At 40.6% G+C, this 115,343-nt stretch carries 93 protein-coding genes and 2 pseudogenes (1 of these 95 running past the window's edge); 52 read left to right on the top strand and 43 right to left on the bottom strand.

The genetic code is table 11. The features are described from left to right. The 3 genes from nrdJ to WKK05_RS35925 all read right to left on the bottom strand — a co-directional run. Positions 1-2,025: the 5' portion of a ribonucleoside-triphosphate reductase, adenosylcobalamin-dependent gene (gene nrdJ / locus WKK05_RS35935; protein ID WP_341527722.1), read on the bottom strand. It extends 276 nt beyond the left edge of the window; the window shows 2,025 of its 2,301 coding nt (coding positions 1-2,025); the start codon lies at positions 2,023-2,025; the stop codon falls past the left edge of the window. Positions 2,026-2,741: 716 nt separating this feature from the next. Next, positions 2,742-6,092 carry a tetratricopeptide repeat protein gene (locus WKK05_RS35930; RefSeq protein ID WP_341527721.1) on the bottom strand — a complete coding sequence of 1,117 codons (3,351 nt, stop codon included), beginning with the start codon at positions 6,090-6,092 and terminating at the stop codon, positions 2,742-2,744. Then, the gene (locus tag WKK05_RS35925) at positions 6,093-6,419 is read right to left on the bottom strand and encodes a hypothetical protein (protein WP_341527720.1); all 327 of its coding nucleotides are present in this window, start codon (positions 6,417-6,419) and stop codon (positions 6,093-6,095) included. A 197-nt stretch (positions 6,420-6,616) separates the two neighbouring features. Here WKK05_RS35925 and WKK05_RS35920 point away from each other — a divergent pair, with 197 nt between their 5' ends. Continuing rightward, positions 6,617-7,201, top strand: coding sequence for an Npun_F5749 family FMN-dependent PPOX-type flavoprotein (locus tag WKK05_RS35920; RefSeq protein WP_341527719.1), 585 nt, complete (start codon positions 6,617-6,619; stop codon positions 7,199-7,201). Positions 7,202-7,361: 160 nt separating this feature from the next. Here the strand turns inward: WKK05_RS35920 and cysE are convergent, their stop codons facing one another. The 3 genes from cysE to WKK05_RS35905 all read right to left on the bottom strand — a co-directional run bounded on the left by cysE (position 7,362) and on the right by WKK05_RS35905 (position 10,694). Then, complete coding sequence (cysE, locus tag WKK05_RS35915) at positions 7,362-8,126, bottom strand: serine O-acetyltransferase (protein WP_341527718.1); 765 nt, start codon at positions 8,124-8,126, stop codon at positions 7,362-7,364. Positions 8,127-8,293: 167 nt separating this feature from the next. Further along, entirely contained in the window at positions 8,294-8,785 is a 492-nt protein-coding gene (locus tag WKK05_RS35910; RefSeq protein WP_341527717.1) for a hypothetical protein, read from the bottom strand. Positions 8,786-9,032: 247 nt separating this feature from the next. Continuing rightward, the gene (locus WKK05_RS35905) at positions 9,033-10,694 is read right to left on the bottom strand and encodes a DUF3352 domain-containing protein (RefSeq protein ID WP_341527716.1); all 1,662 of its coding nucleotides are present in this window, start codon (positions 10,692-10,694) and stop codon (positions 9,033-9,035) included. 245 nt (positions 10,695-10,939) lie between these two features. Between WKK05_RS35905 and WKK05_RS35900 the strand changes: the two genes are divergently transcribed. The 4 genes from WKK05_RS35900 (at position 10,940) to WKK05_RS35885 (ending at position 14,444) form a co-directional block, all read left to right on the top strand. After that, positions 10,940-11,299 carry a rhodanese-like domain-containing protein gene (locus WKK05_RS35900; protein WP_341527715.1) on the top strand — a complete coding sequence of 120 codons (360 nt, stop codon included), beginning with the start codon at positions 10,940-10,942 and terminating at the stop codon, positions 11,297-11,299. Positions 11,300-11,747: 448 nt separating this feature from the next. Continuing rightward, positions 11,748-12,872: a heat-inducible transcriptional repressor HrcA gene (gene hrcA, locus WKK05_RS35895; protein WP_341527714.1), complete on the top strand. Its 1,125-nt coding sequence runs from the start codon at positions 11,748-11,750 to the stop codon at positions 12,870-12,872. A 58-nt stretch (positions 12,873-12,930) separates the two neighbouring features. Further along, on the top strand, positions 12,931-13,608 hold the full coding sequence (locus WKK05_RS35890) for a DUF2834 domain-containing protein (RefSeq protein WP_341527713.1): 678 nt from the start codon (positions 12,931-12,933) through the stop codon (positions 13,606-13,608). Between the two features lie 164 nt (positions 13,609-13,772). Further along, positions 13,773-14,444, top strand: coding sequence for a hypothetical protein (locus WKK05_RS35885; RefSeq protein ID WP_341527712.1), 672 nt, complete (start codon positions 13,773-13,775; stop codon positions 14,442-14,444). 131 nt (positions 14,445-14,575) lie between these two features. Here the strand turns inward: WKK05_RS35885 and crtW are convergent, their stop codons facing one another. Together crtW and WKK05_RS35875 are read right to left on the bottom strand one after the other, a co-directional pair. Continuing rightward, positions 14,576-15,340, bottom strand: coding sequence for a beta-carotene ketolase CrtW (gene crtW / locus WKK05_RS35880; protein ID WP_341527711.1), 765 nt, complete (start codon positions 15,338-15,340; stop codon positions 14,576-14,578). A 405-nt stretch (positions 15,341-15,745) separates the two neighbouring features. Next, the gene (locus WKK05_RS35875) at positions 15,746-15,931 is read right to left on the bottom strand and encodes a high light inducible protein (RefSeq protein WP_341527710.1); all 186 of its coding nucleotides are present in this window, start codon (positions 15,929-15,931) and stop codon (positions 15,746-15,748) included. A gap of 358 nt (positions 15,932-16,289) precedes the next feature. Here WKK05_RS35875 and WKK05_RS35870 point away from each other — a divergent pair, with 358 nt between their 5' ends. After that, positions 16,290-17,108, top strand: coding sequence for an SDR family oxidoreductase (locus WKK05_RS35870; RefSeq protein ID WP_341527709.1), 819 nt, complete (start codon positions 16,290-16,292; stop codon positions 17,106-17,108). Between the two features lie 40 nt (positions 17,109-17,148). Here the strand turns inward: WKK05_RS35870 and WKK05_RS35865 are convergent, their stop codons facing one another. From WKK05_RS35865 to WKK05_RS35850, 4 genes are all read right to left on the bottom strand, one after another. After that, a complete protein-coding gene (locus WKK05_RS35865; RefSeq protein WP_341527708.1) occupies positions 17,149-17,598 on the bottom strand; it encodes an SRPBCC family protein in 450 nt (149 codons plus the stop codon). An 18-nt stretch (positions 17,599-17,616) separates the two neighbouring features. Next, on the bottom strand, positions 17,617-17,805 hold the full coding sequence (locus WKK05_RS35860) for a CPXCG motif-containing cysteine-rich protein (protein WP_341527707.1): 189 nt from the start codon (positions 17,803-17,805) through the stop codon (positions 17,617-17,619). A gap of 202 nt (positions 17,806-18,007) precedes the next feature. Next, positions 18,008-19,663: a radical SAM protein gene (locus WKK05_RS35855; protein WP_341527706.1), complete on the bottom strand. Its 1,656-nt coding sequence runs from the start codon at positions 19,661-19,663 to the stop codon at positions 18,008-18,010. Positions 19,664-19,684: 21 nt separating this feature from the next. After that, positions 19,685-19,939: a SemiSWEET transporter gene (locus tag WKK05_RS35850; RefSeq protein ID WP_341527705.1), complete on the bottom strand. Its 255-nt coding sequence runs from the start codon at positions 19,937-19,939 to the stop codon at positions 19,685-19,687. Between the two features lie 262 nt (positions 19,940-20,201). Here WKK05_RS35850 and WKK05_RS35845 point away from each other — a divergent pair, with 262 nt between their 5' ends. Then, the gene (locus tag WKK05_RS35845; RefSeq protein ID WP_341527704.1) at positions 20,202-21,611 is read left to right on the top strand and encodes a cobyrinate a,c-diamide synthase; all 1,410 of its coding nucleotides are present in this window, start codon (positions 20,202-20,204) and stop codon (positions 21,609-21,611) included. Positions 21,612-21,653: 42 nt separating this feature from the next. On the opposite strand, the gene WKK05_RS35840 is transcribed toward WKK05_RS35845, so the two are convergent. Then, positions 21,654-22,106 carry a cyclic nucleotide-binding domain-containing protein gene (locus WKK05_RS35840; protein ID WP_341527703.1) on the bottom strand — a complete coding sequence of 151 codons (453 nt, stop codon included), beginning with the start codon at positions 22,104-22,106 and terminating at the stop codon, positions 21,654-21,656. 588 nt (positions 22,107-22,694) lie between these two features. On the opposite strand from WKK05_RS35840, the gene WKK05_RS35835 reads away from it, so the two are divergent. Together WKK05_RS35835 and WKK05_RS35830 are read left to right on the top strand one after the other, a co-directional pair. Continuing rightward, positions 22,695-23,366 carry a cadmium resistance transporter gene (locus WKK05_RS35835; protein ID WP_341527702.1) on the top strand — a complete coding sequence of 224 codons (672 nt, stop codon included), beginning with the start codon at positions 22,695-22,697 and terminating at the stop codon, positions 23,364-23,366. A 267-nt stretch (positions 23,367-23,633) separates the two neighbouring features. Continuing rightward, entirely contained in the window at positions 23,634-24,260 is a 627-nt protein-coding gene (locus WKK05_RS35830) for a pentapeptide repeat-containing protein (RefSeq protein ID WP_341527701.1), read from the top strand. A gap of 1,118 nt (positions 24,261-25,378) precedes the next feature. Here the strand turns inward: WKK05_RS35830 and WKK05_RS35825 are convergent. Then, the gene (locus WKK05_RS35825) at positions 25,379-26,320 is read right to left on the bottom strand and encodes an IS982 family transposase (RefSeq protein ID WP_341525064.1); all 942 of its coding nucleotides are present in this window, start codon (positions 26,318-26,320) and stop codon (positions 25,379-25,381) included. 114 nt (positions 26,321-26,434) lie between these two features. On the opposite strand from WKK05_RS35825, the gene WKK05_RS35820 reads away from it, so the two are divergent. Further along, positions 26,435-27,688, top strand: coding sequence for an exonuclease SbcCD subunit D (locus tag WKK05_RS35820; protein ID WP_341527700.1), 1,254 nt, complete (start codon positions 26,435-26,437; stop codon positions 27,686-27,688). Positions 27,689-28,169: 481 nt separating this feature from the next. Here WKK05_RS35820 and WKK05_RS35815 read toward each other — a convergent pair whose 3' ends face one another. Continuing rightward, a complete protein-coding gene (locus WKK05_RS35815; protein ID WP_341527699.1) occupies positions 28,170-29,129 on the bottom strand; it encodes a LysM peptidoglycan-binding domain-containing protein in 960 nt (319 codons plus the stop codon). A gap of 59 nt (positions 29,130-29,188) precedes the next feature. On the opposite strand from WKK05_RS35815, the gene WKK05_RS35810 reads away from it, so the two are divergent. Continuing rightward, entirely contained in the window at positions 29,189-29,719 is a 531-nt protein-coding gene (locus WKK05_RS35810) for a CPBP family glutamic-type intramembrane protease (RefSeq protein WP_341527698.1), read from the top strand. 54 nt (positions 29,720-29,773) lie between these two features. Here WKK05_RS35810 and WKK05_RS35805 read toward each other — a convergent pair whose 3' ends face one another. Further along, entirely contained in the window at positions 29,774-30,892 is a 1,119-nt protein-coding gene (locus tag WKK05_RS35805; RefSeq protein ID WP_341527697.1) for a hypothetical protein, read from the bottom strand. A gap of 146 nt (positions 30,893-31,038) precedes the next feature. On the opposite strand from WKK05_RS35805, the gene WKK05_RS35800 reads away from it, so the two are divergent. Both WKK05_RS35800 and WKK05_RS35795 read left to right on the top strand, forming a co-directional pair. Next, positions 31,039-32,535 (top strand): NB-ARC domain-containing protein, encoded by a 1,497-nt coding sequence (locus WKK05_RS35800; RefSeq protein WP_341527696.1) that lies wholly within the window; start codon positions 31,039-31,041, stop codon positions 32,533-32,535. A 377-nt stretch (positions 32,536-32,912) separates the two neighbouring features. Then, positions 32,913-34,757 (top strand): APC family permease, encoded by a 1,845-nt coding sequence (locus WKK05_RS35795; RefSeq protein WP_341527695.1) that lies wholly within the window; start codon positions 32,913-32,915, stop codon positions 34,755-34,757. Positions 34,758-34,857: 100 nt separating this feature from the next. Here the strand turns inward: WKK05_RS35795 and WKK05_RS35790 are convergent. Next, positions 34,858-35,758, bottom strand: a pseudogene (locus WKK05_RS35790) (IS982 family transposase). 1,009 nt (positions 35,759-36,767) lie between these two features. On the opposite strand from WKK05_RS35790, the gene WKK05_RS35785 reads away from it, so the two are divergent. The 3 genes from WKK05_RS35785 to WKK05_RS35775 all read left to right on the top strand — a co-directional run bounded on the left by WKK05_RS35785 (position 36,768) and on the right by WKK05_RS35775 (position 39,466). Beyond that, entirely contained in the window at positions 36,768-37,109 is a 342-nt protein-coding gene (locus tag WKK05_RS35785; protein WP_341527694.1) for a PAS domain-containing protein, read from the top strand. Next, a complete protein-coding gene (locus WKK05_RS35780) occupies positions 37,051-38,442 on the top strand; it encodes an ATP-binding protein (protein ID WP_341527693.1) in 1,392 nt (463 codons plus the stop codon). Before WKK05_RS35785 ends, WKK05_RS35780 begins: the two co-directional genes overlap by 59 nt. Before the next feature lie 241 nt (positions 38,443-38,683). Beyond that, positions 38,684-39,466 carry an FHA domain-containing protein gene (locus WKK05_RS35775; RefSeq protein ID WP_341527692.1) on the top strand — a complete coding sequence of 261 codons (783 nt, stop codon included), beginning with the start codon at positions 38,684-38,686 and terminating at the stop codon, positions 39,464-39,466. A 20-nt stretch (positions 39,467-39,486) separates the two neighbouring features. Here the strand turns inward: WKK05_RS35775 and dacB are convergent, their stop codons facing one another. Next, complete coding sequence (dacB, locus tag WKK05_RS35770) at positions 39,487-40,959, bottom strand: D-alanyl-D-alanine carboxypeptidase/D-alanyl-D-alanine-endopeptidase (protein WP_341527691.1); 1,473 nt, start codon at positions 40,957-40,959, stop codon at positions 39,487-39,489. Between the two features lie 146 nt (positions 40,960-41,105). Here dacB and WKK05_RS35765 point away from each other — a divergent pair, with 146 nt between their 5' ends. Further along, the gene (locus WKK05_RS35765; protein ID WP_341527690.1) at positions 41,106-41,723 is read left to right on the top strand and encodes a hypothetical protein; all 618 of its coding nucleotides are present in this window, start codon (positions 41,106-41,108) and stop codon (positions 41,721-41,723) included. A gap of 237 nt (positions 41,724-41,960) precedes the next feature. Here the strand turns inward: WKK05_RS35765 and WKK05_RS35760 are convergent, their stop codons facing one another. From WKK05_RS35760 to WKK05_RS35745, 4 genes are all read right to left on the bottom strand, one after another. Further along, complete coding sequence (locus WKK05_RS35760; protein WP_341527689.1) at positions 41,961-42,437, bottom strand: tellurite resistance TerB family protein; 477 nt, start codon at positions 42,435-42,437, stop codon at positions 41,961-41,963. Between the two features lie 205 nt (positions 42,438-42,642). Beyond that, entirely contained in the window at positions 42,643-44,556 is a 1,914-nt protein-coding gene (gene ilvB, locus WKK05_RS35755; protein ID WP_341527688.1) for a biosynthetic-type acetolactate synthase large subunit, read from the bottom strand. Between the two features lie 142 nt (positions 44,557-44,698). Then, positions 44,699-45,961, bottom strand: coding sequence for an MFS transporter (locus WKK05_RS35750; RefSeq protein ID WP_341527687.1), 1,263 nt, complete (start codon positions 45,959-45,961; stop codon positions 44,699-44,701). Positions 45,962-46,152: 191 nt separating this feature from the next. Continuing rightward, on the bottom strand, positions 46,153-46,725 hold the full coding sequence (locus WKK05_RS35745; protein ID WP_341527686.1) for a hypothetical protein: 573 nt from the start codon (positions 46,723-46,725) through the stop codon (positions 46,153-46,155). Between the two features lie 249 nt (positions 46,726-46,974). Between WKK05_RS35745 and WKK05_RS35740 the strand changes: the two genes are divergently transcribed. Beyond that, the gene (locus WKK05_RS35740) at positions 46,975-48,093 is read left to right on the top strand and encodes a ferrochelatase (protein ID WP_341527685.1); all 1,119 of its coding nucleotides are present in this window, start codon (positions 46,975-46,977) and stop codon (positions 48,091-48,093) included. Positions 48,094-48,147: 54 nt separating this feature from the next. Here WKK05_RS35740 and WKK05_RS35735 read toward each other — a convergent pair whose 3' ends face one another. Then, positions 48,148-48,693, bottom strand: a complete 546-nt coding sequence (locus WKK05_RS35735) for an NADPH-dependent FMN reductase (RefSeq protein ID WP_341527684.1) — start codon at positions 48,691-48,693, stop codon at positions 48,148-48,150. Positions 48,694-49,170: 477 nt separating this feature from the next. Between WKK05_RS35735 and ftsH the strand changes: the two genes are divergently transcribed. Further along, positions 49,171-51,075 carry an ATP-dependent zinc metalloprotease FtsH gene (gene ftsH, locus WKK05_RS35730; protein ID WP_341527683.1) on the top strand — a complete coding sequence of 635 codons (1,905 nt, stop codon included), beginning with the start codon at positions 49,171-49,173 and terminating at the stop codon, positions 51,073-51,075. Between the two features lie 276 nt (positions 51,076-51,351). After that, a pseudogene (locus tag WKK05_RS35725) lies at positions 51,352-52,252 on the top strand (IS982 family transposase). A gap of 48 nt (positions 52,253-52,300) precedes the next feature. Here WKK05_RS35725 and WKK05_RS35720 read toward each other — a convergent pair. Both WKK05_RS35720 and WKK05_RS35715 read right to left on the bottom strand, forming a co-directional pair. Next, entirely contained in the window at positions 52,301-53,476 is a 1,176-nt protein-coding gene (locus WKK05_RS35720) for a DNA double-strand break repair nuclease NurA (RefSeq protein ID WP_341527682.1), read from the bottom strand. 181 nt (positions 53,477-53,657) lie between these two features. Continuing rightward, a complete protein-coding gene (locus WKK05_RS35715; protein WP_341527681.1) occupies positions 53,658-54,443 on the bottom strand; it encodes an HAD family hydrolase in 786 nt (261 codons plus the stop codon). On the opposite strand from WKK05_RS35715, the gene WKK05_RS35710 reads away from it, so the two are divergent. Next, positions 54,424-54,579 carry a hypothetical protein gene (locus tag WKK05_RS35710; RefSeq protein ID WP_341527680.1) on the top strand — a complete coding sequence of 52 codons (156 nt, stop codon included), beginning with the start codon at positions 54,424-54,426 and terminating at the stop codon, positions 54,577-54,579. The genes WKK05_RS35715 and WKK05_RS35710 overlap by 20 nt on opposite strands. A 394-nt stretch (positions 54,580-54,973) precedes the next feature. Continuing rightward, positions 54,974-55,657 carry a hypothetical protein gene (locus WKK05_RS35705; RefSeq protein ID WP_341527679.1) on the top strand — a complete coding sequence of 228 codons (684 nt, stop codon included), beginning with the start codon at positions 54,974-54,976 and terminating at the stop codon, positions 55,655-55,657. 82 nt (positions 55,658-55,739) lie between these two features. Here the strand turns inward: WKK05_RS35705 and WKK05_RS35700 are convergent, their stop codons facing one another. Together WKK05_RS35700 and WKK05_RS35695 are read right to left on the bottom strand one after the other, a co-directional pair. Continuing rightward, positions 55,740-56,594 (bottom strand): metal ABC transporter permease, encoded by an 855-nt coding sequence (locus WKK05_RS35700; protein ID WP_341527678.1) that lies wholly within the window; start codon positions 56,592-56,594, stop codon positions 55,740-55,742. A gap of 142 nt (positions 56,595-56,736) precedes the next feature. After that, entirely contained in the window at positions 56,737-57,477 is a 741-nt protein-coding gene (locus tag WKK05_RS35695) for a metal ABC transporter ATP-binding protein (protein WP_341531283.1), read from the bottom strand. Between the two features lie 236 nt (positions 57,478-57,713). Between WKK05_RS35695 and WKK05_RS35690 the strand changes: the two genes are divergently transcribed. The 4 genes from WKK05_RS35690 to WKK05_RS35675 all read left to right on the top strand — a co-directional run bounded on the left by WKK05_RS35690 (position 57,714) and on the right by WKK05_RS35675 (position 60,238). Then, the gene (locus WKK05_RS35690; RefSeq protein WP_341531282.1) at positions 57,714-58,727 is read left to right on the top strand and encodes a metal ABC transporter substrate-binding protein; all 1,014 of its coding nucleotides are present in this window, start codon (positions 57,714-57,716) and stop codon (positions 58,725-58,727) included. A 415-nt stretch (positions 58,728-59,142) separates the two neighbouring features. Beyond that, positions 59,143-59,484: a hypothetical protein gene (locus WKK05_RS35685; RefSeq protein ID WP_341527677.1), complete on the top strand. Its 342-nt coding sequence runs from the start codon at positions 59,143-59,145 to the stop codon at positions 59,482-59,484. 80 nt (positions 59,485-59,564) lie between these two features. Further along, entirely contained in the window at positions 59,565-59,954 is a 390-nt protein-coding gene (locus WKK05_RS35680) for a hypothetical protein (RefSeq protein ID WP_341527676.1), read from the top strand. Continuing rightward, positions 59,954-60,238: a hypothetical protein gene (locus WKK05_RS35675; protein ID WP_341527675.1), complete on the top strand. Its 285-nt coding sequence runs from the start codon at positions 59,954-59,956 to the stop codon at positions 60,236-60,238. Before WKK05_RS35680 ends, WKK05_RS35675 begins: the two co-directional genes overlap by 1 nt. Positions 60,239-60,418: 180 nt before the next feature. Here the strand turns inward: WKK05_RS35675 and WKK05_RS35670 are convergent, their stop codons facing one another. After that, on the bottom strand, positions 60,419-61,090 hold the full coding sequence (locus tag WKK05_RS35670) for a pentapeptide repeat-containing protein (RefSeq protein WP_341527674.1): 672 nt from the start codon (positions 61,088-61,090) through the stop codon (positions 60,419-60,421). A gap of 131 nt (positions 61,091-61,221) precedes the next feature. Between WKK05_RS35670 and WKK05_RS35665 the strand changes: the two genes are divergently transcribed. After that, a complete protein-coding gene (locus tag WKK05_RS35665) occupies positions 61,222-62,568 on the top strand; it encodes a GTP-binding protein (protein ID WP_341531281.1) in 1,347 nt (448 codons plus the stop codon). A 498-nt stretch (positions 62,569-63,066) separates the two neighbouring features. Here WKK05_RS35665 and WKK05_RS35660 read toward each other — a convergent pair whose 3' ends face one another. After that, positions 63,067-64,215 (bottom strand): alanine--glyoxylate aminotransferase family protein, encoded by a 1,149-nt coding sequence (locus WKK05_RS35660; RefSeq protein ID WP_341527673.1) that lies wholly within the window; start codon positions 64,213-64,215, stop codon positions 63,067-63,069. Between the two features lie 227 nt (positions 64,216-64,442). On the opposite strand from WKK05_RS35660, the gene WKK05_RS35655 reads away from it, so the two are divergent. Next, positions 64,443-64,838, top strand: coding sequence for a DUF1499 domain-containing protein (locus WKK05_RS35655; RefSeq protein WP_341527672.1), 396 nt, complete (start codon positions 64,443-64,445; stop codon positions 64,836-64,838). A gap of 5 nt (positions 64,839-64,843) precedes the next feature. Here the strand turns inward: WKK05_RS35655 and WKK05_RS35650 are convergent, their stop codons facing one another. Continuing rightward, the gene (locus WKK05_RS35650; protein WP_341527671.1) at positions 64,844-65,929 is read right to left on the bottom strand and encodes a glycosyltransferase family 4 protein; all 1,086 of its coding nucleotides are present in this window, start codon (positions 65,927-65,929) and stop codon (positions 64,844-64,846) included. Positions 65,930-66,398: 469 nt separating this feature from the next. On the opposite strand from WKK05_RS35650, the gene WKK05_RS35645 reads away from it, so the two are divergent. From WKK05_RS35645 to WKK05_RS35630, 4 genes are all read left to right on the top strand, one after another. Continuing rightward, the gene (locus WKK05_RS35645) at positions 66,399-67,202 is read left to right on the top strand and encodes an ABC transporter permease (protein ID WP_341527670.1); all 804 of its coding nucleotides are present in this window, start codon (positions 66,399-66,401) and stop codon (positions 67,200-67,202) included. A 400-nt stretch (positions 67,203-67,602) separates the two neighbouring features. Further along, a complete protein-coding gene (locus WKK05_RS35640; protein WP_341527669.1) occupies positions 67,603-69,453 on the top strand; it encodes a bifunctional serine/threonine-protein kinase/formylglycine-generating enzyme family protein in 1,851 nt (616 codons plus the stop codon). A gap of 29 nt (positions 69,454-69,482) precedes the next feature. Next, a complete protein-coding gene (locus tag WKK05_RS35635; RefSeq protein WP_341527668.1) occupies positions 69,483-69,950 on the top strand; it encodes a hypothetical protein in 468 nt (155 codons plus the stop codon). 210 nt (positions 69,951-70,160) lie between these two features. Next, positions 70,161-70,661, top strand: a complete 501-nt coding sequence (locus WKK05_RS35630; RefSeq protein ID WP_341527667.1) for a GNAT family N-acetyltransferase — start codon at positions 70,161-70,163, stop codon at positions 70,659-70,661. Positions 70,662-70,748: 87 nt separating this feature from the next. Here WKK05_RS35630 and WKK05_RS35625 read toward each other — a convergent pair whose 3' ends face one another. Then, positions 70,749-71,732, bottom strand: coding sequence for a DUF1517 domain-containing protein (locus WKK05_RS35625; RefSeq protein ID WP_341527666.1), 984 nt, complete (start codon positions 71,730-71,732; stop codon positions 70,749-70,751). Between the two features lie 1,453 nt (positions 71,733-73,185). On the opposite strand from WKK05_RS35625, the gene WKK05_RS35620 reads away from it, so the two are divergent. Further along, positions 73,186-74,388, top strand: a complete 1,203-nt coding sequence (locus tag WKK05_RS35620; RefSeq protein ID WP_341527665.1) for a glycosyltransferase family 4 protein — start codon at positions 73,186-73,188, stop codon at positions 74,386-74,388. Between the two features lie 104 nt (positions 74,389-74,492). Here WKK05_RS35620 and thiS read toward each other — a convergent pair whose 3' ends face one another. The 4 genes from thiS to WKK05_RS35600 all read right to left on the bottom strand — a co-directional run bounded on the left by thiS (position 74,493) and on the right by WKK05_RS35600 (position 80,836). Beyond that, complete coding sequence (thiS, locus tag WKK05_RS35615; RefSeq protein WP_341527664.1) at positions 74,493-74,705, bottom strand: sulfur carrier protein ThiS; 213 nt, start codon at positions 74,703-74,705, stop codon at positions 74,493-74,495. Between the two features lie 53 nt (positions 74,706-74,758). Then, positions 74,759-75,877, bottom strand: coding sequence for a thiamine phosphate synthase (locus WKK05_RS35610; RefSeq protein WP_341527663.1), 1,119 nt, complete (start codon positions 75,875-75,877; stop codon positions 74,759-74,761). A 951-nt stretch (positions 75,878-76,828) separates the two neighbouring features. Then, positions 76,829-79,813: a GAF domain-containing protein gene (locus tag WKK05_RS35605; protein ID WP_341527662.1), complete on the bottom strand. Its 2,985-nt coding sequence runs from the start codon at positions 79,811-79,813 to the stop codon at positions 76,829-76,831. 519 nt (positions 79,814-80,332) lie between these two features. Continuing rightward, positions 80,333-80,836, bottom strand: coding sequence for a hypothetical protein (locus tag WKK05_RS35600; protein ID WP_341527661.1), 504 nt, complete (start codon positions 80,834-80,836; stop codon positions 80,333-80,335). Positions 80,837-81,455: 619 nt separating this feature from the next. Between WKK05_RS35600 and WKK05_RS35595 the strand changes: the two genes are divergently transcribed. Together WKK05_RS35595 and WKK05_RS35590 are read left to right on the top strand one after the other, a co-directional pair. After that, positions 81,456-83,540, top strand: coding sequence for an S-layer homology domain-containing protein (locus tag WKK05_RS35595; protein ID WP_341527660.1), 2,085 nt, complete (start codon positions 81,456-81,458; stop codon positions 83,538-83,540). 260 nt (positions 83,541-83,800) lie between these two features. Beyond that, positions 83,801-84,568: a hypothetical protein gene (locus tag WKK05_RS35590; RefSeq protein ID WP_341527659.1), complete on the top strand. Its 768-nt coding sequence runs from the start codon at positions 83,801-83,803 to the stop codon at positions 84,566-84,568. Between the two features lie 817 nt (positions 84,569-85,385). Here WKK05_RS35590 and WKK05_RS35585 read toward each other — a convergent pair. Beyond that, the gene (locus WKK05_RS35585) at positions 85,386-85,877 is read right to left on the bottom strand and encodes a TerB family tellurite resistance protein (protein ID WP_341527658.1); all 492 of its coding nucleotides are present in this window, start codon (positions 85,875-85,877) and stop codon (positions 85,386-85,388) included. A gap of 706 nt (positions 85,878-86,583) precedes the next feature. Between WKK05_RS35585 and WKK05_RS35580 the strand changes: the two genes are divergently transcribed. Then, positions 86,584-87,060: a Spy/CpxP family protein refolding chaperone gene (locus WKK05_RS35580; RefSeq protein WP_341527657.1), complete on the top strand. Its 477-nt coding sequence runs from the start codon at positions 86,584-86,586 to the stop codon at positions 87,058-87,060. A 54-nt stretch (positions 87,061-87,114) separates the two neighbouring features. On the opposite strand, the gene WKK05_RS35575 is transcribed toward WKK05_RS35580, so the two are convergent. Then, complete coding sequence (locus tag WKK05_RS35575) at positions 87,115-89,079, bottom strand: DUF1565 domain-containing protein (protein ID WP_341527656.1); 1,965 nt, start codon at positions 89,077-89,079, stop codon at positions 87,115-87,117. Positions 89,080-89,641: 562 nt separating this feature from the next. Between WKK05_RS35575 and WKK05_RS35570 the strand changes: the two genes are divergently transcribed. Both WKK05_RS35570 and WKK05_RS35565 read left to right on the top strand, forming a co-directional pair. Further along, positions 89,642-92,674, top strand: a complete 3,033-nt coding sequence (locus WKK05_RS35570; RefSeq protein ID WP_341527655.1) for a UPF0182 family protein — start codon at positions 89,642-89,644, stop codon at positions 92,672-92,674. A gap of 94 nt (positions 92,675-92,768) precedes the next feature. Further along, a complete protein-coding gene (locus WKK05_RS35565; RefSeq protein WP_341527654.1) occupies positions 92,769-93,701 on the top strand; it encodes a phosphorylase in 933 nt (310 codons plus the stop codon). Positions 93,702-93,716: 15 nt separating this feature from the next. On the opposite strand, the gene WKK05_RS35560 is transcribed toward WKK05_RS35565, so the two are convergent. Then, a complete protein-coding gene (locus WKK05_RS35560) occupies positions 93,717-94,121 on the bottom strand; it encodes a DUF3775 domain-containing protein (protein WP_341527653.1) in 405 nt (134 codons plus the stop codon). Positions 94,122-94,527: 406 nt separating this feature from the next. On the opposite strand from WKK05_RS35560, the gene WKK05_RS35555 reads away from it, so the two are divergent. From WKK05_RS35555 to WKK05_RS35545, 3 genes are all read left to right on the top strand, one after another. After that, complete coding sequence (locus tag WKK05_RS35555) at positions 94,528-96,840, top strand: NACHT domain-containing NTPase (protein ID WP_341531280.1); 2,313 nt, start codon at positions 94,528-94,530, stop codon at positions 96,838-96,840. Between the two features lie 493 nt (positions 96,841-97,333). Then, the gene (locus WKK05_RS35550) at positions 97,334-97,669 is read left to right on the top strand and encodes a hypothetical protein (RefSeq protein WP_341527652.1); all 336 of its coding nucleotides are present in this window, start codon (positions 97,334-97,336) and stop codon (positions 97,667-97,669) included. A gap of 790 nt (positions 97,670-98,459) precedes the next feature. Then, positions 98,460-98,909 (top strand): pyridoxamine 5'-phosphate oxidase family protein, encoded by a 450-nt coding sequence (locus WKK05_RS35545; RefSeq protein ID WP_341527651.1) that lies wholly within the window; start codon positions 98,460-98,462, stop codon positions 98,907-98,909. Between the two features lie 22 nt (positions 98,910-98,931). On the opposite strand, the gene WKK05_RS35540 is transcribed toward WKK05_RS35545, so the two are convergent. Further along, positions 98,932-99,072 carry a hypothetical protein gene (locus WKK05_RS35540; RefSeq protein ID WP_341527650.1) on the bottom strand — a complete coding sequence of 47 codons (141 nt, stop codon included), beginning with the start codon at positions 99,070-99,072 and terminating at the stop codon, positions 98,932-98,934. Positions 99,073-99,424: 352 nt separating this feature from the next. On the opposite strand from WKK05_RS35540, the gene WKK05_RS35535 reads away from it, so the two are divergent. The 5 genes from WKK05_RS35535 to WKK05_RS35515 all read left to right on the top strand — a co-directional run bounded on the left by WKK05_RS35535 (position 99,425) and on the right by WKK05_RS35515 (position 102,196). Further along, a complete protein-coding gene (locus WKK05_RS35535) occupies positions 99,425-99,940 on the top strand; it encodes a response regulator (RefSeq protein WP_341527649.1) in 516 nt (171 codons plus the stop codon). A gap of 5 nt (positions 99,941-99,945) precedes the next feature. Continuing rightward, the gene (locus WKK05_RS35530) at positions 99,946-100,416 is read left to right on the top strand and encodes a response regulator (RefSeq protein WP_341527648.1); all 471 of its coding nucleotides are present in this window, start codon (positions 99,946-99,948) and stop codon (positions 100,414-100,416) included. A gap of 16 nt (positions 100,417-100,432) precedes the next feature. Then, complete coding sequence (locus tag WKK05_RS35525; protein WP_341527647.1) at positions 100,433-101,404, top strand: PleD family two-component system response regulator; 972 nt, start codon at positions 100,433-100,435, stop codon at positions 101,402-101,404. Between the two features lie 79 nt (positions 101,405-101,483). Then, entirely contained in the window at positions 101,484-101,786 is a 303-nt protein-coding gene (locus tag WKK05_RS35520; protein WP_341527646.1) for a pentapeptide repeat-containing protein, read from the top strand. Positions 101,787-101,956: 170 nt separating this feature from the next. After that, positions 101,957-102,196 carry a hypothetical protein gene (locus WKK05_RS35515; protein ID WP_341527645.1) on the top strand — a complete coding sequence of 80 codons (240 nt, stop codon included), beginning with the start codon at positions 101,957-101,959 and terminating at the stop codon, positions 102,194-102,196. A gap of 224 nt (positions 102,197-102,420) precedes the next feature. Here WKK05_RS35515 and recN read toward each other — a convergent pair whose 3' ends face one another. Then, a complete protein-coding gene (recN, locus tag WKK05_RS35510) occupies positions 102,421-104,169 on the bottom strand; it encodes a DNA repair protein RecN (RefSeq protein WP_341527644.1) in 1,749 nt (582 codons plus the stop codon). A 391-nt stretch (positions 104,170-104,560) separates the two neighbouring features. On the opposite strand from recN, the gene WKK05_RS35505 reads away from it, so the two are divergent. Continuing rightward, positions 104,561-106,552 (top strand): AarF/ABC1/UbiB kinase family protein, encoded by a 1,992-nt coding sequence (locus WKK05_RS35505; protein ID WP_341527643.1) that lies wholly within the window; start codon positions 104,561-104,563, stop codon positions 106,550-106,552. A gap of 81 nt (positions 106,553-106,633) precedes the next feature. Here WKK05_RS35505 and WKK05_RS35500 read toward each other — a convergent pair whose 3' ends face one another. Together WKK05_RS35500 and WKK05_RS35495 are read right to left on the bottom strand one after the other, a co-directional pair. Continuing rightward, positions 106,634-107,068: a hypothetical protein gene (locus WKK05_RS35500; RefSeq protein ID WP_341527642.1), complete on the bottom strand. Its 435-nt coding sequence runs from the start codon at positions 107,066-107,068 to the stop codon at positions 106,634-106,636. A gap of 201 nt (positions 107,069-107,269) precedes the next feature. Further along, positions 107,270-110,278, bottom strand: coding sequence for a valine--tRNA ligase (locus WKK05_RS35495; RefSeq protein WP_341527641.1), 3,009 nt, complete (start codon positions 110,276-110,278; stop codon positions 107,270-107,272). Between the two features lie 62 nt (positions 110,279-110,340). Between WKK05_RS35495 and WKK05_RS35490 the strand changes: the two genes are divergently transcribed. The 5 genes from WKK05_RS35490 to WKK05_RS35470 all read left to right on the top strand — a co-directional run bounded on the left by WKK05_RS35490 (position 110,341) and on the right by WKK05_RS35470 (position 114,090). Next, positions 110,341-110,763, top strand: coding sequence for a GxxExxY protein (locus WKK05_RS35490; protein WP_341527640.1), 423 nt, complete (start codon positions 110,341-110,343; stop codon positions 110,761-110,763). Positions 110,764-110,810: 47 nt separating this feature from the next. Then, positions 110,811-112,076 carry an MFS transporter gene (locus WKK05_RS35485; RefSeq protein ID WP_341527639.1) on the top strand — a complete coding sequence of 422 codons (1,266 nt, stop codon included), beginning with the start codon at positions 110,811-110,813 and terminating at the stop codon, positions 112,074-112,076. Then, on the top strand, positions 112,073-113,032 hold the full coding sequence (locus WKK05_RS35480; RefSeq protein ID WP_341527638.1) for an N-acetylglucosamine kinase: 960 nt from the start codon (positions 112,073-112,075) through the stop codon (positions 113,030-113,032). Before WKK05_RS35485 ends, WKK05_RS35480 begins: the two co-directional genes overlap by 4 nt. 221 nt (positions 113,033-113,253) lie before the next feature. Beyond that, positions 113,254-113,658, top strand: a complete 405-nt coding sequence (locus WKK05_RS35475) for a hypothetical protein (protein ID WP_341527637.1) — start codon at positions 113,254-113,256, stop codon at positions 113,656-113,658. Between the two features lie 153 nt (positions 113,659-113,811). Then, positions 113,812-114,090, top strand: a complete 279-nt coding sequence (locus tag WKK05_RS35470; protein ID WP_341527636.1) for a hypothetical protein — start codon at positions 113,812-113,814, stop codon at positions 114,088-114,090. Position 114,091: 1 nt separating this feature from the next. Here WKK05_RS35470 and WKK05_RS35465 read toward each other — a convergent pair whose 3' ends face one another. Then, entirely contained in the window at positions 114,092-114,958 is an 867-nt protein-coding gene (locus WKK05_RS35465) for a tail fiber protein (protein WP_341527635.1), read from the bottom strand. Positions 114,959-115,343 lie beyond the last annotated feature (385 nt).

Below are 115,343 nucleotides of genomic sequence, written 5' to 3'. Positions count from 1 at the left end.
GCCAAGAGGTTCTATTTCATGAGAACGTAGTTCTAACGTAGCAGATGTGTTATGAGTCACGTACCAACGCTGAACCTGGAGGACAAAATCGAATTGAGCTAAGACAGAAAATTTAGATACATCGATTTTATCAGCGCCTGGTAAGTCAGCCCAAGTTACGGAAACAGGGATTTCTACTAGCCATTCACTGACTCGTGGATCAAAGGGATCGTGGAGTAGATTCCCCTGTTCATCTTTGTCAGATTGAGAGGGTATGACATTGTAACCGTAGTCAATACAAGCTAAGGCTACTGGGTCATTTTTACCGAAGGTGATCCGCCGAATAAATCTTTGGGCTTTCGGGGGATGCCATCCTGAACTAGCATTAGTTAATAAAGCCTTAGTGCCACTAGGTTGGACTGTGGTGCAGCGATTTGGACGTTTAAGATCATGGCGATCGCAATAATCCCAAACTACCCGTTGTACAGTATCTCTCCAAAAAGTTAAGTATTTTTCTTCTTGGTGTTTAAAAGCCAATCCCTGTTCAGTTTCAGGTCTTCCTTCTGCCCACCAACGCAGCCAATCAACGCCAAAAGCATGAACAAAGAAATCAAATAAACCTGTGAAAGAAACACCTACAATTGGGTCTAGTTCTCGGCTTTGCTGGTAACGGGGTTCCAGGAATTTATGGTTTAAAAGTGCTGCTACAGATAGTGCGCCGGCGGTAAAAGCCTGTTCTTGTTCTTTATAGTTAAGTGGATCAATTTGATTAAGGTGAACTTCAGACAAATTGCAGTGGAAATTGCTACCGATAATCTCTCCGCAAGGATTTAAACCATAGCGAGCCAAACGATGTTCCACCTCACTAGCATCAAGTTGCGGATGATGTTCTTGCAACCACTGTTTTGCTGTTCCTTGCTCGTAAGATTTGAGAAAATCAGCTTTTATTGCTGGTGTTAACAGTAAATCACAGTTAGCTCTGGCTACGGCTTCACCAGCCCATTGAATCGCTCCTTCACCGCTGTAGTATTGTTTACGTACAGCTTCAATAGATTCTTCTAAGGTTGGTTTACGGTGAAAAACTCTGGTGTGGTTTGCCATCCTTAGCGCATCACGCTCTGGATCAATTCGCCAATTGCCATTTTCATCCTGCTGCCATAAATTGTCTTTGGCTGTGGCTCCTGGTTGATCATCAGCAGTAAACTGACGCATTCCCGCACTTCTTCGGATATTGCCTGCAACAATTGTTACAGCAGCTTGGTCTATTAATAAACAGCATTCAACTGAGTTTAATTGTCTTCCTACAGCTTTATTGAGAATAGATGCACAATTTTGGTAGAGTCCAGGCAATTTCACGGGATTAGCAACTCCTCCAAAGCCGTTAAGAGTTTCTCCTGCTTGACGGACATCGCTAATATCTACTAATACTTCAACTTCTCCAGTAAATTGTTCGTCAGTAGAGAGTTCTAACAATGTTTGATAGGATTCAACCCAACCTTCACGGCTATCACCAACGTGAATAGTGACGGTATTGCCTTCTATATGGGTTTGAGTATATTCACGACGTAGCTGTTTAGAAGTACTACCAATTTCACCTTGTACAGATATATTGAGGCGATTGCGGATTGGAGGCAACTGGTTTATGTATTGTGGTTCGATGATGGCTCCAGTACCACAGCCCATCATTGCTAGATCCATCATCAATCCGAAAGCAGCCCAGTCTTCTAGATTAGTAGAAGTGCAGTTATAAGCCCCAGAAAAGTTTTTTGGCTTGGTTATCCAGTCTGTACCACCAACCCATAACCAGCGTCCACTGGGCATAGCTTTTAAGTTTCGCTGCATTTGATTTAGTATGGCAACTTCTTCTGGGCAGAAGTTCCCTAACTTGATTAAACCTTGCAGGGTGCGATCGCATACCTCATCCCATGTTTCTCTTAACCCTGCCGCTGTACGGCGGCTATAGGTTCTAAAAAATACGGGATTAGCAGCAGGGGCAGTCTCAGGAAAATTTGCTCTCTGGCGTTTTCGTTCAAGCTCTCGAACCATAAGTCAAGTGTCTTGCGTTCTTGTTGCGTGCGGACAGATTATGACTATACGCCAAGTAGTTTTAGTATTAAAGATTGTCAAATTGCCCACTTTGCGCTAAGTCACATTTGTACTAATTGCAACATAATTTTATGATGTATAATGTCTTTCACTCAGAGGAAAGCTCATATATTAAGTTGCAATTAAAACATTATCAGCAACAGTATAAGGAGTAAATTCTTTCTATACTCCTATAGTTATAAAGTAAAGTTATGGAAATATCCGCCTAATATTAATTCGTAATTGCGATCGCTTGGTGTAGAGATTCTGAATTCTGTTGCTTTTGAACAGGGAGCCATATTGCCTAATCACAAAGACGCGATTTATCGCGTCTCTTGCCTTAACCGAACAACATTGCGAGGTTCACGAATGAAGCTCCGAGGTTCACAAATGAAGCTCAAAGGTTCACGAACGAAGCTCCGAGGTTCATCAACGAAGCTCAAAGGTTCACGAACGAAGCTCCGAGGTTCATTAACGGAGTTCAAAGACTCATTCACGAGTATAAAAGACTCATACACGAGTATCAAAGACTCGTCCGCGAGTATAAAAGACTCATTCACGAGTATTAAAGACTCATTACAGCAATTTTCATTTATTTAGAAAACACTCTCGCGTTCTTCTTTGCGTCTTTGCGCCTTTGTGTGAGATAAAAAATCTTTTGTTGCTGTAATTACGAATTACGAATTACGAATTACCCTATCAAAACTTGCACTCACACTTTCAACCTGTGGTAACTTCAATCGCTGCAAAATCTCTAAAGCTGGTTGCAAATAGGATATCGCTTTAGTGTATTCACCCTGCTGTTCTGCCAAATCTCCTAACCTCCACAAAGTCATTGCTTTGCCTTGGACATTACCAATGCGTTCATTTATTTCCAAAGATTGATTGAAAAGTGTGATCGCTTCATCCACTTTCCTTTCGTTGGCGTAGATCATTCCCAGACAGTGCAACGTCGCCGCTTTGCCTTGGACATTACCAATGCGTTCTTTTATTTCCAAAGACTGGTTGTAGAGTGCGATTGCTTGCTCCACTTCCCCTTTATTGGCGTAGATATTCGCCAGACAGTGCAATGTCGCCGCTTTGCCTTGGACATTACCAGTGCATTCATTTATTTCCAAAGATTGATTGAAAAGTGCGATCGCTTCTTCTACTTCCCCTTTCTTAGCGTATACAATTCCCAGTTGGCTTAAAGTCGCCGCTTTGCCTTGGACATTCCCAGTGCATTCATTTATTTCCAAAGACTGATTGTAGAGCGCGATCGCTTCTTCTACTTCTCCTTTCTTAGCGTAGATACCTGCTAGTTGGTGTAACGTCGCCGCTTTGCCTCGGACATTACCAATGCCTTCTTTTATTTCCAAAGACTGATTGTAGAGTGCGATCGCTTCTTCTACTTCCCCTTTGTTAACGTAGATATTCGCCAGACAGTGCAACGTCGCCGCTTTGCCTTGGACATCTCCAATGCGTTCATCAATTTCAAGGACTTGATTGTAGAGTGCGATTGCTTCATCTACTTCCCCTTTGTCGGCTTTCAGTATCCCAAAATAATGATAAATTGATGCTAATTCTTGTTCGTCTTCTGCGGGACAAAGATTTAAAGCTTGTTCGTAATAGTTTAATGCTTGATCAACCTCACCTAGTTGGTGTTCACAAAAAGCCATTTCTTTGAGAACACTATGGTTTTTAGTAATTTCTAAGGTTGATTTGCACAGATGTATTGCTTCCCGAAATCGACTTTGATTCCGCAAGTGTTCCGCCAATGAATTAGCTATTTTCGCCGCAATTTCTCCATCTTTCCCCAACAACCCCAACCGATGAATTTCTAACTTTTGTGCCTCTGTAGCAGTTTCCGCCTCTTCCCACCACAGACGATACAAAATTTGTGCAGCTTGTTTATACAACTCTTCACCCTTGGGGTTTTCTGGAAACTCTAGCAACGGTGACAAAATCCGGGGAACACGATGCAACCTCTCTTTGTTGTTGGTGAGGGTAACTTCCAACAAACCCAAAATTTCAGCGCGTTGAACATGACTTTCCCAACTTGAGATATCCTCACAAATCGGGGAAATAGCAGCTTGAGGAACAGGTAACTCATACACCAACAACTTCCCCAGCATTTGACGCAAAGCTGGAGTTTGCTGCTTCAGCAATTCCTCAGCCAAAATATCCTCACGAAATTCCTTTTCCTTATCTGCCATCTTTTGCAGAATCATCTCAACTCCCCTCTCCGCTTCCGGCGAGTTCTGGGAATTTTGCAAAATCTTATCTAACCATTCCAACAGCCGAGGATTTCCATCTGCTGCTTGTTTGGCACGTTCCGGCAAATCTGGCTGAAATTGCCAACTGCCATTAAACGAATTGAGACGATTATACTTTTTAATTAAATCTGCCCCACCCAAAGCGCCCAGAGGTTCGCGGTACAGACGATGATTCAGTTCCGACAATGTGAAATTGTAGCGACAGGTAATAATTACCTTGTGGGGAAGTTGGGAATTTTGAATCGCCTTCAGCAACGCCAGCAGTACATCCACAACTTGTGGTTGCAAGACATAAACCCCATTTCGTAAATCAAAATTTGCCTCAAAGTCATCCAGCACAAAGGCAAAGCGCTGTTCTTTGGAATTGAGTCCTTCTGTGAAAAACTTGGTGAGGCGCTGCATCAACGGTAACTTGCCATTGAGAATTTCATGCCCCCGTTCCGAGGTACATTGTTCAGCAAGGGTTTTGAGCAGTTTGTCCTCATCCAGTTGCCGAAAGTTCACCAGCCTGTGATAGCCAACCATCCTTTCCAGAAGTCGCGCCGTCACAGTACTCTTACCCACACCCCCCAGTCCGTGAATTAGTACCCCTAATGAAGTGCGAATAGCTTTGAGACAACGTTGCAAAGTCCGCCGTCTGCCAACAAACTCAGAGGGTTTCGCCACCCGCACCTGTTGGGTATCGGGATCTAAAAACAGTTCATAAGCAGGTTCCGGCGCTGAGGGTGGCACATCTCCCAACACTTCCACCAACGCACCGGGACATTCTCCCTGGACATATAACCGCAACAAATGCCAGTCACGCACATTCTGTTGAAACAACTGCTGGTAAGTGCTAGCGAGTGCTTCAGCTAATTGATATCCGGCTGCCAATTTGCCGTAGAGGTGCGCGGCGGCGGCTGTCGCTGTCCGATCTTCCACAGGCCGCCCCCAACTTAAAACCGCCTTAGCCCCTTGTGCAATAAGTGCCTCAGCCATTGAAGGGACAGCCCCTTTATCTGGTGCTTGTCCAGTCCGACACCCAGACAAAAACACCAACTTGGGAAAGCGAAACCGGAAGACTTCGGCCAGTTCTGCGGCTGTGGTTTCGTGGCGATCGCCGATTTCCGTCTCCGTAATAAAGTAAGGCGTGTAAGGTGCTTCATCTTTAATTGAGGCGTGTCCTGTGAGGTGAAACACATCAAAGTCATTAAAATAGCGACTCCACACCTTACCCAACTCGCTAACGCAACCGCTTTCTTCCACCCGCAAATCTACAGCAAAATCTCGCGTATCAGCCAGAATTCTCGCCTCTTCCTGTTCAAACTCTAACTTTGGTTGCACATCTTCCGGGTCGGTTGCCATAAACAATACTCGCAATTGTCGTGCTTCCACAGAAAACCCTGCCGTTTCTTTCTCAATCCAGCGCAGAGGTAATACCACTGGATTAACCCGTTTGACCAAAAAATCCTTATCATCATGCAGCACTTCCCAAGGTAGATGTGCCAATTTTTTATCAGTATCAATGGCAATTACCAACCCCTCACCGCGACAGTTAGCAATTCCCCGACTCAACCAGCGTCCATCGCCATCCAACCAAAAAAATAACTGCTGCCCGATTCCTGGTAAATTGGGCAGCAGTCTATAGTAATCTCGTTCACCTTGCTTGAGGAAATCAGCGATTTCTGCTAATTTCAGACGACGTGATTCATAGTGATTATTTTGAGGTAGCCAATACCTGAGTTCAACTGTTTCCTGCGTACTTTCCCGAAGTTGAATGCGGATAGTTTGCACTTATTTGCTGATAGATTTGAGGATTTCCGTGATTTCCTCTATAGTAGCTTCTTCGAGTAAAATCCTGTTTCCAGTATCAGGGTCAAGAATTACCACATCAAATTGCTTCCCTGGATGAGATTTATGCCATTCTTGATACCATTTGCGGATTTGTTCAGCTAAAGCCGCAACACCTCCCACAATGCCGACAATGGTAGCAATAGCTGCTAGAGTCCCCTCTCTTTGCGTCGGCACTTCATAGCTTCCCGATATTCCAGGAATTTCTAGCAAAGCCTCGGCTGCTGCTGGTGCGCCTTCACCCTCAATACCGATTTGAATTTGTGCCATTAAGTTACCTACGAATTTATACAGTATTTTTATCTCACGCAAAGGCGCAAAGACGCAAAGAGGATTACAAAATTATCTACTTTGTGTTGTACCAATTGTCTAAAATAAAGCAACAGACGCAAACCTGGAAACCCAGATTAAATCTGACTTTCAAAAATTACGAATTACGAATTACGAATTACAAATTACAAATTAATATGTCTCTTGCTCCTTGGCGAAGTGCGATCGCCCATGCTCTCCATCGAAATCGCAGCCTTGTTTACGCCCGCTACCTGCAACTAGCAACAGTGCAGACAAACGGTCGTCCTGCTAATCGTACCCTCGTCTTTCGTGGTTTTCTAGAAGATACTAACCAGCTAAAATTCATCACCGATACCCGAAGCGCCAAAGTTGACCAGATACAACAGCAATCTTGGGCAGAAGTTTGCTGGTATTTCCCCAATACACGCGAACAATTTCGCATAGCTGGCTGTTTAACCTTAGTAGACGGTGATAATTCTCACCCAGAACTACAGCCTGCCCGTATAAATATATGGCAAGAAATCAGTGATGCGGCGCGTTTACAGTTTGCTTGGCCTGATCCTGGTAAACCCAGAGTTCAAGAACCAGAAGCCTTTGCACCACCATCACCCGATTCCGCCCAGCCAGTGCCTAACTTTTCCCTACTACTACTCGATCCAGACGAGGTAGATCATTTAGAGTTGCGCGGCGAACCACAAAATCGATGGCTCTACAGCCGCGACAAAGACCAAAGTTGGTCTACCCAAGCAATTAATCCATGATTTTGTGAGTCAAGGGTCAAGGGTCAAGAGTCAAGGGTCAGTATTTATTCCTCTTGTCTCCTGTCCCCCTGCCCCTACTCAATGCACAGACAGGATTAATGAGCCAGCGCGTTGCGGGGGTTCCCCCCGTTGTAGCGACTGGCGTCGCGTCTCCACTGTTTTAGATGCCAGCACCATCTAAAAACTCCTGTATTGCCTTATCTCTGAGATGGCACCGAGGAGTATCTTGTGGTGAATCATCCTCTTTAGCAGCTAAATTACCCGCGAATACAGGAGTTTTTGTAGAAGAACCAAGTTGCTGAAGTGCTTGTATTTGTTCTTCCAGCACCTCGATCCGGTCAACTAAAACGCGAATAACTTCAGCTTCCGAATCTGGTAAGTTGTTGTGTTCTAAAGGAGCAACCCGGACTCCAGAACGATAGATAATGCGACCGGGTACGCCTACCACTGTGCAATTAGAAGGAACGTCCCGCAAAACAACTGACCCAGCACCAATGCGGACATTGTTACCAATTTGGAGATTGCCCAATACCTTCGCGCCAGCTCCGACCACGACATTTTCACCTAAAGTAGGATGTCGCTTGCCGCTTTGTTTCCCAGTCCCTCCGAGAGTGACACCTTGATAAATCAGGGCATAGTCGCCCACGATCGCAGTTTCACCAATTACTACGCCCATTCCGTGGTCGATGAACACACCATAACCGATTGTTGCACCTGGGTGAATTTCAATTCCGGTCAAAAATCGAGCTATGTGAGAAATTAGGCGAGGGAAAAAGGGAATACCAATACAATGTAACCAGTGAGCTAGCCGATGGAATAGCAGGGCTTGCAAACCGGGGTAACAAAACAAAACTTCCAACCAATTACGGGCGGCTGGGTCACGTTCAAAGATAATGCGGAAATCAGCACGCAAAGTAGATAGCACGAGATAGTACCCTCGGAAAGCAAAACGAGCTACTATCCCATATTATCGTCCCAGGTGTTATCTAAGATTGGGGATTGGGGATTGGGTACTGGGGCATTGATAAATAGCCAGTAGTTATTCTTGTTTCCCTTCCTAGTCCCCAGTCACCAGTCCCTAGTCCCCAGAGCCTACAACTGCTCTATTGTCAAAGTATAGTTACGCTTGACTTCTGGATTAAATGTACCTACCCAAATCCGATAGGTGCCACTTTTCCAGTTGCTATCGTCTACACTTGCGTCTTTATTTTTACCAGTATCATCGCCACAACGAATCGTTGTTTTATCTGGGCCTTGGATGAGTAAAGTGGTATCAGATCCATCGCTGTTGACTTTAACTTTTAAGCGGGAAAAGGGCTTTTCCAAGACCATGACGTAATCTGGTGTGGGATCAGCATAACCGATACAGGGGTTTTTCTGCTGATCGCGGCTACTAACAGTAGATAAGGAGTAAGAACCCCCTGTATAACCTGAAAATATTCCTTTTTCTGGCTCAAAGCCTTGCGATAAGCGGAATGTGCCAAAGTTTGCTGTTTGTGCGATCGCAGGGGTAGCTGTTATAGCGGAAAGTATAGCTAACAGCCAACCGCCGCGCAATTTAAGTCGGGGGCGATGGTGCTTCATAGTAGCCCTCTAAAAGGCTGTTATAGTTATTATATATACATATTTTAGTGCATAAAAACACGTATAACCTCCGTCTATGTGCCACATTCAAAGGTGACGGTATTAATAGTTTTGTAAGTAGAGACGCGATTATATTCTTACGAGAAGCCGCTCTTCGAGCGTCTACGCGTCTGTGCAAGGAGTGGGGGAGAAGGAGAATAATTGCGGACAAATGATCTATGCCCTATGCCCTATGCCCAGTTCAATATCACGAGTCATGGAGTTGGAAAAAGACACCGCCTTTTAGTAATCCTGTATCAATGCTATAACTGCTGGCTGTGAGCGATCGCAAATTTTCAAAAAATGGTCTACCGAATACTTCCAGCAGTTTTAGAGCAGGTAGCTGACGCTCTAACAGATTCTGGCTCTTTGTCCAGTCAAGATAGATATAGCCTTGGTTCGGTTGCGGAATAGCAGCGATACTATCTTTAAAATTAGGATTGTCAATTAGGGAATTGTCCTTGGCTGTGAGGATTTCATCCATCGTCTCTAAGTCAGAAGTGAAAATTTCGTAATTGCCTAGAGATGTATGCACTCCCTGAACTTTTGCCTCAATACTAAGCGATGGTCGCTCTTTGGCATTGGGTTGTTTAGTAGCAGTGACTAACTCTGTCCAAGCAGAGATTTTTTGCTTGTTGAGGGTAATAGGACTAATACTGAGTCCGTTTGATGAAGCGATCGCATCCAAACGAGAAACGCCCTGTTCTACACTATCGGATTTTTCCGCAACAAAAATCCAGTGAGGATTTGTTTGCTCTTTCTCAGGTAATAATGCGATCGCATATTCTCCTTGCACCCAACTGAAGATATCATCGGGCAAGTTGATGCCCCAGCGTTTTTGAATATCCACCAAGGGTTTTGCTAATCGAGAAATTGCACCTTCTTCTGAACCATATATAGTCGCTGTAAGTTGTTTCCAGAGTTTGGCTAAATCGCTGTTACCCAAATTGCTCAAATTCGAGCCGGAAATTGCCAAACCTGCTGTTGCTGGAATATACTGCAATGCCCCTACAGGTTTAGACAATGCTGGGGATGCAGGAATTATTTCTGATGAAGTTAGAAAGGCAGTTTCTGCAAGCAACCCTTTAGGATTTAATGCTAAGGAAATAATTTGGCTGTTATAAGTTTGCTCTGGCAGTTCTAACCCTTGCCATTTAGCGACGATAGGAAGATTCAAGAAAGCTACAGCTAAACTACCTTTGGGTAGTTGTTTGCTAGCTTTTTGGTATTCGGGGAAGCTATTCAAATTTAGTTCAGGAGCTTGGACGTTATTGATGGCATCTCGTAGCACTTTGGGGTCGTTGGCGAATAATACAAAGTCTTCGCCGACAACTGCACCTGCAAGCGAGTCTTGCTCTGACTGAGAATTGTCATAAATCAGTTTGATGCCTTTATACTGCTCAACAGCTAAGTTTGCCCCAGCTAATGCGCGTTTGGAAAATAACAACTCGACAAACTCGCGACTTTTCTCTGGTTTTTCAGTAGCGAGTGCCATGAGATACCCTGGCTGCTGTCCGTTTGCGGGGTCACGATCAATATCTAAAGTAGTTATGGCTAGTGTAATTTCGCTTCCTAGCCAGGGTTTAATATCTTGTTGATAATCTATACCACTCTTAGATAAGAAACTAGTTTTGAGCTTAGACAGTTCCCCTTCACGCTCCAAAGCCTGTAATCGATCAGGATTTACCAGTAAGGAAGTCATCACAGGGGCAAGTTTCGACACGAATATGGCAGCACCTGGTTGAGAAGTCGAGGCAATGAGGCTAGCTGGACTTTTGGCGAAAAACCAGTAAAAGCCAGCGATAACAACCACTAGTAGCGCGATCGCACCGGCCACTAAGAAACCAAAGAATGAGCGTTGCCTGTTCACATTAGACCTACTAAATACAAAAGTTGTCGCTAATTTCCTGTATCTACAGGAGCATGAGAGCGGTTATCTCTTTACAGACTTATCTGATGCCAAACTGAGGACATCTATCTTAGACCCGTTTGGACAATGGCATTTTTTGTTAATATCCGCACCCTAAACAAAGGTAACTAATAAGAATGGATGCTGATGCTAGGGTACAGATTTTCTGTCAACATAAATAATATATGATTGTTTACAAAAACCTTATGACTGACAAATCTTTTGGTCAAGCTATTACCCAAATTAGTGTAGAAGAACTCGCACAACGTCTCTCTTCTAATGAGCCAAGTATTCAACTAGTGGATGTGCGCGAACCACAAGAAGTAGCGATCGCCAATATTGAGGGTTTTGTCAATCTACCCCTAAGTCAATTTGCCGAATGGGGTGATCAAGTACCTACACGCCTTGATCCCCAAGCTGAAACCCTTGTGCTGTGTCACCACGGCGTCCGCTCTGCTCAGATGTGTCAGTGGTTAGTTGCTCAAGGATTTACAAATGTTAAAAATATTGCTGGCGGTATTGATGCTTATTCCCAATTAATTGACGCTTCAATTCCTCAATATTAGTCAAGTGAGTGTGTATAGTTTGGCTGGAACTTACTTATCCAGCTAACTTTTGCTATTCTGAAACATAGCAGTACATTAGTTCGGGGCTTTATGTGTAAAGCTTGGCATTTTCACCACTGGGTAAATACTCACGGTAATTTTTGTCCCTAATCTACTTGTAAATTGAAGAAAATTACGTATTCAATGATACTCTTTTTAGTAAATTCTTATGGAATAATACGGTTATAAAGCTGCTTAGTTTTAGATTAAAATCAACAGATTTTCCAGCAGTAATAAAATTTTGTTTAAAGCACACTTCCACAAAATTTTTGACATGAACTTTAAATTCTCTTATCACAACATTATTCAGTAATTTGCTATTTTAATTAATTATTAATAATTTTTGTTTAAGTCAAATCCAGAATTTTTCCAAGTTTGATTAAAGTTTGCCATCAGCAAAAAACATCCTATGGAAGTCCAGTTGACAAATCGACAACAGCATATACTTTGGGCAACGGTACGTCACTATATTGCTACCGCAGAGCCTGTTGGTTCTAAAGCTTTGGTCGAGGAGTACGACCTGGGAGTTAGCTCAGCGACGATTCGCAATATCATGGGCGTTTTAGAAAAGTCTGGGTTACTTTACCAACCCCATACCTCTGCTGGACGCATACCCTCTGACTCTGGGTATCGCATCTATGTAGATCAGTTAATTACACCTTCTCTGCGATCGCGCAGCGTCCCGCAGGGAAGCGGTACAGAAACTTTAGGGCGACAGGTAGAGGAGGCACTACAAAAGCGCCTTCAATGGGAAGATTGGAGTTTAGAAACACTTCTGCAAGGAGCTGCACAAATTTTAGCTACCTTAAGTGGGTGTATTAGCTTGATTACCATGCCACAAACCACTACAGCGCTGTTGCGACATCTGCAATTAGTGCAAATTGAAGCGGGTAAAATCATGCTAATTGTGGTAACAGATGCTTATGAGACACATTCCAGATTGATGGAATTGCCGGCAGTACCGGAAGAAATACAACGCGATGCAGAGGTTATTGATCGCGAGTTGCAGATTGTTTCTAACTTTTTGAATAGCCACTTACGAGGGCGAAGCCTGTTGGAATTAGCCGACCTCGATTGGAGTGAATTAGCTCAGGAGTTCCAACGGTATGGGGAATTTTTGAAAAATTCAGTTGCAGAATTGACTCGTCGCACTGTTACACCTACTGCCACACAAATTATGGTTCGGGGTGTAGCCGAAGTTCTGCGCCAACCAGAATTTTCACAACTACAGCAAGTGCAAACAATTATCCACCTGCTGGAAGAAGAACAAGACCAACTGTGGCGATTAATATTTGAAGAGCCAGAGCCGGAGGATGTGGGTAAACCACGGGTAACGGTTCGCATTGGTGCAGAAAACCCACTAGAGCCGATACGCACTTGTACATTGATTTCTTCCACTTATCGCCGAGGTTCAGTACCAGTAGGAAGTGTGGGAGTTTTAGGCCCAACGCGCCTAGATTACGAAAGTGCGATCGCTGTTGTGACAGCTGCTGCGGATTACCTATCAGAAGCTTTCAGTTATTTCAATCCTTAATTTTTAATCCTTATAGGGATTTATCAAAATCAATAATTAATACTAATTGTCTGCAATCATGGCGAGAAAAATTGCCTTTTGGGTGCTATGGCTGGGATTTATTGTCTATGCTTTTGTTTTGGCTCCTCCCCAGCAACCTAATACATTCGAGTTAATTAAAAACCTTTCTATTGCTCAGTGGCAAGGTATTAACCCTCTTGTTGTATCATTGTTCAACCTGATGGGCATTTGGCCTTTAATATACAGTGCAGTGCTTTTCATTGATGGTAGAGGGCAAAAAATACCTGCTTGGTTATTTGCCACTGGCTCCTTTGGTGTCGGGGCGTTTGCTCTATTACCTTACTTAGCTTTAAGGGAACCAAATAAAAAGTTTGTTGGTAAAAAGAATACTTTTCTGAAGCTATTAGATTCTCGTGTAACTGGTTTTGTGCTAACAATAGCGACGGTTATTCTAGTTGCTTATGGTTTACGGGGAGGAGATTGGGGTAACTTTGTGCAGCAGTGGCAAACTGACCGCTTCATCCATGTAATGAGCATAGATTTTTGCTTACTTTGCCTATTATTTCCGGCATTACTAACAGATGATATGGCGCGTCGCGGTTGGAAAAATCCGCAGCTTTTCTGGTTAATAGCATTTATACCACTCTTCGGCCCATTGATTTATTTGAGTGTGCGTCCACCTTTACCAGAAGTAGGAACAGAGGCAAGACTCAATCAGCAACCAGCAACAAATTGAATAATCAAAATAACACATGGCATCAGAGATGAAATTGAGATATTGAAATAAATCTCTTCATTCTCTCTGCGCCTCTGCGCGACACCACTTGCTACAACGGGGGGAACCTCCGCAACGCAGTGGCTCCTCTGCGTGAGATGAATAATTCCATAAAGCTTAAAATCATGACAAGAAAACTTGGATTGTGGTTACTATGGGCTGGATTTATCGCCTATATTTTATTCTTAGCTCCACCACTGCATCTAGAGGAGACACTGACGCTATTAAAAAATATATTTACTCTTCAGTGGAGTAACATAAATCCAGTTATCCTGTCATTGTTCTCGCTTGTAGGCATTTGGCTATTAATTTACAGTGGTCTGCTATTTATCGATGGCAGAACGCAGTGGATTCCTTTCTGGCCTTTTGCTTTAGCATCAGTAGGTTCAGGAGTACTTGGTCTCATCCCATATTTAGCCTTTCGTGAACCGAATCAAGAATTTTCTGGGCGAAAGGATGCTTTTTTACAACTGCTAGATTCTCGGTTTTTCGGTATTGTCTTGAGTCTCAGCACTATTGTTTTGCTATTCTACGCTTTAAGCTTCGGTGATTGGAAAGATTTTGTACAGCAGTTTCAAAGCGATCGCTTTATTCATGGCATGAGTTTGGCATTTTGCCTTTTTTGGTTTTTATTCCCTACAGTGCTGGCTGATGATATGGGGCGTCGTGGCTGGAATAATCCCCAAGTGTTTTGGGCAGTAGCTATATTCCCATTAATCGGTTCACTTGCTTATCTTTGCTTACGCCCGCCACTCCAAGCAAGCAGTCGTGAAGAATGGCTGGCAGCTAATAGGTAACGATATAGCAGTTACCGTATGGGTAAGGTACACAAATAAATACAGATACTCGTAGAGGCCCACAGATGTGGGCCCCTATCCGTGTGCTTTATTAAAATGAGAAATTGCTATATTTATTGGCCTATTAACAATTAACTGAACCTTGCATAAACTTCTGGTAGTTGCCACCAAGGAATATGGGGATACTCATGATGTTCTTCATGGTAGCCAAAATGATAGCAAGTAATAAATGACCACCAAATTTGACGCTTGATAGTTCGGGCATTATGAGGTTGAATATAACCCCCTGCTGGCTCACTATGAGGTAGAAAAGTTCCAAAATAAAATAATTGTAATGAGCTTAAAAGTGAAGGAACTACCCAAAATAAATTTAGATTATTACCGGGTATATGCAGGAGAAACTTAGCAACGTTATAGATAATTGTCACAGCTATAACTTGTCTCCAACTCCAATAACCCTTCATAAAATGAAAATACCAAGCAAAGAAATTTTTGTGTTTACCATTGTGAAAATCTGGATCTACTTCACTAGCTGGATTATGGTGATGTAACCAATGTTTTTTCAGTAAGGTTTGATATGGTAAAAGACCATAAAGAGATAAGCTCAATGCTCCAATAAAATGGTTAATTTTGGGGTTTTGAGGAAAAACTACCCCATGCATTGCATCATGAGCTGTAATAAATAATCCGGTATACAAAAATGTTTGTCCAAGTATGATAGTCACTAACATCCAAAGCTTGAACTTGGAGATGTCAAGGGTAAGTAAAAAACCGAGGCTAACAGCCCATACGCTAATAATTACAATACCAATGAAAAGTCCCTTAAACTGATATTTGTTTTTTACTACTAAAGTTGGTTTTTTTTGATGAATCGGTGCTTGCTCTAACTGAATCATGTTTTATCTTTTGCCTAGTTTCAGATGAAAGTTCCTGAAATATACTCATGAAAAAAGCACTAACCACTAGCCTGAAAACTCTATTGGTGGTCAGTGTTTTGCACTAGACAGTGCTAATAATTTACCAATATGTATAAATATTAAGATACTTGAATTATTATTACATATAATATAGCCACTATGTCAAAAGCTGTTCTCAGCTAGGAGCTACCTGATAGTTGATATACAGCAGATTTTAGGTTGGTGTAGTACACAACCTAGCTGTCAAAGCTAGACAGCAAGCCTGTTTTACTTCTGGCTTCTGAATTCTGCTGTATGTGAGGATACTGCTGAGTTTAATACCCGCAGCGATGAGTATCCTCACTTTAACCCTTTGAAAACAGCTGAACTCTGCAACAAAGACACTTAGAAGTGGAATACATCCCGTACTACGCTGTAGCCGTTGAGATCCCAAAGTAGATAAGCAATAAAACCAATCATTGCCAAGCGACCGTTCCAAAGTTCGGTCTGGGGAGTCAACCCAGGTGTAGCAGCATTGCGGTCTTTGCCATTGTATGCAGTTTCAGTTTTATCACTAGGATAAAGTGCCATTGTTAACTTTCCTTAAGAATTAATTACACTTTTATATTACTTAGTCATTCATTTCGCGCTATCTGTCTCTAGTTTCAAACTATAAGCAACTCTAAAGTAGTAGATTGGAACCTGTTTAGAAAATATTTATATAACGAAAGTTTAGTAATCATTTTTGTTACCCTTTTCATCAAGAGGCTTGTTTAACAGGTAAATGGTATTTACAGTATGCGTTGATTTTTAACAGTAATCTCAGCGAAATGAAAGCAGCAATATATTTCATAAGTTGCAATTTAAAAATCTAACGAAAGTCAGAAGGTTTATTGAGCGTTGTTGCTCAGACTAATAAATAGTAAATAACGTTTTTAAACCTTAAAATATGGCTCCTACCGTACTGATTACTGGTGCTTCTCAAGGTATTGGCAAAGCAACAGCTATTTTATTTGCCAAAAACGGATATGACCTTGTACTTACAGCTCGTCAGGGTGAACGCTTGGAGGCTGTAGCACAGGATATACAAAGTCTTGGCTGTACCGCGCCATTAACTGTTACTTGCGATGTTACAGAATCATCCCAAGTAGAGACACTAGTGCAAAAAGCGTTGGAGCATTATGGTTATATTGATGTGCTGATCAATAATGCAGGCATCTTTGCATCAGGGCCAGTAGAGGAGTTTTCCCTCAACGATTGGCATCAGATTTTAGACACTAATTTATGGGGATATATTCACACAATTCATGCGCTTCTACCTCATTTTCTCCAACGAAGAAGTGGAACTATTGTGAATTTAAGTTCCATAGGAGGCAAAGTTCCTACTGCTTATTTAGTTCCTTACTGTACTAGTAAATTTGGCGTAACGGGGTTAACGGAAGCATTGCAAGCAGAATTACAACCAAAAGGTATTCATGTTTGTGGAATTTATCCGAATTTAATTAAGAGTAGTTTAATGGAACGCGCAGTTTTTCGAGGTAAGGATGAGCAAGATGTCCAAAACCGTCGCGAACAACTCAATAATGTAGTGAAAAATCCTATTGTGGAAAAGCCGGAAGATGTGGCAAAAGCTATCTGGGATGCAGTCAAAAATAATAAGTCGGAGGTAATGGTTGGTTATGCCAATGTATCACAAGCTTTGTATCGCTTGTTTCCTGGTTTGACGAAGTGGGTTTCGCGACAAGGTTTGAAGAATAAGGATAATTAATTAGGACTGAGATAAAAATTTTATTGTTCAGCAGATTCTGTTATCGTGATTCGCATTCTCGTTTGGTTACATGGTGACGGTAGCGAAACATTGCTTCTAGCTGCACTTGTACTAACCAACCGCTGATAAATTCAGTTATTTCTCCACCTGGCAAAGAGAAGGAAATAGCATCAGTTAACCTTGTTTGGCCATTTTGTGGTTCAAATTCGTGTCGATGTATCCAAGACTCAAAAGGGCCAGATATCTGTTCGTCAGTAAACAAACGATATTTTTCGTATTCAGTGTGACGCGCTAACCAAGTTAACGGTAATGGCCCCAAAAAAAGCCGAAATTCTGTGATTGCACCTACGTCTAGTCCCCCCTCACGGCGAAGTACTTGGACTGGTTGCCAAGGTGGAGTAAGTAGTTGTAGGATATCTGGTCTTTCATGAAAATTCCAAACTACTTCTACTGGTGCATTAATTACTGAGGAATATTTAAAGTGCTGCATGGAAGAAAAATCTAAAATTTAGCCTTCGTATTCGCTATCAATTTCGATATCTAAGGTGTCTTCATCAACCCGCACATACAATATATTGGGGTTACAGCAAACCTGACAATCTTCTATATAAGATTGCTGGCCTCCAGCACTCAAATCAATAAAGGTTAAGTTCGGTTCGCCACAAAAGGCGCAGTAATACTCAGCAGTTGTTTGCATCAAGTTTTCAAGTATGAATTTATGGGCATGGGGTATTGGGTAGGAGTCAGGAATTACATTTGTCCCCTTAATCTCCCAGTACCCAGCAATGCACTGAGTTTCGACACTTCGACAAGCTCAGTGCATCGCTGCGCGGAAATCGAGCGAAGTCGAGATTCAACTACCGCTTGTCGTTGGCACAGCCTCTCGTAGAGAAGTGTCCCTAGTCCCTAGTCCCCAGTAATGGCTGTAGTTCTTTTGGCGATGAGTTGAAATGACTCTTGGCATCAGCTAAATGCTTTAGTAGTGTAGACTGTGGTAAAGGCCCTTGCAAGTGGCTCCAAGGTAATACTTGCTCTGTTGACCAATCAGCATGGACGTAGAAATCTAAGTCAGGAATTTGTCCTTTAAGCTGTTTGAAAGCACGTTTGTAGCTACCTAAAGAATCGCCAAAGTTGCGGGTGAGTTCGAGAAGTTGGGAAAGCCGACGATCGCCTCTCGACAATAAAGCCTGTATGATTGACCAATTATAGCTTTCTGGGCGAAATTCTATTCCCTGCGGCTTTAGCTGTTTTTGTAATAACTGCAACCGCTTCTCCGCTTGACGATTCACTCCCATCCATTGAAATGGTGTGTGTGCTTTGGGAACAAAGGTACTGCATCCGTATGTTAGGCGCAAACCTGGGGCAGCTTTTTTAATACTACGCATCATCGCTACTGTTTGCTCTAAATCTTCTGGTTCCTCACCAGGAATTCCGGCCATTCCGTAGAGTTTCAGGCTTTTTAATCCGCCAGCTTTGGCATTAACTGCTGCTTGAATGATTTCATCGTTATGCAGCTTTTTGTTGATGATTTGGCGGACTTTTTCGGAACCGCTTTCTACAGCAATGGTAAGCGATCGCGTGTCTCGTTGCGCTAAAGTTTTTGCCAGTTGTACTGTTACTGTATTAGTTCGCACGGAAGCAATGCTCAGACGCACATCATCATACTTTGGTTGACTAATATAATCTAATAATGCCTCAAATTCTGGATGCTGGGTAACAGACGCGCCTAATAATCCCAGCCGATTTGTAACTTGTAGACCTTTTTCAATTGCGGGAATTAATGAATTTTCCAAACTTGCTGTTCTAAAAGGCAATGTGAGATAACTTGCCAAACAGAAGCGGCACATTTCTGGACAGCTTCTCACCACTTCCACCATATAAATATTTTCCCATGCTGCCTTTTCTGTAACGACAGTTGATGCTGAGAGAGTATTTCCCCGATAAGTCTGCTTTTGCACCACTGCGGGGACTTCGGCGGAAACTGGTTTAATTGACTTAACTGCACCATCGATAGTTTGATACTCTACCTCATACAAACTAGGAATATAAATTCCTGGTACTTGTGCAAGTGCTTTAAGTTGAGTTTCTCTGGAGGCGTGTCTAACTTGTTTATAGGCTTCAATAAAATCCCCCAATAAGTTTTCGCCATCCCCCAATAAAATTACATCAAAAAAGTCTGCATAAGGTTCGGGGTTAGCTGTGAGGACGGGGCCGCCACCAAATATTATCGGATGAGCATCATTGCGCGAAGTTGCCCGAATAGGAATTTCTAAAGATTCCAGTAAATTTAAAATATTCACATAATCGAGTTCCCAAGAAATAGAGAATCCAAGTATTTCTGTTTTTCTGGGAAGTTGTTCGTGAATATCAGTAAATAAGCGACTTACCTGCACATCATCGCGCATTGCTAAAGTTGCCCAAACTACCTGATAGCCAAGGCTGGTAATACCTACGCTATATTCATTGGGAAAGGCAAAGATGATGGGAATAGCGTCGTTGTTCGGGGTAGTAGGGGTGAATAGGAGGCGTTCAGAAGTAAATGCAGAAGATGTCACAGGTATTTATTTAAGTTAGGTCTATCTATATTTAATTTTAAGCCATAGAATTATGAAGTTAAAAATCAATGTCACGCCGTTAGCAAGAATAATCGGTAACGATTGTAGATATAATCCATAAATTAACCACAAAAAAATACCAGTTATAAATGTAATCAGCGTAACCAGAGAAACATCTTTTGCTGATTTACTTTGCCAAGTTTTAATCATTTGTGGCAAGAAAGAGATTGTGGTTATTGTGGCAGCAGCTAATCCTAAAATTGTCAGAAAATCCATTAGCTATAACTTGATAAAATAATGTTTTTATTTGGAGCAATATACATACAGCAAAATTCAGGATTAGAGACTTGATTATACTCTTACGAGAAGCCGCACTCCCTGCGTCTACGCGTCTGTACAAGAGTCAGCAGCCACAAGTAAATCATTCATATTTGGTCTTTCCTGTCAATGCGTAAGTCATAATAGCTTTTAAATTTAGACATTAGACACTGTACTTAATTTACTGGCAAACTGCTGTAACACTTTATATTTTCTATTTATGGCTTTAGTCATTGCAGGAGAACGTAGCGGGGTGGGTAAGACAACAGTCACGCTCACCCTTTTAGCATCTTTGTGTCGTCGCGATCGCACAGTACAATCTTTCAAGGTTGGCCCAGATTATATTGACCCAATGTTTCATCAGCACGTTACTGGTCGTGCTTGTCGTAATTTAGACCCTGTATTGACATCTGAAGCTTACGTTCAGCAATGTTTTGCTCGTCATAGCCAAATGAGTGAATATGCTCTCGTGGAAGGAGTGATGGGGTTGTTTGATGGGGTGAAGGGGGCTAGGGATTGGGGACTAGGGACTGGGGATTCGGAAAAATGCAATTCACAATCCCCGACTTCTTTTGCCAGTACAGCTCACATCGCACGGCTGTTAGATTTGCCTGTATTATTGGTGATTGATTGTAGTCGGTTGTCTGGTTCTGTAGCTGCGATCGCTCACGGCTACCGCTCTTTTGATCCGACAATTAAAATTGCTGGAGTGGTATTAAATAGAGTCGGAAGCGATCGCCACCTCTCTCTTCTCAAAGACTCTTTAGAACCTTTACAATTACCAATTCTCGGCGTGCTAAGGCGTCAGGATAACATCACAATCCCTGATCGCCATCTGGGTTTAGTACCGACAGCAGAACTTCCCCAACTGAATGCTTTAATTAATCACTTTGCGGATTTAGGCGACACCTGCTTTGACTGGCAAAACTTGTTACCCCTATTAAAATCTCCCCCCCTCTCCCCCTCTCCCTCTCCTCCTTTCCCCCCCTCCTCTTTGAAAATTGCCGTCGCGCGCGATCGCGCTTTTAATTTCTATTACCAAGACAATCTCGACTTGCTACAACAATTAGGTGCAGAACTAGTTTTCTGGAGTCCTTTAGAAGATACTGGATTACCAAAAGATGTGCAGGGAATGTATTTCGGTGGTGGTTTCCCAGAAGTTTTTGCTCAACAATTAGCAGAAAATTTCAGCGTGCGTGATGCAGTGAAAACAGCAATTATGAAAGGAATGCCCACAGTTGCTGAATGTGGGGGATTGATGTATTTGTGTGAGCAAATTGTCGATTTTGAGGGTAAACCTTGGTCGATGGTGGAAATCTTACCCACATCTGCTGTAATGGGTGGGGGTCTTACCTTGGGATATCGTCGTGCAGTAGCTTTGCAAGATAATTTACTAGGATCAACAGGCACAAATATTTACGGGCATGAGTTTCATCGTTCCCGTTTAATCTCAACTCCCAATCAGCCTTTGTTTGAAACTTATCGCTTTGATTGTGACGAAAATATGGGATGTGAAGGATGGGGTTTGCCTGCTAATGTTCATGCGTCTTATATTCATTTGCATTGGGGAGAAAGTGTAGAGATTCCGCAGCGGTTTCTCCAGCAATGCCTTAAGTTTAATAATTCATAATTGATAATTACGAATTACGAATTACGAATTACGAATTACGAATTACGAATTATTTTGACGACCTGAAGCGGTCACGTTCATGTCGTCATTCAGCTTGCGAATCAAACGCGATAATTCCCGAATGATGTTCACTGCAATTTCGGGAGTTTCTTCAATTGCGTCATAAAGTTGCTCTTGCGTTAATTCCAAAAATTCACAAGGTTCTAAAGTCGTTGCCGTTGCAGAACGGGGTTGTGTATCAAATACTGCCATCTCACCAAAGTATTTTCCCTGCTCTACCTCTGCCAGTTGTTTATCGCCAATATGAACTTTAACCCGACCTGAAACAACAATATAAAGCGATCGCCCTTCTTCACCCTGTCTAAAAATGGTGTAATTAGCTGGAAATGACAGTTCATCCATCACTGAGGTCAGCCGCACAATAAAATCATCCCGCAATTCCTTAAAAATCGGGACTCGCCGGACAAATAATAAACGATCAACACTGGTTAGCATAATTACAAGTTATAAATCAAACATTATCAGAAATCTTCTAACAGAAGTAATGAGGGCGCGATTAGTCATATTAACATCCGAATATCTGACGACAAGCCGCCATCTATAGGTATCCCGTTTTTATTATTGAAACTTCCTAGTTACGAAAGTACATAAATACAAAAGTTCAACATTATTCTCTGAAGAAAATTTTAAATGAGAGATAAAGTGACTAATTTTTATAGGAATTATCTTACGCGCACATCTGACACTATCTCCTTGTTGTAACCTTCCTTATACTTCAGCTATTAATTACTTGTATTTATCGTTTTAAAAAAAAAGGATATTTGCTCTTATCTAGGGGATAGTCATAATATAAAGTTCATGCGCTCCCAAGGTACCTTGCTGAGAAAGAAATCACCAACTTGATTTGGTGGCGATTACCTCCAAAAATTCTAAACACAGGGAAATTGACTGATAACTAGCTAACCTCAAGTGGCTAAGGCTAGGCAAAACAGTCTAAAAATCCCTTGTGCTGCCTCAGATAGAGAAGCAGAGAAGAACTAGGAAGGGCTAAAAAACAGCATTGAATCATAGGGAGTAAAGATTATGAGTTGGCTGATTAGTACAGTAATTATTGGCATATCTGCGGCTTTTGCAACCACCTTTGACGACAACTTATATTTGACGGCATTTTTCGGAAAAATCAATCACACCTTTCGTCCCAAGCATATTATTATCGGTGAATTTCTTGGATTTACTGCATTAGTGTTTGCAAGTCTCCCTGGTTTCATCGGCGGTTTAGTTATTCCTGAAGCCTGGATTGGATTGCTAGGTATACTTCCCATTGCGATTGGTATCAGTCATCTCATGAGCCGAGAAGAGGCTGTAGAGACAGTACAAGCTGTATCAGTTAATTTAACTCCTAATCATTCTCCGCGTTGTAAAAAATCAATATGGGCAACCATCCGCGATCCGCAAACCTACCGTGTGTCAGCAGTCACCATTGCCAATGGAGCAAACAACATTGGGATATATGTACCGTTGTTTGCTAGCAGTAATCTTCCAAGTTTGGGAGTAATTCTATGTGTTTGCTATTTGACTGTAGGGATGTGGTGCTTGCTCTCTTACAACCTGACTCGCAATCCTCTGATGGCTCCCGTTCTGACTCGCTATGGTCGCAAAGTTTTCCCGTTTGTCTTAATCTACCTGGGATTCTCGATCATGATGAAAAGTGGAACGTTTCAACTCTTACCTAGTCTGGCAATGTTATCTCATTAAGAATTTGGCGATAAGCAGCCTGGCTAAAACTAGCAAAATGCGAGATCGCCTCCAGCACAGCGCAATTTGCTACACAAAATATTTAGTTGATCTTTCTCCTTAATCTCACTCAATCACTAACTTTTTTAATCACTAAAATTTATGAATTTAAACAGTAATGATATTTGCTCTTATCAATCAAGTTATTTACAGTGAATATAAAGCGATTTTATGAATAGCTCTTACAAAAGCAAAACAACGACTGCAAATCGTAACAGGAAGGAACTAATGAATAAACTAAACTCAAAAAAATTAACAAACTGGATTGTAACAGCAGTATTTCTAGTACTTGTAGCGGGAATTTCTCTGCTTGACCAACCCAGCGCCAAAGCTCAATCAGTAACACCATCTGTACCCACAGAATCTATATCAGCTCCAGTTGTATCGCCAACAGAAACCACATCAGCGCCAGTGATATCTCCGGTTGTAGCGCCAGTACAGTCTGTAGCAGCAAACGTTAGACATTTACTACAAACTAATGAATGTGTCGGGTGTAATTTGATTGGGGCTACTTTAAAGGATGCAAACCTGCAAGCGGCAAACTTAGAGAATGCTAATTTGCAAGGAGCAGATTTAGAGAGAGCTAACTTACAGCAAACAAACTTGCAAGCTGCAAATTTACAAGGAGCAGATTTAGGCAAGGCAAATGTAGCGGGAGCAAACCTAGTAGGAGCAAACCTATTTGATGCAGACCTAGAGAAAACAAACTTGCTAGGAGCTAATCTGCAAGCAGCTAATCTACAAAAAGCTGACTTGGAAAAGACAAATCTCACAAATGCGAACATCCAGGGTGCAAACCTGTTAGGGGCTGATTTACAAGACGCAATCAGACCTGAAGGATTTACGGTTCAGTAATTAGATATGTAGGGAAGCCAGCCGTTGGCGCAGCCTGCTCTACGAGAGGCTGCGCCAACGGCATAGCTTCTCTACGAGACGCTAACGCGAACGCTTAGAGCGAGTCCTCTCCCCAAGGGAGACGCCAAGGCGTAGCTTGCTTCCCCGTAAGGGTACGAGCGTCAAGGGTTTCCCTACTTGAGCGGACTAGCGCTGTGTTACCGCTGAGAGTACCGCACCAAAACCGAATGGCACTAAGAAAAGGTCAAACCTCGTCAGGGCTCTTTGTTGGGGGTAGGGTTGCAGGTTTGTGTTTAAGACAATTAAATTTTAGTTGGGCGGCGGAGTTTAACATCTTCTTAATTCCCCACACCCCACACCCTCTCATCCAGTTATATCAAGGGTTTGTGCTTAACTTAGTGCCATTCCACCAAAACCTTCGGATAGTGCGTTAGCCTTTGGCATAACACACGCTACTGATGCAGGATTTGAGGTCATTAGATCATTTGTGTGTACACCGTAGCCTACAAGGAGAGAGGCTTAAAAACCTGATACTTACGTTGCTCCTTTCTTTCCGTTTCCAAGCTACGGTGTACATACAAGTCTGAAGTTGCTCAAGAATCTGGGTTTTACCCCACCCTAACCACCGCTTGAATTCAATAAACGACCACCCGAATTCAATAAACAACCACCCGAATTCAATAAACAACCACCCGAATTCAATAAACAACCACCCGAATTCAATAAACAACCACCCGAATTCAATAAACGACCACCCGAATTCAATAAACGACCACCCGAATTCAATAAACGACCACCCGAATTCAATAAACGACTACCCGAATTCAATAAACGACCACCCAAATTCAATAAACGACCACCCAAATTCAAGATACTGATTGCATGAATTCTCAAGACCTCACTTTAAACCTGATTAACTAAGGTTTTAGCTTTAGTTTTACCCCAACCTAACCATCACTGCGATTAAGTGGGTAATCTTTGGGATTTAAGAAGAAATTCGACTTGTGTGTACACGGTAGGTTTCCAAGAGGGAGGCGGGAAGAAGAGGTTTGTCGAACTCACGTTAAATTAAATCTGACGCCTCTTAACTACGAATTACGAATTACGCCTAATGTGAATTAAATAGGTTGAGACTGAAAAGTGAGAACATTGATGCCAAAACGGCGGCGAAGCAATAGACGTAGTGTGTGAGATGCAACTTTGGCAGCAATATGTACACAAAAGCCATCAACAGTTTTATTAAGTAGGCGTTCGGGATTACGGCCAGTATTTTGAATTTCGTGAAAAACACCTTCAACGCGTTGGCGAACACGACTAATAAAACGTTTCAAAGCATGAGAATGTTGAAGATGCTGGTTATCGCGCTTGTTTGTCCAGATACGATTACCAGTGCGGCGAGCGATGGCAGCTTGCCAGTCGGCAGAAATAAAGCCTTTATCTGCGTAAATATCGCTGTGCTGAACCATCTCTAAAACAGCATCAGCGGCAATTCTTTCATCAGTATTAGCAGGTACTATGTCATAAGCAACGGCAATTCCATTCCACGTTGATAGCATTACTAGCTTGTAGCCAAAATAACTCATTTCTCTAGCAGCACATCGACCAGGGGCAGCGTTTCCGGCAAAGTCACTATATCGCTTGTCTCGTTTGAGTCCTAATACTGGTAACGGTTTAGTATCGAGAAGGAAATATTTTTCACTTCCTTCAACCAATTGCTCTACCCAACTGCGGCGTAAGTTCTCTAACATCCCATCTAATTTGCGTAACCGCCGATTAAATTGACTCTGGTCGAGTAAATTTGGAAACCATTGCTTGTAATTTCCCCTGATGAAACCAAGAAATTGTGTTTCTCCGGGAAATGGTAGATAATCCATGACCAATGCTAGTGTCATGATTTCGCTATCACTCATTCTCGTCTTCGCACCCGGTTTTATCAAAGTTTCATTTTTTACTTGCTTTTGATACCAATCATCGACTACTACAAATATTGTTGTAATTAATGTTCCAAAGTCTATGCTAGTCATGGGGGAAGTCTGAGTTAAAAGTCTGGTAACTTTCATCTTCTTACTTCTCCCGCCTTTTTTTCTAATTCACATTAGGCGTGAATTGGTATTAGTTGTAATTAGTGATTAGTATTTAGACAAATGACTAATCACTAGGAACAAAGGACAAATATGGTTAAAATCCTCCACCTCTCCGATATTCATATGGGAAGCGGCTTTTCCCACGGGCGCATTAATCCCACCACAGGATTAAATACACGGCTGGAGGATTTTGTCAATACTCTTTCCCGATGTATCGATAAAGCCCTGTCAGGTGTTGTGGATATGGTCATATTCGGTGGCGATGCTTTTCCTGATGCTACACCGCCACCTTATGTCCAAGAAGCTTTTGCTAGCCAATTTCGTCGTCTCGTGGATGCGAATATTCCCACAGTCTTGTTAGTGGGCAACCACGACCAACATTCTCAAGGATTGGGAGGAGCAAGTTTAAATATTTACCGTACCTTGGGAGTACCGGGATTTGTTGTCGGTGACATATTAACCACCCACCACATTCAAACCCGTAATGGCAGTGTGCAAGTGATTACCCTCCCTTGGCTGACTCGTTCAACGCTCATGACTCGCCAAGAAACCGAAGGTTTGTCTTTGGCAGAAGTCAACCAACTGTTAACCGATCGCCTAGAAGTTGTTTTAGAAGGAGAAATTCGCCGTCTTGACCCCGATGTGCCAACTGTGCTTTTGGCTCACTTGATGGCTGATAATGCAACCTTGGGAGCAGAACGCTATTTGGCAGTGGGTAAAGGCTTTACTCTGCCTCTTTCTTTGCTAACGCGTCCCTGTTTTGATTATGTAGCGCTGGGACACGTTCACCGCCACCAGAACCTGAATAAATCTAACAACCCGCCAGTGATTTATCCAGGAAGCATTGAGCGGGTAGATTTTAGCGAAGAAAAAGAAGACAAAGGCTATGTGATGCTAGAACTGGAGCGGGGTAAGGTTGAGTGGGAATTTTGTCCCTTACCAGTTCGGACTTTCCGCACAATTGAGGTGGATGTCTCCAAAGCAGAAGATCCGCAAGCGGTGTTAATGAAAGCGATCGCTAAATATGATATTCAAGATGCTGTAGTGCGGCTAATTTACAAACTCCGCTCTGAGCAGATGGATTTAATTGATACAGCTTCTCTACATACTGCCTTAAGTGCAGCTCATACTTATACCATTCAAGCAGAATTGCTCAGTCAGTTAGCTCGACCCCGGATTCCCGAATTGAGTGCAAGTAGTAGCATTGACCCAATGGAAGCTTTAAAAACTTACTTGCATAATCGCGAAGACCTCAAAGATATCGCTGCATCAATGCTAGAAGCAGCACATAAATTGCTAGCAGATGATGTGGAGGTTTGGCTAGAAGGAGCTACGAATGAATAAGCTGGAAATGAATTGTACAATGTGCTTCGCATACTGAAACGCTTGACTCAACTGATAAGTGCTTGAAGCTTTAAGAGCGATCGCACAATTCATACTTTGATTCAGCAACGCCTAATTTTTTATTTATTAATAGAAGAAGGTATCGAAGTGTTAAGAGTAATTTCTGGAGCCAGAGACATTCAGAATCTTTTTAAGTAAATAATTTTGTTTATATTATGAGCATAGACAATCGCACTAGAAGTTAGCTTTAAGTAAAGAGAAATTCTCTGACTAATTTGCAATTAAAGAACTAGTTAGAGTAGTAAAAAGGCTGTAAGCGATCACTTGATTTTATCAACTACCATGAAGGGCGATCACACTACACCTAAACTATAAGCGATCGCTTAATTATATTTTTTGGAATTAGGAGCGATCGCTACATCTAGATTACAGTCAAAGTAGAGTCCATATTGCCCTTAAAATTGAATTACTATCACTTTGATCAAGGAATTACAATTTTTATTCCTGTCAGGATATTATGACAGTTTTTAATCTTATCTCGATTTGCTTTACAAATAATATCTGACTTTGTGCTATCTCCATAACACTTAAATGCTATATGCGTTAATGTATCACGAGGTTTGACTTTATAAGGGCTATGACACTTTCTTACTGGGCTAATGTCAGGCGGCAAAGGATTCACAGGCGTAAATGAAATAGGTGAGTTAATCATGTTAGTAATATTTGATTTTAGAATAATTACAATTATAATCATCAGAACAATACAAACAACACATTTATATTTGAATAACTTTTCTATAAAGTCATCTTTAATTTGTTGGCATTTAATATTATTTAAAAGTTTTTTTCTACTAGAGTAATACTTCTTTCGTAGTTTTTCAGGAAGATTAAATATACATAATTCCTCATCTAAATTTTCATTATTAAAAGAAATATGATATTTTTTAAAATTTCTAGATCGCCCTAAAAATAATATTGTACGAGATGTTTCATTATCAATATATTGGCGCCTCCATCGTTCAAATAATGGGAAAACTTGGTCAATTGGGTAAAAACTGAGGTCTCTAACTTGCAGAGATTGCCATTTTCCAGTTTTGCACCATCTAACCGCATTTTCACAGTTGCTGTCATGCCAGTCATACATAGGTTTTAAATTTACAAGTATTTTAGCGCGTGCCAAAACTATATTTTCAAGGTCAGGATTTGAAATATCAACAACATGTGTTTTTCTTACTTCATTTGCATATGTCGCAAAACGTTCCCAACGCGTTTTACGAAAAATACCTTTACTTATTTTTTTACCCACAAAATGATATACAAATAAAGTATTTTCCGCTACTATACCGTAATGTTTAACTCGTGGTTTTCCCAAAATATCAATGGTTTTTAGATAAACCACATCTCCAGGTTTTACTTCATTCCTTTCTTCTAGTGAATGCATATTGTTTGTAGGTTAGAGTATAATATAATCTAATAAAAATAAATTAACGAAATAAACAAATGAATACATTAATACTACGTATAGAGAAGGCAATTTTAACAATTCCTTCTCGTCAATCTTGGCTAGATTCAGCAATCCTATTACTATTATTTGCAGTAATTTCTTTGACTATAGGCTTTTATTTAAAATTTTTAAAGTTTGAATTGTTTCAACAATCATTATTAGAAGCAGCTAAGATAATAATAATTTCTATTTTTACGCCCGCAATAACAGAGGAATTATTTTTTCGTGTTTTACTACTTCCTCATTTGACAGAAAATGCTTCAATAAATGACCAGTGGCTATGGGGGTGTCTCAGCTTAGTAGGTTTTGTTATTTATCATCCTCTTGAAGCAATTACAGTATTTCCATCGGCATATCATACCTTTACTAATAAAGTTTTTTTGTTATTAGTAACATTCTTCGGAAGTTTATGTACAATTATATATTTTCAAACGGGTTCTTTATGGACATCAGTTTTTGTTCATTGGATAGTTGTAATAACTTGGTTACTATTATTAGGAGGATACAGTAAATTAAATACTCAGTAAATATATATGGTTCTTCAGTACTTGTTATGCTAAAAAATTATAGTAAAAATCAATCTAACTAGGAGAGTGCTGATTAATTTTATTAAAAGTATTTATAATTACAGGTATTATTTTTAATAATATTGGTATTAATAAAATTAAATTATTAATAGTAAATAATCTCCTTATACTTGGCGATACTGGCCAAGTAGGCATCCGCTCGTATGCGTGATATTTTTCGCTTAAATAAGATACTTTATATTTTATTAAGTTATGTTCTGGCTCATTTTTTGCATTTAAAAGCTCCGCTTTCATTGTTGTAATCGCATTACTTATTTGATCTGCACTCTTTAATGGTTTAGCTTCTGATTTCTTTGGATCGTTCAATAGATTGGCTTTGAAATTCCGCATCTGTTGATTAAAACTTACCATTGGTAAGATGAAAACAAGAGCTTCAACAATCATAGCTAATGGCAAAAGCAGTATTGCTTCGTCTTTCCATTGTGAGGTATCTTTAGGTATTGAAATACCATTTCTAGTTAATACTAATAATAACAACCACCAACCTGCTATAAAAAAAGCAGGCATGGATGCTATAACGAATTGAAAAAAATAAAAATCACCAACAGGTTTTAATCCAGCCGCACCATCAATGTGTTCTGGTTGTAAATTAAGAGTAATTTTTTCCTTTCTAAGGATAGATCCTAAAGTACCATAAGCAACCATAGTACCAAGAATACGACCAGTTAAATATGCAAGAAAAGTTTCAAAAATAATTAGAAGTATGTTCATAATTTTCAGTTCAAAACCCCTGATCCATGCAATAAATATTACTGTTCCTAGAATAGAACCACATATATTACTCAACTTATTTGCTCTTTTTTTTAAACTTTCTTGTAAATGATCCTCAGAATTAATAATTCCTCGATATAAAATTCTTTTAATAGTAATATTCATTTTTTCTGGAATATTTAATGAAACCTTAAAGACAATACCGAACACTACTACGGCTGTAATAAATAAGGGATCGTATTTCCATAAAGGCCATTGCTCTGGAGTTTCACGGGGAATATAAAAACTATATAAAAAACGAGCAACAACAGCATTTGCTAACAAAATATATAAGTATATATGGTTATTTTGAATTTTGCTCCATATAGATTTTAATTTTGTAGTTTTCAGAAAAATTTTCATTAATAAAGAAATTCTTAAAAGTTTAAATCTCAATCTATCAAACCTAGTGATATCCGCACAATACATATAAGTTCTTAAAAGTTCGCATAAAGTTCTGGTAAAATACTGATAAGTGCCTGACACTTAAATACACATGCTCGCACACTATGAACTTTAAGCAATGTCTAAAAGTGGCAGATGAAGCGGTCTTTACCAACGTCGGTAGACGGTTGAATTCCCCTGAAATTGCTATTTTACAAGGTTCTTGGCAAAGTCAGACCTATGAGAAGATTGCTAAAGACACAAGTTACTCGGTGAGCTATCTGAAGCGGACTGTAGCGCCAAAGTTGTGGAAAATACTGACCCAAGCTTTAAGTGAAGAGGTTAGCAAAACAAACTTCAAATCAGCACTTGAGCGCAGATGGCGAAAACAGGGAAGATGGGAAGGTTGGGAGCAAGAAAATAGGGGAGACAAATTAATCCCCTCATCCCCCTCATGTCTCAAAACAGACTGGGGAGAAGCAATTGATGTCTCTGCGTTCTACGGGCGTACAGATGAACTAGCAAAATTAGATAAATGGATTTTGAGCGATCGCTGCCGCCTAATCACTATATTAGGTATGGGTGGAATGGGAAAAACTGCTGTTGCAGCCAAATTAGCACAACAAGTCCAGTCTGAATTTGAGTATGTCATTTGGCGATCGCTACGCAATACTCCACCTATAGATGACACATTAGCAGACCTCATGCAATTTTTTTGTGTAGAGCAAAATGATTTACCAAAAACGCTAGACGCGAAAATTCTAAAATTGATGGCGGTTTTGCGAAATCATCGTTGTCTACTCATCTTAGACAATACCGAATCTATATTGCAAAGTGGTGATATTAGAAATAGTTATCGAGAAGGATATGAAGGTTATGGTCAGTTATTCCGTTGTATTGCAGAAACAACTAATCAAAGTTGTTTAGTACTGACTTCCCGTGAAAAACCCAAAGGTTTAGCAGCTAAGGAAGGGGAAAACTTACCAATTCGCTCCATCAGTCTGACAGGTCTGCAACTAGCAGAAGCACAAAATATTTTTCAACACAAAGGTAAGTTCACTGGCTCAAAACCTGAATGGGAATTGGTTATTAATCACTATGCTGGTAATCCCTTCGCCTTAAAAATAGTAGCTACAGGTATTCTAGAGGTTTTTGAGGGAAATATTTCTAAATTTGTAGAATATCGGAAGCGAGAAACATTAATTTTTAATGATATTCATGATATATTGCAAAAGCAATTCAATCGGTTGACAAATATAGAACAATCTGTGATGTACTGGCTAGCAATCAATCGAGAGCCAGGTTTTTTTGAAGAATTACAAGATGATTTGATTACTGAAAAGTCGGGGAGCGAATTATTAGAAGCTTTAGTCTCTTTGCATAGGCGATCGCTCATCGAAAAAATGTCTATGCAGTATATACAACAAGCTGTAGTAATGGAGTATGTTACAGAACGCTTCATTAACCTTTGTTGTGCAGAAATTTTTAAAGAAGAAACCATATTATTAAGAAGTCATGCACTCACCAAAATTACGACTAAGGATTATATCAGAGAAAGTCAGATCCGCTTAATTTTAGAACCACTTGTAACTCAAATCAATACAAAGCTTCACTCTCAATAAAATGTTGAATTAATGCCTCAAAACTCTACAAGCTGACCGACTATTATGAAGGTATGAATATTACAGGTGTTAAAGGTTTAATAGCAGCGTCTATTGCCATGTTGAAAGTATTATAAGCAGTAAAATGCTTAAAAGTGTCATAACGTGGTGTATAAATAATGGATTTGCCTATCGCATTTTGCACCTCAATATACTTTGATTCAGAAATTAGTGCGATCGCCACTTATGATTAACTAAGTATAAGTACTTAACCCAATCGATTGTAAAATTTCGAGTTAATGGCCTACTAATCTGCCAAAATTGCTATATTCCTTGCTTAGTGTTTAGTTAATTATCCAGTTGAGCAGGAGTAAAACCATTTGTCAGGTGGACTTTCTATGTCCCTCTACCCTCAGTTAAAGCAATTTTTACTTGGTAAATCATTACCAACAAGCGCTCATAGTGAAGAGCGATTGAGTAATGCCGCCGCCTTGGCAGTTCTTTCCTCAGATGCTCTCTCCTCCGTTGCTTATGCCACAGAAGAAATCCTGCTAGTTCTAGTAGCGGCGGGAAGTGGCGCTCTCGGTTTGTCTTTGCCAATTGCTGTGGCAATTATCATCCTGCTAGGAATAGTTGTACTTTCCTATCGACAAACCATTCGCGCTTATCCTCAAGGTGGTGGCTCTTACATTGTTGCCAGAGAAAACCTCGGTCTGTATCCAGGTCTGATAGCAGGCGGTTCGCTGATGATTGATTATATATTGACAGTCACTGTCAGTATATCTGCGGGTACAGCCGCCCTGACCTCAGCAGTGCCATCACTACGACCCTTTACAGTCAGCCTTTGCTTGATTTTTATTTTCCTAATAATGCTGGCAAATCTTAGGGGCGTCAAGGAATCAGGCAAGATATTTATGATTCCTACATATGCATTTATTGTCAGCATTTTTGTGTTGATTGCCCTTGGTTTATTCAAAAAAGCAACTGGCCATATTGCTGATGAATACCCCGTCCTTCCTGTCACCGAAGGACTGAGTTTATTTTTCGTTTTGCGTGCCTTTTCTGCTGGATGTACAGCATTGACGGGAGTAGAAGCAATCTCTGATGGAGTTTTAGCTTTTAAGCAACCAGAATGGAAAAATGCTCGCCTCACATTGCTCTATTTGGGAGTAATTTTAGGGCTGATGTTTGTGGGAATTACATATTTAGTAAACATTTATCACATTGTCCCAGAAGAGGGACAAACTGTGGTTTCTCTTTTGGGAAGGCAGATTTTGAATGGTAGTTATTTACACTACTTCTATTTCTTTATCCAAGTTGTGACATTGTTGGTTTTGCTTTTAGCTGCTAATACAAGCTATGCAGACTTTCCCAGACTTTGTTACTTTTTGGCACGAGATGGATTTTTGCCACGGCAGTTGTCGCTATTGGGCGATCGCTTAGTCTACTCAAACGGTATTATTCTCCTAAGCCTCTGCGCTGCAATTTTAGTCGTTATCTTCAAAGGACAAGTTAACGCCGTTATTCCGCTTTACGCAGTGGGTGTCTTCACGTCCTTCACCCTCTCCCAAGCCGGGATGGTACGTCGCTGGTTTCACGAAAAGACAGGTGGTTGGCAGGCCAGTGCTTTGATGAATGGTTTGGGAGCCATTGCTACAGCGGTTGTGTTGGTCGTCATCGTCTCCACTAAGTTCCTTTTAGGAGCTTGGTTAGTCGTGGTGGCAATTCCTTTGGTAGTCGCTCTATTTTTAGCTATTCGCCGTCACTATGAATACGTAGCCGAACGGTTAAGTATTCAAGGAATGCCACCTCGAAGTTATATTCCTAGACCACAACCAACAGTTGTTACTCATCCAGCAGTGGTAGTGGTAGGACAACTTAACAGAGGAACAGTAGAAGCTTTGGATTATGCACGGACAATTGCCGATGAAATTGTCGCAGTTCACGTAGATATTGCTTCTACAGACCGAGAAAAATTCCTAGAAAAATGGCGACAATTAGAGTCAGATATTCCTTTAGAAATTATCGACTCACCTTATCGCTCTGTAATTGGGCCACTTGTTGATTTTGTCAGTCAGTTTGAGGAACATCATCCAGATGTTTTCACAACTATCATTATTCCTGCTTTTGTGACTCGCAATTGGTGGGATAGTCTTTTGCATAACCAAACAACTCTGTTCTTAAAAACAGCTTTAAGGGCTAAAAAGAGTCGAGTTGTGACTACTGTGAGATATTACCTGTAATCCAGGTTGGCAAAAATTCTATATCTGGCTTAAAAACCAATTTTTCGCCATAAATGTAGAGACGTTGCAGTACAACGTCTCTACATAACCTGAGTTCGGGTTAAGCAGATTGAGGTAAAAGCCATTCCATTTGAAGGCTGGGTTTGTTAGGTTGATGGCAATAAGCGATTAATCCGCACAGAACGTTAACGCAGAAATTAACGGGGCTTCGGTGTCTAGAATGTTCGATTTGAGAAATATTCTTAAGTTGATCGTTAATAGTCTCAATAATGGAGCGTTTACGGGATAAGAGCTTATCATGGAGATGCATCAAATAGTTTTTCATGTTGCGACGGGGTTTGGCAAAAAATTTAATGTCGAACTCTTGCAAAAGTTGAGAAGCCAGTTTTTGAGAGACATATCCGCGATACCTTCGGTAAGCTTCGCTAACGCCAAATATTTTGCCAAACAGATCACTGAGGAAATCGGGAACTGGTTGACGGTCATCAATATTACCAGGAGTAAGAACCACATTTAAGAGTTGACCAAGTTCATTGACGACTTTTATGTTGCTTAAACCCGAAAAACCAATCCACAGAAGTCTTTCCACGAACTGCTAAACCTTCAAAAACCTTATGCCGAGAAATCCGACGATTATGGCAGACCTTCAGACATGTTGAATCGATAAAACCGATACCCGTACACCGTCCAAAACAATGCTTCAGGTAAACGCACAAAGGTATCAAGGTTGATGGTATCCATTCAATGAATCGTTGATAACTCGGCAGTCCCGGAAAAGCACAACTCCATTGCTGTTTGACATGATTCAAATAAAAATGCTTGAAATTCCGGTAGTGATTTTGATGAAATGCAATCAGTATCGTCATTATTTCACTCAAACACAGACTTCTAGCCCGAATCCGTCTTATTCCTCGATGTACCAACAGCTTTTTGTGCCATTGGCTTTCAAACGCCTTACAAAAATCATCTACATGGCAGAACAAAAATTCTAAACTAAACATAGGACAGGTGCTGGATTTGACGTTATTTTCAGCTTACTACCTGTCCCTTTCCTTATCCCGAACTCAGGTTATTTACGTATTTGCTAATAGAGATAATTATGCAAACACAGACAGAAAAACGCTTTTACACCCGTGAAGAATATTTGGCACTAGAAGAAGCCGCTGAATCCAAAAGCGAATACATGGTAAATGGGTATTGACTGAATATGAATCATCTGATGCATTGTTAACATTAGCTTCTATAAATTTCCAAATTTCGTTCAGTAATATTTATGAAATGCTCAATTTTGAGACTAGTGAAGTTTAAAGCATCAGTCTCAACTTCAGCAAATACCGAAATTTTAACAGTTTCTATATTTATCTAATAAGTATTTTCCCTGATTAATATAATGTGAGTTCGACAGTTTTAAAAAACCCCTCTCTTGAAAAGCTTTGAAAACTGCAAAGCATCTATGCCGAAAGTCGGCGTTCAACACCAGTGACGCTCCTGCGTCGCTAACGCCCAAGTTGGGAAACCCGCCCAAGCCAAGCGACTAGCTCAACTTTTCGCTCTCCAAACCTTTCCTCTACAAGGAGATAGGCTTCAAAAGCTTGATTTTTCATTAGTAGATATTTAAGCCCCTCTCCGCGTCGGAGAGGTCAAAAAAGACTTGTTGAACTCACGTTTATAAGAAACAAGTGAGTGTAAATGCTTATTTTTGAAGCTAGCGTAACACTTCTTATCTTAAATTTAAAAGATAGATGTTTACTTTGAAGTTTTTTAGGGAAATCTATATTTAATAGAAAATTAAGTAAACAGCAAGCTAGTCTATTTAGTCCACCAGACTGAGAGGTTAGGACTTCTGTAGTTTATAAAATTTAAAATTAATTTTGCAGCTTTAATAACTATTAAATATTATCTCTTAGGGGTAGAAAATGTCTAATTTTAATGGCTAATAAAGCTTTATCAAACAAATTAACTGATCAGTAGTTCTCTTTTAAAAATAAAGCATAACAGCGGTATATAAATATGATGCAACAAACTAAGTCTGAGTACCAACAAGCAGAAGAACAATATTCCCGATTCTTCTCACTTTCTATAGATTTACTTTGTATTGCTAATTTTGATGGTTATTTTAAGCATTTAAATCCAGTATGGACAAAAACGCTTGGTTGGTCACAGCAGGAACTATTTGCTAAACCCTTTCTAAAATTTATTCACCCTGAAGACCAAGAATCTACCATTATAGCAGCCCAAAAACTTGTAAATTCCGAAGATGCGATTTGTTTTGAAAACCGCTATCTTTGCAGTGATGGATCTTACAAATGGCTTAGATATTATCTTAGATACTGCTGTCAGCGAAATTCGTAGCTTATTGCAAATTGACCGTTGTTACTTTCTTTGTTACTTACCACATCCATCTCAACCAAATATTAGCATCACCCATGAAGCACGCAACCCTAATTTACCGACTTTACTAGGCACTATTCCGCTACAAAAAAGTACTTTTTTGACTAAAACACTTCTAAATCAAGAGGTAATTTGCATTGATGATATTAATAGTAAGTCACACCTAGATGATGAAATGCAAGAACTCTTGATGGAGTTTGGTATCACTTCTCAACTACTACTACCAGTTAAGAGCAATTCAGGAGAAATTGGGGCAATTGTTTGTAGTCATGGTAGTGGCGATCGCGTTTGGACTAACAGTGAAATTACTCTGCTGCAAGCTGTAACAGATCAACTAGCGATCGCAATCGACCACGCTCAAATTTATACTCAAAGTCGTGCTGCTACTTTAGCAGCCCAAACTCACGCAGAAAAACTCACCGAAGCCTTGCATAAGTTGCAAGAAACTCAATCTCAATTAATTCAACAGGAAAAAATGTCTAGCTTGGGACAATTAGTGGCTGGAGTTGCTCATGAAATCAATAATCCAGTAAATTTTATTCATGGCAACTTGACTTATGCTAAAGAATACTTTCAAGAATTGATAAAGCTACTATACCTTTATCAGCAACACTATCCTACTCCTAAGCCAGAAATCCAGGATTTTTCTGAAGAAATTGATTTAGATTTTATTACTAGTGACCTTTCTAAACTTCTCTCTTCGATGAACATGGGTACTAATCGTATCCGTGAGATTGTTCTTAGTTTGCGAAATTTCTCCCGTCACGATGAAGCAGAGAAAAAGTTAGTTGACATTCACGAAGGAATTGAAAATACGCTGTTAATTTTGCACCATCGCTGGAAAAATAGTGGTATTGGATTAGATATATCTGTTATTAAAGAATACGCGGCTTTACCCTTAGTAGATTGTTATCCTGGGCAACTCAATCAAGTATTCATGAATATTTTGACTAATGCGATTGATGCTTTAGAAGAATCAATTGTCAGTAGGCAGTCGTTAGATGTTAATACAAAAACAACTGAAAAACCACAGATTCGGATTTGTACTGAAGTTTTAGACAGTAATTTTGTTCTCATACGGATTGCCGACAATGGAATAGGAATGCCCGAAGAAGTTAGAACACGGCTATTTGATCCATTTTTCACCACAAAGCCAGTCGGCAAAGGTACAGGATTAGGACTGTCTATTAGTTATCAAATAGTAGTAGAAAGACATGGTGGAATTCTGAAGTGTGTATCAGAATTAGGAAAAGGCACAGAATTCTCGATTCAAATTCCCCTTGAATCCAATTAAATTTTAGGTGCGATTGGCTTCACGCAAAGCTCAGTGTAGGAGGCAATCGCACTTTTTCACGGTAGTTGTGGTGTTATCCCATTTCCAAAAATCTTTGCAACACATGAATAATCTGTATAGACTTACATATGTATGCGTATACTTTGAGAAATCGTGTCGAGACTTACTCTGATTTTGTTATTGTAAAAGATATTACCCCAATACAAATAAAAGTAGGGAATTGCTCCTCAAAAAACAAGCCATGCAAAATTTAAATACATTTAACAATACAGGGCTGAGTTTAGAGCTATTTCATGTCCAGACAAATACTTCTTTTGAGCTACCACTAAATCTTACCGTGTTCCACCTCGGTAAGCCAAATGAACAAATTCCACCAGATATTGATATTTCTAGCTTACCAGATGCTGATGTGGTGTCTCGAATTCATGCACAAATTCAAATACACCCAGACAGTTACTTTATTCAAGACTTGGGAAGCTCTAATGGAACATTTCTTAACAACAGTAGGCTAGAATCTAATATTCCTTATCAGTTGAATTTAGGAGACACAATAGAGCTAGGTCAAGGAGGTAAAGTAACATTTATATTTCAAAATAAACCTCAAAATCAACAAAGTCTGCTCTCTACCTCAAATCCTACAACGTTTCAATCTCCAATTACTGCCAACAGTAGACATTCAGTAAATAAGACAAGCAAGCTTGCAGGTTTGGCTTTGATGTTAGCAGCCATCGTAATTTTAGCTTCTAGCATTCAAGTTGGTATTTTATTTCGTATTCCTGGTCTTCTGTTATGCATTGCTGGAGTTTTCCTATTTTTTCAAAGACGGATAAATCCAAATTTAGGATGGGTTTTGATAGGGCTAGGAATTATAGTGATAGCTTTTACAGGTAATGTATTTGCCTCAGTTAATTTTTTAGTATTTTTGGCATCATCTGCTTTATTCTTTGCTGGATATCAACTTTTTGATACTGGGAAAATCTTAAATTATGATTTGCGATCGCTCCAGGGTTTAGTTAAAAAATAACTTAAAATATTCTAAGAATATTAACAACGCTTTAACTGCGTTAATAATACAACAACTTCATCCATTCCTTGCCGCACAACTGTTGCTGGTTGTTCAGTTTGATTTACAAGAATACTGAAAACCAACGGCTCATAATTAGGCGCATTTACATATCCAGATAGAGAAACCACACCTGTCATTGTGCCTGTTTTGGCTTGCACAATCCCCTCAGCAGGTGTGTTGCGAAAGCGATTTTTGAGAGTTCCGCTTTTCCCCGCCACAGGTAAAGATGCGCGATATAAAGATGCTGCTGGTGTTCTTGCTATTCCCCGCAAAGTCTGCACAAATGCTTCTGGAGTGACTAAATCGCGACGTGATAACCCAGAACCATCCACTAAAACGTAACTTGCTGAATCAACTCCCAATTGAGTTAAACTTGCTTTGACGATTTCTAAACCTGCATCAACGCTTTTCTGATTTTGCACTATAGGTTTTTTCACAGCTAATGCTCTCAGTAGTGCTTCAGCATATAAATTATTACTATTTACATTTGTCTCTATTAATAATTCAGATAAAGGTAGTGATTCTACTGCTGCTATTTCTTGTAGATTAGTACCACCAGAAGCTACTAAAGTTTGTCCCAAATTAATTTTTTCTGTTGTCAAAACAGTACGGAAACGTCTTAAAAAGTAATAATTAGGATCAACTACAGGCAAAGTTAATAAATATGGTTCAGAATTTGCTGCTAATTGTCCTTGGATTCGCAATACTGTTCCCGATAAATCGCGACTATAATTAATGTTAGTTGGCTGATTTTGTGCAACTGTTACCGTTTGATTAATTGTCTGCCATTGTTTGGCCTCATTAGTATCAGTCCATACTACTTGAGAAAGTTTACCCACAATTTGCGGCACAAGTTTTAAACTGAAAATATTTTGATTCAAAATAAAACTACTGACTGGTGCGCCATAATCTGACTGCACATCTTCCCATTGCCAAGTAGGGTTAACAATATCTCCTTGAATATAACTATCATCGGCAATCAACTGCTTAATTTGAGTGATACCTTTTTGTCTCAACTGCTTTGCTAATGCTTGCAACTGAGTATCATTTAAGCTGGGGTCTCCTCTACCGACAACGCGCAAAACCCCGTTGCTATTTTGATAAATAGAAGTGCGAAAACGAAAATTTGCCCCCAATTGCTGTAAGGCCGCAGCTGTTGTTAATAACTTGGCATTAGAAGCTGGAGTAAAGTATTTTTGAGCATCTCGATTGTAGAGAGTTTGCGTATTTGTCAGGGGTTGCACCAAAATACCCCAGCGCGATCGCCTAAATATAGGACGATTAATTACAGCATCTATAGCTGTACCTAATTGGCTGGGGCAAATTGATTTTGTGGTAGTCGCTGGTATAACTTGGTTTTGAGCTTTAACAACTCTAGAACTAAATGCTATTTGGATAGACAAAAATAGCAACAAAAAACTCAGTGGTTTGTTGAATATCTTAAATCTCACTAATACTCCTCACGCCTATAATCGGTTTTCTCACCTTGACCTAAACTTCTTCCCTGAGATAGAAGTCAATAGATGCAGTTACTTAATTAAATCATCGAAAGGTGAACAAACCTGCATTTATAGAAATATAAAATAGAGGCAACGGTGTGAGTACATTCCTGTCTGGTGTGGCTGTATTACTGTCTAGTTTGGCTTTAGTGTGTGGTGGTTATGCAGCTTACGAAGTTTTTACACTGCGGCAGACCCTAAATACTACTAATATTAGCACGGGAAATGTTACTGCCCCCGCTTCCAATTCTACCGAAAAACCAATTTCAGCAGAACCAATAACGTCTACATCGCCAGCAAAATCCACGTCAGAAACAGCTACTACTTCAGCAATTCAGCCTGGTCAATTTGTACAACCTGCTTTTGGCAATAAAGCAGAGGTAGAGTTACTTTCAGCAAAGCGGATTAAAGATCCAGCATCTGGAAATCGTGATGTGGTGAATGTCCAAATGCGTATCCGTCGCCTTGCAACGGAAAGAGTTGGCGGTGGTGACATTATATCGGTTGCGGGTACAACAGCGCGGAATCCCGAAACTAGCGAAGCCTATAAAGGAGTTGCTTTGGATCGTTCAACAGGAAGCGTTTCTTTGTTTCAATTACGTCCAAAAGCCTCAGCTGATGCCTATATTTGGGTAAGGGTTCCTGATGGTGTTAATAAATTGGACATTTTTGTGCCTGATACAGCTGCATTTAAAAATGTACCAATTTCTAACTAAAGAATATTGAGTTTGTATTAATCTTCGATGCAACTTGAGTTTATACTTTAGCTGGTTGCTGGGTACTCACATTGATGATACTCAGCAACAGCGTTATTAAGTCAAGAGAAATTTTCCGGCTCATCACATAGTTTTAAAAACTATTTGACGATCGCACCTTGGGATGGTGCTTTTTTAACGCAAGTTTGATGGCAGTAAATTGATGGTGTTAGCTGAGTACCTTGCAATTCAAATGGATTATGCTTCTGCCTCTTCTTCGTATTCTTCTTCTTCCTCCTCGCCGAACACTGCGTCTATGAGTTCTTGCGCTCGTTCGTCTGAAATCTTCAAGGCTTGTTGAAGCTCGGATATATAGTCCTGTTCACTTTCGGGTACTTCTTCATCAATCCCCACCACCAAGATAGCGGTAACGTATGCGGCTTCGCGATAATCTTCGTCGGGTAAAGATGCGATCGCCTGCTCAATTACAACTTCAGGTTCTTCTTCTTCTAATAAGCTGACGACCTTCTGTGTCAATTCTTCAAAATCTTCATCAGAATAATCTTCAAATTGAGAAACTGCTCCTAGAAGTTCACTTAAAGCGTATTGTTCTTCTATAGTGATGCCTTCATCATCAGCAGCTGCGGAAAAAAGTCCAATAACGGCGATCGCAACTTCTGGTTCTAAAGCAACTGAACTAGTACTACGTCCTCTGGGCAACTTGCGTTTAGACATAATTATCCTTTAAAAATTCCGTAATGGTTGAGGAAGCAATTTTTTGCAATTTATTCAGCTTCCTAGATTCAGGATTCCCAAAAGAATGGCGAAAAACACATTAGCTATTGCTTGTTTTTATGAATCTTTGTATCAAAAAAAAAGCAGAGGTGTTTATCCTCTGCATATATAGTTAATTTAATTTGCCTTTCTAAATCAAAAAGATTTACAGCTTCGTACCACACTCAGCACAGAAGTTATGGCTGGGAAGATTTTTAGTACCGCAGTGGCTGCAATAAACTGGTTCTGCTGCGGCTTTCGGTGCTTGTTTAGGCAAGCCGATCATTTGAGCGTTGCTCTTGCCAGGAGCTACCATTGGATAGCAGTTTTCGTCTCTGGTGACTCGGACATCAACTATTACTGGACAGTCAGATGCTAGCATTTCGGCGATCGCATCTTTCAACTGGCCGCGATCGCGAATCACCATACCCTTAATTCCATAGGCTTTGGCCAACAGCTCTACGTCTGGCATCCCTACCTCCATGTTTGAGCATGAGTAACGTTCGCCGTAGAAGGCTTGTTGCCACTGGCGTACCATTCCCTGCCAACCGTTGTTGAGAATTAAAGTCTTGACATTTATCCCGTACTGTGCTAGCGTTCCCAGCTCTTGTAAACACATTTGGAAACTAGCATCACCGCTGATACAGATGACTTCTTCATCAGGAAACGCTACTTTAGCGCCCATTGCGGCTGGTACCCCGAAACCCATCGTTCCTAAACCTGCACTGGAAATCCAGCGTCTTGGGCCATTTTTCAGGAACTGTGCTGCCCACATTTGATGTTGTCCGACATCTGTGGTGTAGTAAGCGTGGGGTGCTTGGTTAGCGACTTCTACGATGACTTCTTGGGGTGAAATACTGTCGGCATGGTGCGGCACTATTAAAGGATAATCTTCCCGCCAACGGTTAATCAAATTCAACCATTCTTGGTTTTGATTAGGCGTACCCTTGACGCCTAGTTCCTTGCATCGACGCAATAAGTCAACCAACACATTCCGCACATCGCCAACAATAGGCACTTCAGGAATGCGGTTTTTGCCAACTTCTGCTGGGTCAATGTCGATGTGAATTACTTTGGCGCGGGAGGCGAATTCGTCTAACTTGCCTGTAACGCGGTCATCAAATCTTGCACCAACGCAAATGAGCAAATCACAATCACTGACGGCGAAGTTGGCGTAGGCTGTGCCGTGCATCCCCAACATTCCTAAAGCTAGGGGATGATGTTCGTCAAAAGCACCGATCCCCATCAACGTTGTGGTGACAGGAATATTGAATAACTCAGCTAGTTGCTTGATTTCTGGGTGAGCATTTGCAGCGATCGCACCCCCGCCGACATACAATAGCGGACGGCGACTTTCGCCAATCAACTGAATCGCTGCATTGATTTGCCGTGGATTCCCTTTGACCGTAGGACGATAGCCGCGTAACTTCGCCGAACCCGGTTTTACAGCCACATAGTCAAATTCTTCTAAAGCCACGTCCTTGGGGACATCAATCAATACTGGCCCTGGACGCCCTGTGCTAGCAATGTGGAAGGCTTCAGCCACAATCCGCGCCATATCTCTGGGATCACGCACTACATACGAGTGCTTGACAATCGGTAGCGTAATCCCATATATATCGGTTTCTTGAAAGGCATCCGTACCAATCGACGGACGTGCTACTTGTCCCGTGACCACAATCATTGGTATCGAATCCATGTAGGCTGTGGCGATACCTGTGACTAAGTTAGTTGCTCCTGGGCCAGAAGTACCAAAGCATACCCCTACCTTTCCAGTAGCGCGGGCATAACCATCCGCGGCATGAGCTGCACCTTGTTCGTGCCTTACCAAAATGTGCTTAATACCACCAGCTGCTTCCACCTTGTACAGGTCGTCGTAAATTGGCAGAATCGCCCCACCAGGATACCCAAAAATGTACTCAACGCCGTGGCGCTGGAGGCTATCAAGCAGAGCAAAACCGCCAGATGCGCGTTTGGGCGTCACGACTGGCGGGTTAGAAATATGGGACTGTTTGTGATTCTCGGTTTCTAGGTGACTTGGAGAAAGCGAATCTCCTACGGAGACACTGTGTGAACGCACGGTCAAACCTCAGACTATAGCTAAAGTTAATGCTCAAATTCTGTAGTTAAGATTTCATTTTAATTGAAAACTCTAATCAAAATTCTTATTTAGGCTTTTATTTTAAATTAAATATTAAGGATAGATTACCATCCTATAGTGGTTAAATTACGTCTTGCAAGACTCGACGAGTATTTTGCCAAGCCCAAACACCTATAACAACAACGACAATACTCATTGCTATAAGTACAGTCCGCAAACCCAGAACATCCGTTAATGGGCCAGTAATTGCCAAAGGTACTGACAGGGCAATGTTAACGGCATGATTTTGAAAGCCAAACACTTTACCATGCATTGTTGGTGGTGTTTGCTGTTGAATCAAAGTTTGCATCGGTACGCCAATGAGGGCAGCACCTATACCTAAAAATGCACAGAGACCTAGAGCCAGTAACAAGTTGTGGGTAAAAGTGAACACCCCTAAAACTACTGCCATCAGCAGAAATCCAATTAAAGGTAAGGGCTTGTGATGCAATTTATCACCCCAGTGACCTATAATTGCCGCACCAAGCACCATCCCCACCCCTGCTGCTGCTAAGAAAAAGCCAAACTGTTTTTCTTTTAAACCAAACTCCTCCGCTAATTGAATCGCCAGCACTGTTAACGCGGCAAACACTGAATACAAAGTTGTCAGTTGCAGCATGGCATTCAAGACCAAACGATTTTTCTTGAGATAGCGCATACTATCTTTGAATTCAGTCCAAGGATTATTTGCTGCTCGTCCCTCGTCTCTGATTCTGCGTTCTTTAAAATTAATCGGCTGCATAATTACACCCGAAAGCAGATATAATGCTCCAACTACAATCTCCTGACCATATTCCTCTCCCATCAAACTTTTTGCCAAACTCAATATTGGCTCTCCCACAGCAAAGCCAACAATTAAAGCTCCCATCATTGTGCTGCTAAATAAAGCATTGGCTGCCATTAGACACTCTCGCCTCACCAACAGAGGAATGGCTGCTTGCTCAGCTGGAGCAAAAAATTGCGTCACTGTAGAAACAGCAAAAGTTAGAATCAACAGAATCACGAACTCTCGTGGTAAGAGAGGAAGACACAGAATCAATAGCCCACGGACAATATCTGAGCCAACCATAATCAGCTTTTTTGGCAAGCGGTCAACAAAGATACCACCCGCAGAACCGAATAAAATCGCTGGTATTGTAAATGCCACCATCAAAGTTGAGTACATTGAGTTTTGTGCCAACCCTGGAGGAGGTGGGTAGTTCTCCAGCAGAGCAATCATCAAAACAAAGAAGACTTTATCTGCTAATTGGGACACCAGTTGCCCAATCCACAGGAGCATAAAACCACGGTTTTTCAGTAGCTTGCCAAACCCGTTATTAGCGGCAGCAGGTTCAGTTGGAAACATTAGATACTTGGGGATAGTGACTAGGGTAGATGGCGAGGGGAGGAGTGGGGGAGTGGGGGAGTGGGGGAGTGGGGGAGTGGAGGAGTGGGGGAAGTAATATAACAATGTTCACAATTATTCTCCTTCCTCTTCCTATCTCCCCTTCTCCCCCTCCTCTTTCTCACTCCTGCTTACTAAGTCTGTTTTCCGGACTAATTTGCTTCATAGCGCTTTAACAGCATATGCAAAAATTCAGTTGCTGTCAGATGACCTTTGGGTGGAAAAATTCCAAACTTTGAATCTACCCAGCAACCTTGTACAATTTGAGGCGATCGCCACATCGATAAATGCTCGACTGCTGGTTCTGCATAAAAGTTATTTTGCCCACTACCAAGCAAAGAAGAACTCCAATGAGTGAAATAATCATGGCTCATTCGGTGAATCGGGAAATTACCCGACAGTGGCACTCCCCATCCATCTATAGCAATAAATGCTTTGACATAACCGCCTAAGAGTTGCCACAAATACGCCGCTCCTATTGCCCCGACTACACCAGCACTAAAGCTAATGAATAAGACTGCTGATTCTAGCTTATCGCCCCAGCGATCGCGCAAAAACTGCAAGATGTGAAATGCCGATACAGCCTCAAAATCCTTGCCTGGAAAAATTAGAATATCTTCTGGATTTTGACTGATTAAACTATCAGAAACTTGAGCTAAACACTCTGACATAAAGCTTTGGGTTAATCTTGAGTCATGGATTCCAGGGCAAATAACAATCCTCATCCGTTTTTTATTTAGTAGCTTTAGTTAATTATTAAACAATTATTAAAGATGACACAAATCAGTTACTGGGAAATAGTTTCTTAATCACTACCTAAATAGTAATAACCGCAGTATGTCTTTTGATGTATTATTTTCATTTTTTACCCGTCCTATCCCCCCGGATGGGATAGGATGTTACGAGTATGAGTAAGGGAAATAATCAAGCTATTCCCGAATTCTCTTTAGTTTGGTTAGATTGAGGAACTCACTGTGGTAGCCACGCCAGAAAAACTACAACATAATCACGAGCATCTATCAGGTCAAGACCGTGTAGCTGTACTGCTCATGGGCTATGGTGAAGTCGAAAGCTACGAAGATTTTGCCAACTATAACGAACAGGCTTTAAATCTACTTACAGCAAAATTTGCACCAGTGCCAACCTGGATTTATCCACCATTGGCAAGACTTTTGGCGTTATTTGATCGCCATGAGTGGGGACACACACATCATGATTTTATCTCTCCACACAACGCCATCTTTGAAAAGCAGCGGGCTGGAATTGAGAAGCTTTTACAAGAAAAATGGGGTAATGGTGTCCAAGTTTTCAAAGCTTTCAACTTCTGCGCCCCTTTCTTGCCCAAGCAAGTTTTAACAGAAATCAAAGACCAAGGGTTTGACAAAATTCTAATTTACCCACTGCTGGTTGTTGATTCTATCTTTACTAGTGGAATTGCGATCGAGCAAGTTAACAATGCTTTAGCCGAGTTGACTGATGGTGAAGAACATTGGGTTAAAGCACAACGTTACATTCCTTCTTTCTTCAACGAACCAGCCTACATCGATTTGATGGCTCATTTGGTTGAGGATAAAATTAACGCTGATTTGGCCACAGCTTACCTACCTTCCCAAATTGGCATTGTGCTAATGAACCACGGTTGTCCCCACAAAGCCAAAGGATTTACCTCTGGGATTACTGAAAGTCAAGCACTATACGATTTGGTACGGGATAAGTTAATTAACCGTTATCCTTTAATCTCCGTAGGTTGGCTCAACCACGATACACCCCTAATTGAGTGGACGCTGCCAAACGCACAACAAGCAGCACAAAACCTCATTCAATTGGGCGCAAAAGTATTGATATTTATGCCAATTGGTTTTGCCACAGAAAACCACGAAACTCTACTGGATGTACATCACATCATCCATGCTTTGGAGAAGAAACATCCTGATGTGGACTACGTGCAAATGGCGTGCGTTAACGACCATCCAGAATTCTTAGCAATGGCAGCCCAATGGGCGGATGCTCATATTGCTGAATTGAAGAGTGAGCAAGGAGCGACAGTTAATCCTCAGCTAACTGGACATCATCACCACCATCATCACCATTAAAAGTGAGGAGTTGTGAATTGTGGGGTGGGCAAAGTTTTGCCTACCCTACATTTTTTAATTAACTCCTCGCAGCTTGCGAGTGTTATCAACTAAACTTTGAGCAAACTCATCGAACCTTTGGGAGAGTTTCTCATCTGTTAGCTTCCCTTCAGGATTGAAAGCACCCCAAGCTTGTCCAATGGCAATTTGTTCAGGAATTACCCAACCATGTACCCAACGCATAATCAGCCGTAAGTCGTTGAGCGCATTACTATTAGATTGGCCCCCTAAAACACTAATCAATCCCGTCACTTTACCAGACAGTTCATTAAAGCTCATCAAATCAAGGGCGTTTTTAATGACACCGCTAACGCTCCCATGATACTCAGGTGTCGCTAAAATTAATCCATCGGCGCGAGTAACAGTATCTTGCAATCGCTGAACATCTGGATACTCTGGATACTCTTTTGCGCCAGTGCAAAACGGTAGTTGCAATTGCCGTAAATCAAGAATTTCTACTTCTGCACCGAGGGCTTCTATCCTTTGGGCTGCAACCTGCAAAGCAATCTGGGTATAGGAGTTAGGTCTTAAACTACCACCAATGCCAACAATTCTCACCATAATAATTCACCCATAAACTACTAGCTAGCTAAATATTACCAAGATTTCTTAAAAAATGAAGTCATTACGACTATGGCTATTTTAGCGATTTGTATCGTAATGTGTCAAATTAGAGTTTCCATAAATTTTGAATATATGCTTCCACAGACTTTTCACCTACAATAAGGGGATGAAAAAGTCTTTCCCCTAAACCCTTATATCCATTTTCAAGACAGGGAAAATTTTGTCACAATAGTTACTAAACATTCAGCCTATTAATGAGTGCAATATTAGGCTGACTTGGTTGTCATCTGACTGGGGAGTAAAATTATCCAACCTAATCGAGTTGATGCTAGAGCCAGAAGAGACTTGGGAATGCTTTTATATGGAAGTTAGACTAGATAAGAAAACTGTAATTTCCAGTTATTGCGATTTTTGCTAGAAGAATAGGCATAAAACCAGCGCTCAGCTTATGCCAACAGACAAAAGGTAATTATTATGACAAATTTGGGAAAAAAGGCATTGAATAAACAGTCACCAAAGCGCCTTGCTTGGGCTGGTGCGCTAGCAGCAAGTTTGATCATGTTGCCGGGTATTTTCGGGGGTACTCCCGCCTTAGCGCAAAAGGCAGAGCGCGACACCCTAACTTATGGTGAGTTGATCAAGAAAGCGAAGCAAAGGGAAGTCAAAAAAGTAGAGCTTGACGAAACGGAACAGATAGCAAGGGTGTATCTAGAGGGGCAGAAGCCGGATGCACCACCTCTACAGGTAAGACTTTTAGCGCAAAACACAGAGCTAATCAACATACTTAAACAAAAGAATATTGATTTTGGCGAGGTTTCCTCTGCCAACAGTCGGGCTGCTGTGGGACTGTTGATCAATCTTATGTGGATTTTGCCGCTGGTAGCTTTAATGTTATTGTTCCTGCGGCGCTCTACCAATGCCTCTAGCCAAGCGATGAATTTTGGCAAATCCCGCGCTCGTTTCCAGATGGAAGCCAAAACTGGAGTTAAGTTTGACGACGTAGCAGGGGTGGAAGAAGCTAAAGAAGAACTGCAAGAAGTTGTTACGTTCCTCAAACAGCCAGAAAGATTTACCGCTGTAGGCGCACGTATTCCCAAAGGAGTGCTGTTAGTTGGCCCTCCTGGTACAGGTAAAACCTTACTAGCAAAAGCGATCGCTGGAGAAGCTGGAGTACCATTTTTTAGTATTTCTGGTTCGGAATTTGTGGAAATGTTCGTGGGTGTCGGTGCATCCCGCGTGCGTGACCTGTTCAAGAAAGCTAAAGACAATGCCCCTTGCTTAATATTTATCGATGAAATTGACGCCGTAGGAAGGCAACGGGGTGCTGGTATCGGTGGCGGTAACGACGAACGCGAACAAACCCTCAACCAATTGCTTACCGAGATGGATGGGTTTGAAGGTAATACAGGTATCATTATTATTGCTGCTACCAACCGCCCAGATGTACTGGATGCTGCACTACTCAGACCAGGACGCTTTGACAGACAGGTAATTGTAGATGCACCGGATCTCAAAGGGCGTTTGGAAATTTTGAAAGTTCATGCGCGCAATAAGAAAATTGATCCTAGTGTCTCATTAGAAGCGATCGCTCGTCGCACTCCTGGTTTTACTGGCGCAGACTTAGCCAACTTGCTCAACGAAGCTGCTATTCTCACCGCTAGGAGACGCAAAGAAGCTGTCACTCTTTTAGAAATTGATGATGCTGTAGACCGGGTAGTTGCGGGGATGGAAGGTACAGCTTTGGTAGATAGCAAGAACAAGCGTTTGATTGCCTACCATGAAGTTGGACACGCCTTAGTCGGCACATTACTCAAAGACCATGACCCCGTGCAGAAAGTCACTCTGATCCCACGAGGGCAAGCACTCGGATTAACTTGGTTTACTCCCAACGAAGAACAGGGATTAATTTCTCGTTCTCAACTCAAAGCCAGAATTACTGCAACTTTGGGTGGTCGCGCTGCTGAAGAAATTGTTTTTGGTAAGCCAGAAGTGACCACAGGTGCAGGCAACGACTTGCAACAGGTGACGGGAATGGCGCGGCAGATGGTGACACGGTTCGGGATGTCAAACTTAGGCCCATTATCCTTGGAAAATCAAAGCGGAGAGGTCTTTTTGGGGCGTGACTGGATGAATAAATCAGACTATTCTGAGGAAATTGCCGCCAAAATTGATTCACAAGTCCGTGAAATTGTCAATCATGCTTACATCAAGGCAAAAGAATTGTTGGAAGAAAACCGTACAGTATTGGAACGTTTAGTAGATTTATTAGCCGAGCAGGAGACAATTGAGGGCGAACTATTCCGCAAAATTGTTGTCGAAAATGCCCAAATAGCCGATGAAAAAGTTGCTGTATCTGAACTAGCAACTAATCAATCGTAAAACAATGTGAGTTTGAGGGGTCATATCCTGTCCCCTAATTAACTTAATAAAGAAACCTCTCCCTGGTTTTACTACGCAAAACCGTTCCTCTCCGACTCGGAGAGGGACAGACTTGAACTAAAGTTCAAGGCAGGGAGAGGTTTGTCGAACTCGCGTTGAAACAATAGGTTTGGGACAAGATAATTTGCGCGGTGGATCACCTATGTAACCTGAGTTCGGGATAAGGAAAGGGACAGGTAGTAAGCTGAAAATAACGTCAAATCCAGCACCTGTCCTATGTTTAGTTTAGAATTTTTGTTCTGCCATGTAGATGATTTTTGTAAGGCGTTTGAAAGCCAATGGCACAAAAAGCTGTTGGTACATCGAGGAATAAGACGGATTCGGGCTAGAAGTCTGTGTTTGAGTGAAATAATGACGATACTGATTGCATTTCATCAAAATCACTACCGGAATTTCAAGCATTTTTATTTGAATCATGTCAAACAGCAATGGAGTTGTGCTTTTCCGGGACTGCCGAGTTATCAACGATTCATTGAATGGATACCATCAACCTTGATACCTTTGTGCGTTTACCTGAAGCATTGTTTTGGACGGTGTACGGGTATCGGTTTTATCGATTCAACATGTCTGAAGGTCTGCCATAATCGTCGGATTTCTCGGCATAAGGTTTTTGAAGGTTTAGCAGTTCGTGGAAAGACTTCTGTGGATTGGTTTTTCGGGTTTAAGCAACATAAAAGTCGTCAATGAACTTGGTCAACTCTTAAATGTGGTTCTTACTCCTGGTAATATTGATGACCGTCAACCAGTTCCCGATTTCCTCAGTGATCTGTTTGGCAAAATATTTGGCGTTAGCGAAGCTTACCGAAGGTATCGCGGATATGTCTCTCAAAAACTGGCTTCTCAACTTTTGCAAGAGTTCGACATTAAATTTTTTGCCAAACCCCGTCGCAACATGAAAAACTATTTGATGCATCTCCATGATAAGCTCTTATCCCGTAAACGCTCCATTATTGAGACTATTAACGATCAACTTAAGAATATTTCTCAAATCGAACATTCTAGACACCGAAGCCCCGTTAATTTCTGCGTTAACGTTCTGTGCGGATTAATCGCTTATTGCCATCAACCTAACAAACCCAGCCTTCAAATGGAATGGCTTTTACCTCAATCTGCTTAACCCGAACTCAGGTTAAATATTAACTAAATAAATTCATTAACAGCTTATTTAAGCAATACTTCCCCGCTTTCTAGCTTCTTTGTAGGAAGTTCCCACATTTCTCAAACCAGCTTTAATCATTTGTTGTTCGAGGAGGGCAAAGAAACGCGTTTTATCCCCACCTTTGACTACCGCTTGATTATGAGCTTCCGCGATCGCTACGGGGTAGCCATATCCTTTCTGCACTTGTGCCAGCATCAGCCCTAGTGCTTGATCAAACATAGTTGCATTTTCTGCTACCCATGCAGGAATTTCGATGCGGGCAATTTCAGTGCCAACATGGACGTAGCAAAAGTAAATAGTTTGGTCTCCGTAAAGTTCGAGAATAGGAGTGTTACTCCGCCATAGACAACCGCGTTGTCCAGGTTTAAGTCTGGTTGTCCAAAGGGAAGTATCTCGCAACTGTTCAAAAACTTTACAAGGTACTTTTTCTAACTGATTTGGGCAATAACTTTTACAGTCTGGTGCTGGATGGATACAAGCCAACAAACGCAAAAAGTTGATGCCTTCGATATTACGAGAGGCGCTAAGATATCCCATCAAAGGAATTTGAGCATCACGCATCTGCTGCCAAGCTTCCAAGATAGGGGGTAAGATGCGATCGCGTGCATCAATTGGCAACTGTTCTAAAAACCAATAAATTAACGAACCATCCACCATTGCTAACGTTGGTGCTTCTCCCTTGGCTTCACACGCAAGTTCTGCCAACACCGTTGTTTCCGAAGCAGTACGGCGAAAACTCATCCATTCCTCGGTTCTAATTCCCCATTGCCGAGACATATATAAATCTTCGGGGCGATAAAATACTTCTGGCAAACTATCGAGTAGTGGATGGCGGTTTTGGCCGTAATGTAAGACTACTCTCCCAATATTTAAGAGATAGCAATAAGCAATTTCGTGATGATTAGGGGCAATTTGCGAACCATCAGTAGCGATAACAGTATGTACTTTCGGGGGAACTGGGATATCAATCGAGGTTTCTAGCGGCTCAATGGGGGTAGCGTTAGCAAAGAGAATGCGATCTCGCCATTTTTCTTGGCGAGAAATTAAATCTTGTTGAGATTCGTAAGCATTTTTGAGATATTGTTGAGCCAATTCTAAACGTTGGCGACTGGCAGCAGCTTCTAAAGTAAGATGCTGACTTAAACCCTGCATTTGTTTTGCTAGTTTTGTCAGGTCAAGCATATATATGAGTAGGGAGTGGGGAGTAGGGAGGGGAGGGACAGGGAGCAGGGGGGCAGGGGCAATATCCTAACTACTGTACAGACGCGTAGACGCTCTGCTTGGGCTTCTCGTAAGAGTATAATCGCGTCTCTACTCTTGACTCAGCACTCTTAATGCCCCATGCCCCTCATCCTTGAGTTAATTAAAGCCAAGCATAAAAGTCTTTAGCAAACTGAGAAAGGGATAACAGCTGAATTCGTGGATCATCTTTGGCGGCTTTCCTTTCTGTTTGGGTATTATAGCCCCAGTCTGCCAAGAAGAGTTTCACGTCCTCAAGGTCTGGTTGCTGTTGAACTAAGTGCAACGTCTTGAGTCTGTCTTCCACAAACCATACACTAACTTTCTTTTCTGCTGCTTGCTGCTTTAATTCTCGCAATATTTCGTACTTGGGACGCTTGACTTCTTTACCAAAAATTACTGCTGGTGGTAAATTCACCCCTTCTTTTTGCAATAACTGCTGCACAAAACGCCCTTCTTTAGTGGTGATGATAAATAGCTCAACTGCACTGGCAATAGTTACTTTGATTTTTTCTACTACACCCGGATAAAATCTATGCAGACTCAGCCAGCTGTCTAAATCTGTGGCAATCCATTCATCCCGTTGATTGTCTAACTTTACACCAATTTCTTTTGCTTGTAACTTGTCTTCTAACAATATTTGTGGTGCTATGCTTAACCATTCCTGAAGTATTTTTTCATCAGGAATTCCATCTACCAAGGCTTTGATTAAAACAGGCATTTCCCAACCTGTTTCAATCACAGGTCGTAAACGATAGAATCTTAAAGCTAAATCATCTGGTGGTGTGTCATTAGCAGGCGTCCAAATTTGACAGTAGGTATGCCACGCTACCTCAAAATATTCAATTAGTCCGTCGCAAATCACTCCATCAAAGTCCAGGGCTAAAATTGTGGGACTACTTGCTGTCATTGTTTTGAGGATTAAAACTGCTGTTGTCAGCTTAGCCGAACTAGCAATTATTTTTTGTATAGATACCAGCACAGCCAAAAGAGTCTGTATGGTTATGGGCGATCGCTTCGTCACTCCGAAGCAATTAAAAGTATAATATCAAACAATAAAACAGTGCTATATCTAGGGAATGAGCTACATAGCATCCATAAATGCCAAACTTCCTTGACCTCGTGCTATTGGCAGACTCTTGAAACATGACATCTTGCACCAGTTGCTTGAGGACAATTTTTATGAAATGGGTAATACTTGCCATTCAAACCTGATATTCTACAATAATGTTAAAAAACACTATTTTTGTTGCTTGTCAAGCATCTATTAACAGATTTAAAATTATAACCTTTGTAGTAAAATACACATAGTGTTAAGTTATTGAATATACCTATAAAGTGAAACAGCTCACTTGTTTAATAATAGTTTGCTCTTGGATTGGCTTCAGTCATTGACGATTAATTACGGCTTGGATATCAACCTTTTTTAAAGATAAGAAAATGACTAATTTATTTAGCAAATTGTTAGTTGCGACTGCTAGCGGCGTATTAAGCTTAGTAGTAGTAAAAAACGATATTGCTCAAGCAGGAACAGTAAAATTCAACATCAACCCTGCTGCAAGTTTCATTTCTTCGTATTCATCAAGTGTTAATAGCGTACCCTTTTCTTTAAAAGAATTGGGAATTAAGACAGATGACACAATTAAACTGGAGCAATTTGGAAGTTTTTCTCCCTTTGGTGATCCTAATAACGAATATTTTAGAGCAATGTGGGCTGTTTTCAGTACTAACAATACATTGCTAGCTAGCAGTGGCTATTACAATGGTGCGACAACGGAGAGAGTTCCGGGTGCTATTCATGCAATTGTGCCAAACGGTTGCCTACCAAATCAATGTTTAGATAATAGTATTTTTTACGTCTCACGTGGCGACAGTTTTAGTAATGACAGTTTTAATAGTATTGTCGTAAAAGTTCCCACAAATGCACAATTTTTATTTATTGGTGCTGCTGATAGCGCATTTGATGATAATGTAGACTTAAAAAAAGACTTTGGTGTAGCGATTAGTTCTGATAGTGTATCTGCTGTTCCAGAACCCGATTTTAGTTTGGCTTTATTGGTATTCGGTGCTTACAGTATTGGTTGGCATTTTTCGCGTAAACGTAAAAAAGTAAGAAGTATCTAACTGTAATACACGAATGATATTTGATTTTTAAATATATGTAGGGTGGGTGATACCCATCCTATATTGTATCAATAATTACGAGTTATTCAGTCAATACTTCTTTGCGCTTCATGGTAAAAATACCATGTTTGGGACTAAAGAGTAATGCTAATACAAATAATCCGGATACAACTAACACGATCGCAGGGCCAGAGGGCAAATTATAAAAGTAGCTGAGGTACATACCACTAATGCTAGAAAATACCCCGATTACTGCACCTAAAATCATTACTTGATTGAGGCGTTTAACTAATAAATAGGCGGTTGCCCCTGGCGTAATCAAAAGTGATAGTACTAAAATTACACCTACGGCTTTCATGCTGGCGACTATTGTTAAAGCAATCAATACCATCAATCCAAAGTTTAGCCGATTGACTGGCAATCCTGCGGCTTGAGCGCCTAAAGGGTCAAATGTGTAAAATAAAAGTTCTTTATATAATAAAAGAACAACCACTAAAACAATAACGGCAATAATAGCTGTATCTCGTACTTCATCAATAGTAACGCCGAGAATGTTACCGAAGAGGAAGTGGTTGAGGTCGATTTTATTATCTTTTTGAACTACTGTAATTAGGGTAATCCCAAGGGCAAAGAATGCAGAGAAAACTATCCCCATTGCTGCATCTTCTTTAATAGGCGATCGCGTTCTAATCCAGGCGATCGCCATTGTACTGAGAACACCAGCAATAAATGCGCCGACAAAAATATTCGCTCCCACCATGAAAGCGATCGCAAGTCCTGGCAAAACTGAGTGACTGATAGCATCACCCAGCAGTGCTAATCGCTGCACCATCAAGTAGCTGCCAACAACAGCACATAACAAACCTACTAAAATGGCAATTACGAGCGATCGCTGCATAAAGCCGTACTGTAAAGGCTCAATTAAAGCTTGTAGCATAGTTTGTCATTGGTCACTTGTACTGAGCTTTCGCGTAGCGTCTCGTAGAGAAGTCGTAAAGCCTGCGGCATAGCTACGCTTAGGGCGCAGCCTCTCGTAGAGAAGTATTGGTCATTTGTCATTTGTGAATGATAAGTCATAACTATGCTGCTTCTGAAAAGTACATTACTTTGCCGCCATAAGCGTGAAGTAAATTATCTTCTGTGAGTACTTGTTGCCGTGAACCTGTGGCAATTAGTTCGCGGTTTAGTAAGATTAAATCGTCAAAGTGGGCAATTGATTCTCCTAAGTCATGGTTAACTACTAGGACAATTTTGCCGGTTGCAGCAAGTTCATGGAAGACTTCAAAAATTACTGTCTGAGTTTTCTGATCAATACCTACTAAAGGTTCATCAAAACAGAAAATTTCAGCTTGCTGTGTTAAAGCACGGGCTAAAAATACTCGTTGCTGCTGTCCCCCTGATAATTGTCCAATGGGGCGATCGCGATATTCTATCATCCCAACTCTTTCTAGGGAGTTTTTTGCTACTTGCCTACTAACTGCTGAAAAGCTACGCAACCAACCTGTTTTCTTCACCCTTCCCATCATCACTACATCCCAAACCGTAGCAGGATAAGTCCAGTCGATTTGGCTGCGCTGTGGTACATAGGCAACTTTTTCTAGTTGCTGCATCAAAGGTTTGCTTCGGTACAACACCTTACCACTGCTAACGGGAACTAAGCCCAACATTGCTTTCATCAACGTACTTTTGCCAGCACCATTAGGGCCAAAAATACCTGTGAGTCGTCCCGGTTTGACAATACAGTTAACGTCTCTTAAGGCTTCTTGTATCCGGTAATGTACCCCTAAATGGGTAATGTTAATTGGTGCAGTAGAACTCATATCAATAGTTTTGGCAATTTGTGCAGGTAAACCTGCTGTATTTCTGGGAGATAGGCTAAGTTGTGAGGCTAAATAGGGGTTTTTCATAACTATGCTTCAATATTCATTTCTTGAGCTTACTATAAATATGAGATAAATATGAAAAAATCTATAATTAGAAGTAATATCCAAGATAAATGAAACTAATACTTCAGATATACAGCAGTAATAGCCGCGGTAATGCAACAGTCAACAGTATGAAGAGAAAAATAGTTTCTAGCCCGATTTCTAGACTTTGCTTGGGAATGCTTTTGTCTTTGGCTTTATTTAGTTGTACTCAACAGAACTCTAATCGCAACACTGCCAAGGGAGATAAGCCGCGAGTGGTTGCAACTAGCACTATCATTGCTGATTTGGCACAAAAAGTTGGAGGAGACGAAATTCAACTAACTGGAATTCTCAAACCAGGAACTGATCCCCATGTTTATGAACCAGTACCAGCAGATAGTAGGTTTTTGGAAGAGGCAGATTTGATTTTGTATAACGGTTACAATTTGGAACCTGGACTGATTAAATTAATGAAAGCCTCTGGTGGGAAAGCGCAGCAATTAGCAGTGGGGGAAGTTGTTAAACCTTTGCAGTTAGACGACAGTCGCCTCAAGTCGGGAAACCCGCCCACAGCGCTGTCTCATAAAGGTAAAGGTGAAGTTGTCCCAGATCCTCACGTTTGGGGCAGTGCAGAAAATGCGATCGCAATGGTGAATGTGATTCGGGATGGGTTAATTAAATTATCACCTGAAGATAGAGAAGAATTTACCCAAAAAGCATCACAACTTACTAATGAATTAACGCAATTGCATAGCTGGGTTAATCAACAGATTCAAACTATTCCCGCAGATAAACGCAAACTTGTAACAACCCACGATGCATTTCAATATTATGGACGAGCTTATGGGATTGCGATCGCAGGAACTTTAATTGGGATTAGCACTGAAGAACAACCCAGCGCTCAAACAGTCCAAAGATTGGTAGAGTCAATTAAAAAGATCGGCGTTCCGGCAATTTTTGCCGAAACTACAATTAACCCAGCTTTAATTAAAACTGTTGCTCAAGAAGCAGGCATAAATTTAGCACCACAACAACTTTACTCTGATTCAATTGGTGCTAAGGGGAGTAACGGCGATTCTTATATCAAAATGATAGAAGCCAATACTCGCAGCATTGTAGAAGCATTAGGTGGAAAATATACACCCTTTCAACTAAAGAAGTAAATTCAGCAGGAACTTTCACGAGATAACTGTTGCTATACTGCCTTAAGCTGCACAGAAAAGTCGACACTAAAATTCAAAATCACCCTACCCCTATGGGGAGGCAAGCTACGCGTTGGCGGAGCCTCTCGCAGAGAAGCGTCTCCGACAGGAGAAGTTCAGATCAGCGGAAGCCGCTGATCTGAACTTCTCTCAAAATTCACAATATTTTTTTGAATTTTAAATTCCTCACAAGGGTTGACTATTATTTGTTTCTGGAGTCGGAGGTTGCTTATAAACCTGTGCACTAATATCTAACCTAAGAGGTGGTACTAAGAATATTTATTCTTAAATTCTCTCCAGGGAAAGAACTCTTCACACCTTTAAACTCTTTAAAGTGATGTTAGTAAAGACATAGTGTTCAATTCCTGAAAAAGCCATGACTAAGAATAATCAAGAGAATAAAGACAATCAAATTAATCAACCAGTAAGCGAAGATTGGCATTCTCGCGAAGAACCAACAGCTAAAGAAAGAAATTTAACCGCAAATCCAGGAGATAGAATTTCTGATAAGCCTGAATCGGTTGAAGAAAAATCCCAGCAGGTAGCTGTTGATTCACCAGACATTACAGGCGACCATATTACAGTTCCAACTTATTTTGTTGTGGACGAACCCGATGGCGATAAGAAAGCACTCCACCACGTTAAAGATGCGGAAGAAATTTCCGATGTGATTAGACAGGCACGAGTTGACGAAAATGGAAATCGGATTTGGTGGTAGTCACTAACGGTGCTATTTAAGTAGAGACGCCATTAACTGCGTCTCTGCGTTGCACCAGAAATTATCCGGGGTAAATATAAATGTTCAATATTACAATTGATAAAGAATTAGTAATTTGGGGTACATCAGAACTTAAAAATAAAATTTTAGAACTTGTTAAAGGTCGCAATGTAGAGCCTTTAAAAAGCAAAATAGAATTTTATAAAAATGAATTAGCGCCATATTTTGCAGAATTGAGCCGACGCAATCCCTATCCTAAAGTTATCGAACAAGTACCAATTGTCATGGGAGTATGGATACCATTATGGTCTACTATACCTTTTCAAGACATTTTGCAGGTAGATTACACGATCAGTCTTACCAAATTTTTCATGACGATGGTTACTATGCGAATATTGCTCGCTATACGCCAGGACAAAAATCTGCTTTTTGGCGAAAATTTATATCGAAGCTACCAGCGTACGATTTAATGGTATTGCAAAAGTATTCAGTTCAAAATGAGCAGTGGTACATCAAAAATGTTGGAATATTCCAAGCTTTAAAAAACAGAGAGAATGCGCTAACGATTGATGATGCAAACGAGTGGTTTACCACAATAGTAAAATCTCAATTTAAAGAATCATTATCGAACGCAGACTCACAGCAAGACCTGAAATTAGAAAATATAGATAGAAATACTGCAAAAAAATTAGAAAAAGCTTATCTCGCAACTTCTGCTCTAGAACATTGCTCTAGAACATTTATATATAGATAATGACTTTCGGTTAGTTAAGAGTAAACGAGAAGCTACACAAAGACCGAGTTATACAATTGCTGTTCGCAGGCGATCGCTTCACCAAAGCTTGTGAGTAAAAGTGATATTTTAACTTAGCATTTTTATTTAATCCCATATATATTTGAGATTACGAGGCGATTTAAATGCCTAAAGTTAAAATTATTCATAATCAGAGTATTTTACTATAACTCCAGCATGACGCTCTAAAATATAAACGGCTTGTAATGGGTCAAAAATAGCTCCTCGTAGCTGCTCAATGCTTACCTGTAAATCTTCTATTTGTGAACCTCTAAAATCAGTACCTGTAAGTTTCGCACCAGACAACATAGCATTACGAAGATTACAATTTAGAAAAGTAACATTAGATAAATCTGCATCTTGAAAGTTAGTATCTTCTAGTACACAGTTTTCAAAACGAGTAGCTTTAAATTTTGTAAACTCAAACTGAGCAAACTTACCATGACAGTCTTTTATTAAAGTATTTTTAATTTGGGATTTTATTACTTTAAATCCTAAAATCCGACAACTGTTAAATTCCACCCTATTAAGGCTGGCTTTATCCCATTCAGTATTAGCAAAGTCACATTTATCAAAACGAATATCACTCAAATCAAAACGAGAAAATCGCTCATCAGCCATTTGTACATTTTGGAAATGTGACTGTTCAATAGTTACGCCTCTAGCACCAGTCAGTTGACAATTTAATAAAAGTAAATTTTTATAAGAATCAAGCTCAGATAGTTCCCCATCTGGTAATTTTTCAATAACCAGTTCCTCCGGTAGTTCAGGCGGTTCTATTGACTTATTCTGCTCTGTGCGCTTTTTAACCATATTGTGACTCTACTAGGCTATAAGAATCTCTAAATCTACTTTAAGTTGAGATAATACACAGATAGGTTAGGAATTAGAGCAAAATTAATATATAGCGTCTTGTTTTTTCAACTTTGAATCAATCTAATTTTGTGCGAAATCTGCAAGAAACTCATTTAAATCGGGCCCGCGCCAGTCTAAGACAAGCGCTGTCTTGGTATGGATATCTTCGTAAGTCAGGACAGTTATCATCTAACCCAGAATTGGCAGGTTTGGTCAAACCAGAATTGGAGGCTTTGAACTCTACACTCAACAAGCTAGACTCTAATGTGATTAGAATTGCCGCTTTTGGTCTGGTGAGTCGTGGTAAATCAGCGGTATTGAATGCTTTATTGGGAGACAAGATTCTGCAAACTGGCCCTTTGAACGGAGTCACTCAATGGCCGCGTTCTGTGCGGTGGCAGCCAGGAGGTAAAGTACAAGTAGAGTTAATTGATACCCCTGGATTAGATGAAATTGAGGGTGAATCGCGATCGCAAATGGCACGAGAAGTTGTGCATCAAGCAGACTTGATTTTGTTTATCGTTTCTGGCGACATCACACGGACTGAGTATCAAGCACTTTTAGAATTGCGACAGGCGCAAAAACCCCTGATTTTAGTCTTTAACAAGATAGACCTTTACCCAGATACAGACCAAGCTGCGATTTACCAAAATTTGCAACAACTAGGTGCAGGACATATCGAAGCAAAGCCTCTACTACCTGATGAAATTGTTATGGTGGCGGCGGAACCAGCACCAATGGAAGTGCGGGTTGAGTGGGCTGATGGTCGCGTCAGTTATGAATGGGAAACGCCACCAATCCAGGTGGATGAACTCAAGCAGACAATTTTAAATATTCTCAATCGCGAAGGGCGATCGCTTCTCGCCTTAAATGCACTTATTCAAGCACGCGATGCAGAAGAAGCGATCGCCCAAAAAACCATCGACTTACGTCAACAAGAAGCTGAAGAGATCATCTGGCAATTTACCAAATACAAAGCTTTAGCAGTAGCGTTAAATCCCGTCGCCTTTTTAGATATACTTGGCGGCACAGTGGCTGATTTAGCTTTAATTCGCGCTTTGGCGAGATTGTATGGTTTGCCTATGACTAGTTATGAAGCCAGCAAGATTTTAAAAACGATTTTATTCAGTTCCGGTGGCTTACTGCTGGGAGAATTAGGCAGCAGTTTCTTGTTAGGTTTAGGTAAGAGTACAGCTGCCTTAGCTAGCGGTGACAATCCCACTAATATTACTGCTTACGCTGGTAGTGCGATCGCCCAAGCTGGTATTGCTGGTTACGGAGCATATTCCGTTGGGAAAGCAGCTCAAGTGTATCTCGAAAAAGGCTGCACTTGGGGACAATTGGGCGCTAGCAGCGTCATTCAAGAAATTCTTTCTCAAGTTGACCAAAACACAATTTTGTATCGTCTGCGCCAGGAGTTGGGGGTAAAGTTCTAAGATTTTTGAGTTATGGCGAATTTCAACAAAGGTGAAGTAAACAATATAGTCCTCATGGTTACTGAGCCTAGTCGAAGTAAAGTCAGTTAAAAAGAATGTTTTATTTCCCAATTCAGAATTCTGATTCTTGAATTCTCCTGTATATTCTTAAAAGCCTCAGTTTGCTCAATTAACTAGCAAGTAAAAACTACTGTGCAAAAAATTTTACACTTTTCACCCGGATTCTGCTTTGAAAAAAGAGTAAACATACTTTAGTTTGAGTTATTATACCTATTTTAATACTGAGTTATTATCAAATGCGCGAGCCACAAAAGAATCATATTAAAGTTGACCCGGCAACTCTCGTCTTAATTATGTCTATTTTAATACTTTTCCCTCTGCTAGTTGCTGGTTTTTTCTCGCAGTGAGTTTTGGATAGCCTAACAATACGCAGAAAAATCTACTGCTCTTTTTATCAGGTGCGTTAACAGTGTGTAACGCACCAAATTGTACCCAAAACTATTTAGGTAATACCTGCCGTAGTGCTGCTAAAAGTTGGTCAACACTTTCTTTGCGGCTATTGAAGCCCATTAGCCCCACACGCCAGACTTGACCAGCTAGTTCACCAAGACCACCACCAATCTCAATACCATGTTCATTGAGTAACTGGCGTGCAATTGCTTTACCATCTACTCCTTCTGGAATACGGACAGTAGTTAGGGTTGGTAACCTGAACTCTCTTTCAACGTGCAAACTCAATCCTATATCCTCCAAACCTTGCCAGAGATATTCCACATTCTTTTGATGACGCTGCCAGCAGTTTGCCAGACCCTCTTCTACAATTAAACGTAGTGCTTCCCGCAGCGCATAGTAGAGGTTAATTGGAGCTGTATGGTGATATGTGCGTTCAGTACCCCAATACTTACCTAATAACGACATATCCAAATACCAGTTTGCAACCTTCGTGCGGCGCTGCTGCAATTTCTCAACTGCCCGCGGACTCATTGTAAAGGGAGAAGCACCAGGCGAACAACCCAATCCTTTTTGGCTACAGCTATAAGCTAAATCAACTCCCCAAGCATCCAAAAATATCGGGACGCCACCCAGACTAGTCACTGTATCTACCAGTAGCAGAGTGCCAAATTCACGGCAAACTTCAGCAACTCCTTCTAATGGTTGACGTGCGCCTGTGGAAGTTTCGGCATGAACTAGCGCTAGTATAGCCGGACGATGGGTTTCAACAGCAGTTCGGATTTCTGCAAGCGTGAAAACTTGTCCCCAAGGTTTAGTAATGGTTCGCACATCTGCACCATATCGCCCAGCCATATCAACGAGGCGGTTGCCAAAATATCCCGCTACGCCAATCAAAACCACATCACCGGGTTCCGTAACATTAGCAATTGTGGCTTCCATTGCAGCTGTTCCTGTACCGCTGACTGCAATAGTTAGTGGGTTTTCTGTCTGCCATACATAGCGCAGCAGGGATTGAATTTCATCCATAAGCGCCAGAAAAGCTGGATCAAGATGTCCAACTGCTGGAGTATTCATCGCCTGAAGCACTGTAGGATGAATATTTGAGGGGCCCGGCCCCAACAGTAAACGGGATGGGATTTCCAGAGGTGCGAGTTGCAAACGCCCAGAGTCATTTATAGACGTTGTTTGCGTCATAATCTGTTTTTGCATAGACGATACTTACCGCATCATAAAGCGATCGCATCACCGATGTTTTAGTCAAATCTCAGGGTTATTTTAATATGAATAAACTCTCGCTAAATTTTTAACATTCACATAGTTGTTTTAGCGTAAACTTAATTTTATAGGAAATTCAGTAATTTCCTAACCATTTCTCGCATAAAAAAGTAGTTTTATTAACCTTTATCCTTGTCCAAAAAATTATGGCTTTTGCAGGCAAACGACCGAATAATTTAGGTGTTCACGATGGTAAATTAGCACCTTGCCCTAACTCTCCTAACTGTGTTTCCAGTCAGAGTTCAGATGCAGTACACCAAATTGCACCGCTGACTTTCACCTCTAGACCAGAAGAAGCGATCGCTGCTGTTAAAGGTATCATTCAGTCTTTACCCAGAACTAAGATAATTACTGAAAGTGACGATTATTTATATGCGGAATTTAAGAGTGCATTGTTGGGATTTGTGGATGATGTAGAATTCTACCTTGACCGTAATACTAATACAATTCAAGTTCGCTCCGCCTCACGCTTAGGTTATGGTGATTTGGGTGTCAATCGTCAACGCATAGAGGCAATTAGAGCGAAGTTCAACCAAATTTAGACTAATTAAGTGTGGCTGTTAGTTAAACTAACCAAACTGCGGAAATACCCGTTATGAGCAAATCGTTTTGCTAAAATTTGTTGATAAACTGCTTCATAACCATTTGTCATTTCTTGAACGCTAAAACGGTTTTCTACATATTTTCGACAAGCATAGCGGTCTAACTTGGTTACCTGGTCAATAGCACTGATGCACTCAGGAATGTCGTTACATAAGAAACCCGTATTGCCGTGGGAAATTACCTCTACAGTAGAACCCAGCTTCATCGCAATCACTGGCGTACCTGAAGCCATTGACTCAACCATTACCAACCCAAAAGGTTCTCGCCAAGTAATTGGGAACAAAGTTGCTACTGCACCTCCCATTAGGGCATTTTTTTGCGTGTGGTTGGCTTCACCTAAATACTGAATTTGCTTGGAGTCAATTTGCGGTTTGATTTGCTTCTCAAAATATTCGATATCAACAGCATCTACCTTCCCTGCTATTTTCAAACAATAACCAGTTTTTTTAGCAATTTCTATTGCTAAATGCACTCCTTTCTCTGGAGATATTCGACCCAAAAATGCGAGGTAAGGTGGATTTTCTGCTTGGGGATAAAACTCGTAACTATTAACATCAATCCCGTTATAAACTGTCGCAATATAATTCAGTCCTAACTTTGGTTCTCGTTGTGCATCAGAAATGCTTACAAAGGCTTGCTTTTTACCAAACATAAACATCTTTTCGTTGTCTGGGGTAAAGATACCGTGCAACGTATGAACTGTAGGGGTTGTGACGAGATGTGCATAAGCTAGTCCCGTATACCCTGTATGACAGTGAATAATATCAAACTCTTCTGCCCGTTCGTACACTGAAGCTAGGTGCAGCATCTCATAAACGCTGTACTCCTTTATAGTCGAATCCTGTCTGAGAGGACGGGGATGAACTGCTGCGAGTTTTGCCAGGCTAATAGAATCTCCCGTTGCAAATAGAGTTACTTCATGTCCGCGTCTGACTAATTCATCAGTTAACAACCCCACTACTAACTCCGTACCGCCATAGGCAGGAGGCGGTACTCTTTCCCATAATGGGGCAACTTGAGCAATTCGCATCACAAACCTCCTAAAAAGTAATACTGAAATTAGAAATTTTTACTTTCTGTTTAATAAGTGCTTTCAAGTTATTAATTTGGCACTAGAAAGTAAAACCGCATACTATTTTCAGAAATATTTATATCAAAATTCTATGCCTATAGTTACAGAATATATGTCTACCTTAGTAAATAAATTATCCTATCCCTAAAGATAAAAATACTCTAAATTAAATAAACTTAGTTGCATTTTTTACTCTAAAACTTTTCTAATATTAAAAATTTCAGATGACTTTTTTACTTAAAGTATCAGGTAATAATTGGTGAATTAGCTCCAAAATAGCGTGTAAATCGTCCAATTTTAAAATGTTAATTAAACAACAAAGTATCAAGTATGCAATGAGTAATTATATGGATACAAGCTGTAAAATATTGACTTTTTTTATTAAATGTGATATATGTTGGCTTAAATTAGCAAAAGCTAAATAAACGTGAATAGCTCTCCATCACTCAAAAAACCGCGTGTCGCATGGCAGGCGGTTTTCTCACTATTGATATTTGTGTTCATGTACCTACCTATACTGGTACTTGCCTTCTATAGCTTCAATCAATCGCCTTACAGTGCAACTTGGCAAGGGTTTACCCTCGATTGGTATGGCAAGTTATTCAGTGACGATCGCATTTTATCCGCTTTGAAAAACAGTTTGATAGTTGCTGGTTGTGCAGTCAGCATTTCCGCAGTGCTGGGAACCTTGATGGCGGTGGGGTTGGCGCGTTATCAATTTCCGTTGAAGAACTTGTATCGCGGTGTTGCTTATCTCCCATTGATTATTCCTGATATTGCGATCGCAGTAGCTACTTTAGTATGTCTAGCAGCATTTGCAGTTCCTCTGAGTTTGTGGACAATCGTCGCGGCTCATATAGTATTTTGTCTTGCCTACGTTGGACTTGTAGTTTCTTCCCGACTTACGAACTTAGATCCTCACTTAGAAGAAGCAGCACTCGATTTAGGAGCAACACCAACCCAAGCCTTTATTAAAGTATTGTTACCGCAATTGATGCCTGGAATTATCGCAGGTTGTCTGTTAGCTTTTGTCCTGAGCTTAGATGATTTTCTCATCGCCAGTTTCACTGCTGGTAGCGGTTATAACACATTACCAATGGAAATTTTTAGTCGCATTAGAACAGGCGTAAAACCTGATATTAATGCTCTTAGCGTCATGCTAATTTCAGTATCAGCGATCGCTGCTTTGGTAGCTGAGTTTATTCGCGCTTCTGGAGAGAATAAAAACTAAAAAAATACTCTTTCTCTACTACTGAGTAATAAAATTTTATCTACTTATAAACATACTCAAACTTCTGATCACTCATCTTAGTCAAAAAAACTTTTGGTATAAAATAATTAATCATTTTAAAAATATATTTTTCATGAACCTAATCGGTTTATCTTGACATAATTAAACGTCTCGAATATTATTTTTTATAGGGTGTAAATTATTGTATTCATATCTACTTATATTTATAACCAACCCAGTATAGATAAACAGATATATAAAATTTCTTCATCTTCCTGCCCTCGTAATGAAGGAAGTTTTAAATACATAAATAAACATCCGTGTTCGCTTCTCTACATAACTGTTTTCAAATAGATAATGTTGGGGCTAACTTTGGAAAAGATGCTATTTCCCTTTCATTATGCAAATCTGCCAAAATCCCAATTGCTCAAATCCATTCAATGCTGATGGCAATAGATTTTGCATAAGTTGCGGACAAAGCAACTTTGGCAAACTTCTCAGAAACCGCTACCGTGTATTGGAACTATTAGGTGAAGGCGGATTCAGTAGAACTTATGCCTCAGAAGATGCAGATAGACTAAATGCACCTTGCGTCATCAAGCAATTTTTTCCCCAAGTTCAGGGAACAGGACAACGTACCAAAGCAGCAGAATTTTTCAAAGAAGAGGCTTTTCGGTTGTATGAACTGGGAGAAAATCATACCCAAATCCCCAGATTGCTGGCTTACTTTGAACAAGGTTCTAGCTTATATCTCGTGCAAGAATTTATTCAAGGACAAACTCTTTTACAAGAACTTCAACAACAAACTTATGGCGAAGCAGAAATACGCGAACTTTTAGCTGATTTATTACCAGTTCTGGAATTTATTCATACTCATAACGTTATCCATCGGGATATTAAACCAGAAAATATTATTCGCCGTATCGGTGATGAAAAACCTGTATTAATTGATTTTGGTGGTGCGAAACAAGTAACCCAAGCCACTGTAGGAAGACAATCTACAGTAATTTATACACTTGGTTATGCCCCAACTGAACAAATGGCTGGGTTTGCTTGTCATGCCAGTGATTTATACGCTTTGGGCGTAACTTGCGTGCGTCTTTTAACTCAATGTTTACCTTTACAAGATGCTCACGGACGGATTCATGACCCTCTTTATGATGCGATGAATGCTAAATGGTTGTGGCATGAATATTTACAGAGAAAAGGTATTAATATCAGTGAAGAATTAAGAATAATTTTAGATAAATTACTGAAGCATTTTCCCAGCGAAAGGTATCAAACTGCTGTAGAAGTTATTAACGATTTAAAATCTACAAAATTAACTAGTGAACCTATTGCCCTAAAAATTGTCTCACTTCCTAAATCGATATTAGTGCCTCCACCAGCAAAAGTAATAGTCCCATTACCAGACTTAGAAACCTTTGAATTTGACATAGTGACAGTAGACACAGCTGGGAGAGAAGTAAACCGCGATCGCCGCAGTGCAGAATTTTTTGCTGAAGAATTGAACAAGACCATTACACTAGAGATGGTATCGATTCCCGGCGGTACTTTTATGATGGGTTCACCAGACTTTGAAGGAGATGCTGACGAACGTCCTCAACACAAAGTCACAATCAAACCCTTTTTTATGGGTAAATTCCCTGTAACTCAAGCACAATGGAAAGCTGTTGCAGCTTTACCGAAAGTGAAACAAACCTTAAATCCTCATCCATCTAAATTTAAAGGTTTAGATCGCCCAGTAGAAAATGTATCTTGGCATGAGGCTGTCGAATTCTGTGTAAGGCTGTCGGAAAAAACCGGACGTGACTATCGTTTACCCAGTGAAGCCGAATGGGAATATGCTTGTCGTGCTGGAACCACTACATCCTTCCACTTTGGCGAAACGGTTACTTCTGACTTAGTAAGCTGTAGCAGCAACGATGCTATTGAACCAAAAAGCAGATATCGTAAAGAAACGACAAATGTCGGCAGTTTTGAAGTAGCGAACGCCTTTGGATTGTACGATATGCACGGCTTAGTTTGGGAATGGTGTGCCGATCCGTGGCACAACAATTATAAAGATGCACCATCAGATGGAACAGCTTGGGAAATAGGTGGTGATGTACATCGTCGGGTGCTACGCGGTGGTTCTTGGAGTTTTAGCGCTGAACTTTGTCGCAGCGCCAGCCGTAGCTGGAATGAGTCAGACGGTGGGTTAAGGATATGTGGTTTTCGAGTAGTGTTTTCCCCAGCAGAGATTATTTAATAATTTAATGTAGAGAATAGATAGTAAGTATGGTGAAAGAAAAAATTGAGAAAGGAGATATAGTACTCATCATCAATGATGGAGAATACCACAATCAACTGGGTGAAGTAATCGAGATTGATTATAATATGTTCTTAGTTAAGATAGTGAGAGTAAAGTTAGAACAGCAAGAGGAAAATTTTGCAGAAAAAGATTTACAAATAAAAGCTAAAAAGCCAACTTTGGCAGAAGCGATCGCATCAATAGATAAAATTTTAGAACAAGTTGAAAAAATTTCTAACTTCCCAACAGTAAAAGATAAAGTAGAGTTACCTAACCGCCTGAAATATTTAAAGTTAGATATCCCTAAGCTAGATAAACACGTAATTCAGAAAAATTTTGAGGGCATAGATAAAATACTCGCAGCCATAAAAGAAGCAGACCCATCAGCAATTTTTTGGACAGAAATACATCCTAATTTAAATAAAATCAGCTGGTGGATTAGAAGCAGTCTCTAAATTTTTCCTAAATCATCTAGTTAAACTAACTTTAATAAGAGTAAAGTTTTTTCTTAGTACTTTTGTTTAAATTCTAATTGACTTTTAATTGTGAATTTGGTAAGATAAAATTAATAATGAAGAAGTATAATAAATTTAAAATTTCAAATAAACTGCGTGTCTGATGGCAAGCGTTTTTCTAGTTGCTGTACGAAGCAGAACAAAAGAATTATGCATAACCTTAATCAAACAGCAATCAATTCTCTAAAAATAATCCAAACTACAGACATAGTAGACTTTATTCCTCTTTTAAAAGAATTAGAATTTGGGGAGAAATTCCATCTACATATGCTCCAGTGGTGCGGAATTGGCAAACGTGATCAATCACTGACTTTTTGGCAAGTTTATCTAGCAAAGCTAGAAACAGAAACAATAGGTGTAATGGGTCTTTACCAGCTAGTTGATAGTCCGCCTGATATTGTTTGGATAGGATGGTTTGGTTTACGTCCAAAACATCGGCGGCAAGGCTGGGGCAAAATTATGATGAATAACTTAAAAGAATATGCATTAGACTTTGGATTTAAACAACTTTGGGTATATACTAATTATCCTAATCTCGCAGCCATATCATTTTACGAAAATTCTGGATTTGTGAAATTAGGCGCAGCAGCAGAAGTTTGTCCGGGAAAAACATTTAGTTTATCAGACATAATTTTGAGAGTTAATATTTGAGCCAATACCTCACAGATAAAATTACTTGCATAAAAAACAAAGACACAAAGATAAAACTTTGTGTCTTTGTTTTAAAATTCTAGGTGCTTATACAAGTCTCAAATCAGGATATTCTGCTAACACATCATCAGATGTGAGAGTATCACCTTCAGCTTGCGGAGTCCAAAGCACTTCAAGTGCTAGGAGTCTATCGCTAGGAATGCTACCAATTTGCCGCAAAGCTTGACGCAATTCATCAGCACTGTTAATGGCAGTTGGGATGTCAAACTTACCCAGTGTAGCTGCTAGTAAGGTGACAATAATGTATTCGCCAGGGCCTTCGCTAATTAAACGAGTGGGGTTATCAAGTTCACCAGCAGGAGGCAAAGCTTCTTTATTAAGGGCTGCTTTGAGCTGGTTGTTAACATTAGTAAGAGTTTCTTCGCTAAACTTGCTGCGTTCTGCCAGTGATAAGCGGTTGAACTGAGATTCAGCTGAATTTAATTTCGCTTGTTGGGTTCCGCCGCCTGCATATACCCAATATTCAGGATGACGGAGTAAAGCTAGACTAGCTTCTTGCAAAATTTCTGCTCTCCCCTCTGGGGAGTTGGTATCAGCAGTTTCAGCAATGCGGTTGAGTTCGGGTTGCAAATCACGAGCCTGAGCTAACAAACCTACTTGTAAACGAGTTACAGAAACAGAAGGATTACTGCCGTAGTTTACGTCTTCGGTTTCACCACCGCTAGAGACACGACGGAAACTTTGTACCAGGAAGTTAGCGATCGCAAAGAAAATTAAGATGGTAAACAGACCGCCAAAGCCTCCTCCAATACCCCAGAAGGGAAGTAGGAAAGGAAAGCCAAAGCCGCCGCCACCAGGATAAGGTGCATAGTACCCACCACCACCCGGAGGCGCATAAGTACGCGGTGTGTAAGAACGGCTAGAAGGAACTCTGAAAGAACCCCCACCGATCCGACCACCACTAGCAGCTAATGCGCCATCAGCGTGACTAAACGCCAAAGCTAACACTAGGCTAAGGACAAAGAAAGGTTTTAACAGAGGTTTGATGGTTTGTTGTAGTTTTTTACGCATAATACATACGGTCGCTTGAAAAACGGTATTGGTTATGATTTCCCCCATCTAGCAGGGAGTTTTGCGGTGCGTAGATGACGCCGGCCCGTAACAAGCAAGCGAGCTTTAGATTGGCAGTTTTGTTAGGCTACATATTCAATCTACCGCGTCTTATCTTGGGTAGACAGCGATCTCAGGGGGGATTTCTTGAGTAGATAACCGTACCTCAAAACACCTCTTCAATCATAGAACTTTGGGATCTATTAATTATTTCCACATCATATGTACTGCACCACCTGTAAGAAAAATTTATTACAGCTATGTTTTGAATGTCGCACTTTCAGACCATAGTCTTGGATTATACAAATGATTTTATTTTTTGTGATTATTTTGACTGTTTTTTTTTATGCTAGTAAGATATGCTTCACCTTGATGCAGGGAAAGAATTTTAGTTATCATGGCTGATAAAGCTTAGTCTTTATTTGTAAATTGTGCATTTACCACTCATAATCTTCAAGCAAAATTTATGTGGAGTGGCAAAATAATCAGGCTTTTGGGAAACTTGTGTTCTCTTAGAGTAGTTAGTAGTTAAAATTACAGTAGTTATTGTTAGGGCTCAACAGTAACTATTTTGTATAAGCTACATCTTGATACTCGATTCTCTGTAAAATTACTTTTACGTCACACAAAGTTTCTATATTTAATCCCCTATCATTTCAGCAGTACTTCTAATATTAGCTATTCTCAATCATTCTTTGGCTGTATTTAATTCTATAGTTAGCGTTTGAGAAGAGCAGATAAATTATTGAATATGCCTCAAATATCTAAAATTTTTGCCATTTTGGCATACTAGTCTATGGTATTTACGATATTCTATTATTAGCAGCTAAAATTCAAACTTTCGCGCTAGTAAATTCACTTTAAATTTAATTAACTTTGATAAATTTTTTTTCATGTAAAAGTTTTTTTGATGATTTGAAACTAAAAATAAAATCAGTAAATTTGAAAATTTATTTTTGGTTAATGTTATAAATTATGATTAGTGACTCTTCTGTATTTACTTAACTCAAATTTCATACACAGTAGAATACCTGTAGTTATAAAAGCTATATCTAGCGATTTTCGACTTTATGGACTATCCTATTAGTAGTAAATAGTCTATTTTAAGTAATTTAAAAAGATATAAAAATAGATAATTTTTCCTTATAGCAAATAAACTTTTTCAAATAAAATTAATTACAAGGATGAAAACAGTAACTTTATCATTCATTTTTTTAACAGTTAATTCATTGGTTATACTAAAGGAGTAAGCAATCAAGAATAAAGATTAATTAAATATAAAATTCAGCCAATAAACTACAATTGGTAGAGGTTATCAGCGCTTACAAGTAGTAGTCAATTAGCACTAGTTTTTTAATAAATTGACACTAGGAAGAAAATAAAAATTATTTGAAGTGTAGTTATTAACTTTATCATGGAACATATTTCTCAACTGACAACACAAATCAGAGAGAAAACTGCATACCCAGATATCTTAGTGATATCTCGGCTCTTTCTACCGAAAGAAGCTGCAATTGGAGAATATATTTATAATCGATGTCTCCAAGACCCAAAGCGAGTAATTGTGCTAGCATCTGGTTGCTCAGGAGATAAAGTCTTTGACCAAGCTCAACAGTTTCCTGTATATCGCTGGCCTTATTCTAGATACTGGTGTAGTGGTTTTATGGGGAGTCTTCTGAAACCTATCCTCAATATAATCTGGTCATTTGTACTAGCAATTAAACTCTATTTTCGCTATCACTACCGATATATAGAGTGGGGCCACGGCTATGAATTTCCTTCACTATTGTTATTAAGCTATTTTCTACCTATTCGTTTTTTTATCTATCTGCATGGTAATGATATTGTTTGCGCTTTACGTAATCCCCTGTTGCGATCGCTATTTAAATTGACACTCAAACGAGCCGAAGGGATTGTTTGCAACAGTTCCCATACACGAGATTATCTCAGAACTACTTTCCGATTAAATACTCCAACCCACGTCATTAACCCAGCAATTAGACCAGAAAAATTTGGCAAGGCGGCGAATCCAAGTAATCTAGATGATTTACGTGTCTGCGTGCGCCAGACTTACAATATTCCAGAAACAGCAATAGTGATTCTCTCAGTCGGAAAGTTGGTAAAACATAAAAACTTTGACCGAGTAATTGATAATATCCCACTACTGCTGACTATTGGCGTCGATGTTCACTATATACTCTGTGGTCAAGGGCCTTGTGAACCGGAGTTGAAATCTTTAGCAAATCGCTTGCGGGTAGATAAGCGAGTCCACTTTGCTGGATATGTATCCGATCGCGAATTAGCAGGCTACTATGCAGCCTGTGACATATTTGCAATGCTGACTGTGTTAGATAGCAAAGCTCAAAGTATGGAGGGTTTTGGTATCGTTTACTTAGAAGCAAGTTACTTTGGTAAGCCTGTAATTGCCCCGCGCTTAGGCGGTGTTCTAGATGCAGTTCAGCACGAAGAGAACGGGATACTGGTTAATCCCAATTCTGGCTATGAAGTTTTTCAAGCTTTCAATCGGTTGTGTCAAGACCGACAGTTACGTGAAAAACTAGGTCACAAAGGTAAAGAATTAGCCAAGCGTAAAACTCTGCACCGTTCTGTATATTAAATTGGGGGACTGGTTACTGGGCATATAGAAACGCACCTAATCCTTAACCATAATTACGAATTAGGTTAGCGTAGCGGGGCGCAGCCCATTATTAGTTATCCTCTTCATCCCCCGCCGACTATAGTGACAACTTCTAAGCGATCGCCTTGCTGCACATTTGTTTGCTCCCAAAACTGGCGATGTAAAATTTCGCCGTTATACTCAACCGCTACCAAGCGAGGATTGAAACCCAACTGTTGAAGTAAGTCGGGCAAAGGAGTTTGATCTAAGCATCTCTGGGTTTCCCCATTTACTTGAAAGTTAATCTCATTAGACATAGGGACTGGGACGTTGAAAAAGGTATTTTTCTTAAACAACTTTGAATTTTGAATTATAAAGGTTCCGGTTTAACCCGATTGAGTTGGGAGAGGAAATACTGTGTTACAAGAGTGGGCTGTTCAGCTTGCATGAGCGATCGCACTACTGCTACACGTTCTGCACCTGCATCGATTACATCATTAACATTATTTGCATCTATGCCCCCAATCGCAAACCAGGGAATTGGGCAATTTTTGGCCGCATAATTCACATATTCTAAACCTGTTGCTGCCTTACCTACTTTCGTAGGAGTTTCATAAACTGGCCCTACACCGATATAATCTACGTCTTGAGCAATTGCTCCTTGCATTTCTTCTGGATTTGTGGTAGATAGACCTACCAAGCGTTGTGAACCGAGTAATTGGCGGGCTGTGGCAATAGGCATATCTTGCTGTCCCAAATGCACCCCATCTGCATCTACCGCTAAAGCCAAATCTACCCGATCATTGATGATGAACAAAGCGCCATATGCATGGCATAACTGCCGTAGTTTTCTGGCTTGTTCTAAACGAATAGAATCATCGGCAGTTTTCTCGCGGTACTGTAAAAGCGTTAATCCACCCTTGAGTGCAGCTTCGACAGTGTTCAACAAATTTTCACTAGGGGAGGTAACCAGATACAAACGCGATCGCCACAACAATTGATGGCGCTGATGACCCAATAAACTACTTTCGAGGGTATAAACCTGATAGCGCATCTGTTTACAAGCTTTTGCCATATTTAAGTTGTAAAGCTTGCCATACTCTTCTAGCACCCGCAGCGCTTCTTCTGTACGCCCAAAGTTTGCTTGCAACAACGATTTAATGCTAGCTCGTTGTTCTTCTTGGGGATGGGTTAGCTCAGTCCCAGGATCGCCTGGGGTATCACGGGCCGCCCGCAGTTCAGAGGTATGCCACTTGGCTAACTCTTGACGCAGATGCTTACATTCCAGAGACAACTGGGCATTATTCAAACCAAAGCGACACCATTCCTCGATAATTCGCAACCCCTCACGAGCGCGGTCTAAATTGGCGTCTAATATCCGGTAAACAACTTGCTGTATTTGCTCTTTTTGGCTGTATGGCTCAACCATTACAACAACCCCGTTAGTGCTTTCATCAAAATACGAATTACTATATTCTTTAGGTTTCATAGTTCACAGAAACAATTAATTTTATTAGACAGATACTAGATGTACTCCAAAGAACGCAACAGCAAGGCATATAACCAATTATCCCATGTTCGAGCAGTATTGAAGAAAGAGACTTAACAATTAATTCATTTAAAAATAATTATAAAAGTTATATTAATCATGCCGTCGATATGATTGAATTTTTATTTTTAACTGGTTTAAGACAGGAGTAGATAAATTTATAACAGAAAATATAGTAAATCCAAGAGATAAAATTTATAATTATCCTGTGGTTGTCAAAAGTTTAGCAGGTACGATAAAAACTTCCTATATTAAGCCATGCTTAACACGTCAAACATTTATTAATATTTAAGCAAATAATGGAGCGAACTAAAACTATTAGCAGAGAGTATAGACATAATCGTTAAACACTTTTTACAACTAGATAAAGAAAGAGTTCTCGAAAATATTTAAATAATTTCATTTAAAACAAGAAACTGCTAGTACTAGCAGTTTCTTTCTGGTTAATTTTATGTAGGGTAGATTTAATACCAATTTGAAAAAAGAATGTGACAAATAGACTATTTGTAGAGACGCGATTCATCGCGTCTTCATCCAAGGATGTGTTGCAATTATTAATTAAATTGGTCTAATCTGGAGTTTAGCACCTATGCCTTGGTAGACAAGCTATGCCAAAAATACTTAGAGTATTGTCACCAGAAGCAGAGTAAGAGGTCATTTATAAAGTAAAAATAAAATTAATATAGTGGCATCACAAGATTAAAATGGTGGATTAATAAACCGCAGAGGCGCAGAGAAGCCAGTGCGTTGCGGGGGTTCTCCCCGTTGTAGCAACTGGCGCAACACAGAGAGAAAGAAAAGAAAATTGTCTTGATGTTTTATGCACTAAATTAGCCCGGTTACGCCACTACTAGCTTTGATACTCGTGAGCATTTCCTGTCCCTGTGCCTTCTACTCCTGCTCTTGCGCCATTGCTGTCAACTTAGCTAAGTCTCTAGCTACTGTCACAGCTTGCTCTGATATCTGGTTAGCAATACTTGCAACCTCCAAAATAGATTGATTGGCTGCGGTTGAAGTTTCGATTTGGTTTGCAGCCCCTTGGGTTAATTCTTCAATCAGTGCGTTCACCTGAATACCAATGGCGTTAATTTGATTGAGTTTTTGCTGAGTTTCTTCTACTCCTTGAGTCAGAGCGATCGCTTCTTCCTGTTCTGCCTCAATTAATGCCACGACTGCGTTATTTGCTGTGTAAATTTCGGCAACCAAGGATTGAATTTCTGCAATGTCGATATCCAACTGCTGTACTTGTGACAAAAGTTTCTCAGCTATTACCGCAAACTCTTGACCTGTGTTGCCAGTCCGGGCTGCTTCTAGGGCGACTTTCATGGCATCAAACTTTATTTGTGATGTCACTTGACCAATCAGGCTTACTCCTTGAAAGAGCTTCTGGGAAGGCTGCTCTAAGCGCTTGACTCTGGCGGCAACTTCCGTGGCTGTTGCCCGAATCGCAGCAATGCTGTCTACAATCTGATTGATTCCCTCTTGCCCGTCTTCTACTATCTGATTGAGTTTTTGCTCTTGGCGTTCAGTTTGTTCGACACAAAAGAGCATTTCTTGAGATGAATTAGCCAATGCTTGAATTTGATTGTAGGTAGATGTCACCGACTGCATCTGGCTCTGTGTCCAAGAGGTGAGAGTTTCCCCAATAGTTTCACTATCCCGCAAAAGTTCTGAGACTTGATGCTGGAGCGCTGCTTTTTGTTGGTGCTGCTCTTGATAAGCAGATTCTACAGATACATAAGCCTGTTCTACTTGGTTTAGCAGCCTAGCATGATCAAGAGCAAATCCCACCTGCATAGCTAACTGAGCAAACAAATCAATTTCCCACTGCTGCCACTCGCGAGGTGCAGAGCAGTTGTGAGCAATCAGTAAGCCGAATAACTTGTCGTCTTTGAGAATTGGTGCAACCAGATTTGCTTTAACGGCAAAAGGTTCGAGTTGACTGATGTGGCAAGCACTCAATCCCGCCTCATAGATATTGTTGGTTGCTTGGACTCGACCTGCTTGGTACTGCTCAACATAGCCTTCGGCAAAACAAGGGTCTTTGATGTTGGCTCGTAATGCTTTCGGAAAACCTGGAAGTACTGCTTCAGCAATCACTGTGCCATACCAGTCCTTGTCAAAGCCATAAACCATTACTCGGTCTGTGGCGATCGCTTTACGAATTTCGTTAACAGTACTTTTAAGAACATCTTCTTCGTTGAGTGATCCCCGAATCCGGCGGGTAATATCCGCTATTAACTGAGTTCGCATCCCTTCATTATCAATGCGTTGCAGTAGCCTCGCATGGTCGAGAGCAAATCCCACCTGCATGGCTAACTGAGCAAACAAATCAATTTCCAACTGCTGCCACTCGCGAGGTGCAGAACAGTGATGAGCAACCAGTAAGCCAAACAACTTGTCGTCTTTGAGAATCGGTGCAACCAGATTTGCTTTGACGGCAAAAGGTTCGAGTTGGCTGATGTGGCAAGCACTTAATCCCGCTTTATAAATATTGTTGGTTGCTCGGACTCTACCCGCTTGGTACTGTTCAACATAGCCTTCGGCAAAACAAGGGTCTTTGATGTTGGCTCGCAATGCTTTGGGAAAACCTGGAAGCACTGCTTCAGCAATCACTGTGCCATACCAGTCTTTGTCAAAGCCATAAATTAATACTCGGTCTGTAGCGATCGCTTTGCGAATTTCGTTGACAGTCGTTTTAAGGACATCTTCTTCGTTGAGTGATCCCCGAATGCGGCGGGTAATATCTATAATTAATTGGGCTTGGTCGCCTCTTGCGGCTATCTGTTCTACAAGCCTGGCATGGTCGAGAGCAAATCCTACTTGCGCGGCGATTTGAGCGAACAAATCAATCTCAGACTGTTGCCAAACACGAGGTGCAGAACACTGATGCCCAATTAGTAAGCTGAATAGTTTGCCATCTTTGAGAATGGGCGCGATTAAATTTGCTTTGACTGCAAATCGCTCTAATAAACCGATGTGACAATCTTTAAGGTTAGCTTGATAAATATCATTAATTGCTCGGACACGACCATTTCGGTACTGTTCGACATACCCCACTTCAAAACAGGGATCGGAAATAGTCGCCCACAAAGTCTTCGGTAAACCGGGTGCTACTGCTTCTTCCACAAAGGTTCCACTGCCATTGGACTCAAAGCGAAAGATGACCACGCGGTCTATTCTAAAAGCTTTGCGGACTTCTTCAACAGTCGTTCTTAGGACATCTTCTTGAGAAAGTGATTCCTGAATGCGACGAGTTATGTGTATTAATAACTGGGATAGTTCAGCTTCAACTTCTTGTTGCCAGCTTTGCTCAGGCAAAAGATTTTGTAGCAGGTTGATGTTTGTTTCTAAAGCAACTAGTTCATCTTTGCCAACAATTGGAGTCAGAGTCCTCACTTCCTCCCGATCTAGTCTGTTGACTAAAGCGTTAGAAATATTGGCAGCAGACAAAACTCGACGAGTCACACGATTGATTAAAAAAGTGGCTAGCGCCCCTGATCCCACAGCTATCAGTGCAGTCTCAAGCAACAGGGATGAGCGGTGTTTGTCTAGTGCAAGTTCAACTTGTGTCAGATCCGCCGAACCTGCTTGTTTAGCTTGAGTGATCTGCCGAGTAATAGACTGACTGCCAAAGTAACAAGCTATCCCAATTGTCACAACTGGGAGCATGGTGAAGGCGATCGCCCAACCGATTGCTTTAGACTTTAAACTCCCTTGCTGCTGGGGTGCAAGGTTTGAGGAACTGTTGAGCTTTGTCATACGCCTATCGACAATACCCTGGGAATTACTGTTGGCAGTGACTTGAGCATTGTAAGCTTCAGAACCAGTGGTAGTGCTGTTGCTTTTTGACTTATCGGAGGAAAGCTGACTCATGGATCAAACCTTGCTGAGATTGCATCGGCACAGTTAAATTGACTATATCTGTTCGGTAAATTGGTAATAAAGTTCGAGTATAAGAAAGCAAGATATCCATAGTGGCTTGTGAATCCGATTTATAAGGTCTATTCCAAGCGTCTATGCTTGTTGCCCAGAGCAGATTCTCAAAGAACTATTTCAGTATTAGGTGTTAATAACTGTATTGTAAGAATTTTTCGAGTTTGGAACCTAGAATACTACGCTTAAAATCCAAAAAACCGAGTTAAAAACTCGGAATGCCAAACTCAGAACTGAAATTTACCCCTTATTGCCTAGTACTCTGTCAACGAAAAGTTGAGGAGTATATGCCGTTTGTAGTTTGGTTTTAGCGAAGACAACGTAACTAGGGACACAATACCAGAATAGCAAGCTTAAACCCTTCTTTTAAAACCCCAAAGAGATGCTGTGATGCGATCGCTCTCAACATGGTTCAATTTATAGAGACGTTGCCATGCAACGTCTTTACACGCGCGGGTTCTAAGGCTGAATCACCGAGTTATTTTCGTCGCTGATAATGCTGGCTTGCGGCTGAGTTTTCCGAGGTTTACGGGTAAACCTGCGCCCCATGTCATCAATCACTGCATCTAAGCCTGTGATATTACCACTAACCTTGGCATAGTTATAAACTGCCAAGGCAGCTGTATAAGCTTCGCTACCAGTTGCAATAAATGTATCATCCACGAGTTCTTGTAGTTGTGTGAGAGACAGTAATACTGGATACAATGCCTCAAATAATTCTACATCCCGGCGCATTTCATCCACATCAAATGACCTCGGCAAAAAGTCCGGGTTTTGGGCTGCTACTTCCAATGCTTTAGTTACAAATGCTCGGCTTTTGTCACCTAGTTTAGGTAAGTATCTTCGTTCTTCTGGGGTCAAGTCAATCAAAAATGGTAACTTCTCTCTAATAGTAGCGATCGCCTGCATTACCACTTCACGATCTGTTTGGGAAAGATTAGCACTGATCCGATTATCTGCCATTTTCAATACTCCTTTAGGCTAACGTGAGTTCGACAAGTCTTATTTGACCTCTCCCCCAGCCCCTCTCCGACACGGAGAGGGGAGAAAAAAGCTTAATTTTTCATTGCTCCTCCCTTTCCGTTTCGGAGAGGGAGGCTGGGAGGGAGAGGTTCATCGAACTCACGCTAGGTTATCTAAATGTAAGTATTCCCAAGGGAAGTAAGGCAATTACTTTCAGAACTCGGAATTTCAAGATTGGAACTCAGAACTTCGAGATTGGAACTCGGAATTTCGAGATTGAAACCCGGAATTTCGAGATTGAAACTCGGAACTTCGAGATTGGAACTCGGAATTTCAAGATTGGAACTCGGAACTTCAAGATTAGAACTCGGAATTTCAAGATTAGAACTCGGAATTTCGAGATTAGAACTCGGAATTTTAAGATTAGAACTCGGAATTTCGAGATTAGAACTCAGAATGTTGCATAAGAGTCTATAACTTGTGTGTACAGAGTCGCCGCTTGCGGGAAGATGTAAGGCGGATATATTTTCTATACACAGAGATACTACTTGGAAAAAATCTGTTACAAGTAGTGTCATTGATGATTGTCATAATTTAAACAATTGACTCTCGACTATCAATGGTGAACTCTACCCTCGTTGCCACACTCTATGTCAACCTCGTTACGGGGAATGATGACAATCCTGGTTCACGCTTGAGTCCTTTTAAAAGCCTCACCCGTGCCTTAAAAGCTACCAAACCGCCCGCGATTATTCAGCTAGCATCCGGGATTTACAAAGCCACTACTGGTGAAGTGTTTCCCCTAATCATCCCTGCTGGGGTGACGGTGGTGGGTAACGAAGCTAAAAAAGGTGCAGGAATTGTGATTACCGGAAGTGGTGAGTATCAGAGTCCTACTTTTGGTACACAAAAGATCACGTTAGTTTTGCAAGGGAATGCCAGTCTCTTGGGTGTGACTGTGACAAATTCTGTCATAAAAGGCACTGGTGTTTGGATTGAATCGGCTGCACCTACTTTGGCTAACAATACATTTTTAAACTGTGCGCGAGAAGGTGTATTTACAACAGGCAATGCCAAGCCTGCAATTCGGGATAATGTGTTTTCGCAAAACGCTTCTAGTGGTTTGATGATGGCACGTAATAGCAAAGGGGAAGTACTGCGGAACGTTTTTCAAAAGAATTCTTTGGGCATAGCAATCAGTGACTTTGCCGCTCCTTTGATTGCCAATAATAAACTATCAGAAAACCGGACGGCGATCGCTCTCTCGCGAGACGCCCGTCCTGTACTGCGTCAGAATCTTATTGTCAAAAATACGCAAGGTGGTCTATTAGTCAATGGAAATGCAGTCCCAGACTTGGGTAACACCCAAGATCCCGCCAACAATGTCTTTCGTGATAGTGGCGAATTTGATTTGCAAAATGCCACATCTCAAAAATTGGTTTCTGTAGGCAACGAAGTTAATCCTACTCAGGTCAAAGGGCTGGTAGAATTTATTGCAGCTACGGCAGATATTCCTAGTCGAGTAGCAGTTAGTACTAATTTTCCTGACCTAGATGGGCATTGGGCTACAGCTTTTGTAGAAGCATTGGTGAATAAAGGCTTGATTAGCGGCTTTCCTGATGGCACTTTTCAACCAGAAGCCCCAATTACCCGCGCTCAATATGCTGCTTTGATTACTAAGACTTTTCAACTCTCTACTACCAATCAACAGCGTACCTTTACGGATATTAAACCCGATTTTTGGGCAGCTTCAGCTATCTTGAATGCCGCAAATATGGGTTTTATCAGCGGCTTTCCCGATGGGACATTTCGACCGGGGCAGAATTTGACTAGAATTCAGGCAATAGTATCTATTGTGAATGGCTTAAAACTCAGTGGAGGTAATCCAAATGTATTAACTGTATATCGCGATCGCGCTCAAATTCCCAGTTATGCCAGCAATGCTCTAGCAGTTGCTACCCAAAAACTCCTAGTGGTAAATTATCCGCAAACAGAACAACTTGAACCACTGCGAGACATCACCCGCGCCGAGGTGGCGGCATTAATTTATCAAGCATTAGTCGCCAGTGGCAAGGAAAGTGCAATCATCTCCCCCTATATAGTGAATCCTGATGTTGATATTCCCTCGTTTACCGACCTTGTAGGACACTGGGCAGAACCCTTTATTCGGGCATTAGTGAGTATGGATTTAACTCATGGTTTTGCCGATGGCAGCTATCAGCCAGATAAACCGATGACTCGCGCCCAGTATGCGGCTTTAGTGGCGGTTGCTTTTAACCCCACTCCCAAGCGCACAGCCCCAGATTTTACGGATGTACCCAAGAAATTTTGGGCTTATAACGCCATCCAAATCGCCGCTAGCGGTGGCTTTGTCGGCGGATTTAGCGATCGCACTTACCGCCCCGATCAAAATGTGCAACGATTACAGGTGCTTGTCTCTCTAGTCAACGGGTTAGGACTATCAGCAGTTGATAGCGACGCTTTGGCAGGGTATAGCGATCAAAATGCCATTCCCGACTATGCCCGAACAGCCGTGTCCACTGCTACACAACAAAAAATTGTGGTCAATTATCCAGACCCCAAGCTGCTTGCACCTTCTCGCGAGGCAACACGCGCCGAAGTCGCGGCAATGGTTTATCAAGCATTAGTTGCCATTAAGCGAACACCTGCCATCAAATCATCCTATATAGCAGACTTCAATTAGGTGAAGTATCCAACCTCAGTCTCAAAGCCAAGCCAAAAGCCCGTGTTGGTTCCGAATTCTGACTCCTGCACAGACGCGATTTATCGCGTCTCTACTCCTGAATTCTGCACAGACGCGATAAATCGCGTCTCTACTTCTGACTCCTGAATTCTGCTATATATTCTTGCATCTCAGCAGTTGGCAAGTAAAATGAAAAACACTGCCTATCAACTTTGCGACTCTGGGAAAATAACCATGTAGTCAAAAGCACGTTAGGCTATATGCGATGGCTAGACAATTTAGACCTATTGCCTAAAGCTAATAGCCCCATGTTAATAAAAGCCCTAAATCCCTCAGCTACCTGCGCCGAATTGGCGATCGCCTTATTAATTCACTATAGTTTTGACCTCAGCGGGTATACTGCCAATGAGTTAGTAGATCGTTGGCAAACTCAATACCCGGTTGATTGGTTACACCTAGCAGTGATTGAGGCATTGTATCAAGGCCGTTACAAAGCAGTTTCTGTACAGCAAATTTTAGTATTTTGGCAACGGCGGGGTCAAACGATATTTCATTTCAATATGGAATTTGAACGCCTGATTTGTAGCAAGTTTCCCCAAAGCTTAACCTCATCGTCTACACCAGCCCTACCGCCTGCCAAGCAAAACCCCACTGTTGAGAAAGCGAGTAGTCTGCAATTACCACCTGCGAAAGTTGGCAATAACTATCGACAAAATAATGCGCCAACTCTACAACTCGTGAGTGCAGAACAGAAGACATCTTTAGCGCAAGAAGAGAAGATGCAGGGAAGCGAGGACAACAAACATCGGGGCATTACAGCTTCAGCTACGCGTCAGCCTGTGTCTAATGTCAGCCCACGGCTAACTTCACACGAAAGTCTATTGTCTACCCCAAGACAAATCCCGCCTAAACGGACAAAACTGCTGCCACCAGCAGCTACTCATCCCCCAATTGGACAATTTACCCCAGAAAAAAGCGATCGCTCTGAGTCTTTCACATCAAAACTCAAAGCGATGTCTGGCGAATAGCGTTTACCACTCGTCTATTGCCAAGATTAGCTTTAACGTCACAATAGCGCAGAAAGTTCCAAATTCTTTCCTATTTTGGGAACTCTCTTAGGAGTTTTATCGCAGAATCAAGGCGTCAGTTTACTTGAGTATGGTTCTGGTCAATTCTACAAATACAGCACGTTATTAAGTCGCATTTTCGTCACAATTTTGTAATGGCTACGTCAATATTGTATGCAATATTTAAAATAAGTACGTTGATTCACATCGTGGCAGGTAATCCTGCCTTTTTATTATTTAAAAATTACTTTGATGCCGAATCGGCAAAGGATTTATTGGTTGAAAATTAATATATATCAAGTTTTCTTGTAAAAATTAATTTAGAACTCGCCGTGTCAAAGGTCATACAATTTCACAAAGTATTTAATACAAATAATTAGTCTCTAATTCTTCTCCCTGCTATTTGTACCAACCTTAAAGTGAAAAGGATTAAAGCTAGATAAAAAAGCTAAATTTTTTAGACAGCAAAAATTTCGGGCTTTTAAATCAGGTTTTAAACCTATAGCCCGAAACCTCTATTCTATGAGTGTTCTAAAAAATTGGGTTCGCGTAGCGTGTCCTTTAGGACAAGGTATGTTTAAGAGGGTGTTTGAAAAATTTTGAGTAATCAACTTTTATACCAGTTGCCTCACCATAATACGGGTTATGGCAAAGTAGATAAATGTCTCTGATGTTTTGAGCAATAACTCATAGTCTATGACCAATCAGCGACACCCCATCAGCTAGCAGAAATTACGTTTGACTACCCAGCGTTTTTAAGTAATACAAAGCCCTTCGATTAAGCTAAAACCTCAGTTTGTAGTAACGCTTTACGTAATGCAGTTACTGCTTCTTCTGTTTCTATCAATCTATTGAGAGCAAGCGCAATATCATCTTCAACTTTCAGCAGTTTAGCTGCTTTTTTTACCGCTTTTTGCTCTTCAAGTGAGTAATCCTTATCGGCACGAGCCATTTGAATTGCATGATACAGCAATGATTTTGATTTCGACCAAGTAGGAACATCAACTGTAATCTTACTCAGCAAATTTTCTAAGTCAGCATTTTTGTATTCAAATGTTTTGTATTTCTCTATTGCTTCTTCAGGAGCGCCAGCCATGCGCTGATGATTTAGTAACCAATTAAGTTCGGCTTCTGAAACCTCTCCATCGGCTCCAGCAATAGTGAGTAGTGCATATCCGTAGTTGAGGTATGCTTCAAGCGGAGCTGAGGAAATTCCTAAATTCTTTTTCAGAAATTCTGAAGCAGGCAGTACTTCTTTGATATTACTCATCAGTTACCTCTTTGATTTTTTGAGAATTTACTCTTTGGCAGATGCTATTTATAAATGAATTATTTCAGCTTCTCCAAATTGCTTGGAACGCATAACATAATGCTTTATGCTTTTTAAAGTCTCAGATTTTTAACAAGGATGCAAGGACAGTTAAGACAGTTAAGACAGTTATAAGTAATAAGAATTAATTATATTTTTACTTATAAGCCTTATTTATAAGTTATCAATTATTTATGGAAAAGAATCTTACTTAAACAACTTGGAAAGGGATTTTCAGAGAATAAATTATTCAAAAGTCAATTTTTGATGGTAACAAAATAGCTGAAAAATATTTTTAATAAATAAAATTCAGAATTCTGACTCATTATTTATTTTTTGCCCATAAATAGATAATGTTTTAACCAATACTCCTTATCTAGTCGGACTCAAATACCTAACTGAATTTTGACTCTAGAATAGCTTAGTTATTGTTAGTAAACTTTAATTACCTAGGTTTAAAATTTAATAAAATATGACTAAAGTCATGTTTTATTTGTGACTTTTTTCCGAAGAAAATTTTGTATATATACTCATATACTAGCAGTAGAGAATCTAAAGAATATCTTATTTAATGTAAAAATTCTCCAACAAAAATAAAAATACTTTTAGGCTAAAAGAAGCAATTGATATGTGACTCACACAGCCAAAAATATTAGGAGATTAATCTATGAAGTATAAATTTAATGTGAAACTTCTCTTAGGTGCTGTTGCGATCGCAATCTTCACCGCGGCTTGTCAATCACCTTCGCTCAATGGTGCAAATTCTCCAAATAACTCTACTGAAGATGCATCAAGTTCTGCTCCAGCTCAGACGGATACAACTCCAGTCTCAGAGAGAACGTCAGGGCTTAATTTAACTGACGCGCAAAAAACCCAAATGAAACAGATAAGAGAGCAAAGTCAAACAAAAATACTTGCTCTGTTATCTCCTGAACAGCAAGAAGAATATAAATCTGCGACTCAGGGAAGAGATAAAACATCATGGAGAGCATTGCGATCGCTTAATCTTTCAACAGAACAAAAACAACAAGTTCGCCAAATTCTCCGAGATCAAAGACAACAAACTCAAGCAATTCTGACCCCAGAACAGCGAGCGCAAATTAAACAACGCCGTTCATCGAAACAGCAAGACTCATCCAATTAATTTCAGTAAAGACGTTGCATTGCAACGTCTTTACTATTTAGGTGATTTTCTCACTTAATTCAATGGCTCCATAATCGCTCTTAAACCTTTGCTTGTGAGTGTTCTGAGCATTTGTGTAGCATTATATTCACTGCTAAAAACTCCTGCTTGCATAACTCTTTGACCTTCCCAGACTGTGGAAAATGCACCAGGGGCAAGCGATCGCACTAAATCTTGGTCTCTGTCAGATACCAATGGCACTACCACACGGTAACGGATGCCCAACTGTTTAGTACTAACAGGCGGCAAATCTCTACTATAGGCGACAGTTGTAGAACTTTCTGGAACTGGCACGTTTGGGAGATTGCGATCGGGAACTGGCAAAAGTGAGGCTGTTGAGGGAGGATTAATTTCTCTCTCAACCTGCTGTTCTGAGTTGTTTGGGGGAGGAGTTTCTAGGATTGGTAATGATTGCCCTTGCTCACCTCTAGTTGATACTTGCGTCTGTGCTACGTTGGCTGGGGGCTGCGGTGCTGTAAACTCAATCGTGTTGGGATCAATCCGCACATAATTCAACTGCGGCATATCAGACGAGTTTGCGGGTTGAGGTGTTATGTTTGCCTGTGCAGTAGCTTGTGTTTGTCTAGTTGCCAAGCTCCTAGGAACAGGAAAACCAGCAACTCTAGGGGTGGGTTGTGGTTGGTTTGATTGAGGTACGGAATTACGAACATTAGCTGGCACTAATGGCAGCAGGTTAGCGTTTAATGGTGCAGCAGTGTTATTTTGAGAAATGCTATTGCTAGGCAATGGTAGTGGGCGTTTGTTGGTAGTTGGAGAAATTTCTGAGGCAGAGAAGGTAATTTCTTCATTAGGAGCTATTTCCTGTAAAGTTCCGTTGGAGACAGAAGCAGGTTGAGAGTTCTGGGCTACTTGGGCTGTACTACCGTTGATATCTACCTTGCCATTGATGCGATTAATAGCAAAGTTATTGCCAGGAGCAGAAATCACCTGCTTGGCAGCACTGGCATTAATGTCGTAACGAGCATTATCGCGAAATTCATTACCCCCTGGTTCAGATGCGCTACCTAAATCTGGCATTGCTTTGGCGATCGCAACTAAACCATCTTCTTTACTAGTTTGAATAATATTATTTCGCAAAATCGGGCGGGCATTTGCTTGCACTATAATTCCCGATCTATTTTGTTGTATTTGATTGCCTACTATTACTGGAGCAGCATTTTGGGCAATATTAATCCCAAAACCTGTTTGTTGAAAGATATTTTCCCGCACCTCGGCACGAGAGTTACCAGTAATTGTGATTCCATTAGCTCCATTACGATAAAAGTAATTCTTGCTAATAGTCGGGGCGGCGTCACCATTAACGGAAATCCCATCTTGGGTACTGCCAGTAAAGGTATTTTCTTGCACTACCGGATTGCTAGATTCAATCCACAATCCGTAACCACGGGGATTGGAGTTCGTCACTGTTACCCCAGTCAATCCCGCTTGCTTAGCCCCGACAATTGTGACGTTTTGACCACCAAAGCTGCGGCTGAGGTAGCCACCGCCTCCTTGGATGGTAATGTCCTTGCCTTTGTTGCTGGGGTTTCCTTGAATAGAAACACTTGGTTTTAGTATTAAAGGGAATACCTCTCCGGTTTCGGCAGTATAATTACCTGGGGAGAGCATAATTACAGTATTGGCATTAGCTCTACGCAGTGCTTGCGTAATGGTTTTTAAGGGAGCGCGATCGCTGCCATTGCCTGTATTGTCATCTCCGACACTTGGGTTGACAAACAGTGCATTAACCTGAGAGATTGTTTTCTCACCTAGAGGCATCTGATTTGGTGCATCTGGGAGCTGAGCAGTGGCGCTACTGAAACTTGTACTGAGCAAAGCTACACTTGCTACTCCTATGCCTAAAGTAAAAGATAATACTGATGAACGAGAAACCCAAAGCATTACTGATTCCAGAAAGTTCAGCTTTGCTAACAGTACATCTACTCTAAGGTAATTAAAAATCACAAGAGGGGAAACCATCCTTACACCACTCCTTAGAACTCACAATAAATTCTTATACTCTCTGAACAATAGTATGTCGATAGTATTACTCACATATTGACCAATTGGCGATTTTAAAAAAATCTTCAGAGTGGCTATTACGATGAAAATGGACAGAAAAACACACAGTATTAATGCTTTCAGCCTATTATCTAGCTATTTCTATTAACTTTCTAGTATTTACGCTTTTTTAGTACTTTTGTACGGTTATTTTGGCTTAATTTTGCCTAGTAATTTTATAAATTAGTTTTATAGTATCAACGATCGCTTGACTTTTAAGACAGTCGCTACTAAATCTTGATACATATTAGATTTCTCGTAGGGACACGACAATGCCGTGTCCCTATCAGCATATTTGTATCATTTTTAAAGTAAAAGGGTATTTGTCGATGCAATCGAATTACAGCCAATAGCGTTTAGGTTTTTTATAAATCGCTTTAATTGAGCTGAATAATTTCAGGACGACCAATCCATAATAAGTAATAGGGCATAGGAAACGGATATACTCCAATGCGTTAGATATTAAGTTGGCTGCCAAGGAATGTTTGGGAAATCGAGCTTTCGAGTATTAATAGTATTCTTAGGGCTGTGGTTACTCTTGGATTTGGGTTCCCGGCTAGGAGCAGAAATTCTCTGGTTTCAGGAAGTCGGCTACTTACAAGTGTTTCTGCTGCGGGTGGAAACTCGTGGTGTTTTGTGGGTACTGGTGGTGGGTGTAACTGCTACCTATTTATTGGGAAACTTCTTGTTAGCACAACGGCTAAAATATTCTAAATCTTTGAAAATTGAGGAAATCAGGCGTGAGGAAGCAGAACTCAGCAGCGAACTCAAAAACTTTCTTAGTCCTCAGTATCGAAGACGTGATGAAATAAGCAAATCTGAAGCCCAACGTTTTAAACCTTTAAAATTAGGCTGGTTGTTACCTATAGCTTTAGCATTGAGCTTGTTAGTTGGCTTAATGCTAGTTCACTACGGACAAATAGCTTTCTCTTACTGGCATTATTCAGATAGCAAGGCTAACTTACCAATTCCCGTATTGTTCCGACCAGAGACAATTTGGCTATTGGGAAAACAAATTATCTCCCAAGTATGGTATATCAGCTTGGTTGTAGGAGTTGCGATCGCTCTTCTTCTTTACCCTCAATTTTTACTAACAGCGATCGCATTTGTGTTCACTCTCATGCTTGGGCTAATACTTTCCCAGCACTGGGCAAGAGTGTTGCAATATTTCCACCATACTCCTTTCAATAATACTGAGCCTTTATTTGGAAAAGACATCAGCTTCTATATATTTTCCCTACCTGTCTGGGAGCTACTAGAATTCTGGCTGATGGGATTATTTTTATATACTTTCCTTAGCGTTGCCCTTACTTATCTTTTATCCGCAGACAGCCTCAGTCAAGGAATTTTTCCAGGGTTTTCACCACAGCAGCAACGCCATTTGTACGGTGTGGGTGGCTTGCTGATGCTGGTAATTGCCCTCAGCTATTGGATTAGTCGTTATGAATTAGTTTATTCCAGCCGTGGAGTAAGTTATGGTGCTAGTTACACTGATGTGACAACACAATTGCCGACTTATACCGTCTTGTGTGTTTTAGCAGTGGCGATCGCAACTTACCTACTTTGGCGAACAGTTTTCTGGCGACGCCAGTCTAAATATCGGCAATTAGTATTTTATGGCTTAGCGGTTTATTTAGGAATGGTGATAGTAGCTGGTTTTATTCTGCCCGAAGCAATGCAATATTTAATTGTCCAGCCAAATGAATTGCAACGGGAACAACCCTACATTCAGCGTACTATCGCCTTAACTCGACAAGCATTTGATTTAGAAGCGATTGATGTTAAAACCTTCAATCCAAAAGGAACTTTGACTGAAGCTGATATCAAAGCTAATGACCTAACGATTCGCAATATTCGCTTGTGGGATGAACGACCGCTATTAGAAACTAACCGTCAATTGCAACAAATTCGACCTTACTATCGGTTCCCTGATGCTGATATAGATAGGTATACTCTGGAAACAGATATAACTCGACGAACTGCCCCCCAAAAGCCACCAGTACCAGAGCAGGAAACAGTTGAAACACAACGGCGACAAGTACTTATAGCTGCACGAGAACTTGACTACACTGCTGTACCACAAGAGGCTCAAACTTGGGTTAACCGTCATTTAATTTATACTCACGGTTTCGGGTTTACTGTTAGCCCAGTGAATACAGTCGGGGCGGGTGGACTACCAGAATACTTTGTCAAAGATATTAGCGGTGAAAATAGCACTCTAACAACTTCTAGTCCAGCGATTCGTGATAGTGTTCCCATTGGGCAACCACGAATTTATTATGGTGAAATTACTAATAATTATGTAGTTACTGGTACAAGAGTTAGAGAGCTAGACTATCCAAGCGGAAGTGACAATATATACAACAGTTATGAAGGAGTGGGTGGTGTACAAATTGGTTTGTGGTGGCGAAGATGGCTATTTGCTACATATTTAAGAGACTGGCGGATGGTACTGACGCGGGACTTTTCGCCAGAGACAAAGCTATTATTCCGGCGTAATATCAAGCAAAGAATTCAAGCGATCGCACCTTTTTTGCAATTTGACAGTGACCCTTATTTAGTTACTGCCAATGCTAATTCTAATAATAATCAAGAGTTTCCTGGGAATAAAAATTATCTTTACTGGATTATCGATGCTTATACAACAAGCGATCACTATCCCTACTCAGATACGGGTAGCGAAGGCATCAACTACATTCGTAACTCTGTCAAAGTAGTGGTTGATGCCTATCATGGCACTGTTAACTTTTATATCACTGATACTCGTGATCCAATAATTGCCACTTGGTCAGCAATATTTCCCCAAATGTTTAAACCGCTGAGTGCGATGGCGGTAAATCTCCAAAGCCATATCCGCTATCCGGTGGACTTCTTCAAAATTCAATCTGAGCGGTTGATGACTTACCACATGACTGATCCTCAAGTATTTTACAACCGGGAAGACCAATGGCAGATTCCTAACGAAATTTATGGCAGCGAAGCTCGTCCGGTAGAGCCATATTACTTAATTACCAGCCTTCCCACTGTACCCTATGTTGGCGCAGCCTCTCGTAGAGAAGAATTCCTTCTGTTTTTGCCCTACACTCCCAAACAACGGACTAATTTAATTGCTTGGTTAGCAGCGCGCTCGGATGGCAAAAACTACGGTAAGTTAGTGCTGTATACGTTTCCCAAAGAACGCCTGATTTATGGAACAGAACAAATAGAAGCGCGAATTAACCAAGACCCAGTAATTTCGCAGCAAATTTCTCTGTGGAATCGTCAAGGTTCTAGAGCAATTCAAGGCAATTTACTCGTAATTCCAATTGAGCAATCTTTACTATATGTCGAGCCAATCTATCTAGAAGCTACACAAAATAGCTTACCCACTCTGGTGCGAGTAGTCGTAGCTTATGAAAACCGAATCGTGATGACACAAACCTTAGAACAGGCATTGCAAGCAATCTTTAAACCAGAAGTCACACCAGCCCCTGCTATTATTCGTCCCTTCGAGGAAGCAGCTCCATCTGGTTAATTCCAATAACGTTGTAGAGATGTGCGATGGCACGTCTCTATTCGCAATCATTAATTGAATCGGTATAAAATTACCAGCAAATTGAGGGAATGAAATGGGGCAGGGGAAAATATTACTTCAACCTGGTACATTATGGACAAGTATCAAACAGCGGACTGAACACGCTTTGCAATGTGGGGCATTGCTATCGATACCAACAGAATTTGAATTTGTCGAACAAGATGGCGTGCGCTTTTTAGTACGAATTCTATCTAACCTGAACCGTAAAAAAGCAGCCCAGGAGAAACAGGAAAAACAATCTGCCACCTCTGGTAAAGACTTTAATCCCTTTCTTCCCTACGAGCAGGATTTGTGTGTGGGGGATATTTCCGACAGCCATGTGTGTATCTTGAATAAATTCAACGTTGTTGATTATCACCTGCTAATCATCACTCGTGCTTTTGAAGAACAAGAAAACTTACTCACCCTGGAAGATTTTGCAGCTATGTGGGCGTGTCTAGCTGATTTTGATGGTTTAGCATTCTACAACGGTGGTAAGATTGCTGGAGCTAGTCAACGACACAAACACCTGCAACTAGTGCCGCTAAAACTTGCTGGCTCTGGGTCACAAATACCGATTGAACCTCTACTGGCATTTGCGCAATTTCAAAGTTCTATTGCAACTATACCAGGGCTACCTTTTGTACACGCTTTCGCAACCTTAGACCCCAGTTGGGTAAAGTCTCCATTAATAGCGGCGGAAGCAACATTAGAGTGCTATCACAGATTACTGCGTGCTGTATGTATAGACGCAATTGATGGTAATAGGCAATCTGGTGCTTACAATCTTTTAGCTACGCGAGAATGGATGTTGATTTTACCGCGATCGCAAGAGCATTTCCAATCTATATCTGTGAACTCGTTAGGATTTGCTGGGGCGCTATTAGTACGAAATGAACAAGAAATGAAGATTCTCAAAGAGCAAGGGCCGATGACTATGCTTAAAAACGTCGCTTTTTCAACACAATATGGCGATGTAACAGCCTAATGCCCTGACGATTTTTTAGAATGAAGCAGAAGTCAAAATATTTAGTTTTCGAAGCCCGTTCCGCAGATATTTTCCTAAAAGAGGTTTTTCAATAATGTAACTTGTTGCATAATTTTTAGGTATAAGCTCTACTACTTGTTTAACCAAATTGGGAAAGTTTTCTGCCTGTCCATTTGATATACCTCGACCAAGCCACATCAAGGCTATCACTTCTGCTTTTTCTTCCTCAGAGAATTCATCAACATATTTGTATAGTATGTTTACTGAACATCTGCCTGGGTTGTTAAAATCTTCTAAATAATTAGATAATTTATCCATAAATGTTTCTAGTTCTTTGGTTTTACCAGATTCAGTTGAACTATAAATTATTTCAGAAATTTCAATAACTTTATATATTTTGTTTAGTGACAATAAACTCATATTTTTGATTAATAGAATTTAAAAATACAAACTAAAAAATCTAGATAACTCAGCTAATCAAGTTATCAAAATCTTGTCGATACAAAATATGTATTTAGATAATATCTATTAGCGCAACTATCATGAATAAATAAATATTCATTGATAAAAGATGATTAATAACCTCTCAATCACTACTTAAGTATTACAGTTCTGTGTTTGAATTCAGGTATTGCCAAGAGTTTAAAATGTATAAGATAAATGTATAACGTTTGATTTTGCCAAAAAAATTTATAAAATTGAGAGTATAAGCTTGAATTTCGTATAACTTTAACTGAGGATAAAGTTTTTAGCATAGAAAAAGCTCTAAGATGAAAGATGTTAATAAAAGTTTGGGTTTTTGATTTTAGGATCAAATTTTTATCCTATGGTCAAGCGATCGCTCCAAGCATCATCCATTGGGATTCAACAGGCTAAAAGAGCGTTTGCCCGCAAAGGTTGGACTCAAGAAAATCTGGCTATTGAAGTCAACTTAAAAACTCGACAACCGATTTGGCGGTTTTTCAGTGGACGTCCGGTTGAGCGTCATACCTTTATTGAAATTTGTTCGGTGTTGTTACTGAATTGGCGAGAGATTGCTATTAATCCCCCGACAGAATTCTTGGAACTAGAAGAATACACCCAGCCTCCTGTCCTGGATATTGATAGATTAGTGCAACAAGTGCGATCACAACGCTTCGACAAAATTCAAGACCAGTGCGGTATTTTGCAGCTATTGGACATCAGCCGCCCAGTTGCGATCGATGACATATATATAGATGTGAATATTTTGGAATCAATAGCAAGTCTTCAGTACTTAGAAATCACTGAGTTGCAAAGCCTTGCTCCAAAAGAATTTGACCGTTTTGGCTTAGGTGAGGTTGACCAGAAACAGATATCCGGTATACAAGCAGTTGAAACATACTCCAAGCTCAGGGTACTAGGTAAACCAGGAGTAGGTAAAACCACTTTTTTGCAACATCTCGCCATTCAGTGTAACCAAGGTGCATTTGCAGCAAATCAAGTTCCAATTTTTATCTCACTGAGAAACTTTGCTCAAGAGTCTAAGATTACCAACGATTTCAGCCTATTAAACTACATCCGTCAGGAGTTTCTCATATCTGGAATTTCCGAGCCATTAGTTATAGAAACCTTGTTGAATGCAGGCAGAGTGTTACTGTTGCTGGATGGTATGGATGAAGTTCTGAATCAACAAAGCAATGCTGTCTTAACCGAAATTCGCTCCTTTTCAGATAAGTATCACAAAAATAAGTTGGTGGCGACCTGTCGAACAGCAGCTCAAAGACTTAGACTCCGAGGCTTTACCGATGTTGAGATCGCTCCATTTACCTCAGAACAAATCCGAGCCTTCGCTGAAAAATGGTTTGTGGCCTTTACCAAAACAAACCAAAAAGATGGTCAGTCCCAGTCTGTTGAGTTTATTCAGAAACTAGACTTAGCTGAAAACTGGCAATTTCGCCAACTTGTGATCACACCCCTATTTTTGCATCTTGCCTGCTGGGTATTTCACGGTCAAGAAAAATTTCCCACTAAGCGCACTGACTTCTATAAACAAGGTCTAGACCTTCTGTTAGGAAAATGGGATGAAGCCAGAGGTATAGAAAGGGATGACGTTTACCGAGGGTTTTTATTACCACAAAAGCTGAAATTACTGAGTCAAATTGCAGCGGCAACATTTGAGCAAGGTCAGTACTTTTTTGAGCAACGCATCGTTGAGCAATACATTGGGGACTATATTCAGAATTTAACCAACGTGTCAATGGATGCAGAGGAACTGCAAATAGAAAGTGAAGCAGCACTGAAGGCGATTGAAGCTCAACATGGGCTACTAGCAGAACGGGCGCGGGGAATTTTCTCCTTTTCATATCTAGCGTTTCAAGAATACTTTACGGCAAGGAAAATCGTTGCCAGCCATAACCTACAAGCATTTGAGCAAGCGTTATCTGGATTAGTCAGTCATATCACTGACCCGCACTGGCGCGAAATCTTCTTATTAACAGCTACCATGCTCCGGAGTGCAGACTCTTTGGTACAGTTGATGAAGCAACAGATTGATGCACTAGTTGCCGAAGACCCTTATCTACAAGAGTTTTTGACTTGGGCCAGCCAAAAATCCCGCACGATTCCAACCCAACCAAAAGATGCAACAGTTCGGGCTTTTTACCTGGCCTTGAGTCGGACTCCTCACATAGCTCCTCACTTTGCCTTAGCCAGCAGCCTTGACCAGGGAATGTTTCTCGATGCGGCTTTAGATGACTTGCTAGTGGAATGTGCAATTGACAGTAGCCAGGAATTTGCTCACGGCCATGCTTGCGGAGATGCTCTCTCGAACATTTTGGGTATTGTTCTAGATGTTGGACTCTATAAATCCTTGCAACAACTCTCTGATCAATTGCCAAATTACCGTCAAAATCAAGAACGGTTTGAGCTATGGTGTCAAACGAACTATTCAGCTTGGGCTGAACAGTTAAGGATGACAGTGATTAATTATCGCAATATTAACCACCAGTGGCAGTTTAGTCCTGAACAACAGCAAGTACTGCAACGCTATTACGATGCCAATCAACTACTACTCGATTGCCTGCATAGCAATTGTGAGGTGACCCCTGCGATTAGACAAGAAATTGAAGCCACCTTACTGTTGCCGACAAAAGAACTTGAGGAAAGAGAATGGCAGTAGTTCTTTTGGTTAATTCCTAAAATTGGGATGTGTTGCAAAATTGTCTTGACTACATTTTGTATCGTAGTTAATCAAATAATTCACAAAATCAAACAACACCAAATCATAGTACAGGAAGAGGACATTTAATTTGAAACTTTCGAGTCATTATCTCCTACTTTTGATTTTTGAAAAGTGGGGGACTTTTTTTACTTCTCCCAGTTTTACGTTTACTTCTGGGTGAACTGAACCAAGTAAAGGCGAAAAAGCCCATATCATACTAATTTGAAAAAAGAATGTAACAAATAGACCATATCGTAGAGACGCGATTCATCGCGTCCTAAACCAGGGATGTGTTGCAATCATTAATTGAATTGGTATCAATTTACAAGATGCTCTAAAAATGAAGCAAGACTACGACGTGAGGAAGAAGATACAGGCTGAACACAGTTGTATGGTTGGTTGTATGTTGAACGCCTAAAAGAGCAGATATAAAAAAGGATTAGTACAAGTTATGGCAAAGCACAAATCATCAAACAATCAAGAAGATCAAACTCTCTACTCCAGCACTGAGGCACTCGAAGCTTCTCAAGCCAAGGAAGCCGGTTCTAAATTTGAGTGGCATACCGGTCGGATTACTCGCTTGGGGAACTTCGAGATTGCCGGAGGCAGACAAGTGACAATTATCTGGGATGAAGGAGGTGTTATGTCACAACAGGAGGAGATTACTGATGAGCAATGGGAAATTTTTAAGCTGGCGTTTATGACTACGGGACGTCTTGCCATACTAAGTGACCAAGAAGGGGAAAAGTGGATGCGTGATTACCGCTTTCTAGAAGTCATGCGGTAAGTATTTCCCATATACTCTTGACTGACAGGGGAAACTTGTCAGTCAATTACAGTATGCAAGTAAATGAAGTAGAGTGTTTCAGTTTAAAAGCTATATATGAAGCCTCTTTTACTTTTAAGGACTGACGCCTTTATTCTGCTGTAAATTTATTGGGATTGGTGTTTTCAATTTCAACTAGACACAATCATCCTCGTCGAGATTCTTGCTACGCCATTCTTAATTCTGTTAGCTAACCGATATCGAATTATTGAAAAAAGAATAGGAGTGGAAAACAGTATGCTAATCAAATATAAATAAAAAATATTAGCCTTTGGATAGTTTTCTTGTTAGGATTTATCTTTTACATACAAATGGTATCAATACCTTTTTATTTCACGAATTTATTAACAAAATATACAACTTATACGCTTGTCAAACGCTCGGTTAAACATGATTTCTAATATTAGTATGTCATACTAAATATTGTTAGCAAATTTATAAAAATATATGGTCAATAAAACTTTATTAACAAGTCTTTGCCAAGGGGGTATATCTACAACAATTGGCCAATCGATGATAAGTAGGCATTTTTGCCCTAACTGTTCAGACGTTTTACTCCGTCATGTGCGTTTGGGAGAACTTTACTGGCGCTGTAGCTACTGCTATCAGGAAATGCCCATTTAGAAAACGAGGCTGGAAAAGGGGAGGTTGCATTAGGCCCCAATTTACAGTAAGCAGGCTCTCAATAATTTTGATACTAAAGTCAAGATATTTATTTTCCAATCAACTGAATTTAAGAGTGAGAATGATCATGTTAGATATTGATGAAATGAGCTTACAAGAAATAAAAATTCTCCTACAGCGAGTAGGCTATGGTCACCTTGGCTGTGCGCTTGAAGGACATCCCTATGTTGTGCCTATGCACTATTATTTTGAAGAGCCAAACATTTACATCTTCACTACAGTTGGGATGAAGACCAAGTATATGGATGCGAATCCAGAAGTCTGTTTGCAAGTTGAAGAAGTTCACGATCTAAAGCATTGGCGCAGCGTTACTGTGACAGGTCGAGCCGAACACATCACAGATCAGCAAGATATTGATCGCGTCATGCAATTTTTCAAAACGCAAAATCCAACGCTTTCCCCTGCTATTAGTCGAACCTGGATTGATTCCTGGGGTCGTCCAGAGGTCATAGCGCTCTACCGTATCCATCCCAGTGAGATGAGTGGACGAACCACTGATGGAGTTAGCAGTCAGTGAGAACTTGCCAACAGCAGATTCTTCACTGGCTGCTCCAATTCCCGCCTAAACCATCCAGCAGCTTCCAGTCAGTGGCAGAAGATTGGCGATCGCACCGAGGCCACTCTTCTGGTGGCTGCTCTAAAAAAGGGACTAAAACTTTATTTCCAGCTATGTTAATCACTTTTAATGTAAGGTGCGTTAGCCTACGGCATAACACACCTTACAGCTAATTTATATTTATTTATATACATTGAATTTTTATCGCCGACTTACTTAATAGCTCTGTTGCTTAATTTCTCAAAGAAGTTTGTATTGTAAAAATAATCTTTAATAAGTTTTGTATTGTAGTTAATCAACTCATTCACTAAATCAAACAACACCAAATCATAGTACAGGAGTAGAAAGTTTGATTCTGAAGCATTCAAGTGACTCTCTCCTACTTTTGATTCGACTACCCGGTTATTGAGAATTCCTTGTAGTTACGGCTTTTTCAATCCCGCTTTGCACTTGAAATCCTAATTGCAGGTTTTATTATGAATCCAACTATTGCCTCTCCTCTCAAAGTTGGGATACTCAAAGGTGTGCAAATACTCGTTGTAGACAATGATGTCGATAGTAGAGTGCTATATACCATCTTCCTCGAACATTTTGGCGCAAATGTGATGACAGCTGGCTCTATAAAGGAAGCTTTAGAAATCCTGAGTTGGTTTATTCCCAATATCATAATTTGTGAAATTAGGTTCTTAGGTGAAAGTGTTTATACATTGTTCAATAGATTAAGCGCTATGGAAGTAGACAATAACAATCATATTCCAGTTATTGTCACTTCAACGTGTACCACAAGTACTAATAACGAAATTCCAGAGATAGAGCCTGAGAAATATTTACTTAAACCAGTTGATCTTGATGAATTGATTTTAATGATTATTAACTTATTAGTGAATATAAACAATATTTTATCAGCTTATGAGCTAAAACCTCCATGCAATAATCAGATTAAATTAAAAGAGGGATTAGCGGTAGAAGCAGACATTTTACTAACTACATAAAAATTATGAATAATAGCTATGTGCCAAACAATTTTGATGAGATAAGTTTTGAATATAATAAAAGAGATTTAGATATAGTGAAAGGATTAACCATTATCGCAGTAGATGATGATAAAGATATTCTTGTATTAATTACTGAAATTTTTGAACCTTACGGAATTAAAGTACTGACGGCATTATCAGCTATATCTGCTTTTGAAATAATTAAAAACTTCCCAGTAGATCTTTTAATTAGCGACATTGCTATGACAGAAGAAGATGGCTATTGGTTAATACAGAAAGTTAGATCACTTGCGTCTCAACAAAAAAGAGAAATTCCAGCTGTTGCTTTTACTGGCAATACTGAATATAAGGCAAGGAATAAGGCTTTTGTGTCTGGTTTTAAAACCTATATCCAAAAGCCTTCCGACGTGGAGCAATTAGTAACAGAAGTAGCAAAACTGTTGAAATGTTCTGCTAAAAGTATTTCACTATAGTTGGGCAACTACCCTAATGAAAGCTACTCTTGAGAGAAACCAATCTTTAGTTCTCATTGTTGACGATGAAGCATTTTCTCGGAAAGAACTGCGACTTGCACTAGAGCAGGAAGGGTATCAAGTAGCTGAAGCAAAAAATGGCACAGAGGCAATAAATGTTTTTCATCAGTTGCACCCTGATCTAGTACTCATTGATGCCCTCATGCCACATCTGGATGGGTTCGAGTGTTGCCATAAGTTGTTGTCTCTTGACTCTAACAAGTACATTCCAGTTTTAATGATTACAGCTCTTAAAGATCAACAGTCAATTGACCATGCATTTAAAGCAGGCGCAGCAGACTATCTAATCAAACACATATATTGGCCAATTTTGCGACAACAGGTAAGATGCTCGATTGAGCAATCTCAGCTACAGCAAAAACTCGTTGCTGATAATCAACAATTGCAACGATTAGTTAATGTTGATGCCTTAACTCAAGTGGCTAATCGCCGACGTTTCGAAGAGTATTTGTTAGTTGAGTGGAAGCGCCAAGGACGAGAGCAACAGCCTATTTCTCTGATTCTCTGCGATGTTGATTATTTCAAGTCCTACAATGATACTTATGGTCATCTTTTGGGCGATCGCTGTCTTTATAAAATTGCTCAAGCCATCCTCAATGTTGTTAAACGTCCTGCCGATTTAGTTACCCGTTATGGTGGGGAAGAATTTGCTGTGATTTTGCCTCACACAAACCTGGAGGGGGCTGCTTACCTTGCTGAAAAAATTTGCTTTGCTGTTCGGGCATTGGCTATTCCTCATCAGAATTCACAAGTTAGTTCTCATGTAACCCTAAGTGCTGGGTTAGCAACAGTAATTCCTCAGTCTGGTTCTAACTTTGAAGAAATAATTGCGATAGCGGACAAAGCATTGTATCAAGCAAAAGCAGCAGGACGCGATCGCTTTTTACAGAATAATTTACTAGAGCGCCAGTCTAGTAGAAATAATTAACACTGAATCCATCAGTGGCAGATTGTAGATTATAATAAATATATACAGCGACAACGCTACACGTTGCGAGGCAACCAATATGGATGCCAATGAAGTTTTAAAGCAATATGCTGCCGGGAAAAGAAATTTTAGGCAGGCAGATTTGAAAGGAATAAGCCTAATTAAAGCAAATTTGAGGGAAGCAGATTTTACTGGGGCAAATTTGAGAAACTCAGACTTGAGCAACTCAGATTTAGGTGACGCCAATCTGAATTGGGTAAATATGAGAGGAGCCAAAATAAATGGGGCTAACCTGAGAGGGACAAAAATGCCCGATGGCAGAATACATAATGACCAACTGAATTCTGCACATTACGCTCTTAAATTCTGCCAACTACTTTAGTTAACGGATGACGGTAATTTGCCTGTTGCTTGAAATGCAGATTATTTTGTATTTCAAGCAACAGTTAGTATTGTTATAAAATACCGTTGCTACCTAGTTTTTTCGCTGAAAAGCTCGATATCATCAACCGATTACCCAGTTCTTAATAAAGAGAAAAACTGAGAGAACCTATGAAAACTGATTTTGATTATCCCAACAAAAATTTGCTTGGAGCAGTTGTTTTTCGACCTAGTTTTAACAACTTTGAGAAAATCAATGCTAATCAAGCTTGGTCATTGTTGTTCACCACTGGTCAAGAAGATAAGCTGCTTGGACAAGAAATTGAGTTAGGCAGATTTTTTACTAACTTATTAATCGCTATTGGGGTAGCTGGAATTATTTGGGCAACCTATTTCAACAATTCTATATAGACAGGTTGGCTATTAACTAAAAGCCGCACAGAGTGATAGAATGTCTAGGCAAATTGAGTATCTGGATGAACCAACTCTACTCAAAAAAATGCCCTAATAAAAGGTGCAGTTACAACTCTGTTCCTCATCACTTTGCTAGAACTGTTTCGGGTAGTGGTTGTTAAGCCTATTGTTTCAGGTACGCCAGTAATGGCGATGAAACTGGTAATTAAATTAAGTTAATCTCAACTCTGCTCTTGGCGACGGTGGTTAGCAGCTTGCATCAACAGCGATTCTGCAAAAGCGATCGCATCACTTGCAGACTTACCACCCGCTAACTGTGCCAATTCTTCCCGGCGAGTAGTTAAATTATCTAAGCTAGTAACTCTGACAACGGTACGCTGCTCGACGCTACCGTTGTTTGCTTTTTTACCTTTGCCTTCATTAATAACTTGTTTATCCACGCGAAAATGACGGTCTGCCATTGCCGCAACCAACGGTTGATGAGTAACACATAATACTTGGTTACGTTGACTTAGCTGGTGTAATTTTTCAGCGATCGCTTGGGCAACTCTTCCAGAAACGCCAACATCAATTTCGTCAAATATCATTGTGCCAGCAGCGTCGACTTGAGAAAAACAAGCTTTCAGCGCTAATAAAAAGCGGCTCATTTCCCCACCAGAGGCAATTTCTGTTAAAGGTTGCAGCGGTTCCCCAGGGTTGGGACTGAACATAAATGTAATTTTATCTGCTCCTGTAGGGGTTGGGATAGTAGGTACAATCTCGACTTGAAATTTCACCTTTTCCATCGCTAGGGGCTTTAGTTCAGCTACCAATCGTGACTCTAAATTAGCAGCAGCTTTACTCCGCAGTTTAGTTAACTGACTACTAGCTTGGGTGAGTTGTTCAAAACACACCTTTTCTTGTTGTTCTAAACTTTCGATAGATTGCTCACTGTCGTTAAGTTCTGCTAATTCCCCTTGGATACGCTGGTAGTAGGCGATCGCTTCTGTAAGTGTCGGCCCATATTTCCGGCAAATTTGCTTTAATTCCCGAATTCTTTCTTCTACTTCTTCTAATCGCTGAGGATCAGCTTCTAAACTATCCCCATAGGCATTAATCTGCCGTCCGGCTTCGACTACCGCAGCTTGCGCGTCCCGCACCAACTCTAATAAAAATTGTAGTTGAGCATCATACTCTACCATGTCATTTAATATTGCTTCGCTGTCTCCCAATAAGTCTGCTGCGGCTGGGCTTTCATTATCATTTTGATACAAAGCTTGATAGACTTTGTAACTCATCTGTTGCAAATCGACGACATGATTTAAGCGTTCTTGTTCTTGCGCTAACTGTTCTAGTTCATTGGGTTCGCTGAGGTTTGCGCCTCCCAATTCTTGGACTTGATAAGTCAGCAAGTCGAATTGTTGCAAACGTTCTCGTTCTGATGTCCGGCGTTTTTCTAGTGCTAGATGCGCCTGTTGATATGCACTATAAGTAGTAGCTACCTTTTGACGCGACTGCATTAAAGAGTCACCGCCATACAAATCTAACCAATCACGGACTTGGGCAGATTGTCCCACTTGCACCGTTTGACCTTGGGCAGTGATTTCCACCATGCGATCGCGTAACCCCCCCATCATCTGCCGATTTACCAACACGCCATTCACCCGCGATCTACTGCGGATATTACTAGCAGTAGCAGTGATTTCACGGCTGATGACTACGGAGTTCTCATCAAGCAAATCAATTTCTTGTTCGCTCAACCAAGCAGTTAAAGGAGGATTTGAGGTGAAAGTCGCTTCCACCATTACCCGATTTGTTCCAGTACGGATTACTCGACTGGAGACTTTACCACCCAATACAGCATCAATAGCATCTAAAATAATCGATTTTCCGGCGCCGGTTTCACCTGTTAATACATTTAGTCCAGCGCCAAATTCTAATTCTAGTTGGTCAATCAGGGCAAAGTTTTCAATTCTCAGGCAAAGCAACATTGAGCAAAATCTCCGTGAGGACAGATGCCAGATACTTTCAATTTAGAGGATATTAAGGATGATCTTTCACAAACCCGCAATACTAACTAACAATTAAAAATTCTCAATAACCAAATTCACAAAACCAAATTGTGGCGGGCATCCTCACTACTTAATATATGCAAATTGAATGCACAACAGCTTACTATTGAACTAGCGCCCATTTAAGTGTAGCAAACCTCTGGGGACTGGGTACTAGGTACTGGGGATAAGGGGTAATGGGGAGTGGGTATTGGGAAAAACTATTACTCTACACCTAATTTCTAATCCCCAATCGTTAATCCCCAGTCGTCAATTACTAAACATATTGTTACAATACTTTACATTATCGTTCCGACCGGTGGCTTTCTTCATGATTGTTAAGACACTTTCCCCTAGTTCCCAACCGATTCAGGAAGACAGTCGCGGCGGTACAAACCGCCCAGAAGAACTGTACGTTACTGAAACAGCACCAGAAAATGATACACAAGCCTTGGTTGTAAGATCCCCAAGGCTCTTAGCTACGCAAGAGGTAACTAAATTAACTGAACCTGGGGCATTGCGTTATAACCCTGTAGAAATAGTGACGCATTATCAAGACAGACCCCTACAAGTTTGGCGGCGGATTTTAGCTGTCTTGAGGCCGACTCTATCCTTTGTTTTTGGGCTGTGGTCGGATAGTAAACGGGGAATTGTTGTCAAAAATGATCGTCGCCGAGCTGCTCAGCTAAGAGAATTACTAACGCGACTGGGGCCAGCTTACATCAAAATTGGACAAGCTTTATCCACTAGACCGGATCTAGTTCCTCCTGCATATCTGGAAGAACTGACTAAGTTACAAGACCAATTACCGCCTTTTGCTAACGAAATTGCTTACCAGTTTATTCAAGAAGAACTAGGCGCACTTCCCGAAGAGGTTTACGCTGAACTATCACCCCAGCCAATTGCTGCTGCTTCCTTGGGGCAAGTCTACAAAGGTAAGCTGAAAACTGGTGAAGAAGTCGCAATCAAAGTCCAACGCCCTGACTTACGAGAACGAATTACTGTTGATTTATACATCTTGCGTCGTATCGCCGCTTGGGTGCAGAAAAACGTTAAACGGGTACGAAGCGATTTAGTTGGCATCCTCGATGAATTGGGAGAGCGCATCTTTGAAGAGATGGACTACATCCATGAGGGTGAAAATGCCGAGCGCTTTTTCCAGCTATATGGTCATATAAAAGACGTATACGTACCGAAAATTTACTGGGAATATACTAATCGTCGTGTGTTGACGATGGAGTGGATTAACGGCACGAAATTAACCCAGACAGAAGAAATTCGCGCCCAAGGTATAGATGCTCGTTATCTGATTGAAGTGGGTGTGCAGTGTTCTCTGCGCCAGCTCTTGGAACACGGATTTTTCCACGCTGACCCCCACCCAGGAAATTTATTAGCAACAACCGATGGCAAATTGGCTTATCTCGACTTTGGGATGATGAGCGAGATTAAGCCAGCTCAACGCTATGGTTTGATTGAAGCGATCGTTCACGTTGTTAATCGTGACTTTGAAGGTTTAGCAAAAGATTACGTTAAATTAGAGTTCTTATCACCAGAAACAGACTTAACACCAATTATTCCAGCTTTTGCGAGAGTATTTGCTGATGCCCAAGGAGCCAGTGTTGCTGAACTCAACATTAAAAGCATCACTGATGAACTCTCAGCTTTGATGTATGAGTATCCTTTCCGCGTCCCTCCCTACTACGCCTTAATTATTCGCTCTCTCGTGACGCTGGAAGGTATTGCCATATATATAGACCCAAACTTTAAAGTTCTCAGCGAAGCTTATCCCTATGTTTCTAAACGCCTCTTAACTGACCCAGCACCACAATTAAGAGCATCATTGCAAGATTTGCTATTTAAAGATGGTAGATTCCGCTGGAACCGCTTAGAAAACTTGTTACGTAATGCCCGTAGCAACCAAGACTACGACTTCAACTTGGTTTTGAATCAGGGAATAGACTTTTTGTCTTCTGAACGTGGTAGTTTCATTCGCGACAAGTTGGTGGATGAATCTGTTAATGGACTTGATGCTTTAAGTAAAAATGTCTTACACAACTTCACATATCTTCTACGGGAACGGGTAGGCTTGACAGCAGTCAATGAAACTCCTGGGGCGACAGTTGAACAACAACAAACCTTGGAGCATATCAAACGTATTTTGAATATTCTCCGCGAAACTCGTGGTTTTGATCTAACACAACTTGCTCCCCAACTTGCCCAGTTGTTGGTTAATCCCGGTGTACAACGTTTGGGTCAGCAAGTCGCTAACCGCTTCACACAAAAAGCTGTAGCAAGGTTAATTCGACAATTGTTGGCGTCATAATAATTCGTAATTCGTAATTCGTAATTCGTAATTAGGGATTACGAATTATTTTCTAATAGGTATGTGAAAGCATTTTTTGGCTTACCCTTCATCCTTGTGATAACCGTTTTTCTCACGTTTGAGGCTTTCTTCTAAAGCTTGAATTTGTTCGCGTCGGGCTTCTAATTCTAGGGAACGACGCGCTAAGTCTTGGTTTTGCAACGTCAGAGATTGTCGCCAATGTTCTGCGCGTTCTGCTTCCTGATGCAAAAATTCTGGTGTAATGCCAGTTGTGAGGTAACTTTGCACCAGATGAAGTACCCAGTTGCCGGCGTCTTCTATTCTTTCAATATCACCTGTAGGAGAAAGTTCCACCAAAACAAGCAACTTCTCACTCATTGTGTTTCCTTTGCCCAGCAGAATGAAAGCCTCTTCTGGAATTATTGCCCAAAAGTTATCAGCTTCCTGACGCGCCAGCAAGTGTAACTGGTGCTGGTCTAAAAACTCGTTTTTACGCACCTGGGCTAGATATAGCATGGCTGTCGCTTCGCTCCCATTCCAAATTCGTCTTGATTTTAATTTTTATTTATTAAAAAACAACATAAGTTTATATTGAAAAGCAAGTCTAATTTATATATTTTGCTTTACAGATAGTTAATTTGTAATGGGTAATTGATAGAGTTTTGAGTTGGGAATGTGAATTTTGAGCAACTCATAACTCTGCCACTACCCATTGAGCTATGCTAAACCACGCAGGCGTTCGTGCAAAATTTCTGCTTGTTTCTCGGCTTCTGCTAAGGCTTCCCGCGCTGCTTGTACTACATCAGCAGGTGCTTGCTCGACAAACTTAGGATTGCTTAATCTAGCACGTAGCGCATTAATTTCTGTTTCTACTTTGCTGAGACGTTTTTTAATTTTGGCAGTGACTGCTTCGACATCTACCACACCAGCAAGGGGAATTAGTACTTGTACTGTACCAATTAAACCAGCGATCGCATTTTCTGATTCTTGCGGCTGTGGAGATTCTATCTGCGATAATTCTTTATCAATAGTCGGCTGGAAGAACTTCGCCCATAACTTTTGTCTAGCCTGAGTAGTCAGTAAATTTTGGCTAACAAACCAAGTTGTGTAACCAAAACCAATCACTTCAAAGAAATTTCCTAATAGGGGAACATCATTAATTGCATCTCCTACAGCTAAACCCACCCGAAGAACGATAATTCCCAGAAGAATGAAGCCAATTGTCTTCAAACCTCTTTGAGGTTTTTTAGCAGTAATCGTTTGGCTTTTTTGTTCGTCAGTAATGGTTAAAGTCTCTACCTTAGCCAGGTCTTTAATGTAAGCCTGTCCAGCAGCGAGGATTTGCCGCTCTTTTTCGCTGGCAGTTTGCAGATTTACCGTGACTTTCACCCCTGGCTTAACATCAGCTTCAGCACGTAAATTCCGAATTGTGCGGATTGTTCCAATTAACAATTCGAACTGTTCTTCTACAGCTAAATCAATTAAATTTGCATCTGCCTGGGGATAGAGTTGCAAAGCTAAAGTTTGCTGAGAATCTGCTGGCTGTTGGGTGAGGGTTTGCCAAATTTCTTCAGTAATGTGCGGCATCAAGGGGTGAAGCAGTTTCAAAATTCCTTCCAGCACGTAGGCGAGGGTTTGTTGTGCTACTTGCCGCGATGCAGGGTCAGCGCCTTGTTGCAGCCTGGATTTAACCAGTTCAATATACTGATCGCAGAAATCACCCCAAATAAAATCGTATAATCCCTTTGCCGCTTCTCCTAAACCGTAGTTATCGATGTAATTAGTAGTTTGTTTGATAACTTGATGGTAACGCGAGAGAATCCAGCGATCGCTTAATTCTATAGCGACTGGGTTGCCTAATTGTTGCGGCGTCTGTCCATCCAAATTCATCATCACAAATCGGGCTGCATTCCACAACTTGTTAGCAAAGTTGCGTGACGCTTCTACCGATGATGATTCATCCTTTTTGCGATCGTACTCTAACCGGATATCTTGTCCAGCCCCCGCCACTTCTTTAATCAAGGTATAGCGCAAAGCATCAGTGCCATATTTTGCAATCAACAGCAGCGGGTCGATACCATTGTTAGACGTCTTGGACATTTTCTTATTATTTTCATCCCGCACCAAGCCGTGGATGTAAACCGTTTGGAAAGGCATTTGTCCCGTCAGATGCCCAGCCATCATGGTCATTCTGGCAACCCAGAAAAAGATAATGTCAAAGCCAGTTACTAAAGTAGTAGTCGGGTAATAAGTTGCTAAATCTTGAGTTTGTTCAGGCCAGCCCAAAGTCGAAAACGGCCAAAGTCCAGAAGAAAACCAAGTATCCAATACATCTGGGTCTTGTTCCAACTTGACATTTTCACCAAATTGCGCTTTGCCTTTCTCCCAAGCTTCATCTGCTGATTTCGCGACCACAAACGGCGTGTTATCGGTAATTTTCCCATCTGTTTCACTGACAGCGTACCAAGCTGGAATTTGGTGTCCCCACCACAATTGCCGGGAGATGCACCAATCTCGAAGACTCACTAACCAGTCACGATATACCTTTGTCCAACGTTGGGGGACAAACTCAGGAGAATTTTTCTGGTCAAGGAATTCTAGAGTATTGTCAGCTAAGGGGCGAATTTTAACAAACCACTGAGTAGACAATAGGGGTTCAATAGGTACTTTACCGCGATCGCTATAAGGAACAGAATGTTTATAGTCCTCAATTTTCACTAAAAAGCCGTCTGCCTCTAAGCGAGAAATCACATTCTTTCTAGCAACAAAGCGGTCTTGTCCTTGAAACTCCCCGGCATTCTCATTCAGCGTGCCGTCCTTATTCATAATGTTGATCAACGGCAGATTGTGACGCTTACCCATGTCAAAATCATTCGGGTCATGGGCGGGAGTCACCTTCACGCAACCAGTACCGAAAGTGGGGTCAACAAATTCATCGCCAATGATCGGAATTTCCCGGTGTACAATTGGCAGAGTGATGGTTTTGCCAATTAGATGTTTGTAGCGATCGTCATTAGGATTAACTGCTACTGCCGTATCACCCAGCATTGTTTCTGGTCGAGTCGTCGCCACCTCCACATAACCAGAACCATCTGTAAACGGATAGCGGAAGTGCCAGAGATTGCCATCAACCTCTTTAGGTTCCACCTCCACATCCGATACTGCTGACTGGGTAGCTGGACACCAGTTAACTAAGTACTCACCACGATAAATTAAGCCTTCCTCATAAAGACGAACAAAGGCTTCCAAAACAGCTTTAGATAAGCCCTCATCCAATGTAAACCTTTCCCGTGACCAGTCTGCCGAGACACCCAAACGTCGCAGCTGATTAACAATTGTTCCTTCAGACTCCGCCTTCCATTGCCAAGCGCGTTCTAGAAATTTCTCGCGCCCCAACTCATAGCGAGTTTTACCCTCTGCCTTGAGCTGCTTTTCCAATGTTGTATGCACAGCAATACTGGCATGGTCAGTTCCGGGTAACCACAGCGTATTGCGACCTTGCATCCGGTGATAGCGCACGAGGGTATCAATCAACGCACTTTCAAAAGCGTGACCCATGTGCAAGCTGCCGGTGACGTTAGGCGGGGGGATGACGATGCAGTAAGGTTCACCGCCTTTGTTGGGGTCAGCTTTGTAGATTTGGTTCTCTTCCCAGAATTTTTGCCACTTGGCTTCAGTGGTAAAGGGGTCGTAGAGACTGGGGAGGTTGGCAATAGTTACGGTCATGCTGGGAAAACTACTTTTGGAAGGACTCTAATAAATTTTGCCACAGGGTTGGAGAGGGTTTAATGGAAACGAACCGCCAAGACGCCAAGGACGCCAAGAGAAGAGAGCCAAGTCAGGAAGTGGATAGATTAGCTTATTCAGTGATTGGGGCGGCGATTGAGGTACATCGAGTGTTGGGGCCTGGGTTTTTGGAAGAGGTGTATAAGGAAGCGCTAATTATAGAATTTTTCAGGTGCGGCATACCTCACGTTGTTGAAAAGTCAATAACAGTAAATTACAAAGGACATGAAGTAGGTAAAGGTAGATTAGATTTTTTAGTTGCTAATTGTCTAATTCTGGAATTGAAAGCTGTGCAAAATTTAGCCCCCGTTCATGAAGCTCAAGTCCTCTCTTACCTTAAAATGACTAATTACCCGCTAGCTCTCCTCATTAACTTTAACGTCCCCCTCCTCAAAGGCGGCATCAAGCGTATTATCCTTTCTTAATCTTCTCTTGGCGCACTTGGCGTCTTGGCGGTTCGTTTAATAAACCCATGAAACATCAAACAACCTCCCCTTGGACATTCATCCCCACCTTATATTTTGCCTCCGGCATACCTTACGTCATCATCAACACAGTTTCCGTGATCTTTTACAAAAAACTCGGAATAGATAACGCTCAAATTGCCTTATGGACAAGTTTTCTCTATCTACCCTGGGTCATCAAAATGTTTTGGGGTCCAATTGTCGATATTTACTCTACCAAACGCAAATGGATACTTTATACCCAATTTGCCATGTTTGGTTGTTTAGGTTTAATAGCCTTTTGCTTACAACTGCCAAACTTCTTCTTCATCTCCCTCGCAGCATTAACAGTTGGAGCTTTCATTTCTGCCACCTACGACATTGCCACAGATGGCTTCTATTTACTGGCTTTATCTCCAGAACAACAAGCATTCTTTGTTGGCATTCGCTCTTTATTTTATAGAATGGCCGTAATTTTTGGCTCTGGAATATTAGTAGTCTTAGCTGGACAGCTTGAAGTATCTCTCAACAATATTCCTTTAAGCTGGACTATAGCTATTAGCTTTTCAGCCTTAATTTTAGCAATAACTTTTATATTTCATCGCCTAGCTTTACCCATACCTGAGTCAGATGATCAGCGGCAGCCAGAAGCTATAGAAAAGATACCCTTTTGGACAATTATTAGCTCATATTTTGCACAAGAAAAGATTGTATATATTTTAGCATTTATCTTGCTTTACAGACTTGGTGAGGCAATGCTTGTCAAAATAGCCTCTTTATTTTTATTAGACAAACCAGAAGTAGGTGGTTTAGGACTATCAACATCAGAAGTCGGATTAGTCTATGGAACGTTTGGTGTAATTTCTCTGATTTGCGGCGGCATTTTAGGAGGTATGTTTATTTCCAAATACGGGTTAAAAAAATGCCTGTTTCCTATGGCTTTAGCTTTGAACTTACCAGATATATTTTATGTATATATGGCTTATACAAAACCTTCCCTAACCTTAGTTTATCCCCTAGTTTCCTTAGAGCAATTTGGATATGGTTTTGGGTTTACAGCTTTTAGTGTCTATTTAATGTATATTTGCCAAGGCGAATATAAAACTTCTCACTTTGCTATTTCCACGGGCATTATGGCTTTAGGTATGATGCTTCCGGGATTAATTAGTGGTTATCTACAAAAAACATTAGGCTATCCATTATTCTTTGTCTTGGTTTGTTTGCTAACAATTCCCGGAATGATTGCTATCTTTTTCATTCCTTTACAAGAAAAGTCGAAGAGTCCCAGTTTATGAGTTATGTTTTGGGAATAGATGGCGGCGGTAGCAAGACTGTTTGTGTCTTGATGGATGATGCGCGTCAAGTACTAGGACGCGGTGAAGCTGGCGCATCTAACTATCAAAGTATCGGTATTGAAGCAACTTTACAATCAATCCAATCTGCAATTCACGCTACGATAGATGAGACGAGAAAGATTACAAATACTGTGAAGATTGAAGCTATCTACTTAGGTTTAGCAGGTATAGGTCGTGCAGCAGATATCGAAGTAATCAAAGGTTTAGTAGAAGAGTTGCAGAATAGTAAAGTGCTACCTATTATCTGGGATGTAAAACCATCTAATATTGTAATTTGTAATGATGCCTTGGTTGCTTTAGTTGGTGGAATTGGTCATGATGTCGGAATTGTAGTTGCAGCAGGAACTGGTTCAATAGTCTTTGGACGAAATCACCAAGGAGAAACCAAGCGAGTTGGTGGCTGGGGCTATATTTTAGGAGATGAAGGTAGCGCCTATAAAATTGCTGTCGCTGGGATGCAAGCAGCATTAAAAGCCTATGATGGGCGTGAGAAGCAAACAAGTTTGATAAAGGCTTTTAAACAGCATCTTAATTTGGCGAGTATAGAAGATTTAATAGAAGTAATATATCGGCAAGGGTGGGGAGTAAAGCAGATAGCGGCTTTAGCACCAATTGTGGATTTTGCAGCAGCATCTGGTGATGAAGTAGCCAATAATATTATTGATGATGCTGTGCAAGAGTTGGTAAAAGCAACCTCTACAGTAATTGATGCCATATTTAGTTATGACTCAGTTTTAGAAGTAGTCACAACAGGAAGTGTGTGGCGAGGTAGATCCAAAATGCATGAAAGATTTCAGGCATCAATTATCAAGAAGTTTTCTTCTGTTCAAGTTATTTTTCCAAGGTATGAACCAGCTTATGGTGCTGGCTTATTGGCATTGCAAAAGTTCAAGTAAAGGGAAAAATTGAATTAAAGCAAATAGGTCAAATCATCTACTCAGCTATCTATTTTAAAGGAATAGTTCCTGAATCAATTGATTTATTTAATTGAGAAAAGTCAGTTCTACTTGATTATTTAATTTCTTATGTAGAGAAAATTCAAGAGATAAAACAGAGACTATAATAAATATAGCTATCTAATAGCTGTCTAGATTTTAATCTTAGTTAAGTTGTAGTTATGATCTTAAAGAAAGACCAGAATGTAGAGGCTGCTTTCAATAGGCTAAAGTGTAGCTTAAGGAATGAAAATTATCCTCAAGTATTCAAATTAAGTAATGGAGCAAGGATAGTTTATTATCCTGCTGATTACTCTGATATGGAAGCAGGATATACTAATATCTTTGCTAAAGAATATAAATTAGTTTCCCCTAGTGGGTCTCTTGTATCAGTAACTAATATTAGGGCTTTCTGCAAAGATGTCTTTGGAGCTAATCCTAGTGGCAGTCCTAAATACTGTTCTAGTTTTAGTGATATGTTTAATGGGGTAAGAGCTACAGATAACGTGCTTGGCTGGAAAAAGTATGAAGAATCATCAAGGTTAGAGTTAGAGTTGAAGTCAGCTAATCTACCAGTAGCAGTTTAAAGTAAATAAATTATTTATATGTATTAGGAAGCAGAGGTAAGTAATTACCCCTGCTTTTTAATACAAGTAATTAAAAGGTAAGTATATTTGGGGTAGGAGAAGGCAGCTTTTAATAAGTAAAGTAAAATCACTTGTTAAATTTAAAGATTGATTATGGAAATTTTACTTTACAAGGTTTTAGGAAAATTACTTCTTCCACTTATTGTATTAGGCTTTGTTGGAGTAGCAATGGTGTTTGGGGAAGTGTTTAAAAAGCTGCCTCGCATGATTAGGTTTGCTTTCTATGGATTTATAAGTCTTCCTTGGATTGGAGTTATTTTCTCTGTATTGAATAAAGGAGATATGGGACTAGTTGGATTTTTTACAATAATATTATTTATTTCAGTAGGTCTTGGATTCTGGATGGAAAATGAAATAAAGCAAGGTTACTAATCTACTTAACCTTCACAATAAAGTTAACAACTAAATAAGGCTGCATAACATTCATTGCCTGCCCTCCTCCAGAATTAGCTACACTAATTGCAGGTGCTTGGCTGACTTCATTGATAACTACATTAGCATTTTGAGTTCTCTCTCCTCCTGGAGGAACTCCATAAGCAGAGCCAGAGCCATCTCCATCTTCTCCTGCATTATTATCATAAGCATAGCCATTGAGATTATGGTAGTGGGGTTGAGCAGAGACATTGTGCGTGTGAGCAGCTTGGGTGGCAGTATGAGAGTGACCAGGCATTTCAGAGACAGATTGAGTATGCTTTTCTTCTCCTCCTGTTTCTCCTAAATTATATTGTTTGGTACTAGACTGTCCTGAACCAATAGGAACTCTGTAACTAAGGTTAGGTAGATTAAAAGTAGTGGAGCCATCTCCTACACCATATCTAGTACCAAATCTGCTAAACAATACAGGATAAGTAGTTCTACTTACTGCTTGTCCAATTGCAAGCATAAAGCTATCATCTGGAGGATTATCTCCTCCATAAGGAAGAACTACACCAATAGGTAAAGCAAAAGACTTAACAAAAGCAGTAGTTGCAATCTGGTCATCATTGGAGCTAGCTAATGGCTGGGGTGCTTTAGGAATCCCAGTAAAAGTAGGACTATTTATATTAGCTTTACTAGCATTAAGCCCCTGAATTTGCTGGCTTAAACTATTTAAATTACTGACTAAATCTCTTAAATTAACTTCTACAGTATTTACTTTAGTAGTTAAAGCAGCTATCTCTGTTTCTAGCTCTGCTATTTCTTGAAGAAGTTCTTGCCTTAAATTATTAATAATTGTAGATAACTCACCTTCTCCAAACAAATCACTTTGGAGTTGAGTTAGCTGAGTAGTTAAGTCACGAGAAAATGAACAATTTTACTGTTGTTTAAGTGTTTAAAAGTTCATCTCTTAGTCACCCTTACTTACAATTTTCTCGCTAACCATCTTGACAAATCCTGTTTGAGATGGAATAAAACAGCCTTGCTTCTTAAGGGGGATTTAGGGGGATCTAAAAATCTAATGCACAAGTTTAGCTGTGTCACGCCACTAGTGTTTTTACAATCAGGAGTTACGCACTCTCGACGTAAAATCAAGGTTTGAGATTGTTTCACTTCGCTTAACGCAATGACCTAATTTCGTCACGATGCGTAAGTTCTAACAATAAGCTTTATATTTCTAAAATTAGTAAAGGGGATAGATGACATTC

The sequence above is a fragment of the Nostoc sp. UHCC 0302 genome (genome assembly GCF_038096175.1).
GTDB lineage: Bacteria > Cyanobacteriota > Cyanobacteriia > Cyanobacteriales > Nostocaceae > UHCC-0302.
This window is presented reverse-complemented; position numbering and strand designations above follow the sequence as displayed.

Coding starts and splice junctions, on each gene's coding strand:
- WKK05_RS35925 (WP_341527720.1), bottom strand. CDS start 6,419: ATGGCACAAATTCAAATCGGTATTGAGGGTGAAGGCGCACCAGCAGCA.
- WKK05_RS35920 (WP_341527719.1), top strand. CDS start 6,617: ATGTCTCTTGCTCCTTGGCGAAGTGCGATCGCCCATGCTCTCCATCGA.
- WKK05_RS35910 (WP_341527717.1), bottom strand. CDS start 8,785: ATGAAGCACCATCGCCCCCGACTTAAATTGCGCGGCGGTTGGCTGTTA.
- WKK05_RS35900 (WP_341527715.1), top strand. CDS start 10,940: ATGACTGACAAATCTTTTGGTCAAGCTATTACCCAAATTAGTGTAGAA.
- hrcA (WP_341527714.1), top strand. CDS start 11,748: ATGGAAGTCCAGTTGACAAATCGACAACAGCATATACTTTGGGCAACG.
- WKK05_RS35890 (WP_341527713.1), top strand. CDS start 12,931: ATGGCGAGAAAAATTGCCTTTTGGGTGCTATGGCTGGGATTTATTGTC.
- WKK05_RS35885 (WP_341527712.1), top strand. CDS start 13,773: ATGACAAGAAAACTTGGATTGTGGTTACTATGGGCTGGATTTATCGCC.
- crtW (WP_341527711.1), bottom strand. CDS start 15,340: ATGATTCAGTTAGAGCAAGCACCGATTCATCAAAAAAAACCAACTTTA.
- WKK05_RS35875 (WP_341527710.1), bottom strand. CDS start 15,931: ATGGCACTTTATCCTAGTGATAAAACTGAAACTGCATACAATGGCAAA.
- WKK05_RS35870 (WP_341527709.1), top strand. CDS start 16,290: ATGGCTCCTACCGTACTGATTACTGGTGCTTCTCAAGGTATTGGCAAA.
- WKK05_RS35865 (WP_341527708.1), bottom strand. CDS start 17,598: ATGCAGCACTTTAAATATTCCTCAGTAATTAATGCACCAGTAGAAGTA.
- WKK05_RS35860 (WP_341527707.1), bottom strand. CDS start 17,805: ATGCAAACAACTGCTGAGTATTACTGCGCCTTTTGTGGCGAACCGAAC.
- WKK05_RS35850 (WP_341527705.1), bottom strand. CDS start 19,939: ATGGATTTTCTGACAATTTTAGGATTAGCTGCTGCCACAATAACCACA.
- WKK05_RS35845 (WP_341527704.1), top strand. CDS start 20,202: ATGGCTTTAGTCATTGCAGGAGAACGTAGCGGGGTGGGTAAGACAACA.
- WKK05_RS35840 (WP_341527703.1), bottom strand. CDS start 22,106: ATGCTAACCAGTGTTGATCGTTTATTATTTGTCCGGCGAGTCCCGATT.
- WKK05_RS35835 (WP_341527702.1), top strand. CDS start 22,695: ATGAGTTGGCTGATTAGTACAGTAATTATTGGCATATCTGCGGCTTTT.
- WKK05_RS35830 (WP_341527701.1), top strand. CDS start 23,634: ATGAATAAACTAAACTCAAAAAAATTAACAAACTGGATTGTAACAGCA.
- WKK05_RS35825 (WP_341525064.1), bottom strand. CDS start 26,320: ATGAAAGTTACCAGACTTTTAACTCAGACTTCCCCCATGACTAGCATA.
- WKK05_RS35820 (WP_341527700.1), top strand. CDS start 26,435: ATGGTTAAAATCCTCCACCTCTCCGATATTCATATGGGAAGCGGCTTT.
- WKK05_RS35815 (WP_341527699.1), bottom strand. CDS start 29,129: ATGCATTCACTAGAAGAAAGGAATGAAGTAAAACCTGGAGATGTGGTT.
- WKK05_RS35810 (WP_341527698.1), top strand. CDS start 29,189: ATGAATACATTAATACTACGTATAGAGAAGGCAATTTTAACAATTCCT.
- WKK05_RS35805 (WP_341527697.1), bottom strand. CDS start 30,892: ATGAAAATTTTTCTGAAAACTACAAAATTAAAATCTATATGGAGCAAA.
- WKK05_RS35800 (WP_341527696.1), top strand. CDS start 31,039: ATGAACTTTAAGCAATGTCTAAAAGTGGCAGATGAAGCGGTCTTTACC.
- WKK05_RS35795 (WP_341527695.1), top strand. CDS start 32,913: ATGTCCCTCTACCCTCAGTTAAAGCAATTTTTACTTGGTAAATCATTA.
- WKK05_RS35785 (WP_341527694.1), top strand. CDS start 36,768: ATGATGCAACAAACTAAGTCTGAGTACCAACAAGCAGAAGAACAATAT.
- WKK05_RS35780 (WP_341527693.1), top strand. CDS start 37,051: ATGGATCTTACAAATGGCTTAGATATTATCTTAGATACTGCTGTCAGC.
- WKK05_RS35775 (WP_341527692.1), top strand. CDS start 38,684: ATGCAAAATTTAAATACATTTAACAATACAGGGCTGAGTTTAGAGCTA.
- WKK05_RS35760 (WP_341527689.1), bottom strand. CDS start 42,437: ATGTCTAAACGCAAGTTGCCCAGAGGACGTAGTACTAGTTCAGTTGCT.
- WKK05_RS35750 (WP_341527687.1), bottom strand. CDS start 45,961: ATGTTTCCAACTGAACCTGCTGCCGCTAATAACGGGTTTGGCAAGCTA.
- WKK05_RS35745 (WP_341527686.1), bottom strand. CDS start 46,725: ATGAGGATTGTTATTTGCCCTGGAATCCATGACTCAAGATTAACCCAA.
- WKK05_RS35735 (WP_341527684.1), bottom strand. CDS start 48,693: ATGGTGAGAATTGTTGGCATTGGTGGTAGTTTAAGACCTAACTCCTAT.
- ftsH (WP_341527683.1), top strand. CDS start 49,171: ATGACAAATTTGGGAAAAAAGGCATTGAATAAACAGTCACCAAAGCGC.
- WKK05_RS35720 (WP_341527682.1), bottom strand. CDS start 53,476: ATGCTTGACCTGACAAAACTAGCAAAACAAATGCAGGGTTTAAGTCAG.
- WKK05_RS35715 (WP_341527681.1), bottom strand. CDS start 54,443: ATGACAGCAAGTAGTCCCACAATTTTAGCCCTGGACTTTGATGGAGTG.
- WKK05_RS35705 (WP_341527679.1), top strand. CDS start 54,974: ATGACTAATTTATTTAGCAAATTGTTAGTTGCGACTGCTAGCGGCGTA.
- WKK05_RS35700 (WP_341527678.1), bottom strand. CDS start 56,594: ATGCTACAAGCTTTAATTGAGCCTTTACAGTACGGCTTTATGCAGCGA.
- WKK05_RS35695 (WP_341531283.1), bottom strand. CDS start 57,477: ATGAGTTCTACTGCACCAATTAACATTACCCATTTAGGGGTACATTAC.
- WKK05_RS35690 (WP_341531282.1), top strand. CDS start 57,714: ATGAAGAGAAAAATAGTTTCTAGCCCGATTTCTAGACTTTGCTTGGGA.
- WKK05_RS35685 (WP_341527677.1), top strand. CDS start 59,143: ATGACTAAGAATAATCAAGAGAATAAAGACAATCAAATTAATCAACCA.
- WKK05_RS35680 (WP_341527676.1), top strand. CDS start 59,565: ATGTTCAATATTACAATTGATAAAGAATTAGTAATTTGGGGTACATCA.
- WKK05_RS35675 (WP_341527675.1), top strand. CDS start 59,954: ATGGTATTGCAAAAGTATTCAGTTCAAAATGAGCAGTGGTACATCAAA.
- WKK05_RS35670 (WP_341527674.1), bottom strand. CDS start 61,090: ATGGTTAAAAAGCGCACAGAGCAGAATAAGTCAATAGAACCGCCTGAA.
- WKK05_RS35660 (WP_341527673.1), bottom strand. CDS start 64,215: ATGACGCAAACAACGTCTATAAATGACTCTGGGCGTTTGCAACTCGCA.
- WKK05_RS35655 (WP_341527672.1), top strand. CDS start 64,443: ATGGCTTTTGCAGGCAAACGACCGAATAATTTAGGTGTTCACGATGGT.
- WKK05_RS35650 (WP_341527671.1), bottom strand. CDS start 65,929: ATGCGAATTGCTCAAGTTGCCCCATTATGGGAAAGAGTACCGCCTCCT.
- WKK05_RS35640 (WP_341527669.1), top strand. CDS start 67,603: ATGCAAATCTGCCAAAATCCCAATTGCTCAAATCCATTCAATGCTGAT.
- WKK05_RS35635 (WP_341527668.1), top strand. CDS start 69,483: ATGGTGAAAGAAAAAATTGAGAAAGGAGATATAGTACTCATCATCAAT.
- WKK05_RS35630 (WP_341527667.1), top strand. CDS start 70,161: ATGCATAACCTTAATCAAACAGCAATCAATTCTCTAAAAATAATCCAA.
- WKK05_RS35625 (WP_341527666.1), bottom strand. CDS start 71,732: ATGCGTAAAAAACTACAACAAACCATCAAACCTCTGTTAAAACCTTTC.
- WKK05_RS35620 (WP_341527665.1), top strand. CDS start 73,186: ATGGAACATATTTCTCAACTGACAACACAAATCAGAGAGAAAACTGCA.
- thiS (WP_341527664.1), bottom strand. CDS start 74,705: ATGTCTAATGAGATTAACTTTCAAGTAAATGGGGAAACCCAGAGATGC.
- WKK05_RS35610 (WP_341527663.1), bottom strand. CDS start 75,877: ATGAAACCTAAAGAATATAGTAATTCGTATTTTGATGAAAGCACTAAC.
- WKK05_RS35605 (WP_341527662.1), bottom strand. CDS start 79,813: ATGAGTCAGCTTTCCTCCGATAAGTCAAAAAGCAACAGCACTACCACT.
- WKK05_RS35600 (WP_341527661.1), bottom strand. CDS start 80,836: ATGGCAGATAATCGGATCAGTGCTAATCTTTCCCAAACAGATCGTGAA.
- WKK05_RS35595 (WP_341527660.1), top strand. CDS start 81,456: ATGGTGAACTCTACCCTCGTTGCCACACTCTATGTCAACCTCGTTACG.
- WKK05_RS35590 (WP_341527659.1), top strand. CDS start 83,801: ATGCGATGGCTAGACAATTTAGACCTATTGCCTAAAGCTAATAGCCCC.
- WKK05_RS35585 (WP_341527658.1), bottom strand. CDS start 85,877: ATGAGTAATATCAAAGAAGTACTGCCTGCTTCAGAATTTCTGAAAAAG.
- WKK05_RS35580 (WP_341527657.1), top strand. CDS start 86,584: ATGAAGTATAAATTTAATGTGAAACTTCTCTTAGGTGCTGTTGCGATC.
- WKK05_RS35575 (WP_341527656.1), bottom strand. CDS start 89,079: ATGGTTTCCCCTCTTGTGATTTTTAATTACCTTAGAGTAGATGTACTG.
- WKK05_RS35570 (WP_341527655.1), top strand. CDS start 89,642: ATGTTTGGGAAATCGAGCTTTCGAGTATTAATAGTATTCTTAGGGCTG.
- WKK05_RS35565 (WP_341527654.1), top strand. CDS start 92,769: ATGGGGCAGGGGAAAATATTACTTCAACCTGGTACATTATGGACAAGT.
- WKK05_RS35560 (WP_341527653.1), bottom strand. CDS start 94,121: ATGAGTTTATTGTCACTAAACAAAATATATAAAGTTATTGAAATTTCT.
- WKK05_RS35555 (WP_341531280.1), top strand. CDS start 94,528: ATGGTCAAGCGATCGCTCCAAGCATCATCCATTGGGATTCAACAGGCT.
- WKK05_RS35550 (WP_341527652.1), top strand. CDS start 97,334: ATGGCAAAGCACAAATCATCAAACAATCAAGAAGATCAAACTCTCTAC.
- WKK05_RS35545 (WP_341527651.1), top strand. CDS start 98,460: ATGTTAGATATTGATGAAATGAGCTTACAAGAAATAAAAATTCTCCTA.
- WKK05_RS35535 (WP_341527649.1), top strand. CDS start 99,425: ATGAATCCAACTATTGCCTCTCCTCTCAAAGTTGGGATACTCAAAGGT.
- WKK05_RS35530 (WP_341527648.1), top strand. CDS start 99,946: ATGAATAATAGCTATGTGCCAAACAATTTTGATGAGATAAGTTTTGAA.
- WKK05_RS35525 (WP_341527647.1), top strand. CDS start 100,433: ATGAAAGCTACTCTTGAGAGAAACCAATCTTTAGTTCTCATTGTTGAC.
- WKK05_RS35520 (WP_341527646.1), top strand. CDS start 101,484: ATGGATGCCAATGAAGTTTTAAAGCAATATGCTGCCGGGAAAAGAAAT.
- WKK05_RS35515 (WP_341527645.1), top strand. CDS start 101,957: ATGAAAACTGATTTTGATTATCCCAACAAAAATTTGCTTGGAGCAGTT.
- recN (WP_341527644.1), bottom strand. CDS start 104,169: ATGTTGCTTTGCCTGAGAATTGAAAACTTTGCCCTGATTGACCAACTA.
- WKK05_RS35505 (WP_341527643.1), top strand. CDS start 104,561: ATGATTGTTAAGACACTTTCCCCTAGTTCCCAACCGATTCAGGAAGAC.
- WKK05_RS35500 (WP_341527642.1), bottom strand. CDS start 107,068: ATGCTATATCTAGCCCAGGTGCGTAAAAACGAGTTTTTAGACCAGCAC.
- WKK05_RS35495 (WP_341527641.1), bottom strand. CDS start 110,278: ATGACCGTAACTATTGCCAACCTCCCCAGTCTCTACGACCCCTTTACC.
- WKK05_RS35490 (WP_341527640.1), top strand. CDS start 110,341: ATGGAAACGAACCGCCAAGACGCCAAGGACGCCAAGAGAAGAGAGCCA.
- WKK05_RS35485 (WP_341527639.1), top strand. CDS start 110,811: ATGAAACATCAAACAACCTCCCCTTGGACATTCATCCCCACCTTATAT.
- WKK05_RS35480 (WP_341527638.1), top strand. CDS start 112,073: ATGAGTTATGTTTTGGGAATAGATGGCGGCGGTAGCAAGACTGTTTGT.
- WKK05_RS35475 (WP_341527637.1), top strand. CDS start 113,254: ATGATCTTAAAGAAAGACCAGAATGTAGAGGCTGCTTTCAATAGGCTA.
- WKK05_RS35470 (WP_341527636.1), top strand. CDS start 113,812: ATGGAAATTTTACTTTACAAGGTTTTAGGAAAATTACTTCTTCCACTT.